This is a genomic window from Pseudomonas laurylsulfatiphila, from assembly GCF_002934665.1.
Lineage (GTDB): Bacteria > Pseudomonadota > Gammaproteobacteria > Pseudomonadales > Pseudomonadaceae > Aquipseudomonas > Aquipseudomonas laurylsulfatiphila.
This window is the reverse complement of sequence record NZ_NIRS01000005.1, coordinates 114444-228669: the sequence shown is the minus strand read 5'-3', so window position 1 is coordinate 228669 and position 114226 is coordinate 114444. Positions and strand designations below refer to the sequence as shown.

Genomic DNA, 114226 nt, shown 5'->3' with positions numbered 1-114226 from the left:
AATTCGTGCTCGCCGGTGCTCAAGGGGGCGTCGATGAAGAAGCGGGACAGTCTCATGCGGGGTCTCTGGAAAAGTGCAAATCATCAGAAGGTCGTGCCGACCTTATCGCCGGCAAGCCAGCTCCTACAAGGAACGGGCCACCGCAAATCTTTTATACAACCCTGACCTGTAGGAGCTGGCTTGCCAGCGATAGCGGCAGACCAGGCACCACAGAAGGTCGGGTGAAAACAATCAACCCGGATCACGGAACCCCGGATGGAAGTCCTTCGGCACCGCCACGCTGACACTGTCACGGGTGGCAATGTCGATGCCTTCGCTGGCCACTTCGGCCAGGAAGTCGATCTGCTCCGGGGTGATCACGTACGGCGGCAGGAAATACACCACGCTGCCCAATGGACGCAGTAAAGCACCGCGCTCCAGGGCGTGCTGGAACACCTTCAGGCCACGGCGTTCCTGCCACGGGTAAGCCTCTTTGCTGGCTTTGTCCTTGACCATCTCGATGGCCAGCACCATGCCGGTCTGACGCACTTCGGAAACATTCGGGTGATCGACCAGGTGCGCGGTGGAGGAAGCCATGCGCTGCGCCAGGGCCTTGTTGTTCTCGATGACGTTGTCTTCTTCGAAGATGTCCAGCGTCGCCAGGGCCGCGGCGCACGCCAGCGGGTTGCCGGTGTAGCTGTGGGAGTGCAGGAAGGCGCGCAGGGTCGGGTAGTCGTCGTAGAAGGCGCTGTAGACTTCGTCTGTGGTCATGCACGCCGCCAGTGGCAGATAGCCGCCGGTCAGGGCCTTGGACAGGCACAGGAAGTCCGGACGGATACCGGCCTGTTCACAGGCGAACATCGTCCCGGTGCGGCCGAAGCCGACGGCGATTTCGTCGTGGATCAGGTGCACGCCGTAGCGGTCGCAGGCTTCGCGCAGCAGCTTGAGGTACACCGGGTGGTACATGCGCATGCCACCGGCCCCCTGGATCAGCGGCTCGACAATGACTGCAGCCACGCTGTCATGGTTCTCGGCCAGGGTCTGTTCCATCGCGGCGAACATATTGCGCGAATGTTCTTCCCAGCTCATGCCCGCGGGACGCTGGTAGCAGTCCGGGCTCGGCACTTTGATGGTGTCCATCAACAGCGCCTTGTAGGTCTCGGTGAACAGCGGCACGTCGCCCACCGACATCGCCGCCATGGTTTCGCCGTGGTAGCTGTTGGTCAGAGTGACGAAGCGCTTCTTGTTCGGCTGACCGCAATTGAGCCAGTAGTGAAAGCTCATTTTCAGCGCGACTTCGATGCAGGACGAGCCGTTATCGGCGTAGAAGCACCGGGTCAGGCCTTCCGGCGTCATTTTCACCAGGCGCTCGGACAATTCGATCACCGGTTGATGACTGAAGCCGGCAAGGATCACATGTTCGAGCTGATCGACCTGATCCTTGATGCGCTGATTGATCCGCGGGTTGGCGTGTCCGAACACATTGACCCACCAGGAGCTGACCGCATCGAGGTAGCGTTTGCCTTCGAAGTCTTCCAGCCACACGCCTTCCCCGCGTTTGATCGGGATCAGCGGCAGTTGTTCGTGATCTTTCATCTGGGTGCAGGGATGCCACAACACGGCGAGATCGCGTTGCATCCACTGATTATTCAGGCCCATTTTCACTCTCCTGGAGGTGGTCCGTTACCTGCGCGGACAAACAATCGGGCAAGCCTATGCAATGCGTGCCACGGGGACAACCCATTGTGTCGAAAGAGCTACTTTGTCCAGGCCGATAGACGTTGCTGGCAGGTGCCTGATGGCTGACGTATCCTTCGCGCTTCTTGAGCCTTCTGGCTCGCAAAAACTGCTGTTTTCCTCGTGTAATTCCGGAGTTCGCTGAATGTCTGTCGGTTGGCTGCGCGCCTGTGCGCTGGTGATGTTGGGGCTGTTCAGCGTGTCTGCGCTGGCCAAGGATAAAACCGCGATCGTGATCGGCGGCGGCCTGTCGGGCCTGACTGCCGCCTACGAGCTGCAGAGCAAGGGCTGGCAGGTCACCCTGCTGGAAGCCAAGTCGAGCCTGGGCGGCCGTTCCGGCATGGCCACCAGCGAGTGGATCGGCAACGACAAGACCCAGCCGGTGCTGAACAAGTACGTATCGAACTTCAAGCTGAGCACCACGCCGGCCCCTGACTTCGTGCGGACCCCAGGCTACCTGATCGATGGCGAGTACTTCTCTGCCGCCGATCTGGCGACCAAACAACCGGCCACCGCCGAGGCGCTCAAGCGCTTCGACAAGACCGTGGACGATCTGGCGCGTTCGATCGACGACCCGCTGAACCCGGCCGCCAACAACACCCTGCACGCGCTGGATCAGATCAACGTGTCGAGCTGGCTCGACAAGCAGAACCTGCCGGCCACCGCCCGCCAGTTGATCAACCAGCAGATCCGTACCCGCTACGACGAACCTTCGCGCTTGTCGCTGCTGTACTTCGCGCAGCAGAGCCGCGTCTACCGTGGTGTCTCCGATCGTGACCTGCGTGCTTCGCGCCTGGTCGGTGGCAGCCCGGTGCTGGCCCAGGCCCTGGTCAAGCAGCTGAAAACCATCAAGACCAATTCCCCGGTCTCGGCGATTATCCAGGACAAGGACGGCGTGACCGTCAAAGTCGACAACGTCGGCTACCAGGCTGACTACGTTGTGTTGGCCGTGCCATTGCGCGCACTGAACAAGATCCAGATGACTCCGGCGCTGGACGCCCAGCACCTGGCAGCGATCAAGGGCACCAACTACGGCTGGCGCGACCAGATCATGCTGAAGTTCAAGACGCCTGTGTGGGAAAGCAAGGCGCGCATGTCCGGCGAGATCTACAGCAACACCGGCCTGGGCATGTTGTGGATCGAGCCTGCCCTGAAGGGCGGTGCCAACGTTGTGATCAACCTGTCCGGCGACAACGCGCGGGTGATGCAGGCATTCGGCGACAAGCAGATGGTCGATCAGGTGTTGATCCGCCTGCACGCGTTCTATCCACAGGCTCGCGGTTCGTTCACCGGTTATGAAATCCGTCGCTACAGCACTGACCCGTCGACTGGCGGTGCCTACCTGGCCTTCGGCCCGGGCCAGATCAGCAAGTTCTGGCGCCTGTGGGAGCGCCCGATTCAGCGCGTAACCTTTGCTGGTGAGCACACCGACACCCTGTACCCGGGCACCCTGGAAGGTGCGCTGCGCACCGGTCAGCGTGCGGCCAGCCAGGTTGAAGACCTGGCGGCGGGCAAGTCATTCGAACCGGCGAAAGTGGTTCCGGCCGCCGCTGCGGCGGGCGCTGGTGCGGTGGCGGCGAAGAAGGGCAACTTCTTCAGCAACCTGTTCGGCGGCTCTGATGACGAGAAGAAGCCGGAGCCGGTCAAGGCGCCTGAGCCTGTTGCACCGCCAGCACCTGCTCCGGCGCCAGCCCCGGCCGCGGCGTCGGCACCGGTGGAAGCACCGAAGCCTGCGGCACCGGTAAAAACCGAGCCAGCCAAGAAAGCTCCGGCGAAACCAGCCGCCAAGACCGAGGCGAAAAAAGCCCCGGCCAAGGCACCCGCCAAGAAAGTCGAGCCGGCCAAGAAGCCAGCGGCCAAACCGGCTGCGACTCCGGCAACGGATGCCAAGGCGCAGTAACGTTCAGGCGTAAAAAAAGCGCGGCTCAAGGGCCGCGCTTTTTTTTGCCTGGAAAAAGCCGGGACCAGAATCGAATAAATTTTTTGATACAGGTGTTCTCTGGTTTGTATTCACTTTTTCTCACAATTTCGACTTTAATCTTTCCTTAACTCGCAGGCTTCAGACTGTTGATCGTATTTTTCGATATTTCAAAGCAAATTTTTCCGCTTTAATTCGATAGATAACTCGATACTCTTGGGCCAGCAATTACAAGGATCCAGGCAATGCAGCTACGTAACTCTACTTCCCGCTACGGCTGGGTCAGTATCTTCATGCACTGGGGTGTGGCACTGGCCGTGTTCGGTTTGTTCGCCCTTGGCCTGTGGATGGTTGGCCTCGGCTATTACGACCCATGGCGCAAGGCAGGGCCGGATCTGCACAAGAGCATTGGATTGATCCTGCTGGGCGTCATGGTGTTGCGGGTGCTGTGGCGATTCGTCAGCCCACCGCCACCGACTTTGAGCAGTTACAGCCGCATGACGCGTCTGGGCGCGAAATTCGGCCATGGCTTTCTGTATCTCTGCCTGTTCGCTGTGATGATTGCCGGTTACCTGATTTCCACCGCAGAAGGTGTCGGGATTCCGGTGTTTGACTGGTTTGAAGTGCCTGCCCTGATCTCCGGACTACCGGACCAGGCAGATAACGCCGGTGCCATTCACCTCTACCTGGCGTGGGTGCTGGTAATTTTTTCCGGCCTCCATGCGTTGGCAGCATTGAAGCATCACTTTATCGATCGTGATGTGACCCTCAAGCGCATGCTGGGTCGCAAAGCCTGAAGTTCAACCTCGACTCCCAAGGAAAACAAAGCATGTTGAAAAAGACTCTCGCCGCTCTGGCAATCGGTTCCGCGCTGCTGTCCGCCAACGTGATGGCGGCTGACTACACCGTCGACAAGCAAGGCCAGCACGCCTTCGTCAACTTCAAGATCAGCCACCTGGGCTACAGCTACATCACCGGTACCTTCAAGGACATCGATGGCACATTCAGCTTCGACGCTGCCAAACCTGAAGACAGCAAGATCGAGTTCAACGTGAACACCGCCAGCGTTTTCACCAACAACGCCGAACGTGACAAGCACATCTCCAGCAAAGACTTCCTGAAAGTGGCTGATTTCCCCAAGGCTACTTTCAAGTCCACCAGCGTTAAGTCCACTGGCAAAAACGCCGCCGGCAAAGATACTGCCGACGTGACTGGCGACCTGACCATTGCGGGCGTAACCAAGCCAGTCGTGGTCAAGGCCACTTTCCTGGGCGAAGGCAAGGATCCATGGGGCGGCTACCGTGCTGGCTTCGAGGGCACTACCAGCATCAAGCGTTCCGATTTCGGCAAGATGATGGACCTGGGTCCACAGTCCGACGCCGTGGATCTGTACGTTACGTTTGAAGGTGTCAAAGCGAAATAAATTTTCGCCCCTGACAAAAAAACGCCCGCTGCTCCCCTGAGCGCGGGCGTTTTTTATTGCCGTACACAATCCCCTGTAGGAGCTGCCGCAGGCTGCGATCTTTTGATTTTCAGGAGCAAAAGATCGCAGCCTGCGGCAGCTCCTACAAAAGCGGATCCCGCATCAACAAAAATGCCCCGAACCTTTCGGCGCGGGGCATTTTTATTGCAGCGATAACTCAGCGATTGCGGGTCAGCAATGCCGGTTTTTCACCACGAGGACGGCTTGGCAGTTGATCCAGCTGCTCAGGTGTCGGGAAGCGGTCGGCTTTCGATTCCTTGTGCATGATCTTCGGTGCCGGGCCACGCGGGTTCTGCACAGCCGGTTCCGAACGAGGCTGGTCGTCACGGGCCGGGCGGCGATTGCGTGAGTCTTCGCGGCGGGCCTGACCATCGCGCGGTGCGCCGCTGCGAGGACCGCTACGCTTGGCCGGCGGAGTGCCGGTGCTGGCGCCATCGCTGTTGCGCGGACCGTTCTGGCGACCTTGTGGCTTGCCGGAACGTGGAGTGCCTGCGGCGGTGCCCTGTGGCGGAGCACCCGGACGGCGACCACGGCCTTGCGCGGGTTTCTGCTGCGGTACGTAGTCGACGCGGTTACCGAAGTTATCGATATCGTCGTCCAGGAACTCGTCCGGGGCACGGTCGGCGGCGGCACGAGGAGGCTGCGACGGACGCTGTTCGCGTGCCGGAGTGCCTTCACGTGGCTTTTGCTGACGGGCAGGGCGCTCGCCGCGTTCGCCAGCCGGTTTTTCCTTGCCCTTGTCCTTGCCTTTGTCCTTGCGACCGCCGCCGCCACCGCTGCCGTTCGGACCGTCGCCGCGCGGGCCACGCGGATTGCGCGGGTTGCGCATGTCCGGACGCTCGCGCACTTCAGGCTTTTCCGCCTCGATGGTGCTTGCATCGAAGCCCATCAGGTCGCCGTCGGCGATTTTCTGCTTGGTCATGCGTTCGATGCTTTTCAGCAGTTTTTCTTCGTCCGGGGCGACCAGCGAAATCGCCTCGCCCGAACGACCGGCACGACCGGTACGGCCGATACGGTGCACGTAGTCTTCATCGACATTCGGCAGTTCGAAGTTGACCACGTGTGGCAGCTGGTCGATGTCCAGGCCGCGGGCGGCGATGTCGGTGGCCACCAGGATGCGCACGGTGCCGGCCTTGAAATCGGCCAGGGCTTTGGTGCGGGCGTTCTGGCTCTTGTTGCCGTGGATCGCGACGGCGCTCAGGCCGTGTTTGTCCAGGTACTCGGCCAGGCGGTTGGCGCCGTGCTTGGTGCGGGTGAACACCAGCACCTGTTCCCAGGCGCCAGCGGTGATCAGGTGCGCCAGCAAGGCACGCTTGTGGCTGGCCGGCAAACGGAATACGCGTTGTTCGATACGCTCGACCGTGGTGTTCGGCGGCGTGACTTCGATGCGTTCCGGGTTGTGCAGCAGCTTGCCGGCGAGGTCGGTGATGTCCTTGGAGAAGGTCGCCGAGAACAGCAGGTTCTGACGTTTGGCCGGCAGGCGGGCCAGGACCTTTTTCACGTCATGGACGAAGCCCATGTCGAGCATGCGGTCGGCCTCGTCCAGCACGAGGATTTCCACGTGGGACAGATCGACGCTGCCTTGGCCGGCCAGGTCGAGCAGGCGGCCAGGGCAGGCCACCAGCACGTCTACGCCACGGGACATGGCCTGAACCTGCGGGTTCATGCCGACACCACCGAAGATGCAGGCGCTGACGAACTTCAGGTCACGGGCATAGACCTTGAAGCTTTCATGCACTTGCGCGGCGAGTTCGCGAGTCGGGGTCAGGACCAGTACGCGCGGTTGGCGCGGGCCATGACGCTGGGATTTGTCCGGGTGACCGTTGGGGAACAACCGCTCCAGGATCGGAAGGGCGAAACCGCCGGTTTTACCAGTACCTGTCTGTGCCGCGACCATCAGGTCGCGACCTTGCAACACGGCGGGAATGGCCCGCTGTTGCACCGGAGTAGGCTCGGTATAGCCCGCTGCCTCGATGGCGCGGACTAAAGCCTCGGAGAGACCGAGGGAAGCAAAGGACATGAGTAATCCTGTTTTAGTTAGGGCTTGGCCCAATGGGAGTCTTGCCTGGCGCGAATGGCGTTTAAGAGGACGCAATCCCGTCCGGTCCTGCTGGGTCTCGAAGGCTCGTCTGCAAGCGCTCGCGCGGGCTGAAAGCTGCGCAGTAGCGGGGTTGAGATGCCTTTAACGATTCCGGGCGTCCGGGCGTGAGCCTGGCGGGAAGGCCGGAGTATAACAGAGCAATCACTGCGCGCCGCTTTCCTGCTGCTCAACGGTTTTTTCCGTGGCGGCCGTGGTCTTTTCAGTTTTCATGTTGACGGCCGGTTCCGCGCCATAGCGGGCACTCAGTTCGGCGTAGGCGGGCTCGCGCTTGAAGCGTTTGAGTTCGGCACCGAAACGTTGCACCAGCAGATCCATGCCCGCATTGCGCCGCACCGCGAGAAACTGGCTTTGCTGGCTGATGATCGTCGGGTTTTCGGTGATCTTGTCGCGGATGCCCAGTTCATCGAGCAAATGCTGGCCGACCCGGCGGTCGGTAATCAACAGGTCAATCCGCCCGCGCAGCAGTTTGCCGAAGTTGGCTTCGTGGGTGGGCGCCGGCTCGCGAGTGAACAACGTGGAGTCGCTGAAGTCCTTGCTGTACAGGTAACCCGGCGAGATGCCGATGGTCAGGCCGCGCAAGTCATCAAGGGTGCGAAACGGATGGGGCCGGTCATTGGCGTAGAACAACACGAACTGCACTTCAGACAGTGGTTCGCTGGGGTAGAGAAGGGTCGCATCGCGTTCATCGCTGTGAAAGATGTCCAGCGCGCCGTCGGCCTGGCCTGATTCAAGCATCGACAGGCAGCGTTTCCATGGCAGGAACTGCCACTCCACTTCGATGCCCAGGCGCTTGAAGACAATGGCGGTGGTTTCGTAGTCCAGGCCCAGTGATTTGCCGTTGTCATCGTACACATAAGGCGCCCACGGCTCCGTGACAATGCGCAACTTCTCGCCCCGGGCGGCGAAGCTCAGGCAAGTGAAGGCAAGTACGGCGATTAACTGCGTGATCAAAGGCATGGGCTTGAGATTACGACGAGAAACCGGAAAGAGCCAGAAACTCACCGCAGATGCTCTAACTCCGTGGATTGCCGCACATTTATAGTGCGTTGAAGCAAAAGATCGCAGCCTACAGCAGCTCCTGTAGGAGCTGTCGTAGGCTGCGATCTTTTGATCTTGCTTTGCTTAACGCGGCAACTTCAGGTTGTTCCACACCGCCAGGCTCGCTTCAGCCTGGTTCAGTGTGTAGAAGTGCAGCCCTGGAGCGCCACCTTGCAGCAGTTGTTCACACATCTCGGTGATGACCTGTTCGCCAAAGCGCTGAATGCTCTGGGTGTCGTCGCCGTAAGCTTCCAGTTGCTTGCGGATCCAGCGCGGGATTTCCGCACCGCAGGCATCGGAGAAACGCGCCAGCTTGCTGTAGTTGGTGATCGGCATGATGCCCGGCACGATCGGGATGTCCACGCCCAACGCCCGCACACGTTCCACGAAGTAGAAGTAGCAGTCGGCGTTGAAGAAGTACTGGGTGATCGCGCTGTCGGCGCCGGCGTTGGCTTTGCGCACGAAGTTGGCGACATCGTCTTCGAAGTTGCGCGCTTGCGGATGCATTTCCGGGTACGCGGCGACTTCGATGTGGAAATGGTCGCCGGTTTCTTCACGAATGAATTCAACCAGGTCATTGGCGTGGCGCATTTCGCCACTGGCCATGCCCATGCCCGAAGGCAGGTCACCGCGCAGGGCGACGATGCGCTTGATGCCGGCGGCCTTGTACTGGGCCAGCAGGCCGCGCAGGTCGTCTTTGCTGTCGCCTACGCAGGACAGATGCGGAGCGGCAGGGATTTTGACTTCGCTTTCCAGCTGCAACACGGTGTTCAGCGTGCGATCACGGGTCGAGCCGCCGGCGCCATAGGTGCAGGAGAAGAAATCGGGGTTGTAGATGGCCAGCTGACGAGCAGTGGCGAGCAGCTTTTCATGCCCAGCATCGGTCTTCGTAGGGAAGAACTCGAAGCTGTAGCGACGATCTTGGGACATGGTCATATCCTTGGAAACACGTAAGCCGGACGCAGGCTTCTGTAGGAGCTGCCGCAGGCTGCGATCTTTTGATCCTGACAATCAAGGTCAAAAGATCGCAGCCTGCGGCAGCTCCTACAGAGAGCGATCAGTCAGCGTCTATCAGTAGCGGTAAGCGTGCGGCTTGAACGGACCTTCGACGGTCACGCCGATGTAGTCGGCCTGGGTCTTGGTCAGTTGAGTCACAACGCCGCCGAAGCCACGGACCATTTCCAGGGCCACTTCTTCGTCGAGTTTCTTCGGCAGTACTTCAACGGTCAGGCGCTCGGCTTTCTGGGCTGGCGACAGGTCGGCGTACTTCTGGCCGAACAGGAAGATCTGCGCCAGAACCTGGTTGGCGAACGAACCGTCCATGATGCGGCTCGGGTGACCAGTGGCGTTGCCCAGGTTAACCAGGCGGCCTTCGGCCAGCAGGATCAGGTAGTCGTCGTTCTGTGGGTCGAAATTGCCAGCACCGGTACGGTGGATCTTGTGAACCTGTGGCTTCACTTCTTCCCATGCCCAGTTCTTGCGCATGAAAGCGGTGTCGATTTCGTTGTCGAAGTGACCGATGTTGCAGACAACAGCGCGCTTCTTCAGGGCCTTGAGCATGTTTGCGTCGCAAACGTTGACGTTCCCGGTGGTGGTCACGATCAGGTCGATCTTGCCCAGCAGCGCCTTGTCGATGCTTGCTTCGGTACCGTTGTTGATACCGTCGATGAACGGCGAAACCAGTTCGAAGCCGTCCATGCAGGCTTGCATGGCGCAGATCGGGTCGACTTCGGAAACCTTGACGATCATGCCTTCCTGACGCAGGGACTGAGCGGAACCCTTGCCCACGTCACCGTAGCCGATGACCAGCGCTTGCTTGCCGGACAGCAGGTGGTCGGTGCCGCGCTTGATGGCATCGTTCAGGCTGTGACGGCAGCCGTACTTGTTGTCGTTCTTGCTCTTGGTCACCGAGTCGTTGACGTTGATGGCCGGGATTTTCAGCTCGCCCTTGGCCAGCATGTCCAGCAGGCGGTGAACGCCGGTGGTGGTTTCTTCGGTCACGCCGTGAACGCGATCCAGAACCTGTGGGTACTTCTTGTGCAGCAGTTCGGTCAGGTCGCCGCCGTCGTCGAGGATCATGTTGGCGTCCCATGGCTGGCCATCCTTGAGGATGGTCTGCTCCAGGCACCACTCGTACTCTTGTTCGGTTTCACCTTTCCAGGCGAAAACCGGGATGCCGGCAGCGGCGATGGAAGCGGCGGCCTGATCCTGAGTCGAGAAAATGTTGCAGGACGACCAGCGCACTTCGGCACCCAGGGCAACCAGGGTTTCGATCAGCACGGCAGTCTGAATGGTCATGTGGATGCAGCCGAGGATCTTCGCGCCCTTGAGCGGTTGCTCTTCGGAGTACTTGCGACGCAGACCCATCAGGGCCGGCATTTCGGATTCGGCGATGATGGTTTCGCGACGGCCCCAGGCAGCCAGGGACATGTCGGCGACTTTGTAATCGGTAAAATCTGCAGGCGTGATAACAGCGCTCATGAAGAGCCTCCATTCGTAATGTATGCGAATGGGCGCCGTTGTGCGTTTAGTGTCTGGCTTAAGGCCAGGCAACGCCCCATCCGAGCCTGACAGGTCGAACCTGCTGCAGCGCCCCTCGGACAGGTGGCGGGAAAACGGTATCAAGTGATGATGACCGTTTTGAAACGGTGGCGATTATAGCGGGCTATGCTGATCTTCCAAAGCGTTTCTGTCGGTCAATGTCCGAACGGTAATCGAGACCATAGTCGATGCTCAATAGAGCTCTGGGTCGGGCTCTGCCATGATGGTCAGCATCATTCGGCAAGACGCTCAGGAGTGAACATGAATTTCCACACCCGCAAATGGGTAAAACCCGAAGACCTCAATCCTAACGGCACTTTGTTCGGCGGCAGCCTGTTGCGCTGGATCGACGAAGAGGCGGCGATCTACGCCATCGTCCAGTTGGGCAACCAGCGTGTAGTGACCAAGTACATTTCCGAAATCAACTTCGTCAGCGCCTCGCGCCAAGGCGACATCATCGAACTGGGCATCACCGCCACCGAGTTCGGCCGTACCTCGATCACCCTGACCTGCGAAGTGCGCAACAAGATCACCCGCAAGAGCATCCTCACGGTCGAGAAAATGGTCTTCGTCAACCTCGGTGAAGACGGCTTGCCGGCGCCCCACGGCCGGACCGAGATCAAGTACGTCAAAGACCAGTTCCAGGACGATGACGCCGGCTCGTAATGCGAGCCCTGTAGGAGCTGGCTTGCCAGCGATAGCATCGCCGCGATTTCCGTGGTGGTGCCAATATCGCCATCGCTGGCAAGCCAGCTCCTACGGAAGCGGTGTCATCGCCGCAACGACTGAACAGCTCCGGATAGCGCGTGTCGTAGCTAAATAGCCCGCCACTGGTTGCGCACATCATGAACTCGGCACAAGACGGCAAGACCCCGAACCTGTCGGCGCAAGAAGAGCACGAAGTCGAAAAGAGCCAGCCGCCCCGTGCCGCGGTGTTGCACGAGATCATTCGCACCCAGGGCGATCAGGAGCTGGAGCGCAGCATTGCCGCTTTGTGGTGGTCAGCGCTGGCGGCGGGGCTGACCATGGGCCTGTCGCTGATGGGCATGGGCCTGCTCAATTCGCGCCTGCCGGACGGCGAGGGATTCAAGGTGATCGCCAGTTTCGGTTATTGCGCCGGTTTCCTCGCGGTAATTCTCGCTCGTCAGCAACTGTTCACCGAAAACACCCTGACCGCTGTGCTGCCGGTGATGACCAAACCGACCCTGGCCAACTTCGGCCGTCTGCTGCGGCTGTGGACGGTGGTGCTGATCGGTAACCTCTGCGGCACCTTGCTGGTGGCATATGTGATGCTGGAGCTGCCGATTTTCGACAGCAAGACCGACGTGGCCTTCCTCGATATCGGCCGCAAGGTCATGGAAAATCACGCCAGTCAGATGTTCGCCAAGGGCATCGTTTCCGGCTGGATGATCGCGACCATGGTCTGGATGATTCCGTCCATGGAGAACGCCAAGATGTGGATCATCATCCTCATCACCTACCTCATGGCGCTGGGAGACTTCACCCACATCGTCGTCGGCTCGCTGGAGGTTTCGTATCTGGTGTTTGCCGGCGAGTTGCCGTGGAAGGACTTCTGGCTGGTGTTCGCCGGGCCGACGCTGGCGGGGAACATCATAGGTGGCAGCTTTATTTTCGCGCTGATCAGTCATGCGCAGATCCGCAGCGAAAGCGGGCCGCCGAAAGAGTCAGCGGATCAGGGCGAAGCACCTGATCCGCAGAAGATCAAAAAACCATCAAGGTGATGCTCAGCCCGCTACATTCAACGCCACCGCGCCGCGACGCTGGCGATAGATGAAGAACAGTGCGGTCAGCACGGTCAAGCCGCTGACCAGTGCGCCGGTCCAGGGCAAGTCCGCCAGGTCGGCGCCACTGGCCACCACCAGGCCGCCAATCCATGCGCCGGCGGCGTTACCGAGGTTGAACGCACTCTGGTTCAACGTTGAGCCGAGGTTCGGTGCTTCATGGGCCTGATCGATGATCAGCAGTTGCAGGATCGGGCACAGCGCGAAGGCGAACGTCCCCCACAGCACCAGTGTGATTGCCGCCGGGATCACCGATTGGCTGGTTTGTGTGAACGCCGCCAGCACCACCAGCACGGCCAATGCCATGCCCACCAGCGATGGCAGCAAGCGGCTGTCCGCCAGACGACCACCGAGCATGCTGCCGGCGGTCAGACCAACGCCGAACAACAGCAACATGATGGTGACGCCGTGGGGGCTGACGCCAGTGATGTCCTGCAGGATCGGCGCGATGTAGGTAAACACACTGAATAGGCTGGTCGAGGCCAGCACGCTCATGCCCAGGGCCAGCAGCACGTTGGCCTTGCCCAGCACCTTGAACTCGCTGGCCAGGTTGGCTTTATCCATCGCGATGTTTTTCGGCAGCCAGATCCATTGCGCAATCGCGGCGAGCACACCGATCACCGACACCGCCCAGAACGTCGAGCGCCAACCCGCGTATTGCCCGAGCGCGGTACCCAATGGCACGCCGAGCACGTTGGCCAGGGTCAGGCCGGTGAACATCATGGCAATCGCCTGGGCCCGTTTATTGGGGGCAACCAGTCCGGCAGCCACCACCGAACCGATGCCGAAAAATGCGCCGTGGCAGAGTGCCGTGATCACCCGCGCGGCCATCAGCGTGGCGTAGTTTGGTGCCAGTGCGCAGAGCATGTTGCCGAGGATGAACATCAGCGTCATGCCCAGCAGGGTGGCTTTGCGCGGCATGTTGGCGGTGCCGACGGCGAGGATCGGTGCACCGAACACCACGCCAAGGGCGTAACCGGTGATCAGCAATCCGGCGTCGGGAATGCTGACGCCGAGATCGCGGGCGACGTCGGGCAACAGGCCCATGATGACGAATTCGGTGGTGCCGATGCCGAAGGCGGCAACAGCGAGGGCAAGCAAAGCGAGTGGCATGCGCAAGGTCTCTGTCGGTAGTCTTGACGCTGTGATCAGGCATACGCAGGCCGACGACCGTTCTCGACGATAGCGGGCGGGGCAGGATTTTTATTGGAATTGGTCTGTGCGCAACTGAGTGCGGCGTGGTCGTTTGCAGTATAAACAGCTGCTGACATATGGCGAATCAATTCTCTACCCGGCTTCCTGTAGGAGCGAGCTTGCTCGCGAAAGACGTCAAGGCGACGCGTTTATCCAGACAGCACGCGTTAACGTCCATCGCGAGCAAGCTCGCTCCTACAGAGATCGTGTAGACAACAAAAGGAGTGGGCCGTGCTTGCGACGGTGTTGGTGTTGGTGGCGGCGCTGTTGCACGCGGCGTGGAATACCCTGATCAAGTTCAGTGCGGAGCGGCTGTTGGTGGTGGCCTGCATGGACAGCGTGGCGCTGCTCTTTGTCGCGCTGATGGTGCCGTTCCTGAGCCTGCCGCCGCTGGAGATCTGGCCGTGGATCCTGGCTTCGGCGGCGTTCGAGTTGCTCTATCGCTACTTGCTGATCCAGGCCTATCGGGTCGGCGACCTCGGCCTGGTTTATCCGCTGATGCGCGGCCTGTCACCCTTGGTGGTGCTGGCGCTGACGCTGATCTTTGCCGGGGAGGTGCTGACCCATCAGCAGATATTCGGAATCCTGCTGATTCCGTTCGGCATGCTGTGCCTGCTCTGGCAGGGCGGTGGCGGTGCGCGTTTACCCTGGTCGATGCTGCCGGTGGTGGCGTTGATCGGCCTGTGCATCGGTTGCTACACCTACATCGACGGTCAGGCCTTGCGGCGCTGGTCCCATCCTCTGGATTACCTGGTCTGGGTCACCTTGCTCAGCGCCTGGCCGTTTCCGTTGTTGGCATTGGTGCGCAAGCGCCCCGCGTTCATGCTGTTCTGGCGCGAGCAGTGGCGCCTGGGCCTGGCGGTCGGGTTTTGCGTGTTGTTCAGCTACGCTCTGGTGCTGTGGGCGATGCAATTGGGCTCGATTGCAGAAGCAGCAGCGTTGCGCGAGATCAGCGTGATTCTGGTGGTGCTGTTTGGCATGCGTTACCTCAAAGAACCTTTTGGCGGGCCACGCCTCTTAGCATGTGGGCTGGTGCTGATCGGCATACTGGTGATGAAGTTTTGATCGCTGTTGATGGATTCGATTTTCTACAACTTGAAGAAGGGACTGCGTAATGACGGTTGCTCTGTGGTGCATTTTGATTGCGATCTTCCTGCCGTATCTGTGCACGGGTGTCGCGAAGATCAGTGGCGGGTTCCGACTGAAAGACAATCATGATCCACGTGGGTTTCTCGATTCCCTGGAGGGTTTGGGCAAGCGGGCAAATGCGGCACAACTGAACAGTTTTGAAGTGACGCCGGCGTTTGCAGCCGCGGTGATCGTGGCGCACCTGGCGGGCAACGCCGAATTGGTGACCATCAATGTGTTGTCGGTGTTGTTCATCACCAGCCGTCTGCTTTTCATCATTTTCTATCTGGCGGACCTGGCGGCGCTGCGGTCGTTGATGTGGTTCGTGGGGATGGCGTTGATCGTGAGTTTCTTTGTGGTGTCAGTCTGAAAGAACTTCGCCGACACCATTGACCTGTAGGAGCCGGCTTGCCGGCGAAAGCGGAGTGTCAGGCGACATGATCGTTGATCAATCCGCCGCCTTCGCCGGCAAGCCGGCTCCTACAGTAATCAGTTGCTCAAGGGTTGGTTTTAATCGCATCCGCCACCTGCGGCACTTGCGGCAACGCCGCACCTTTGGGCCAGAGCATCCAGATCTGCCCCTGCTGTTTCATGTCCCCGGCCAGTTGCCCGGCTGCATCGCCGGTGCCCCAGAACAGATCCGCCCGGACTTCGCCGGCAATCGCGCCGCCGGTGTCCTGCGCTGCTACGGGGCGAACCAGGGCTGTGCCGTCCGGTCTGGTGGTGGACAACCACAGCAGACTGCCCAGTGGAATCACCTTGCGATCCACCGCTGCGCTGTAACCGGCGGTCAACGGTACGTTCAACGAGCCGCGCGGCCCTTCGTTGCTGTCCGGGTTACGGGTGAAGAACACATAGCTGGGGTTGCTGCCGAGCAGTTCGGGAATCCGCGACGGATTGGCCTTGGCCCAGGTGCTGATGGCACCCATGGTCACGTCTTCTTTTTTCAACTCGCCCTGTTCCACCAGCCAGCGGCCGATCGGTCGATACGGATGGCCGTTCTGGTCGGCATAGGCGATGCGCAACTGGCGGCCGTTATCGAGCTGGATGCGACCTGAACCCTGGATTTGCAGGAACTGCAGATTCATCGGATCGGTCAGCCAGGCCACGACCGGTGCCTTGACCCCTTTGCTCTCGATGGTGGCCGCATCGTCGTACGGCTTGAGCACGCGACCTTCAAGTCGGCCGCGCAGGCGTTTGCCCTTGAGTTCCGGGTAAATGCTGTCGAGGGCGACGATGATCATGTCTTCGGGGACACCATAGACCGGGACATTGGCCATGCTGGTCTGGGTCAGGCTGCCCGGATAGACCGGCTCGTAGTAGCCGGTGATCAAGCCGTTGGGGTTGTCGTTGGCGGCGCGCAGGCCGTACACATCGAGGTTCTGTTTGAGAAAACCGCGAATGTCGCTGGCGGTTTGCGGCACGTTGGTCGCCGCCGCGCAGGTGCCACCCCAGACCGGGTCGGCCTTGAGTCGGGTGCAGGCGCTGCGCCAGGAGCCGAAACCGGCGACCAGGTCGGCGTCGGACACCGCCGGCAGCGCTTCCCATGTAGCGCTGGAGTAAGTGGCCAGGGCATGGGTTTTCGGTTGTTGCTTGTCGCCACCGGTGCAGCCTGCGAGCAGGGCCATCATCGGCAAGGTCCAGGCCAGGCTGTGACGCCATGCCTTGAAATGGCTGTTCATGGAGTGATTCCTTTGCCGGTTGCCTGATCGCTCCATGCGCTCAAGCAACCCTTATTGATAATAGGGCTATTGGTCTTTGCCGATGACACGAGGATACTGGCCGCCGTTTCCTGTGACCTGAAGCCACCATGACTCTTAAAAGACTTTCTGTTGTATTGCTGGCCTGCCTGACATTGTCCGCTTGTGGCGGCGTTGACCCCAACTCGCCGCTCGGTCAGCGCAAGGCCATTTTCAAGCAGATGCTCAAGACCGGCGAAGACCTGGGCGGCATGTTGCGCGGGCGTATCCCGTTCGATGGCCCGAAATTCGCCGAGGGTGCGGTGAAGCTCGATGGGTTGTCCCGTGAGCCGTGGAAACATTTTCCGCAGGTGCGTGAAGAAGATCACACCAGTGCCAAGAGCGATGTCTGGGAGCAGCAGGCACGCTTTCAGGGCATGGCCCGCGATCTTGAATCCGCCACCGGTGAATTGGTGATCGCTAGCCAGATTCAACCTTACAAGGCCAGCAACCTGGGGCCGGCGGTGCAGAAAGTCGAAGATGCTTGCAGTGCGTGTCATAAGGCGTTTCGGGATCATTGATTGGCGTTGTTCGGTCTGACGCCTTCGCGAGCAGGCTCGCTCCCACATGTGGTCTCATAATCCTGTGGGAGCGAGCCTGCTCGCGAAGACTGCTTTGGCAACACCGAAATCTTTGTTCCTTAATCTGTACTTACTTATCCAGCTCATCCAAAGCGTCCTGCAATTCCTTACGGGCATCGGCGAGTTTGTCTTTGCGCTTGTTGATCTTCTCGGGGTCGCCTTTGCTCATGGCCTTGTCGAGGTCTGCCTGACGCTTGCTGACTTCGTGCCTGGCGTCGAGCACCTTGTTTTCCCGCTCCTTCTTCAGCGAGGCGTCGGTGCAGTTGGCTTCGACTTCGCTCAGGGCTTTTTCCAGGCCGGCCTGCTGGTCGGCGTTGCCGTGGACCTTGGCCAATTCGATCTGGTTGACGATACCTTGCTTCTTGGCGGCGCAACCGGACAGCCCCGGCGCTTCCTCGTCCGCCATCAACGGGGTGGCCAGCATGCTGCACAGGGCCAGGAGGGCGAGCGGTGAAAGAAATTTCATAAAAGCTCCATGTAAGAAGGCCAGCGGGCCGGTGTGGCAATGGCTTGTTGGAGCCCAGCGATCCCCAGGGGTTCCCGGTGGGCACGGGGCTGGCAGCTAAAAGCCGTCAATCCCCGTTTCACGTAACGTTTCACTCAAGGCCAGGACCTGCGGATCGCGGAAAAAAGCGCTCAGTTGCGCCGCGCGTCCCGGCCCGATACCGGCCTCGGCCCGCCACTGTTCGATGTCTCGCTGCGCCAGCGTCTGCCATGAGTCGCCGAGAGGCACCGGACCTGTCGGTGGCAATCCCAAGGCTTTCAGCCAGTGCGCGAACGGGCGTTGCCGGGCCTGGTTGAAGCTGTCTGCAAGGCGAGTCGCGCTGCGCTCGCCGAAACCGTCAATGGTAGCAAGCTCTTGGGCATCAAGGGTCAACCAATCCAGCAGACCGTTCAGGCGACCTGTTGCAAGAAGTTTTTCCCAGGTGCCCGGACCGACATTGGGCAGCGCCAGACCCTGTTTGCCGCTGAGCCAGGTCAGGCGTGCGAGAAATTGGCCCTCACAACCCGGAGTCGGCTGCCAGCAACTCAATGAATGAAAGTCCGCTACCTTCGGCACAGTCAATTCGACGCGCTCGCTGCTGCGTAACACAACGCCATCGAGCCTGGGAATGGTCAGCCCGGCCAGGCTGATGGCGACCTGATCACCCGGACGTATGTCCATTGCCCGCCAGCGTTGCAACGAGCTGACGCTGACGCGTTTGATCTGCCGGTCATCGAGCGTCACCGGGGTCAGTTCAAGTACCGGAGTGATCCGTCCGGTACGGCCGATTTTGAAGTGAACCTGGCGGACTTCGGCCAGTGCCTGGGCGAAGGGATATTTCCAGGCGATGGCCCAGTAGGGTGGCCGGGCTTGCCAGCGTTCGGCGGCCGGGCGCTGGTTCTGGCGCAGGACGATGCCGTCGCTGGCAAAGGGCAGGGAAGCGCGATACCAGTGTTCGCGCCAGCGTTCGGCATCGATGACGGACGCGATTGGCTGGCTGTATGCCGTAGTACTGGGGAAGCCCAGCGCCGTCAGTGCTGCGGCCTGGGCGGGTGTGCTTGTCGGCCCTTGGGGCCAGTCCCAGACAAAAAGGTCGATGCCGGCGGCCTGTTCAGTGCTCAACACCTTGCGCGCCATCAGGCCCGCCACCGTGGCGCGGGCGTTGAGGCTGCCGGCGCGGGCCTGCACATGATCGGTCAGGCGCCAATACAGTTCACCTTGCACGAGCAAATCCCGAGGCTGGGATAGCTGCTGCGGGATGGCCGGAATCTGTCGTGCCGGAACCGTCCAGTCCTGACCGCTCTCGCCATCGCCGCGGCTGATGGCCTGGGTCAACCGACCATTACGGTAAACCAGGGTCACCGCCACCCCGTCGATTTTAGGCTGGGCCCAGACGTCCACCCGGTTGTGCAGCCATTTTTCGACGGAAGGCCGATCATGCAGTTTGCCCAAGCCGGTGTGGGCGATGGGGTGGGGCAGCGCGCCGCGCGCAGTGCGCAAGGGGTCTGCGGGCGGGTTCAGGTTGAAGCAGTGGCGCCATTGGGTAAGTCGCGCGCGGGACTGGTCGTAGAGTTCATCGGCGACCAGTGAATGTCCCTGGCGGTGATAGCTGTCGTCCCATAAGTCGATTTGTAGTTGCAGTGTGCCGACTTCGTTCAGGGCACGTTCGGGTGGCCAGTCCGGGCATTCGGTGGCACTGGCAATCAGGCAGGCAAGGGACAGTAGGGCGGCGAAAAACAGGCGCAGGTAGGGAAGCATCTTGAGCGTCCTTGCTCGGTGAGGTGTGTGAAGGCTAGGTCAGTATCTGTCGGTGCAGCGAGAGGGTGTTTTGCCGGGTATTTCCGGTGGCCTTGCTCGCGAAGACGGTCGTGCGGTCTGAAGCGCAAGCCAATAAAAAGCCCCGCAAGGCGCGAACCGTGCGGGGCTTCGGGTGTTGCGGGGAAGTCTTACAGGCCGGCAGCAGAACGCAGGGCGTCGGCGCGGTCGGTTTTTTCCCAGGTGAACGTGGTGAAGGTGTCGTCACCAACGGTCTTGGTCGCCGGGGTGCGACCGAAGTGGCCGTACGCAGCGGTTTCCTGATACATCGGGTGCAGCAGGTCGAGCATGGTGGTGATCGCGTATGGACGCAGGTCGAACACTTCGCGAACCAGTTTGACGATCTTGTCGTCGCTGATCTTGCCGGTGCCGAAGGTGTTCAACGAGATCGAAGTCGGTTGAGCAACGCCGATTGCGTAGGAAACCTGGATCTCGCAACGCTCGGCCAGGCCGGCGGCAACGATGTTCTTGGCCACGTAACGACCGGCGTAGGCGGCCGAACGGTCAACCTTCGATGGATCTTTACCGGAGAACGCGCCTCCGCCGTGACGGGCCATGCCGCCGTAGCTGTCGACGATGATCTTGCGACCGGTCAGGCCGCAGTCACCCACCGGGCCGCCAATGATGAACTGGCCGGTCGGGTTGATGTGGAACTGGGTGTCCTTGCTCAGCAGTTCGGCAGGCAGCACGTGCTTGACGATCAGCTCCATCACGCCTTCGCGCAGGTCGTTGTACGACACTTCCGGGTTGTGCTGGGTCGACAGGACGACCGCGTCGATACCGACAACCTTGCCGTTTTCGTAGCGGCAGGTCACTTGCGACTTGGCATCCGGACGCAGCCAAGGCAGCAGGCCGGATTTGCGGGCTTCAGCCTGGCGCTGCACCAGCTGGTGCGAGAAGGTGATCGGCGCTGGCATCAGCACGTCGGTTTCGTTGCTGGCATAGCCGAACATCAGGCCCTGGTCGCCGGCACCCTGATCTTCAGGCTTGGCACGGTCGACACCCTGGTTGATGTCAGGGGATTGCTTGCCGATGATGTTCATCACGCCGCAGGTGGCGCCGTCGAAGCCGACGTCGGAGCTGGTGTAGCCGATGTCGGTGATCACGTCACGAACGATCTGCTCCAGGTCAACCCAGGCCGAAGTGGTGACTTCGCCGGCGATGATGGCCACGCCCGTTTTCACCAGAGTCTCGCACGCCACACGGGCGAACTTGTCTTCAGCAATGATGGCGTCCAGCACCGCATCAGAAATCTGGTCGGCGATTTTGTCCGGATGCCCTTCAGACACGGACTCGGAGGTGAAAAGGGAGTATTCGCTCATCTCGATGTTTTCCTGAAATTACCGATGGTGAGTGTCGCCAGCCGGCCGCTGAAAGTGGCGGACCTGGATCTGGAAACCATTACGTAAGCCTACATAGAGGCTTTCCCCGGGAACGAGTCCCGCAGCGGTGGCCCAACGGGCCAGATCGTCCTGTTCAAACCCCAGCCAGAGATCACCGCAGGCCTCCTTGGCCCAACTCTGGTTGTGGCTACATAACTCTGTCACCAACAGGCTACCGCCTGGTTGCAGCAAGTGGGCCATGTGCTTGAGCGCATCGGCCGGCGCGGCAAAATGATGCAGCACCATGTTCAGTACCACGCAATCGGCCCTGAGACTGACGCCGTTCAATGCATCGGCCAATTGCAGGCTAACGTTAGTCAGCTTGTCGCGTTCGCAGACCTGGCGCGCCAGTTCGAGCATCGCGGTGCTGTTGTCCAGCGCCGTGACTTGCGAGAATCGGCGCGCCAGTTCCGGCAGGAATGCGCCATCGCCGGGGCCGACTTCAATGGCCGTGGCGTCTTTGCCCAGGCTCAACTTGTCGAGCAGGGCCACCACGCTTTCGCGGTACTGCGGCAGGCCGGCGATCAAGTCTTGCTGGGCGCGAAACTTCTCCGCTACCCGTGAGAAAAAGTCCTGGCTGGCGGCTGCTCGTTGCCCGTGGACCTGGGCGATGCGCGACTGCACATCGGCCGGTAGCGTCAGGTTGTCGACTTCTTCGAGCAGGGCTGCATGCAATTTGCCGCCCAGCAGTTCGGTGTGGGGCAGGGCACGACGGTAAAAAATCGCATTGCCTTCGCGGCGCGTTGCCACCAGGCCGGCCTGGGCCAGTACCTTGAGGTGGTGGCTCATGCCTGACTGGCCGATGCCGAAGATCTGCGCCAGTTCCAGCACGCCAAACGAATCGTTGGCCAGTGCGCGCAAAACATTCAAACGCAGGGGATCGCCGCCAGCCTTGCACAAGGCCGCCAGTTCATCGCAATCGTCATGCTGAATGGAGGGCACGCGTAAATTCATAAGGCCGGCAGTCTAGTCACGGGTCGAAGGCATCGCAAGAGCAATATCAAAAAGTTTTGATATTGCTCGATAGATGGCACTTCTTGACGTTAGCTTCAGTCAACAAACGAACAGCGGAAAGGTTTCATCAGGCGAATACGTCGTTATCCATTGGAAAAACGCCTTCAGATGACTATCTGTCATTGCCCCGAGGCGGCCCGGTGAGGGAAAATGCTCGCCTTTTTTCCGTTTCGTTTTATTCAAGTCCCCCAGGAGAACAGCGATGCCTAGCCGTCGTGAGCGTGCCAACGCCATTCGTGCCCTCAGCATGGATGCCGTGCAAAAAGCCAACAGCGGCCATCCCGGTGCCCCAATGGGTATGGCGGATATCGCCGAGGTACTTTGGCGCGACTACCTCAAGCACAACCCGAGCAATCCATCGTTCGCCGACCGTGACCGCTTCGTGCTGTCCAACGGCCACGGCTCGATGCTGATCTACTCGCTGCTGCACCTGACCGGCTACGACCTGTCGATCGATGACCTCAAGCAGTTCCGTCAACTGCACAGCCGCACCCCGGGCCACCCGGAACTCGGCTACACCCCGGGCGTGGAAACCACCACTGGTCCACTGGGCCAGGGCCTGGCCAACGCCGTGGGTTTTGCCCTGGCTGAAAAAGTCATGGCGGCGCAGTTCAACCGTCCTGGCCACAACATCGTCGACCACCACACCTATGTGTTCCTGGGTGATGGCTGCATGATGGAAGGCATTTCCCACGAAGTCGCTTCCCTGGCCGGTACCCTGGGCCTGGGCAAGCTGATCGCCTTCTACGATGACAACGGCATCTCCATCGACGGCGAAGTCGAAGGCTGGTTTACCGACGACACGCCGAAGCGTTTCGAATCCTACAACTGGCAAGTGATCCGCAACGTCGACGGTCACGACCCGGAAGAGATCAAGACCGCGATCGACACTGCACGCAAAAGCGCGCAGCCAACCCTGATCTGCTGCAAGACCACCATCGGCTTCGGTTCGCCGAACAAGCAAGGCAAGGAAGACTGCCACGGCGCCCCACTGGGTGACGCGGAAATCGCCTTGACCCGTGCGGCGCTGAAGTGGAACCACGGCCCGTTCGAAATCCCGGCCGACATCTACGCCGAGTGGGACGCCAAGGAGGCAGGTAAGGCTGTCGAAGCCGAGTGGGACCAGCGTTTCGCTGCCTACTCCGCTGCCTTCCCGACTGAAGCCAACGAACTGATTCGTCGCCTGAGCGGTGACCTGCCAGCTGACTTCAGCGAAAAAGCCGAGGCTTACATCGCTGAAGTGGCCGCCAAGGGCGAAACCATCGCCAGCCGTAAAGCCAGCCAGAATGCGCTGAACGCATTTGGCCCGCTGCTGCCCGAGTTCCTCGGCGGTTCGGCTGACTTGGCCGGTTCCAACCTGACCCTGTGGAAAGGTTGCAAAGGCGTTACCGCTGAAGACGCCAGCGGCAACTACATGTACTACGGCGTGCGCGAGTTCGGCATGACCGCGATCATGAACGGCGTTGCCCTGCACGGCGGCCTGGTGCCTTACGGCGCGACCTTCCTGATGTTCATGGAGTACGCGCGCAACGCTGTGCGCATGTCGGCCCTGATGAAGCAGCGCGTGATCCACGTCTACACCCACGACTCCATCGGTCTGGGCGAAGACGGCCCGACTCACCAGCCAATCGAGCAACTGGCCAGCCTGCGCTGCACCCCGAACCTCGACACCTGGCGTCCGGCGGATGCCGTTGAATCGGCAGTGAGCTGGAAGTACGCACTGGAGCGCAAGGACGGTCCTTCGGCCCTGATTTTCTCCCGTCAGAACCTGCAGCACCAAACCCGTGATGCCGGCCAGATCGCCGACATCAGCCGCGGTGGTTACGTGCTGAAGGACTGCGCAGGCGAGCCTGAGCTGATCCTGATCGCTACCGGTTCGGAAGTCGGCCTGGCTGTTCAAGCCTTCGACAAACTGACCGAGCAGGGCCGCAAGGTTCGCGTGGTTTCCATGCCGTGCACCAGCGTGTTCGATGCCCAGGACGCCGGCTACAAGCAATCGGTCCTGCCGTTGCAGGTCAGCGCCCGTATCGCCATCGAGGCCGCTCACGCGGACTACTGGTACAAGTACGTGGGCCTGGAAGGTCGCGTGATCGGCATGACCACCTACGGCGAGTCGGCGCCTGCGTCGGCCCTGTTCGAAGAGTTCGGCTTCACCCTGGAAAACATCCTGGGTCAGGCTGAAGAACTGCTGGAAGACTAAAACACGACGCGGTGGCCCTGGCCACCGCGATCCCCTGTAGGAGCGAGCTTGCTCGCGATGGTCGTTAACGATAACGCTGGCTGTCTGGATGAACGCGTTGTCCTGAAGTCCATCGCGAGCAAGCTCGCTCCTACAAGGGTGTGTTGTTAACGAGATTTCGTCTGACTGCGTCTATCGAGAACCCCATGCCTCAACCGCGTCCCTACAAAGTTGCACTCAACGGCTACGGCCGGATTGGTCGTTGCGTCTTGCGTGCGTTGTTCGAGCGAGGCGAGAAAGCCGGGTTCGAGATTGTCGCGATCAACGATCTGGCGGACATGGCCAGCATCGAATACCTGACACGCTTCGACTCCACCCATGGCCGGTTCCCCGGCGAAGTGAAGGTCGACGGCGATTGTCTGCATATTAATGGTGACTGCGTGAAGGTCCTGCGCAGTGCCACCCCCGAAGGCATCGATTGGGCATCCCTGGGCATCGATCTGGTGCTGGAGTGCTCCGGCGCTTACCACACTCGCGAAGACGGCCAGCGTTTCCTCGACGCCGGCGCCCCGCGCGTGCTGTTTTCCCAGCCGATGGCCAGCGAGACCGATGTCGACGCCACCATCGTCTACGGCGTGAACCAGGATTGCCTGACCGGCGATGAGCTGCTGGTGTCCAACGCGTCCTGCACCACCAACTGCGGCGTGCCGCTGTTGCGCCTGCTGAATCAGGCCATTGGCCTGGATTACGTGTCGATCACCACCATTCACTCGGCGATGAACGATCAGCCGGTCATCGATGCCTATCACCACGAAGACCTGCGCCGCACCCGTTCGGCGTTCCAGTCGGTGATTCCGGTGTCCACCGGTCTGGCGCGCGGTATCGAACGCCTGTTGCCGGAACTTGCCGGACGAATTCAGGCCAAAGCCGTGCGGGTGCCGACGGTCAACGTGTCCTGCCTCGATATCACGATGCAGACCGCCACCACGACCGACGCCACCGAGGTCAACCGGATCCTGCGCGAAGCCGCCACCAGCGGCCCGCTCAAAGGCCTGCTGGCTTACACCGAGTTACCCCACGCAAGCTGTGATTTCAACCATGACCCACATTCGGCGATCGTCGATGCCAGTCAGACCCGCGTTTCCGGCCCTCGGCTGGTGAACATCCTGGCCTGGTTCGACAACGAATGGGGTTTTGCCAACCGAATGCTGGACGTTGCAGAACACTATCTGCAAACAGCAACTTCAAAAAAACCGTAGGAAGTGCGACCCATGACCGTGTTGAAGATGTCCGACCTCGATCTGCAAGGTAAGCGCGTATTGATCCGCGAAGACCTCAACGTCCCAGTCAAGGACGGTGTTGTCAGCAGCGATGCGCGTATCCTGGCCTCGCTGCCGACCATCAAGCTGGCCCTGGAAAAAGGCGCGGCCGTGATGGTCTGCTCGCACCTTGGCCGTCCGACCGAAGGCGAGTTCTCGGCCGAGAACAGCCTCAAGCCGGTTGCCGACTACCTGAGCCGCGCCTTGGGCCGTGAAGTGCCGCTGGTGGCTGATTACCTGGGCGGTGTTGACGTCAAGGCCGGCGACATCGTGCTGTTCGAAAACGTGCGCTTCAACAAAGGCGAGAAAAAGAACGCCGACGAACTGGCCCAGCAGTACGCCGCCCTGTGCGACGTGTTCGTGATGGACGCCTTCGGCACCGCTCACCGTGCCGAGGGTTCGACCCACGGCGTGGCCAAGTTCGCCAAAGTCGCCGCTGCCGGCCCGTTGCTGGCTGCTGAACTGGACGCACTGGGCAAAGCCCTGGGCGCCCCGGCCCAGCCGATGGCGGCCATCGTCGCCGGCTCCAAGGTGTCGACCAAACTCGACGTACTGAACAGCCTGAGCCAGATCTGCGATCAGTTGATCGTCGGCGGCGGCATTGCCAACACCTTCCTGGCCGCTGCCGGTCACCCGGTCGGCAAGTCGCTGTACGAGCCGGACCTGCTCGACACCGCTCGCGCCATCGCCGCCAAAGTCAGCGTGCCGCTGCCAGTGGACGTGGTGGTTGCCAAGGAATTCGCTGAAAGCGCCGCTGCGACCGTCAAGCTGATCGCTGACGTCGCTGCCGACGACATGATCCTGGACATCGGCCCGCAGACCGCCGCGAACTTCGCCGAACTGCTGAAATCGTCCAAGACCATCCTGTGGAATGGTCCGGTCGGCGTGTTCGAATTCGACCAGTTCGGCAATGGCACCAAAGTGCTGGCCCAGGCCATCGCAGACAGCGCGGCGTTCTCCATTGCCGGCGGTGGCGACACCCTGGCCGCCATCGACAAATATGGCGTGGCCGAGCAGATCTCCTACATTTCTACCGGTGGCGGCGCGTTCCTCGAATTCGTCGAAGGCAAGGTGTTGCCAGCCGTTGAAGTCCTGGAAAGCCGGGCCAAGGCCTGAGGGTCGCCCGTTTGACCAGGCAAGGGAGTGTTGACATGGTCAAGACGTTAGCGCTGTTGATCATCGCAGGTTCGCTGGTGGCGTGCGGGAGTAACCCGAAGGCCACTGCGGAACCGGCGCCGTCCGAGTCGGACAAGGGCTGCTACCAGGCTGACTGGCAGGCCGAAACCAACCCGGTGCTCAACAAGCGTTCCGGGCCGGAAGGCCTGGACAAATACGAGACCCGGACGCCCGCCAAGGAACATGGCTGCCCTTGATGGGTCTGACTCATTACTCAGGGCTGGCAGCGTGCGCCGCCAGTTGAGGGACACGGATGAAAGGTTTTATCGCCGTTACGGCGCTGGCGTTGTTGGCCGGTTGTGCTCAGCTGAATCAGTTGAACCCGTTCCAGTCGTCCGCACCTGTGGATAACTGGACCACCTGGACCTGCGACAGCCAGGCCAAAGTGCTGTGGCGCTACACCGACGACAGCCGCAAGGAAGTTGACGTGCGCCTGGGCGGTGCCGATCAGGTCTACCGCTTGAAGCAGGAACCGGGTGCATCGGGTTCGCTGTACAGCAATGACATGCTGGCGTTTCACATAAAAGGTGAGGAAGGCCTGGTTTACTGGGTCGCCACCAATGATTTGATTGGGCGCGGTTGTAAAACGCAATAAACGGACTACGCCGTACCTGTAGGAGCGAGCCTGCTCGCGATGGTCGTTAACGATAACGTTGGGCACCTGAATGCCCGCGCTGTCTGGGCCACCATCGCGAGCAGGCTCGCTCCCACAGGGTTCCGGGGAAGTTCTTGAGATTTTCGCAACACCGAATTCGCAGCCCGGGCCAACCCCCGATCTGCAATAACTTGAATAGCCGCCGCCGCTACGGCAGGCTGGCACGATTAACGACCCTCAACCGGGAGAGACACACACAATGGCACTTATCAGCATGCGCCAGATGCTGGACCACGCAGCCGAGTTCGGCTACGGCGTTCCAGCCTTCAACGTCAACAACCTTGAGCAGATGCGCGCCATCATGGAAGCCGCTGACAAGACTGACTCCCCGGTGATCGTCCAGGCTTCGGCCGGTGCTCGCAAATACGCCGGTGCACCGTTCCTGCGTCACCTGATCCTGGCCGCCATCGAAGAATTCCCGCACATCCCGGTGTGCATGCACCAGGACCACGGCACCAGCCCTGACGTCTGCCAGCGTTCTATCCAGCTGGGCTTCAGCTCGGTGATGATGGACGGTTCCCTGGGCGAAGACGGCAAGACCCCGACCGACTACGACTACAACGTGCGCGTTACCCAGCAGACTGTGGCCATGGCTCACGCCTGCGGCGTTTCGGTAGAAGGCGAGCTGGGTTGCCTGGGTTCGCTGGAAACCGGCATGGCCGGTGAAGAAGACGGCATCGGCGCCGAAGGCGTTCTGGATCACAGCCAGATGCTGACCGACCCGGAAGAAGCCGCTGACTTCGTAAAACGCACTCAGGTTGATGCCTTGGCCATTGCCATCGGCACCAGCCACGGCGCCTACAAGTTCACCAAGCCGCCTACCGGCGATGTGCTGGCGATCGACCGCATCAAGGAAATCCACAAGCGCATTCCGAACACTCACCTGGTGATGCACGGTTCGTCTTCGGTTCCGCAAGAGTGGCTGGCGATCATCAATCAGTACGGCGGCGACATCAAGGAAACCTACGGCGTACCGGTTGAAGAAATCGTCGAAGGCATCAAGCACGGCGTGCGCAAGGTCAACATCGACACCGACCTGCGCCTGGCATCCACTGGCGCCATGCGTCGCCTGATGGCCACCAACCCGAGCGAATTCGACCCGCGTAAATTCTTCGGCGCCACTGTCACCGCCATGCGCGATGTATGTATCGCTCGCTACGAAGCCTTCGGTACTGCCGGTAATGCATCGAAGATCAAGGCGATCTCGCTGGAAGGCATGTATCAGCGTTACCTTAAAGGTGAGTTGAACGCCAAGGTCAACTAAGACCTTCAGCGTTTCAGTCGCATGAAAAACCCGCAGAAATGCGGGTTTTTTGTGAGCGCAAGATCAAAAGATCGCAGCCACAGTGCCCTGTAGGAACTGCCGAAGGCTGCGATCTTTCCAACGGTAAACACTACTTATCGTGATCGATATCCAGCTTGCTGAAGGTCACTTTCCCGCCTTCGCTGGTGTACCCGGTGTTGTCCTGCACATAGACCCCGGCCTTGAAGTACAGCGGCTTGTCGCGCCAGGTGGCGCTGATTTGCGTATCCCACTGATAACCTGCCGCGCTGATGCCCAAGGCGCCACCGGGGCTGAGGTGGATGAGGTAGTTGAATTCCTGGTCGAGTTTCACCCCTGTCGCAACGATGATCACCCGGCCTGTATCGTCATCGGGATGCATCCGGACCTTGGCGACGATATTGCCGGTGGCCGTACTGGTTTTGTATTGGTACTCAACCTTCACCAGCGGTTTCTGGCTTTGATAGGCATGGATCTGGCCGATGACGATTTTCCCGGAGCTCGGCACCTGGTTCACTGCCAGCGTGGCATGCAACAAATTGTCGGCATCCGGGTAATACCAGTTTTTCAACGTGCCGTTGCTGTAGGTCTCACGCAGCTCGGTACGTGGATAAATCGCGTTTTCGGTACGGGAGCCGGTCACGGGCGACCAGAAAAACAACGTGCCGGTGTCGGAGTGGAAGTATTGATCCTTGAAGCCATCCACCAGCTTGGAGGTTTCGACGGTGTACGGCGGGCTGCCGACGGGGACGCTGAGGTTCCAGGTTGCGAGATCGATCATGTCGGTTCTTCCGCTTGATTCATGCTGAACGGGCGTGCCAGATGCTCTAGACCGCGCTTTTGGGGCGGCCTTTATAAGCGTAGCGAGAGTTTTTGTTAACGCTTGTCTGACGGGTGGCTGGCGTCAACATCCTGTCGAAATGCCATCTTTACCGGTTTTTATGGTGTTGAACCATCGACCGTTAGTCGGCAAAAAGTCACAATGATGAATGATGGCTCACTGATATCTTCTGCTTTTGCAGAACCGGGTCTAGAGTGAAAGCACAGTATTTGTCCGGTTTTCACGAGAAACCGGCCTGACGCCCCGCAATAAGAGAAGCAGCATGGAATGCGCGCAACCCACGCCAGTAGACGGCGGCTCAACCCTTTTAGTCGTAGACGATTACCCTGAAAACCTGATCAGCATGCGCGCGTTGTTACAGCGCCAGGGCTGGCGAGTCATTACTGCCACCTCGGGATTCGAGGCCCTCGGCTTGTTGCTTGAGCACGATATCGACCTGGTGCTGCTGGACGTGCAGATGCCGGGCATGGACGGTTATGAAGTGGCGCGTCTGATGCGCGGTAGCCAGCGGACCCGCCTCACGCCGATCATTTTCCTGACCGCCAATGAACAGTCCCAGGACGCGGTCATCAAGGGCTATGCCAGCGGTGCGGTGGATTACCTGTTCAAGCCGTTCGATCCGCAGATCTTCACGCCCAAGGTCCAGGCGTTGCTCGAACACCAGCGCAACCGCCGTGCCTTGCAGCGCTTGAGTCATGACCTGGAATCCGCCCGGGCCTTCAATGCGTCGGTGCTGGATAACACGGCCGAAGGCATTCTGGTATTGGGGGAGGACGGTCTGATCGGTTTTGCCAATCCGGCGATGTCGCGGCTGCTCAATGCCCCGGTGCAGGAACTGCAAGGCAAGGAATTTCTGGACTATCTGCAAAAGCCCCATGTCCCGGTCTGGGCCGATTCCGAGTTTTTCACGGGCTACAAACGTGGCGAAACCTTGCGCCTGCACGATGCTCTGCTGCGTACGACGCGCGGCCAGCAGGTGCCGGTGGCCTTGTCCTGTGCGCCATTGCCTGCCGAGCAACATGCAATGGTAGTGACCGTGCTGGACATGTCGGTGGTGCGCCATCTGCATCAGCAACTGGAGTTTCAGGCGGTCACCGATCCGCTGACCGGATTGCTCAACCGCCGCGGTTTCTACCAGACCGTAGAGAACCTGCTGTTGCGCGGTGAACGTACCGACAGTTCCTGGGTCTTGATGTATCTGGACCTCGACGGCTTCAAGCGCGTCAATGATTCGCTCGGGCACGATGCGGGCGATCGGGTGCTGCGCTGGGTCTCCGAACAGTTGAAGGCGTGCTTGCGGCCCTTCGATATTCTGGCGCGGATGGGCGGCGATGAATTCACCGCGCTGCTGGATCTGGAGGTCCCCGAGCAAGCGGCGAAGATTGCCGAGAAGCTCATCGAGCGCGTGTCGATCTGTCAGCAGGTCGACGGCCTCGATATCGCCCTGGGTGCCAGCATCGGCATTGCTACGTTCCCCGATTGTGCTGCCAATCTCGACGGGATGCTGCGGGCGGCCGACATCGCCATGTACGAAGCCAAGCGTGCCGGTCGTCAGCAATATCGCTTCTACGATCACGAAATGAACGGCCGGGCGCGCTCGCGGCTGATGCTGGAAGAAAGTGTGCGCACGGCCATCGAGAACCGGGATTTCAACCTGGTGTATCAGCCTCAGGTTGCGATAGCGGACGGTCGGATTCGTGGTTTCGAGGCCTTGCTGCGCTGGCAGCATCCAAGCGTTGGCGATGTGCCGCCGGGGCTGTTTTTGCCATTGCTGGAGGAGGCGCGGCTGATCAGTCGTCTGGGCAGCTGGATCTACCACCGCAGCGCCGGGCAGCGCAAAGCCTGGGAAACCCTGTTTACCGAGGATCTGGTGCTCGGCGTCAGCTTGAGCAGTACGCAGTTCGGCATGCCCAATCTGGCCACCGAACTGCGCCAGGTGCTGGAACGCCATGGCTTGCAGCCGCGTCATCTGGAGGTCGAGATCACGGAAGAGGCCTTGATGCATCACCCCGAGGAAACCCGCAAGCAGTTACGCCTGTTGCACAATCTGGGCGTACGAGTGGCATTGGATGACTTCGGGGCCGGCCCGTGCTCCCTGTCGCACCTGCGCGACCTGGAGCTGGACACCCTCAAGCTCGACCGGCATTTGATAGCCCGGTTGCCGGACTCGGTTCGGGATGCGGCGCTGGTGCGCAGTGTGATCGACCTGTGCAAACAGTTCGGGGTGCTGGTGATTGCCGAAGGGGTGGAAACCGTCGCGCAGTATGAATGGCTGCGGGCCAACGGCTGCGAATATGTGCAAGGCTTCCTGGTGGCCCAGCCGATGATGGCCGAGGACGCAGGGGGCTTTGTCCAGCCGTTTGACTGGAGCGCGCTGCCCCGCTGAATTCGCTACACTGGCGACCTTTCAGTGACCTGTATTGCCGCCCCGATGACCGTGTTGAAATATCTCCAGGCCTATCCCGCCACCTTGCAGGATCAGGTGCGCCAGCTGATCGCCGATGGTCGGCTGGGCGACTACCTGAGCCAGCGCTACCCGGAAAAACACGGGGTGCAGAGCGACAAGGCGCTGTACACCTATGCCCTGGACCTCAAGCAGGAATACCTGCGTAATGCTCCGGCCATCGACAAGGTGCTGTTCGACAACCGCCTGGACCTCACTCACCGTGCCCTTGGCCTGCACACTACAATTTCCCGGGTGCAAGGCGGCAAGCTCAAGGCCAAGAAGGAAATCCGCATCGCTTCGCTGTTCAAGGAAGCGCCTTGCGAGTTCCTGAAAATGATCGTGGTGCATGAGCTGGCGCACTTCAAGGAATCGGACCACAACAAGGCTTTCTACAAACTGTGCGAGCACATGCTGCCGGGGTATCACCAGGTGGAGTTCGATGTGCGGGTGTACCTGACGTGGCGGGATCTGTAGGAGCTGCCGCAGGCTGCGATCTTTTAAGGAGCAATGGATGGACGTGAGCAAGACCAAGAGCAGCTTCTATCGCCGGTTGTATGTGGCGTACCTGATCGACAGCGGACTGGCCAGCAGCGTCCCGGCGCTCACCGAAGTGACCGGCATGCCCCGGCGCACGGCGCAGGACACCATCGCGGCGTTGGCGGACCTGGATATCGTCTGTGAATTCGAGCAGGAAGAAGGCGCGCGCAACCATGCGGGGCGCTATCGGATTCGCGAGTGGGGGGCGATTGATCGGGGGTGGATCGAGCGTAATCTGCGGCAGATCAAGGCGGTGCTGGAGTATCCCTGAGATTTGCGGTACCTGAGCTGACGCCATCGCTGGCAAGCCAGCTCCCACAGGTCTACACCGTCCTTGTAGGAGCTGGCTTGCCAGCGATAGGGTCTTTAAGGGCGACGCATGCCAATGTGTGGAATGCCATCTTCCACATACTCCTCACCCGCCACGACAAACCCATAGCGCCCGTAATACCCCTGCAAATGCGCCTGGGCCGAAAGGTAGACCGGCAGGCCGGGCCAGTACTTCTCGATCTGTTTCAACGCCTGGCCCATCAGTTCATGCCCCAGGCCCACGCCGCGTGCCTGCGGGGCAATGATCACCCGCCCGATCACTACGTCGCCGCCCTGCGATTGCGGGTCAAGTAACCGCAGGTAGGCCACCAGCTGGTTACCGTCCCAGGCCATCACGTGGCAGGTGTCGCCATCCAGGTCCTGGCCATCGATATCCTGGTAAACGCATTTCTGCTCGACGACGAACACTTGCGCGCGCAGCTGCAAAATGGCGTACAGCTGCTCCTTGCCCAGGTCGCTGTGATGTTTGCAAATCCAATCGACTGTCATGTTTTGATTCCCTGAAAACGTCGTTCCGATACTAAGCGCAGTCACGCCAGAAGTCTTTATGGCGGGAGAATCTGTGACAAAGGCCAAAATGCCATCATTCATTTCTCGCGTGGATGTCTTCTTTGTGTAATCTGGATCGAAGCGCTGTGCTGTGGCTTCGATGAGCTAATGTTGAGTACCCGGGTATTGCCGGATCAGGGGCCTTGGGGTTTTGGCTGAAACACGTCGGGCAATCGCCCGCTAAGGATTTTCTAGCATGCCGCGATTGCATCGAGCTTTTGCTTTGATTGGATTGCTGTTGCTGGTTCAGGGGGCGGCGGCAGAAAAACTGCGGTTGGTCGCTGATGCCTGGCCACCCTTTACCGATGCCACGCTCGTCAACGGTGGCCTGGCCACGGACATTGTCAGTACCGCGCTCGCCAGGGCCGGCTATGCCAGTGAGTTTGAACAAGCGCCTTGGGCGCGGGCCTTGATGGGGTTGGGTGAGGGCCGATACGACGTGCTGGTCAATGCCTGGTACACCGAGGAGCGTACAAGGCTCGGCCAGTTTTCCGGCGAATACTTGCTCAATCGCGTACGTTTTCTCAAGCGTAAGGACGCGCCCATCGAATTCAATAACCTGCAGCAATTGCACACCTATCCGATTGCCGTCGTGCGCGGTTACGCCTATTCGCCCGGGTTTGACAACGATGACTCGTTGCAGAAAATCCCCGTGCACAGCTTCGCCATGGCCGTGCGTATGGTCGCTGCCGACCGGGTCAAACTGACGCTGGAAGATGAGTACGTCGCCCGCTATTACCTGGCCCGCGAGTCACCCAAGGTACGAAACGCCGTGGAATTCCTGCCCAAGGCTTTGAGCGAGAACAGCCTGCATATTCTGGTCAGCCTGAAGAACCCTCAGCATGAGCAGATCGTTGCCGGATTCGACCGGGAGATTGCGGCGATGAAGGCGGACGGGAGTTATGAAAAGTTGATGAAGCAGCATGGGATGTAGGCTTTGTGGTGGGGCTGATGGCCTTATCGCTGGCAAGCCAGCTCCTACAGGTAATCTGCGTTGCACCACGGATCAACTGTAGGAGCTGGCTTGCCAGCGATTACGCCATTCCAGACACCGCACCTCTCAATCCTCAATGGTGTCCTTGATGAGATGTGCCGCCAGTGTCCGCAATGGCCCGAGCTGTCGGCAGATCAATGCCAACTGCGTCTGCACCAGCCGCTGGCCTTCATCGATTTCATCCGGCATTTGTTCCAGCTCATTGGCCAGTGCTTCTTCTTCATCGCTCTGGATCGCAATCGAAGCCTTGCTCGCCAGCCCCTGGGCGATCTCGTCGATGCTGGCAGCCAGTTTCACCCCGGCCCCCTCGATCAACTGTTCACGCACGTCTGCCGGCAGTTGGGTTTCCCGGTGCGCACCCAGGCCCGACAGGTAACTGAGCAGCGTGTGCGACAGCACCAGGAAGCGGAAGCCCACGTCCGCTTCCTTTCGGAAATGCCCCGGCTCCATCAGCATATTGGCCAGCGTGGTCGACAGCGCCGCGTCGGCGTTGTGCGCGTTGCGGCGGGCCAGGCGGTAGGCCAGGTCGTCGCTTTTGCCTGCCGCGTATTGCTGCATGATCTGGCGCAGGTAAATGCTGTTGCAGGCCAGGGTGTTGGCCAGCACTTTGTTCAGGCGCCGGCCCTGCCAGTCCGGCAAGAACAGGAACACCGCCAGGCCGGCGATCAGGCTGCCGAGCAAGGTATCGAACAGCCGTGGCACGAATAATCCGTAACCGTCACCCACCTGGTTGAAGCAGAACAGCACCATCAAGGTAATTGCCGCCGTCGCCAGGGTGTAGCGGGTGGTGCGGTTGGTAAAGAACACGACCCCGGCGGCAATGGCGAAGCACGACTGGATCAGCGGATTCGGGAACAGGTCGAACAGCGCCCAGGCCAACGTCAGGCCGATGGCGGTGCCAATGATCCGTTGACCGAGTTTGCGGCGGGTGGCGCCGTAGTTCGGTTGGCAGACGAACAGCGTGGTGAGGATGATCCAGTAGCCCTGGGACGGGTGAATCAAATGCACCATGGCGTAGCCGATGCTCAACGCCAGGGGCAATCGCAGGGCATGACGGAACAGCAACGAGGTCGGCGTCAGCTGCGTGCGCAGTCGCACCCACACATCCTTGAGGTTGCGTGGCGAACGGTCGAGCAAGCTGCTGTCGGTGGCGTCGGCCAGGGCGTCGGGGTTGCTGGCATCGCTGAGCAAGCGGTCGAGGGTGCCGAGGTTGGCCGCCAGTGCCCGCAGCGAACGCAGCAGGCCGCGCCAGGCCGGGTTGCTCTGGATGCGCAGGTGTTCGAGAGAGGCATCCAGATCGCTGAGAGCCTCGGTGAAACTGGCGTCATAGGTGAACGGTTGACGCATCTGGATCGATTCGGCCAGGGCACGGCAGGCTTTGCCTTGCTGGCGCAACAGGCGTTGGCAGCGGAACATGACGTCACTGTGGAAAAACGCTTCTGCGAGTGCGTTGTACGGATAGTGTGAAGAGCTGGCGCGTTCGTGGATGTCCTGGGCGAGGAAGTACAGTTTCAGGTAGCGGCTGACCTTCGACCCCGGGCGGCCGTTGCCGACCCGGTGCAGGATGATTTCCTTGGAGGCATTCAATGCCGCCACCACCCGGCCGTTCTGCTGGGCCAGTTCCAGGCGCCGCGCCTCCACGTCCATCTGCCGGACCGGCTCGAACAGCGAGGATTTCAGCTTCAGGTAATAGCCCAACTCGCGGAACAACCGCGCCAGGCTCTGCTGCACCGGCTGATTGGAAAACAGTGCCTGCCACAACACCGACAGCAGGCCATACCAGGCGGCACCGGCCACCAGTAGCACCGGCTCGTGCCAGACGTCGGTAACCGCGCCGCCACGCTGGTCCACGCCGATCATGGTGTAGACCGACAGGATCAGGGTTGCCGAAGCAATCGCGCCATAGCGCTCGCCGAGGGCACCGAGCATGGTCAGGCAGAACGCGGCCAGGGCGAAAGCGATAATAAACAGCGAGGGGTAGGGGAAGAGCAGTTCGACGGACAGGGCGGCGACAGCGAAACACACCAGCGTCACCGCCAGCGCGTTGAGACGACCCTGCCAGCTGTCGTCGGTCTCGGCCAAGGCGCTGGCGATAATACCCAGGAACAACGGGATCAGCAGGCCCATTTCGTCCTGATACCAACACAGCGCCATAGTGCCGGTCAGGGCAATGAATACCCGCACGCTGTAGCTGAATTTATCCAGCGCCCAAAGGCGCCGCAGAGACTGGCGGAACGAAGTCGATGACATGAAGTGCGAAGGCCTTCCGAGGCAATGACGCTAAATTGAGCCACTAATGACGCCGACGCAATGGCGCCGATCACATCAGACAGCAAAATCTGTTCCTTTGAGATCCTGTGCCGACCGCAATCTTTGAGATTGGCAAAGAACCCTGTGGGAGCTGGCTTGCCAGCGATAGCGGTCTGACAGTCAACAAAGATGTTGGATGTACCGACCTCATCGCTGGCAAGCCAGCTCCCACAGTGATTGCATTTCGCATTAGAGAAATGTGGGGTCAGACGTACTGCGCCGCCGCGTAGCCAGAAGCCCAGGCCCACTGGAAGTTGAATCCGCCCAGATGCCCGGTGACATCCAGCACTTCACCGATGAAGTACAGGCCCGGGCTTTTCAGCGATTCCATGGTCTTGGACGACACTTCATTGGTGTTGACGCCGCCCAGGGTCACCTCGGCGGTGCGATAACCTTCGGTGCCCGCCGGCACGACTTTCCAGCTCGCCAGTTTCTCGGCGATGTCAGCCAGTTCCGCGTGGGTGTACTGCTTCATCGGTTTGGAGACGAACCAGTTGTCCGCCAGCAGGTTGGCCATCTTCTTGGTGAAGATTTCACCGAGCAGGGTTTTCAGCTCGCTGTTGGGGCGTTCGGCCTGTTGCTGTTGCAGCCAGCCCGGCACGTCGTGATCCGGCATCAGGTTGATCTCGACGGTATCGCCGGACTCCCAGAACGACGAGATCTGCAAAATCGCCGGGCCACTGAGGCCGCGGTGGGTAAACAGGATGTTCTCGCGGAAGCTCTGGTCGTTGCAGCTCACCAGGCAATCCACCGAGGTACCGGACAACTCGGTGCACAACACCTTGAGCTGATCGGTGATGGTGAATGGCACCAGACCGGCGCGGGTCGGCAGCAGCTCGTGGCCGAACTGCCTGGCCACCTGGTAACCGAAACCGGTGGCGCCCAGCGTCGGGATCGACAGGCCGCCAGTGGCGATCACCAGGGATTCGCAGGTGATCTGGTCGAGGGTCGTGTCCAGCAAATAGCCCTTCTCAAGTTTCTCGATGGTCTGGATAGAGGTGTCCAGGTGCAGGCTGACGCCGACCTGATCGCACTCGTTCAGCAGCATTTCGAGGATGTCGCTGGATTTGTTATCGCAGAACAACTGGCCGAGTTTTTTCTCGTGGTACGGCACGCCGTGCTTGGCCACCATGGCGATGAAATCCCATTGGGTGTAACGGGCCAGGGCCGATTTGCAGAAATGCGCGTTCTGCGAAAGAAAATTGCCCGGTTCAGTGTACATGTTGGTGAAATTGCAGCGGCCACCGCCCGACATCAGGATTTTCTTGCCGGCCTTATTGGCATGGTCGAGCAGCAGCACCTTGCGCCCGCGCCCGGCGGCGGTCAGCGCACACATCAACCCTGCGGCGCCAGCGCCAATGATCACGACTTCGGTAGAGCGCAAAACGGTGTCCTCTTGATGACTCACCACAAAACAAACCTGTAGGAGCGAGCCTGCTCGCGATGGACGTCAACGATAACGCGGGGTGTCTGATACCCAGCGGTGTTCTGTCGTCCATCGCGAGCAGGCTCGCTCCTACAGGGGGCGATGCGTTTTTACAGGATACGCACGCGCAACGAACGGCCCTTGATCTTGCCGTCGTTCAAACGCTGCAAGGCCTGTTTGGCGACGCCGCGCTCCACGGCCACATAGGCCTGGAAGTCGAAAATCGCGATCTTGCCGACCTGGGCGCCGGGGATGCCGGCGTCACCGGTCAGTGCGCCAAGAATGTCGCCCGGACGGACCTTGTCCTTGCGGCCGCCAGCGATGCACAGAGTGCTCATCTGCGGCAACAGCGGACCACCGCCCTTGGAGGTGAGGTTGTCCACCTGATCCCAGGTCAGCGGTGTTTTCTGCAATTGCTCGATGGCTTGTGCACGCTGCGCTTCGGACGGCGCCACCAGGCTGATCGCCAGGCCTTTCTCACCGGCGCGACCGGTACGGCCGACGCGGTGGATGTGAATTTCCGAATCACGGGCCAGCTCTACGTTGATCACCATGTCCAGGGAATCGATGTCCAGACCCCGGGCAGCGACGTCGGTGGCGACCAGTACTGAAGTACTGCGGTTGGCGAACATCGCCAGCACCTGGTCGCGATCACGCTGTTCCAGATCACCGTGCAGGCCAACGGCGGAGATGCCTTTGGCGGTCAGGTGATCGACGGTTTCCTGAACCTGCTGCTTGGTGAAGCAGAAGGCTACGCAGGACGCCGGGCGGAAGTGGCCAAGTACCTTGGTCACCGCACTCATGCGGTCATCCGGGGAGATCTCGTAGAAGCGCTGCTCGATCTGCGTGTCGTCGTGGAACGCTTCGGCCTTCACTTGCTGCGGGTTGCGCATGAACTTCGAGGCCAACTGCTTGATGCCCACCGGGTAGGTCGCGGAGAACAGTAGGGTCTGGCGGCGCTCCGGGGCCTGCATGATGATTTCTTCGATGGAGTCGTAGAAACCCATGTCGAGCATGCGGTCGGCTTCGTCGAGGATCAGGGTGTTGAGGCCGTGAAGGACCAGCGAGCCCTTGCGCAGGTGCTGCTGGATGCGCCCCGGAGTGCCGACGATGATGTGCGCGCCGTGCTCCAGCGAAGCGATCTGCGGGCCGAGGGACACGCCGCCGCACAGGGTCAGGACCTTGATGTTGTCTTCGGCACGGGCCAGGCGACGGATTTCCTTGGCGACCTGGTCGGCCAGCTCGCGGGTCGGGCACAGGATCAGTGCCTGGCAACCGAAGTAACGCGGATTGATCGGGTTCAGCAGGCCGATGCCGAAGGCCGCGGTCTTGCCGCTGCCGGTCTTGGCCTGGGCGATCAGGTCCATCCCTTTGAGGATCACCGGCAAGCTTTGCGCCTGGATCGGCGTCATCTGGGCATAACCGAGGGATTCGAGGTTAGCCAGCATGGCGGCAGACAGCGGCAAAGTATTAAATTCGGTGGCGATGGTGGTCACGGGACTGGCCTGCAAAACAAAATGTCGCGCAGTGTACCAGTCCGGTGGCCATTCGCCCTAAGGCTCTATGTGTTCTTCCGGACGTTTAACTCGCCGTCCGTCATTTTTTGACAGTTGAGAGAAGATCGTAGCGGCCAGCATCGCCATGATTCCCACGGTCACGAAGGTCAATTGGAATGCCCCCAGGACCGTGTCCACGCCATCATTACCAATCTCCGCCGTAAAGCCGCCAAGCAACGCCCCGGCGCAGGCAACGCCCAGGCTCAGGGACAATTGCGCGACCACCGACAGCAGGCTGTTGCCGCTGCTGGCGCTGGCGTCGTCGAGATCGATCAGGGTCACGGTGTTCATCGCGGTGAACTGCAGGGAGTTGATCGCGCCAAGGATCGCCAGCAGGCACAACAGCAGCCAATACGGCGTCTGCTCGCTGACCAGGCCCATGCTCGCCAGCATGATGCCCAGTGCCAGGGTGTTGCCGGTCAGCACGATGCGGTAACCCAGACGCTCGATCAGCGGCCGTGCCACCCACTTGGCGATCATCGCCGCAGCGGCCAGCGGCAACATGCTCATCCCGGCCTGGGACGGCGAATAGCCCAGCGCCACTTGCAACAGCAACGGCACCAGAAAGGGCAGGGCGCCGCTGCCGAGACGGGCGAACAGGTTGCCGAGAATGCCCACGGCAAAGGTCCGGGTCTTGAACAGCGACGGCGCGAACAACGGGTTCTCGATGTGCCCGGCGCGCAGCCAGTATGCCGCCAGGCACGCCATGCCGCCGAACAGCAGCAACATCACCCGCAGGTGCGGCAGGTGCAATTCGCCCAGGCCTTCCATGGCGATGGTGATCAGAATCATCGCTGCGCCGAACAGCACGAAGCCCAGGCTGTCGAAACGGGTGCGTTCCGAGCCGCGCAGGTCCGGGATGAATCTCCACACGGCGTAGCATCCCACCAGCCCCACCGGCAGGTTGATCAGGAAGATCCAGTGCCAGGTCAGGTACTGCACCATCCAGCCGCCCATGGTCGGGCCGATCAGCGGGCCGAGCAGCCCGGGAATGGTGATGAAGCCCATGATCCGCACCAGTTCCGAACGCGGGTAGGCGCGCAGCACCACCAGCCGCCCGACCGGCAGCATCAACGCCCCGCCCAGGCCCTGGATCACCCGGGCGCCGATCAGCAGGCTCAGGCTGCTCGACAATGCGCAGAGCAACGAGCCGAGACTGAACAGCAGGATTGCGCTGAAGAAAATCTTCCTGGTGCCAAAACGGTCGGCGATCCAGCCCGAAGCCGGGATCAGCAAGGCGACCGTGAGCATGTAGGCGATGATCACCCCCTGCATGCGCAATGGGTCCTCGGCCAGGTCGCGGGCCATGGCCGGCAGGGCGGTGTTGAGAATCGTCCCGTCGAGGGACTGCATGAAGAAGGCAATGGCGACGACCCAGGGTATCCAGCGGGCGGTCACGGCGTCGAGAGGTGGGCGGTTGGGCATGGGACCTCTTGTCAGTGTGAGCTTTGCTCCGTTCCTGTAGGAGCTGGCTTGCCGGCGATGGCGGACTGTCAGCCAACATCTGTGTTGGATGTGACGGACTCATCGCTGGCAAGCCAGCTCCTACAGTTGTTGCGTTGCTATAGGGTTAACGTCAAACGACTGACCAACGCCCCCGGCAACAACGCCGACGCCGTCGCCCGCTGGCTGTACGTACTCGCCGACAGCAACAACTCCCGCTCCGCGGTCAACGCTTCCAGCCGCGAACCGAGCAGGCTGAAGGCGCTGTCATCAAAGCGCATGGTGTTGACCGGTGCTTGAATCTCGCCGTTCTCGACCCAGAACGTGGCAAAGCGGGTCATGCCGGTCAGGCGTGCGGCCGGTTGATCCGAAAAGTTCAGGTACCACAGGTTGCTGATGTACAGCCCCGTACCCAACTGCTTGAGGATGTCCGCGTCAGGCAATGCCCCGGCTTTCATGTTCAGCGCGCTCGGGGATTCACCACCGCTGGCGCCGTTGGCAGTCAAACCGTACTCCGCGGCGCTGCGCGAACTGACCAGTTGTGCCCCGGCCTTGCCGTTGACGATCAACCCCAGGTCACTGCGTGGATAACCTTCATCGGAAAACGCCGGGCTCAGTGAGCCGCTGACTTTTTCGTCCAGCGAGACCAGCGGGCTGAACGCGCTGTCGCCACCGTAGAGCCTTTGCAGCGGGCTGCTTTTGCTGGCAATCGACTGTGCCGAGAAACCACCCCAGCACAGCATGCCCATGATTTCTTCCAGCGCCGCCGGTGCCAGGTAAGCACGGTACTGGCCGGGCGCCAACGTGCGTAGCGGCCGTCCCAGAAACTCAAGCTGCTCGCGGGCTTGCTCGAAGCGTTTGGCAAAGCCTTCGCTGTTCCAGTCCTGCCCGGCATAGCTGGCCTTTACCGCCTGGCCGTTCTCGTGGAACAGGCTGAAGTCGAAATTGAAACTGTTGGCCTGATGCCAGCCGAAGGCGCCCGAAGAACTGGCAAAGCCACGACTGATCGGTCCGGCAGCGTAGAAACCGACAAGATCCAGGCCTTCGGCGGCCTGGGAGATTTGCGCGACCACCTGTTCGGTGTCCGGCAGCGGTTGGGCCTGCACGTTGTTGCTCTGCCAGCCATTGTGGTTGAGCAGCAGATACGGGTCCGGAGGTAGCAGCGGCAAGGTGTCGCGCAGCTGTTGCAGGCCTTCGTTCAAACGTTGCAGATCAACCTGGGGGTCGCCGGCCAAAGTGATTTGCAGGTCGGCATGGCGGCCTTCGTTGATCAGTTTCAGGCCGATGCTCGCCTGCTGCACCTGACCGGCCTGACGCACCTTGGCGTGGTTGAAACGTATGAAGGCCGAGGATTCGGCGGCGTAGCTGAGGGTGAACTGTTCGGGCTCGTGAAGCGCTGCACGCAGGCTGTTGACCAGCGCCTTGAACGATGCGGACTGGCTGATTGACGGATGCATCAGGCGTCTCCTCCGAATACATCAACGTTACTGAACACGCAGGCCGGTGACGCGTGGCCGACGCGGATCACCTGGTTCGGCTCGCCCTTGCCGCAATTCGGTGTGCCGAGGACCTTGAAAGTGCTGGCATCGCCGACGGCGCTGAGGCTTTTCCAGAACTGCGCGGAGATGCCCCTGTAATTGGGATTCTTTACCACCCCCTTGAGTTCGCCGTTTTCGATCAGTTGGCCCCATTCGCAGCCGAACTGGAATTTATTGCGGGCATCGTCGATCGACCAGGAACGGTTGGTCGACATCAGCACGCCGTGTTCGATACCGCCGATCAGTTGCTCGATGGACTGATCGCCCGGCTCGATGTTGAGGTTGGCCATGCGATCGATCGGCGGTCGGTTCCAGCCGCAGGCGCGGCTGTTGGCGACGCCGTCCATGCCTGCCCGGAATTGCGACAACGCACCGCCCAGCGGGCGCAGCAACAGGCCTTCGCGGATCAGGAACTGTTTGCTGGCGGGCGTGCCGTCGTCGTCATGGCCATAGCTGGCGAGTTCTTCGGGGATGTCCGGGTCGAAGGTCACGTTGAGCAGGCCGGAGCCGTATTGCAGTCGGCCGAAATCTTCGGCTTTGACAAAGCTGGTGCCGGCGTAATTGCGCTCGTCACCCAGAATGCGGTCCAGCTCCAGCGGATGGCCGATGGATTCGTGGATTTGCAGCATCATCTGGTCGGGCATCAGCAGCAGGTCGCGCTTGCCTTGCGGTGTGTTCGGCGCCAGCAGCAGTTGCAGCGCCTGATCAGCCACCTGGGCACCGGCACCGATCAGGCCGCAGCGGCTGATGACGTCCGCCGCGCCTTGCTGGCCGAAGTTCTCGCGACCCAGGCTGCGGGTCTGGCTGTCGTTGCCGTCGTAGGCCGTGACGTCCAGGCCGGGGTAAACAAAGCGTTGCGCCTGGCGCAGTTCGGCGCCGGCGCTGTTGAGGTAAATCTGCTCGACGTGAGTGATGCCGAGGCTGACCTGCCAGTTCACCAGACGCTCGTCCCTGGGCACGGCGGCCGACTCGGCGCCGAGCAGTTGGTAGCAGTCGCTAAGGGACGGGAAGGGCTGGTCGAGGTTCGGCGAAAAGTAATCGGCGCGGTCGCTGGAAACAGCCTGTTCACGCAGGTCCAGCAAGGCGTGGGGCTTGAGTCGACGGGCCTGGAGTTCGGCGCGCTCAAGGGCGGCCTGCAGGCCTTGTTGCGACAGATCGTTGGTCGCCGAATAAGCCTCGACGCCATTGACCCGCACGGTCAGCATCGCCCCTTCGTCACGGCTCAGGCTCGGCGGTTCGGCGACATTCTTGCGCACCGACAGGTGCTGCCCGGATTCGCGCACATAACGCAGGGAAAAGAATTCAGCACCCGTGCGCAAGGCAGCGAAGCGCTGCTTGAGCTGGGGGTAGAAGTCGAACATTCGTGAACCTCCTGGTTATGGAGTGGCGATGGCGCGGTGCTGCGAGGGGAAGGGGTGAAACGATTGCGTGGCGCTAGATTAGGCCTGCGAGGGGGGGAGGATCAAGTTTGTATCGGGCTTGCTAGTGATTGCCGGGAGAGAGGTGTTGCCTGGCCGGGCCTCTTCGCGAGCAAGCCCGCTCCCACAGTAGTCCTGGTTGGATCACAAATCTGCAATCCAACCCGAAACCTGTGGGAGCGGGCTTGCTCGCGAATAGCCGTGACGCGGTGTAACGCCTTACGCCGTCTGGCTCACTTCCCGCACCGGCTTGCCCTTCACCGGCGCTTCACCGGCCACATAGTATGTGGCTGTGCTGCGCGGCAATGGCTTGCGGCCACGGATCTTGTCGGCGATTTTCTCGGCCATCATGATCGTGGGTGCGTTGAGGTTGCCGGTGGTGATGATCGGCATGATCGAGGCATCGACCACGCGCAGGCCTTGCATGCCATGCACGCGACCTTCGCCATCGACCACGGCCATGTCGTCGGTGCCCATCTTGCACGAGCAGGACGGGTGGAACGCGGTTTCAGCGTGTTCGCGGATGAACTTGTCCAGTTGCTCGTCGGTTTGCACCTCGATGCCCGGACTGATCTCGCGACCGCGGAAGGCGTCCAGTGCCGGCTGTTGCATGATTTCACGAGTCAGGCGGATGCCGTCGCGGAATTCCTGCCAGTCCTGCTCGGTGGCCATGTAGTTGAACAGGATGCTCGGGTGCTGGCGTGGGTCCTTGGACTTGGCCTGGATGCGCCCACGGCTTGGCGAACGCATGGAGCCCATGTGCGCCTGGAAGCCGTGCTCTTTCACACCGTTGCTGCCGTTGTAGTTAATCGCCACCGGCAGGAAGTGGTACTGGATGTTCGGCCATTCGAATTCCGGGCGGGTGCGGATGAAACCGCCGGCTTCGAACTGGTTGCTGGCGCCGATGCCGGTGCCGTTGAACAGCCACTCGGCACCGATGGCCGGCTGGTTGTGCAAGAGCAGCGACGGGTATAGCGAGACCGGTTGGGTGCAAGCGTATTGCAGGTACAGCTCAAGGTGGTCCTGCAGGTTTTCACCGACGCCCGGCAGGTCGTGGACCACCGGAATGTCGAGCTTGTTCAGCAGCTCGGCCGGGCCGACGCCGGAGCGTTGCAGGATCTGCGGCGAAGCGATGGCGCCGGAGCACAGCAGCACTTCCTTGCGTGCCTTGACCTCGACACGCTCTTCAGCCGCGCCCACCAGGTAACGCACGCCGACCGCACGCTTGCCTTCGAACAGGATCTTGTCGGTCAGGGCGTGGGTGACGATGGTCAGGGTCGAACGCTTCTTGGCGACGTCCAGGTAACCACGGGCGGTGGAGGCACGACGACCTTTCGGTGTCACGGTGCGATCCATCGGGCCGAAGCCTTCCTGCTGGTAGCCGTTCAAGTCTTCGGTGCGCGGGTAACCGGCCTGCACGCCGGCTTCAACCATGGCGTGGAACAGCGGGTTATTGCCGGCTTTCGGCGTGGTCACGCTGACTGGGCCTTCGCCACCGTGGTAGTCGTTCGGGCCGATGTCACGGGTTTCCGCCTTGCGGAAATATGGCAGGCAGTCGAGGTACGACCAGTCTTCCAGGCCTGGCAGTTTCGCCCAGCCGTCGTAGTCCATGGCGTTGCCGCGGATGTAGCACATGCCGTTGATCAGAGAAGAGCCGCCCAGGCCCTTGCCGCGACCGCACTCCATGCGACGCCCGTCCATGTGTGGCTCTGGATCGGTTTCGTAGGCCCAGTTGTAGCGACGGCCCTGCAGCGGGAACGCCAGGGCGGCCGGCATTTGTGTGCGGAAGTCAAAACGGTAGTCCGGGCCGCCGGCTTCGAGCAGCAGGACGGTGACGCCGGCGTCTTCGGTCAGACGGGTCGCCAGGGTGTTACCGGCCGAGCCGGCACCGATGATGATGTAGTCGAATTCTTGGGACATTGAATGCACCCTCTTTGATGGTGGTCAGGTCGGGCCTCGGCGAGTGCTGCGCACTCGATCGCCGGCAAGCCGGCTCCTACAAGGGCGGGGTAACCGCAGGTTTGGCGAACGACGCCGAACCTGTAGGAGCTGGCTTGCCAGCGATGACGGCCTGGCAGGCAATACAAGACTCGGGTCTTAGAACACCGAGACGTAATCGCCCAGCTCGACCTGTACCGATTTGATGCGGGTGAAGTTGTTCAGCGAGCTGATGCCGTTCTCACGGCCGACACCCGACTGCTTGTAGCCGCCAACCGGCATCTTCGCGTCGGACTCGCCCCAGGCGTTGATCCAGCAGATACCGGCTTCCAGTTGATGGATCACGCGGTGCGCGCGGTTCAGGTCGCGGGTGACGATACCGGCGGCCAGGCCGAATTCGGTGTCGTTGGCGCGACGGATCACTTCTTCTTCGGTTTCGTAGGTGAGGATCGCCATCACCGGGCCAAAGATTTCTTCACGGACGATGGTCATGTCGTCGGTGCAGTCGGTGAACACGGTCGGGGCCACGAAGGCGCCTTTGGCGAATTCGCCGTCGGTCAGACGCTCGCCGCCGCACAGTACGCGGGCACCTTCTTCCTTGCCCTTGGCGATGTAGCCCAGCACGTTTTCCATGTGGGCGAAGCTGACCAATGGGCCGAAGTTGGTGTTTTCGTCTTCAGGGTTGCCGACGCGGATGCGCGCAACGCGCTCAACGATCTTGGCTTCGAAAGCGGCTTTCAGGTGGGCCGGTACGAACACGCGGGTGCCGTTGGTGCACACCTGACCGGAGCTGTAGAAGTTGGCCATCATCGCGGTGTCGGCAGCGCGATCGAGATCGGCGTCGTCACAGATGATCAGCGGCGACTTGCCGCCCAGTTCCATGGTCACTTCCTTGAGCGAAGAGCTCGAAGCGCTGGCCATGACTTTCTTGCCGGTGTCGGTGCCGCCGGTGAACGAGACTTTCTCGATGCGCGGGTGCTCGGTCAGCCAGGTGCCGACTTCACGGCCGCTGCCGGTCAGGACGTTGAACACGCCGTTTGGCACGCCGGCTTCGGTGTAGATCTCGGCCAGTTTCAGGGTGGTCAGCGAGGTGACTTCGCTTGGCTTGAAGATCATCGCGTTACCGGCCGCCAGGGCTGGCGCGGATTTCCACAGGGCGATCTGGATCGGGTAGTTCCACGCGCCGATACCGGCCACGACGCCCAGCGGCTCGCGACGGGTGTAGACGAACGAGGTGGTGCGCAGCGGAATCTGCTCGCCTTCGATGGCCGGAACCAGGCCTGCGTAGTACTCCAGCACATCAGCGCCGGTGACGATGTCGACGTAGCGGGTTTCGGAGTACGACTTGCCGGTGTCCAGGGTTTCCAGGGCGGCCAGTTCGTCGTTGCGCTCACGCAGGATTTCCACGGCGCGACGCAGGATGCGCGAACGCTCCATGGCGGTCATGGCGGCCCAGATTTTCTGGCCCTTTTCGGCGCTGACGACGGCGCGCTCGACGTCATCGAAGGTGGCACGTTGTACTTTTGCGAGGACTTCACCGTTAGCCGGGTTGATGGCTTCGAAAGTGGCGTCGCTGCTGGCGTCAGAGTAAGCGCCATCGATGTAGAGTTTTTGCAATTCGAAACGGGCCATAAAGTCCTCGCAAGTGCATCAGTGATTGGCGCGGTCCGGTGGTTGAGCGTTCTGTGTGCTCTAACTCACCTGCTTGGCCAGTTGGAAATCCATGTATTCGTAAGCGATCTGGTGCGCCTGCCCGGTGTCGAAAGCATCTCCCGACAGCGCGCCGCGCAACCACAAACCGTCAATGAGGGCTGCCAGGCCACGGGCTGCACTGCGCGCATCGTCGAGCGGCAGTACGCGGCGGAACTGGCAGCACAGGTTGGAATACAGACGGTGATCGTTGATCCGCTGCAACCTGTGCAAAGACGGGTGGTGCATGCTGGTGGCCCAGAAGGCCAGCCAGGTTTTCATTGCCGGGCCATTGACCTGGCTGGCGTCGAAGTTGCCTTCGATGATCACCTGCAGATGCGCCCGCGGGCTTGCATCTGTCAGCGCCTGACGGCGCGCGGTGACGTTCTCGCTGAGGACACTCATCAGGTACTGCGCCGTGGCAGCGATCAGGCCGTTCTTGTCCTGAAAGTAATGACTGATGATGCCATTCGAGACACCGGCCAAACGGGCGATCAGCGCAATGCTGGCGTCCCCCATTCCGACCTGGTCGACCGCCAGCAATGTGGCTTCGATCAACTGTTGGCGACGGATGGGTTGCATACCGACCTTGGGCATCTTGCACATCTCCTTAGGCCTTCCGGCAGACGTCAAACGACTACCGGCTTGAGGGCCAGTCTATTTTGTTTTGATTGAACGTTCAATCAACAAAGAATAAGATCTGCGACAAATCGTCGCTGCCTACAGATTTTCCCTACATGTAGCGGCGGAAAAAATGACTTCCGAATCTGCTCGAAACCTACGCGCTGTGGCGCTCCAGGGGTTTCGGGCTTTTTTCGGGGTGTCTTTATATCACCCGCCGGTCGGCTGCCCACTAACCGATTGGTCGGGTAACTCGTTTGCCTTGCGTTCTTCTCTCGCACTGCCCGGAGCATCTGTGCCATGAGTTCTGCCTCGCTAATAAAGACCCCACCGCAGAAGGTGTCGGTCAACGGTTGGGTGTTCTACACCTCTACCGCGTTGATTCTGTTGTTGACCGCCATTCTGATCATCGCCCCGCAAGAGGCCGGCAGAATGCTGGGTACGGCGCAAGCCTGGTTGTCCCGCAGCTTCGGCTGGTACTACATGGTGGTGATTGCCGCCTATCTGATTTTCGTCGTCGGCCTGGCGTTTTCGTCCTATGGCAAACTGAAGTTGGGCAGCAAGGATGACACCCCGGATTTCAGCTACGGCGCCTGGGCGGGGATGCTGTTTTCCTCGGGCATCGGCATCTCGTTGTTGTATTTCGGCGCGTCCGAACCGCTGGACCACTACTTCAACCCGCCGGAAGGCGTCGCCGGCAGCAACCTCGCGGCACGTCAGGCAGTACAACTGACTTTCCTGCATTGGGGCCTGCACGGCTGGGCGATTTACGCGCTGGTCGGCTTGGCGGTGGCGTACTTTGCCTACCGTCATAACCAGCCGCTGGCGTTGCGTTCGGCGCTGTATCCGCTGGTGGGTGAGCGTTGGGTCAAGGGCGCGGCCGGTCATGCGGTGGACGGCTTCGGCATGTTCGTGACCCTGCTGGGTCTGGTGACCAACCTGGGGATTGGTTCGCTGCAGGTGTCATCGGGCCTTGAAAACCTGTTCGGCATGGAGCACAGCAACACCAACCTGCTGATCGTGATCATCGTGATGAGCACTGTGGCGACCATCGCCGCTGTGTCGGGCGTGGAAAACGGCATCCGTCGTCTGTCCAACCTGAACATCGTATTGTTCAGCGGCTTGCTGATTTTCGTCCTGCTGTTCGGCCCGACCCTGCACCTGCTCAACGGCTTCGTGCAGAACGTCGGCGACTACTTGAACGGTGTGGTGCTGAAGACCTTCGACCTCTATGTGTATGAAGGCGACGCCGAGAAGTCCGACCGCTGGTTGGGCCTGTGGACCCTGTTCTACTGGGCCTGGTGGATTTCCTGGGCACCATTCGTGGGCATGTTTATCGCACGTATTTCCCGTGGCCGCACGGTGCGTGAACTGGTGGCCGGCGTACTGCTGATTCCGCTGGGCTTCACCCTGGCGTGGCTGTCGATCTTCGGTAACTCGGCCCTGGACCTGGTGATGAACCATGGGGCGGTGGAGCTTGGAAAAACGGCGCTGGAACAGCCGTCCATGGCGATCTACCAGTTGCTTGAGCATTACCCGGCGTCGAAGGTGGTGATCGGCGTATCGATCTTTGTCGGTTTCGTGCTGTTCCTGACCCCGGCGGATTCCGGCGCGGTGATGATGGCCAACCTGTCGTGCAAGGGCGGTACCGTCGATGAAGACGCTCCGCACTGGCTGCGGATCTTCTGGTCGGCGGTGATCACCCTGGTGACCATTGGCCTGCTGTTCGCCGGCAACTTTGAAGCCATGCAGACCATGGTGGTACTGGCCGGTCTGCCGTTCTCGGTGGTGCTGGTGTTCTTCATGTTCGGCTTGCACAAGGCCATGCGCCAGGACGTGCAGATCGAACAGGAGCAAGCGGAACTGGCGGCACGCGGTCGTCGTGGTTTCAGCGAGCGTTTGACCCAGCTGGACCTGCAACCGAGCCAGTCGGTGGTGCAGCGCTTCATGGACAAGCAAGTGAGCCCGGCGCTGGAAGATGCGACGGCGCAAATGCGTGCTCAAGGCCTGCAGGTGCAGACGCTGCTGGGCAAATCCAAGCGTTGCATGGGCGTGCGCGTCGAGATGGAGGAGGGCAACCCGTTTGTCTACGAAGTCAGCCTGGATGGTTACCTGGCTACGCCGACTGAATCGGCACAGTCCGATGAGGCGCGTCAGCGTTTCTATCGCGCCGAGGTTTACCTGCATAACGGTAGCCAGGACTACGACTTGATGGGTTTCACTCAAGATCAGATCACTCGTGACGTGCTCGATCAGTTTGAAAGCCATCGGCAGCTCCTTGGCCGGGTTTACAGCTGAGTTGTGAGGGGCGAGGTGTTTCAGCCTGAAACACCGCGCTGCTTTTGTAGGAGCTGGCTTGCCAGCGAATGCCTCACTGCGGTTTGCCTGTCACACCGCCTTCGCCGGCAAGCCGGCTCCTACAGGGATAGCGTCGTTACAAATAATCTGTTCAAACAAAAACGCCGCGATTCTCTCGCGGCGTTTTTGTGTCTGTTGCCTTACCCCAGGTTCTTGCCGAGCAGTGCGTGATACAGCTCGCTGTCGCCCAGAATCCCCACCACCTTGTTGTTGTCATGCAGCACCAGCTTGTTGCCGGTCTGATAACGAATCTGCAGCGCATCGCGCATGCCGATGTTCGAGTCCACCAGGGTTGGTCGACGACCCAGGCCTTCAACGGCCTGACCCGGTATCCAGTTCTGCAAGTCCAGCGCAGACCCGTTCTGGCGAGCACCCTTGATGGTATTGCCTTCGGCCAGATCCAGCCACGAATCACCGCCTGGATCCAGGCACACCGAACCGTTGATGCGCTTGCAGTTGTCCAGGGTGCGCATCAGGCTGCGGCCGCACAGTACGTTCAGCGGGTTGGTGTGGGCCACGAAGGTCCGCACGTAGTCGTCCGCAGGGTTGAGGACGATTTCTTCCGGCTTGCTGTACTGGATGATCCGGCCGTCTTTCATGATCGCGATGCGGCTGCCCAGTTTCAGGGCTTCGTCGAGGTCGTGGCTTACGAACACGATGGTCTTGCTCAGCTTGCGTTGCAGTTCCAACAGTTCGTCCTGCAGACCCTGGCGGATCAGCGGGTCGAGTGCCGAGAACGGTTCGTCCATCAGCAGGATGTCGGCGTCCATCGCCAGGGCACGGGCCAGGCCCACACGTTGTTGCATACCACCGGACAGCTCGTTGGGTTTCTTGTTGCGCCACTGGGTCAGGCCCACCAGCTCAAGCTTGTCGTCCACCAGTTTGCGTCGTTCCTTCTCGGGCCGACCCTGCATTTCCAGGCCAAAGCTGATGTTCTCGCGAACGGTCAGCCAAGGCATCAGGGCGAACTTCTGGAACACCATCGCGATGCGTTTGGTGCGCATCATTTTCAGTTCGGCCGGGGTGCAGGAGGCGATGTCGATCTGCTTGCCTTCGTGCTCGACGAACAACTTGCCACGGCTGACGGTGTTCAGGCCGTTGATGCAGCGCAGCAGGCTGGACTTGCCGGAGCCGGACAGGCCCATCAGTACGCAGATTTCACCTTTTTCGATATCCAGGCTGGCTTTTTCAACACCGACGATCTGCCCGGTCTTTTTCAGGATCTCGTTGCGGGTCATGCCCTGATCCAGCAGCTTGAGCGCCTCGCGTGGATCTTTGGAGAAGATAACGTCAACGTTATCGAAGCGAATAATGCTCATGCGTCACCCCCTACCTTGGCGTCGGGTTGTTTGCAGATACGGTCGAGCATGATCGCCAGCAGTACGATCGCCAGGCCTGCTTCGAAGCCCAGGGCGATATCAGCAGTGTTCAGTGCGTTGACCACCGGTTTGCCCAAACCATCGGCGCCCACCAGTGCCGCGATCACCACCATCGAAAGAGACAGCATGATGCACTGGGTGATGCCTGCCGCGATGCTTGGCATGGCGTGGGGCAGTTCGATTCGCGAGAGCAGCTGACGCCGGGAGCAGCCAAAGGCCTTGCCGGCGTCCATCAGTTCTTCCGGAACATCGCGGATACCCAGGTAGGTCAGGCGGATGGGCGCGGCAATCGCGAACACCACCGTCGAAATCAGGCCCGGGACCACACCCAGACCAAAGAGGGTCAGGGTAGGAATGAGGTACACGAAGGTCGGTACGGTCTGCATCAGATCGAGTACCGGACGCATTAAAGTATAGAACATCGGTTTGTGCGCGGCGACGATGCCCAAGGGTACGCCGATGACCACGCAGACCAGGGTGGCGAACATCACCTGGGCGAGGGTTTCCATGGTTTCCTGCCAGTACCCCAGATTGAGGATCAGCAGAAAGGAGGCAACGACAAACGCGGTCAGGCCCCATTTGCGTTGAATGAAGTGTGCCAGTAGCGCGATCAGGCCGATCAGTACCAGCGGGTTGAACCAGGTCAGCGCAAACGTCACGCCGTGGATCATCGTTTCCAGTGTCACGGCGATTGCGTCGAAGGTGCTGGCGCCGTGTTGCGTCAACCATTCAACGAAGCCCGCGATGTACTGGCCTAAGGGGATTTTCTGATCAATCAGCATGGTAGTGAACGTCCGCATGCAAGGAAATAAACAGCCCGGACGGCCTGCGCCGTCCGGCATAAGCGATTACTGTGCGAGCTTGGCTTTCACGGCTTCCAGGCCAGGTTTACCGTCAGTGGTGGTCACGCCAGCGAGCCAGGTATCGAGCACCTGTGGATTCTTTTTAAGCCAGGCCTTGGCGGCCGCGTCAGGCTTCATCTTGTCGTCCAGGATGTTGCCCATCAGTTCGCTTTCCATGTCGACCGTGAACTCCAGGTTTTTCAGCAACTGACCGACGTTGCTGCATTCCTCGGCGTAGCCCTTGCGGGTGTTGGTCGCCACAGTGGCGGCGCCAAAGTCGGGGCCGAAGAAATCGTCGCCGCCGGTCAGGTATTGAATCTTGAAACGCTTGTTCATCGGGTGCGGCGCCCAGCCCAGGAACACCACGGCGGTGTCGCGTTTCTGCGCGCGGTCGACCTGCGACAGCATGCCGGCTTCGCTGGACTCGACGACCTTGAAGCCCGCGTCCTTGAGGCCGAAGGCGTTCTTGTCGATCATCGACTGGATCAGGCGGTTGCCGTCGTTGCCAGGCTCGATGCCGTAGATCTTGCCGTCGAGTTCTTTCTTGAATTTGGCGATGTCGGCGAAGTCATGCAGCCCCTTGTCGTACAGGGCTTGAGGGACGGCGAGGGTGTACTTGGCGCCCTTGAGGTTGGTACGCACGGTATCCACGGTGCCGGCATCGCGGTAGGCCTTGATGTCGTTTTCCATGGTCGGCATCCAGTTCCCCAGGAACACGTCCATGTTCTTGCCGTCGGCCAGCGACTTGTAGGTCACTGGCACGGAAATCATGGTGGTCTTGGTCTTGTAGCCGAGGGCGTTGAGCACGACGCTGGTGGTCGCGGTTGTCGCGGTGATGTCGGTCCAGCCGACATCGGAGAAGTTTACGGTATTGCACTGCGCCGGTTCTGCGGCTTGCGCCAGAACCGGCAGACTAAGCATGGCGGCCAACAACAACGACGGGGAACCTTTCATGGATGGACTCCTTGGTGTTTTTTTTGGCAGTGTTCCGACTGGACCACCGCACTTATAGGTTGCGGTTGGATGGCGTTCTGGAGACAGCTCTACCACGGCGCCTTGCAATCGAGTCGATATGATCATGTACCAGTGAAAATCTGACGCCTACAGGGCGCGTCGTATCCAGTACAGGGATGGTCGCATCCAGTGTCGGTGACGTCGTTTACAGATTTTTTCAGCCCTTTTTTCCCCTCTGAACCGCAAAAAAACGGCGAAAACACGGCGTAAAAGACACGCGGCGTTGGTGGGCATGAGTGCGTCGGTTAGAGACGTCGAACAACACGATAAAAGCTTGATGATGCGGTCATCTCGGCGGATTGCAGCTTCAGCGTAGCAGCTCCGTCACCGTGCGCTTTGGCGTGCGCAGTGGGCCCATTCAGGAGTTCGGCAGTCATGGCTATCAGTGTTTTCGACCTGTTCAAAATCGGCATCGGCCCTTCCAGTTCGCACACCGTGGGGCCCATGCGGGCGGCGGCGTTGTTTGTGCAGGGCTTGCGCGAGCGGGGGCTGCTGGAACAGGTGCGGCGTGTCGAGGTCCAGCTGTTTGGCTCGTTGTCGGCCACCGGCATCGGCCACGGCAGCGACAACGCGGTGATCATGGGCTTGATGGGCGAGTGGCCGGATGCGATCGATCCGTCGCAAATCGGCATCCGTATCCAGGCCCTGCGCGAAACCCACACGCTGTTGCTCGACGGTCGCCTGTCGGTGCCGTTCGTCTGGGCCCGGGACATGCGCCTGATCGACGAAAACCTGCCGTTCCACCCCAACGCCATGACCCTGGTTGTCGAAGGTGATGACGGCGAATTGCATCGCGACACCTACTATTCGGTTGGCGGCGGTTTTGTCGTCGATGAGGCGCAAGCCTCCAGCGGTGTCGTGGATCTGGATCGCACCGTACTTCCTTATGACTTTTCCAGCGCCGCCGAGCTGTTGCAGCTATGCAAGAAGCACAACCTGCGCGTGGCGGAATTAATGATGGCCAACGAGAAAGTCTGGCGCAGCGAAGAGGAAATCCGCAGCGGCCTGATGACGCTCTGGCGCGCCATGCAGGATTGCGTCGAACAGGGCCTGAAACACGAAGGCATCCTACCCGGCGGGCTGAACGTGCGCCGCCGCGCGGCCAAGCTGCATCGCAGCCTTCAGGAACTGAACAAACCCAATGTGATCGGCTCGACCTTGAGCGCCATGGAATGGGTCAACCTGTTCGCCCTGGCGGTCAACGAAGAAAACGCCGCCGGCGGGCGCATGGTCACGGCACCGACCAACGGCGCGGCGGGGATCATTCCGGCCGTGCTGCACTACTTCATGAAGTTCAGCGAGGCCGTGACCGACGCCAATGTCGTCGACTACTTCCTCGGTGCGGCGGCGGTGGGCATCCTGTGCAAGAAGAACGCCTCGATCTCCGGTGCCGAAGTCGGTTGCCAGGGCGAAGTCGGTTCGGCCTGCGCCATGGCGGCCGCCGGGCTGGCGGAAATCCTTGGCGCCACGCCAGAGCAACTGTGCAACGCGGCGGAAATCGGTCTGGAACACAACCTCGGCCTGACCTGCGACCCGGTGGGTGGACTGGTCCAGGTGCCGTGCATCGAGCGCAACGCGATTGCAGCGGTGAAGGCGATCAATGCCGCGCAGATGGCGTTGCGGGGCGATGGTCAGCACTTCATTTCGCTGGACCGGGTGATCCGCACCATGCGCGATACCGGTGCCGACATGCATGACAAATACAAGGAGACATCGCGGGGTGGGTTGGCGGTGAGTGCTGTGGAGTGTTGAGACCGCGTCGACCCCATCGCGAGCAAGCTCGCTCCCACGGGTTTTGCGTCGGTCACAAAAATTGTGTTCACCTTGATCCCTGTGGGAGCGAGCTTGCTCGCGATAGCGCCAGACCAGTCAAAATTGCGCGTTAAGTGAACACCCGCTCGAAAACGCGCCACCTTTTGGCGCGTCGCTCACAGATAAATCGCCTCGCCAGTGATCGGGCGCCAACCCGCCTTTGACCGCCCGTCACCCGTGCCTGCGGTGACACTCCTTTCCAGTGCGGCGCAACGCCGTTCCCACAAGTGCTACCGAATTGCTCACCGCTCGTGAGCCGGGGCGCTTGCCAGTCCTGATGGCCATTTAAATCCCCACGCCTTGCGAGACATATATAGACACATTCCGACGTCGTTTTTAGGAGTTATTGAACGCGCATTCAAATTTAGGCATGGCAATTGCTCTGTCATTACAAAGCCCGTCTCCCACGCGAGAACGATGGCAATAAAAAGAGCCTCCGCCTGAGGCCATCACCCGCTTTGTGTGAGGAGATACCGCGATGACGACGTTCAACTCCGGGGCCCAACCCCAGAACCGTGCGCCTCAATCCATCGGCTTTCTGCTGCTGGACAATTTCACGCTGATTTCTCTGGCCTCCGCAGTGGAACCCCTGCGCATGGCCAACCAGTTGTCCGGTCGCGAGCTGTATCGGTGGACCACCCTCACCGTCGATGGCGGCCAGGTCTGGGCCAGTGACGGCCTGCAGATCACCCCCGACGCCTCCATGCACAAAGCTCCGCCAATGGACACGGTCATCGTGTGCGGCGGTATCGGCATCCAGCGCACTGTGACCCGTGAACACGTGTCATGGCTGCAAAGCCAGGCCCGCCAGTCCCGCCGCCTCGGCGCGGTGTGCACCGGCAGCTGGGCCCTGGCCTGCGCCGGCCTGCTCGACGGCTTCGATTGCAGCGTGCACTGGGAATGCCTGGCAGCGATGCAGGAAGCTTTCCCGCGTGTAGCCATGAGCACCCGCCTGTTCACCCTCGACCGTAACCGTTTCACCAGCTCCGGCGGCACCGCGCCGCTGGACATGATGCTGCACCTGATCAGCCGCGATCACGGCCGTGAACTGTCGGCAGCCATTTCGGAAATGTTCGTCTACGAGCGCATTCGCAACGAGCAGGATCACCAGCGTGTACCGCTCAAGCACATGCTCGGTACGAATCAGCCAAAACTGCAGGAAATCGTTGCGCTGATGGAAGCCAACCTCGAAGAGCCGATCGATCTCGACGAACTGGCCGTCTATGTCGCGGTATCCCGTCGTCAGCTCGAACGCCTGTTCCAGAAATACCTGCACTGCTCGCCGTCGCGTTACTACCTCAAACTGCGGCTGATCCGCGCTCGGCAACTGCTCAAGCAAACGCCGATGTCGATCATCGAAGTGGCGTCGGTGTGCGGTTTTGTGTCCACGCCGCACTTCTCCAAGTGCTACCGCGAATACTTCGGCATTCCGCCGCGTGACGAGCGTGTAGGCTCCAACACTACCCAGCAAGTGGCGATGATGCCGTTGCCGCAAGCCTTGGTGCTGTCGCCGTTGTCCGGGCCGTTGTCGGCGCTGAGCCAGGCGCGTAATGAGTCGACGTTTGCCAGCGTACGGCTTTAAAGCGAGGCGCCTGCAATCGCGGGCAAGCCCGCTCCCACAGGGCTTTGTGTCGAGCACAAAATTAATGCTCTGACACAAAGCCTGTGGGAGCGGGCTTGCCCGCGAAGCTTTTTATCGGCCTGTGTGGCTCTGCTGATACTCCGCCAACGCTGGCAACAACTGCTTGTCGATCGCCTGACGCACCGCTGGCAGGATCGTCGCGCTGCTGGTGTACATCTGCTTGACCATGGTCCGCAGGGTCATCGCCCGTACATCGTTCAAACCCCGTACCGCACACTCGCAGGCCTGCTCGGCGGTGGCGCCGGTGGGCACCTCGAATCCCAATGACTTGAGCTGGCCCAACAGGTCTTCCTGGTCTATCAAATCGGCGTGCATCATGACGCAATCCTTCTTCAGGGAACGGTGTCGTGGCTCGATTCTGGTAGGGCCACGCAGTAGCAGCAAGGGCGAATTGTCGCAATGGCCGCAATGGCTATGAACAGGTCGTTTTCGACTAACTTGCCGTTCAGAGGAGTGGGCACACTGGGCTCAGCTCGCTTCACGAAGGTTTGGTCACCCTCGCACGGCAGCTCCTCAACAGTACCCTCTGCCTCGATCCTGTCACGGCTTGATCGGGGCTTTTTTTTTGTCTGTGAATCAGGGGGCTTGTATTGCCTTTTCGGACGCCATCGCGAGCAGGCTCGCTCCCACATTCAGCCGCATTCGTCTGAGAGATCGCGGTCAACTGTGGGAGCGAGCCTGCTCGCGAATAAACGATAACTCGGTCTAACGTTGCAGCACGAGGATGCGCGACAACAACTCATCCCGGTCGACGTAGCAACCCTGGAAATGCCGCGCTCCGGTGGCGGGGTCGAAGGCGTTGCGGGCGTGCAGGGTGCGGCGGTTGTCGAAGCACCACAACTCACCGGGATTGAGCCGCTGCATCAGGCGGAACCGGGGTTCGCGCGTCATCGCGATAAAGCGGCGGTAGGCGTGATAGAGCTTGGGCATCTGTTCCACCGAGGTGTCGAACGGTCCGCGCAGAAAGTTCGCCATGCGGATTTCCGATACCTGCCCCAACGTATCCAGGGCGATGATCGGCGCGAGGCAGCGGTAGTCGCTGTGGCGGTCCTTGTTGCGAAACTCCACGGGGATTTCGCAAAGGCTTTTGAATGACTCCGGGTCTTCGCGACGCAGCGCATCGGCGATGGCAAAACCGTCGACAAAAATGCTTTCGCCGCCCTCGGCGTCATTGACCAGGCAATGCAAGAATTGCAGCCCCGGTTGCAACTCCCGGGTCGGCAAATCGCTGTGCAGCGGAAGGTTGAAAGCGGTATAGGCGTTGCTGTCGGCATCGGCCTTCGACTGCACGTTGAATAGCACGCCGAAATTGCTCTCGCGGATGAAGGAAATCCGTTGCGCGATCAGCTTCAGAGAGCCGGGCTCGGTGGGCACGCCACGAACCTGGGTCAGGCCGACATCGCGAACCGCCAGCAGCCATTGCAGCAACGCCTGTGGGTCGTTCATCAGGGCTTGATATTCGAACACCGGCAACTGCAAATCACTGTGCCAGAGCCTGGCTTTCGGCTTGCGTGCCAGGCGTTCGGCGCGGGATTCATCGTCATAGGCGTGGGCGCGCAGCCAGCCGGGATCGAAGCGGCTGGCGTGGCCATCCTGCCAATCCACCGACAGGCAACCATCGGTGTCGAGGTGTACGGCGTCAGGCATCAGGTCTTGAGCCACATCGACGATTTCCAGCACTTGCTCGCGGGTCACGGTGTAGACGCACTGCGGGCACGGGCAGTTATCCCGCAGCCATTGATGGTGGAAAGGGCTGACGCGATCGTCGGCCCACTTCACCAGAATCCGGTCCGCCAGTGTCTGCACGCCAGTCAGTGCGCTGATCAACGGATAGGTACGAAAGTCGGCAAATGCAGCGGCAGTGTTCATGGCGATCTCCTTATTATTTTTTTGGGGGTAATGCGATCACTCGGCCAATGTACCCGGGCGTTGGCAGGTCCGCCTGTTCGGCGACGATGGCTTGCAGCCGATTCAAGGACTGTTCGCTGAACGGGGCCGAGCGCGGTCCGGCGAGATCCACGTGCAGCAGCATCTGTTCGTTGCCTGCAAGCTCCTGGGCATCACCGACCCGATGCAGGCTGTGATAGAGGTGCAGGCGTTTGCTGTCGTGGGCAATGATTTGGGTGTGCACTTCGACTTGGGCGTCGAGCTTCACTTCGTGCAGGTAGTTGAGGTGCAGTTCGAGGGTGAACAACGAGTTGCCGCTGGCTTCGCGGCTGTTGCTGTCCAGGCCCAGGCGATCCATCAGGGCGTCGGTGGCGTAGCTGAAAATCAGCAGGTAGAAGGCGTCGCGCAGGTGGCCGTTGTAGTCGACCCAGTCGGGGATGATGGTGGTTTGGTAGGTGGTGAGGGTGGGCATGTCATCACATCCGAAAATGATTGCGTCCTGTAGGAGCCGGCTTGCCGGCGATAGCATTGTTTGCAGCGCTGCAGAGGTGACGGATGTTCCGGCCTCATCGCTGGCAAGCCAGCTCCTACACAATGGGTGGTCTACTCGCTGAAGGCCATCCCATGTTTCTCTTTGGTGGTCTTCACCGCCTCCAGCACTGCCAGCAAGCAGTCATCACGATAGCGCTCCAGCGCTGAAATGCTGTGTTTACCTAGTTGATCGCTGGTGCCATCGACCACGTCGTCGATCAGTTTGTCGGTCAGTTCCGGCGCCGGCAGGTAGGTCCACGGCAACTGCAACGCCGGGCCGAACTGCGCCATGAAGTGACGCATACCGGCATCACCACCGGCCAGGGTGTAGGTCAGGAAGGTGCCCATGAACGACCAGCGCAGGCCCGCGCCGAAGCGGATTGCATCGTCGATTTCACCGGTAGTCGCCACACCGTCGTTGACCAGGTGCAGGGCCTCACGCCACAGCGCTTCGAGCAGGCGGTCGGCGATGAACCCCGGCACTTCCTTGCGCACGTGCAACGGGCGCATCCCCAGGGATTCATAGACTTTCATCGCCGCTTGCACGGCTTCGGGCGCGGTGTTTTTACCGCCGACCACTTCGACCAGCGGCAGCAGATAAACCGGGTTGAACGGGTGACCGACCACGCAACGCTCCGGGTGCGTGGCACTCTCGTAGAACTCGCTCGGCAACAGGCCGGAGGTGCTGGAGCCGATCAACGCATTGGGCTTGGCTGCCGCGCTGATTTTGCTGTGCAGGTCCAGTTTCAGCTCCAGCCGTTCCGGGGCACTTTCCTGGATGAAATCGGCATCGCGAACGCATTCTTCGATGGTCGCGACAAAACGCAGGCGATCCTGCGATGCACCCGGCGCCAGGCCTTGTTTCTCCAGTGCACCCCAAGCGTTTGCGACGCGTTTGCGCAGGGCTGCTTCAGCGCCTGGTGCCGGGTCCCAGGCCACTACGTTCAGGCCATGGGCGAGGGCGCGGGACACCCAGCCGCTGCCGATGACGCCGCTGCCCAGGGCGGCGAAGGTTTTGATTTCGGTGATGAAGGTCATGGTGACTTCCTGAATTTGGCTCGAAAAAAACTGTGGGAGCGAGCCTGCTCGCGAAGAGGCCGGTACATCCGACAGATCTCTTGCGTCAGTCTTGCCGCCTTCGCGGGCAGGCTCGCTCCCACAGGGGGAAAGTTGTTTTGAATTAACCGCGCTTGGTCAGGCCCATTTTTGCCCGGCCTTCAGCCGGGGTCAGCACGCGGGCGCCGAGGCGGCTGAGGATTTCCGTGGCGCGTTCGACCAGTTGGCCGTTGGTCGCCAGCACGCCCTTGTCCAGCCACAGGTTGTCTTCCAGCCCGACCCGCACGTTGCCACCGAGCAACACCGCTTGCGCCGCCATCGGCATCTGCATGCGACCGATACCGAAGCCGGCCCAGACCGCGTCGGCGGGCAGGTTGTCGACCATGGCCTTCATGGTGGTGGTGTCCGCCGGCGCGCCCCACGGGATGCCCAGGCACAGCTGGAACAATGGGTTGTCGAGCAGGCCTTCCTTGATCATCTGCTTGGCGAACCACAGGTGGCCGGTGTCGAAGATTTCCAGCTCGGCCTTCACGCCCAGCTCTTGAATGCGTTTGGCACCAGCGCGCAGCTGGGCCGGGGTGGAGACGTAAATGGTGTCGCCGTCACCGAAGTTCAGGGTGCCGCAATCGAGGGTGCAGATTTCCGGCAGCAGTTCCTCGACGTGGGCCAGACGGGTCAGCGGGCCGACCAGATCGGTGTTCGGGCCGAACTCCATCGGATTTTCGCCGGCACCGATTTCCAGGTCGCCGCCCATGCCGGCAGTGAGGTTGACGATGATGTCCACGTCCGCTTCGCGGATACGCTCCATCACCTCGCGGTACAGCGCCACATCACGGCTGAACTTGCCGGTTTGCGGGTCGCGCACATGGCAGTGAACCACGGTGGCACCGGCCTTGGCGGCTTCCACGGCGGCAGCCGCGATCTGTTTTGGGGTGACCGGCACGTGTGGGCTCTTGCTGGTCGTGTCGCCAGCACCGGTGAGTGCGCAGGTGATGATGACGTCGTGGTTCATTGGGCGGTTCCTTACAGGCGAGTTTTTGGTTTTGGCCAGGCGTGGTGGTCCCGTTCGCAGCCCCTTGGGGCTGCGAGACGGTGGTGGGTTAGGGTTTACTTACTGGTCAGTTGCAGGTTTTCAGCGGCTGGTTTGCCATCGAAGGTGGTGACGCCTTCAAGCCAGCGTTTTTTGTCCTGCGGGTGATCCTTGAGCCATTGTTTGGCCGACTCGAAAGCGTCCTTGTGATCCAGAAGTGGCTGCATCATCCGGCTCTCGTCTTCGGCGGTGAACGTCAGGTTGCTCAGCAGGCGACCGATGTTCGGGCACTGCTCGGCGTAAGTCGGTGCGGTGACGGTCCACACGGTGGCCTTGCCTTCGTTCGGGCCGAGGGCGTCGTCGCTTCCGGTGAGGTAGGTCATTTTCACGTTGACGTTCATCGGGTGCGGCGCCCAGCCGAAGAACACCACGGCTTCGTTGCGACGCACGGCGCGATCCACCGCGGCGAGCATGCCGGCTTCGCTGGACTCGACCAGCTGGAACTTGCCGAGGCCGAACTGGTTCTTGGAGATCATCGCCTTGATCTGGGTGTTGGCGCCCGAGCCGGGCTCGATGCCGTAGATCTTGCCGCCCAGTTCTTTTTCGAATTTGGCGATGTCAGCGAAGGTTTTCAGGCCCTTGTCGGCGAGGTAGGTGGGCACGGCGAGGGTCGCGCGGGCGTCTTGCAGGCTTGGTGCTTCAAGCACCTTGACCTGCTTGGCATCGACGAAGGGGGTGATGGTCTGGGTCATCAGCGGGTTCCAGTAGCCGAGGAACAGGTCCAGACGTTGGTCGCGGATCCCGGCGAAGATGATTTGCTGGGAGGCGCTGGTTTGTTTGGTGCTGTAGCCGAGGCCATCGAGCAATACCTGGGTCATGGCACTGGTGGCGATCACGTCGGTCCAGTTCACTACACCCATGCGCACGTTCTGGCATGCGGCGGGTTCGGCGGCCATGACACTGGCGCTCAGTAACGCGGTACCACTGAGTGCAAGAACACAGCTGCTGATCAGTCGTTTCATTCTCAGGTTCCTCGGCAGTTCGTTTATTGTGAGTTCCGGTGTCTGATGCGCCGGTGATGCCAAGTTACGCAGCAAAGCACCGATGAAAGCGCACTGCGGCGACCAGCTCTTGCACTGCAGCGACCTGTGCTCTTGAAAGCCGCCAGCAACTGGCGTATCAACATCCCTACGCTGCCCGCCCTCTCGTTACCTGGCCTCCTGTTACCTGCTAAGCGAGTGCGCTCCATGTCCCAGGATTTCTACTTCTTGTTGATGCCGGGTTTCTCGGCCATCGGATTTATCTCGGCCATCGAGCCGTTGCGGGTCGCCAATCGCTTTCGCGGCGAACTCTATCGCTGGCATGTGCTGAGCGCCGATGGCGGGGCAGTGCTGGCCAGTAACGGTATGTCGGTCAACGCCGATGCGGCGCTGGAGCCGCTGAAGAAAGGCGCGACCTTGTTGGTGGTCGCCGGCTTCGAACCTCTGAAATTCGCGACCCCGGCACTTGAGCATTGGTTGCGCCGACTGGACAACGAAGGCGTGACCCTCGGTGCCATAGACACTGGCAGTTTCATCCTCGCCGAGGCGGGTTTGCTCGAAGGCCATCGCCTGACCCTGCACTGGGAGGCCATCGACGCCTTCAAGGAGTCTTATCCACAGCTCAGCGTCACCCAGGAGCTGTTCGAGATCGACCGCCGGCGCATCACCTCCGCCGGTGGCACCGCTTCCATTGATCTGATGCTGGATCTGATCGCCCAGGCCCACGGTCCCGATCTGGCGATCCAGGTCAGCGAGCAATTCGTGCTCGGCCGCATCCGCCCGCGCAAAGATCACCAACGCATGGAAGTCGCCACGCGCTACGGCATCAGCAACAAGAAGCTGGTGCATGTGATTGGCGAGATGGAGCAACACAGCGAACCACCCCTGAGCACACTGGAACTGGCAGAATCGATCAAGGTGACGCGTCGGCAGCTGGAACGGTTGTTTCGGTTGCACCTGAACGACACGCCGAGCAATTTCTATCTGCGGTTACGGCTGGAAAAAGCGCGGCAGTTATTGCGGCAGACAGACATGAGCGTGCTGGAGGTGAGCATTGCCTGCGGGTTTGAATCGCCGTCGTATTTCACCCGCAGTTATCGGGCGAAATATGAACGGTGCCCGCGGGAAGACCGGCGTACCGCGCAGGCATAAACACCCGAGAAACCTGTGGGAGCGGGCTTGCCCGCGATGAGGCCGGCACTTTCAATATTGATATTGACAGGTACACCGCTTTCGCGGGCAAGCCCGCTTGTGTCTAGATCTAGGGATAAACTCTGGGGTGAGAGAGGTGAATGGCAAGCTGTGAGTCCGCGGTGCTAAAAGCACGTGTGGGAGCCAAGCTGCCATCCACCTTTCCACTCTGGCCCATAAGCCCGAACAGTTGGACGAGCGCCACTCGAATCACAAGCGTGGGCAAAGCCAGAGCACTCTCACTCCTGAGTGTAAGAGGGTTTTGCCATGATTTCCTGGGTCGGCATCGATATCTCCAAATCAAACCTGGTTGTATGGGTTCAACCTCAAGGTGAAGGTTTTGACCTTCCCAATACGTCAGAAGGCTTTGTTGAGCTGATTGAGCGCCTGAGCCAGTACGAGGTTGACCGGGTTCTGCTGGAGGCCACCGGTGGGTACGAATGCAAGGTCATGGCGGCGCTGCAAGGCGCCAACTTCAAAGTGCTTAGAATCAATCCCCGCCGGGCCAGAGCCTTCGCCGTGGCCATGGGCAAGAATGCCAAGACCGACCCCATCGACGCGGCCGTGCTGGCGGACTTCGCTGAAGTGCTGCATGCATCCCGCGACAAGATCATTTCGCCGGAACGTGAAGCGCTGCGCGAGCTGATCCAGTTGCGCGAGCAGTTTGTTCAGCAACGAGACGACAACAAGCGCCGGCTTCAGCAAGTTCAACTACCCGCTGTTACCGTGGCGATCAAAGGTCTTGTTCACTACCTGCAAGTGCAGATCAAGCAGCTCGATAAAACCATCCATCAGAGCATGCATGAGCTGGATGCCGAAAAAGCCGAGCGACTCATTTCCGTTAAAGGCATCGGTACGGTGGCCACAGCCAGCTTGCTGGTTTATCTGCCCGAATTGGGAGCGCTTGATCGTCGTGAAGTGGCGGCCTTGGCGGGAATTGCGCCGTACAACGACGACAGTGGCAATCACAGCGGAAAACGTCAAATCTACGGAGGCAGAGCCCGCGTCAGACGTGCGCTTTACCTGTCTTGCTGGGTCGTGATCCGTCATCAGCCAGACTTCAAGGCACGTTATGACGCTCTTCGGGAGCGAGGCAAGAGCGCGAAAGTCGCGCTCATCGCCTGCATGCGGATCCTACTGATCAGGCTGAATGCCATGTTGCGGGACGGCACCGAGTGGCGGTGACGAGTGGCAGGGGGAAGACAGTTGCTCCCACAGTGTTCGGTTTTGACAGGTAGAAAGCCTCACTTCTTCAACAATGCCGAACAAGCCGCCTTGTAAGCCTCATGCTGATACTTGTTCAGGGTCCCCGGCAGGTCGAAATCATGCTTTTTGGCCTGGGCATTGATGGTCTGCGGGGACAGCAGGGTCACTTCGCAATTCTCCAGCAACTGGAAAACCCCTTCGATCTTGAACGTGGTCGGCCCACCGGCGAATTCGCCTTTTTTGCTGCGCTTCTTGATTGCGATACGGTCGATGGAGTTTTCCCGCACAAAGGAGGCGACCTGAGCGGCGAACACTTTGACGTTGGCGGCTTCGTCGTCATCGTCCAGGGCAATTTTCTTGGTGGGGAGCGCGACATGGCTCAGCGCCTGACCGTCCATCGTGGCCACGGCGATGATCGCTTCGCTGCCTTTGATTTCGATGCCGCAGACTTTCATGTTGAATCCCTTTACTGGCTGAAGCGTGCAGCTTACAGCTCAAGTTGAGTGGCGGTGATACCAAACGCCGCGGCGATCTTTTCGCGGGTGGCCTTGCGAGGCTTGGCGACGGTTTCCTGTTGGGCAAATGCCGGCTGGGATATGCTCATTCGTTTGGCCACTTCGTCCTGGGTAAGGTTCAAGTGTTCGCGCCAGGCGCGGATTGGGGTAGCGCCATCGACAATGCGGCTCACCACCTCGTGAGGGATCAAATCGGGCTCAATTTTCTGTGCCACGTATTGCGCATAGGGAATGACAACAAAGGCTGGATTGCCTTCGGCGTCGTTGATGATTTGGATGTCAGTAGGTGCGTTCATCGCGTTTTTTAACCTCTTGAATACTGACCACTTTGATCGCGCCATCCCAGTCGAACATAACCCGGTAATTACCGACACGCAGCCGATAAGCGTAGTCATGACCGACCAGTGCTTTGACGTTGCCTACATCGGGCATGTCTGCCAGCGCCGTGATGGCATCACGAACCTGAATCTGGTGAGCGGAATGCAATCTCAAGAGTTGCTTAACGGCCTTTCGAGTCCAGTGGATGCTGTTCATTGAAGAATATAAGTCTTTTATAAGATTTGCGAATATTTACTTATATTTTTCATGTGCACAATCAACAACGATTGTCAGCATGTTGCGTGAAAAGCCCACAGATTGGGGCTTCCAGGCAATGCGTGTAGGCAAGGTCAGAACGTGTTGTAGGAAGAAGGGTAAGTGCTGTTGAAAGCTGGACGCAGTTCCAGCTTTCACCGGAATATTCAGGACTATTCCTGCCCAATCGACTCCAAAAACTCCGACCGTTCATCACTCATCCGCGCAATGCAGTCGTTCTGGGCAATGGTGAACGCCTTGCTGCCACCGGTGGCCGGGAAGGCTTCGACGGCGCAGTCGGCATCCCGGGTCTTCAGCCATTGCTGTTGGGCAGCCTTGAGCTTGGCGGTGATGTCGGCCAGTTGCGACGGGTTTTTGCCGTATTGCGACTGCATGCGGTCGCTCAGGCCCTGGAGGTTTTCCTTGAGCAGGTCTTCGGCGGTGGTTTTGCTGAAGGCCGAGCACTCGAGGGTCTGGACGTCGTTTTCGACTTTATCGCACGGGTTGTCGTCGGACTCCTCCGCTGCGTGTACGCCGGTCGCAATCAGTGCCAAAGCCAGAAGGATGGATTTCATTCAGGTCGCCGCTCTATTCCAGTGATGCAGCGAATTCTGGCCCAAGCCGAGGGCCTTGAACAGGTCGCTGATTGTGCCTGGCGACGACCCTTTGTCGCGGATTGACGCTTTCGGCAAACCCTCTGTCGTTTTTGCACCCGGTCGCCGAGGCACCGAGGCATATGCTGGCCCCAAAGCGCCGGCAGACGATTCGGCGCATGAATCGCTAATAAGGGGACAGCCTGATGAGCCCAGCCGAATTGCACGCCGACAGCATCGTTATCGACGGGCTGATTATTGCCAAGTGGAACCGTGAACTGTTCGAAGACATGCGCAAGGGCGGTTTGACCGCAGCCAACTGCACCGTGTCGGTGTGGGAGGGCTTTCAGGCCACCGTCAACAACATTGCCGCGAGCCAGAAGCTGATCCGCGAGAACAGCGACCTGGTGATGCCGGTGCGTACCACTGCCGACATCCGCAAGGCCAAGGAGCAGGGCAAGACCGGCATCCTCTTCGGCTTCCAGAATGCCCATGCCTATGAAGACCAGATCGGCTATGTCGAGGTGTTCAAGCAGCTCGGCGTGGGCATCGTGCAGATGTGCTACAACACCCAGAACCTGGTGGGCACCGGTTGCTACGAGCGTGATGGCGGCCTGTCGGGCTTTGGTCGCGAAATCGTCGCCGAGATGAACCGCGTTGGCGTGATGTGCGACTTGTCCCACGTCGGCTCCAAGACTTCCGAAGAGGTCATCCTCGAGTCGAAAAAGCCGGTCTGCTACTCCCACTGCCTGCCGTCGGGGCTCAAGGAGCACCCGCGCAACAAGTCCGATGAAGAACTCAAGTTCATTGCCGACCACGGCGGCTTTGTCGGCGTCACCATGTTCGCGCCATTCCTCGCCAAGGGTATCGACTCGACCATCGACGACTACGCCGAAGCCATCGAGTACGTGATGAACATCGTCGGCGAAGACGCCATCGGCATCGGCACCGACTTCACCCAGGGCCATGGCCAGGACTTCTTCGAATACCTGACCCACGACAAGGGCTACGCCCGCCGCCTGACCAGCTTCGGCAAGATCATCAACCCGCTGGGCATCCGCACCGTGGGCGAGTTCCCGAACCTGACCGAAACCCTGCTCAAGCGCGGCCACTCCGAGCGAGTGGTGCGCAAGATCATGGGCGAAAACTGGGTAAGCGTCCTCAAGGACGTCTGGGGCGAGTAAGCCACTGCACCTCTGAATCCTTTCCCCCGGCCGCCCGCGCCGGGGGCAACACCAAAATTTTTCTGGAGTTAAGTTTCCATGGCCAAGATCGCCCCGCAATTGCCAATCGAAGTCGACAGCGAGACCGGTGTCTGGACGTCCGACGCCCTGCCGATGCTGTACGTGCCACGGCATTTCTTCGTCAACAACCACATGGGCATCGAGGAAGTGCTGGGCGCTGAAGCCTATGCCGAAATCCTCTACAAGGCCGGTTACAAGTCCGCCTGGCACTGGTGTGAAAAAGAAGCCGAATGCCATGGCCTGGAAGGTGTCGCGGTGTTCGAGCACTACATGAAGCGCCTGTCGCAGCGCGGCTGGGGCCTGTTCAAGATCCAGGACATCGACCTCGATAAAGGTACCGCCAGCGTCAAGCTCGAACACTCGGCGTTCGTCTACGTGTACGGCAAGGTCGGGCGCAAGGTCGACTACATGTTCACTGGCTGGTTTGCCGGCGCGATGGACCAGATCCTCGCCGCTCGCGGCAGCAAGATCCGCACCGTGGCCGAGCAAGTCTACGGTGGCTCCGAAGAGGGCCACGAAGACGGCTTGTTCATCGTCAAGCCGTTGTAAGTCGAGGAACCCGCCATGGCTTTCGAAGCAATGTTCCAGCCGATCCAGATCGGCAAACTGACCATCCGTAACCGCGTGCTCAGCACCGCGCACGCCGAGGTTTATGCCACCGACGGCGGCATGACCACCGATCGGTACGTCAAGTACTACGAAGAGAAAGCCAAGGGCGGGATCGGCCTGGCGATTTGTGGCGGTTCGTCCGTCGTGGCCATCGACAGCCCGCAGGAATGGTGGAGTTCGGTGAACCTGTCCACCGACCGCATCATTCCGCACTTCCAGAATCTGGCCGATGCCATGCATAAGCACGGCGCCAAGATCATGATCCAGATTACCCACATGGGCCGTCGCTCGCGTTGGGACGGCTTCAACTGGCCGACGCTGATGTCGCCGTCGGGTGTGCGCGAGCCGGTGCACCGTGCCACTTGCAAAACCATCGAGCCGGAAGAGATCTGGCGGGTGATCGGTAACTACGCTCAAGCGGCGCGCCGCGCCAAGGCCGGTGGCCTGGACGGTGTCGAACTGTCGGCGGTGCACCAGCACATGATCGACCAGTTCTGGAGCCCGCGGGTCAACAAGCGTACCGACGAATGGGGCGGCACCTTCGAAGGCCGGATGAAGTTCGGTCTGGAAGTCTTGAAAGCCGTACGCGCCGAGGTCGGTGACGATTTCTGCGTGGGCATGCGCATCTGTGGTGACGAGTTCCACCCCGATGGCCTGTCCCACGAAGACATGAAGCAGATCGCCAAGTATTACGACGACACCGGCATGCTCGACTTCATCGGCGTCGTGGGTTCGGGTTGCGACACCCACAACACTCTGGCCAACGTGATTCCGAACATGAGTTATCCGCCGGAACCGTTCCTGCATCTGGCTGCCGGCATCAAGGAAGTGGTCAAGGTTCCGGTGCTGCACGCGCAGAACATCAAGGACCCGAACCAGGCCACGCGTATCCTGGAAGGCGGTTACGTCGACATGGTCGGCATGACCCGCGCGCACATCGCTGACCCGCACCTGATCGCCAAGATCAAGATGGGCCAGATCGACCAGATCAAACAATGCGTCGGTGCCAACTACTGCATCGACCGTCAGTACCAGGGCCTGGATGTGCTGTGCATTCAGAACGCCGCGACTTCTCGTGAATACATGGGCCTGCCGCACATCATCGAAAAAACCACTGGCGTGAAACGCAAGGTGGTGGTGGTCGGCGCCGGTCCTGCCGGGATGGAGGCCGCCCGCGTGGCCGCCGAGCGTGGCCACGACGTGACCCTGTTCGAGAAAAAGGAATACATCGGCGGGCAGATCACCACTGCATCGAAAGCCCCGCAACGGGACCAGATCGCCGGTATCACCCGCTGGTATCAGTTGGAACTGGCGCGGTTGAAAGTCGACCTGCGCCTGGGTACCGCGGCTGACGCGCCAACCATCATGGACCTGCGTCCTGACGTGGTGGTGTTGGCCGTCGGCGGTCATCCGTTCATCGAGCAGAACGAACACTGGGGCGCCGCTGAAGGCCTGGTGGTCAGCAGCTGGGACATCCTCGACGGCAAGGTTGCACCGGGCAAGAACGTGCTGGTCTACGACACCATTTGCGAATTCACCGGCATGTCGACCGCCGACTTCATCGCCGACAAGGGCAGCCAGGTCGAGATCGTTACCGACGACATCAAGCCGGGCGTGGCCATCGGGGGTACATCGTTCCCGACTTACTACCGCAGCATGTACCCGAAAGAAGTGATCATGACCGGCGACATGATGCTGGAGAAGGTCTACCGCGAAGGCGACAAGCTGGTGGCGGTACTGGAAAACGAATACACCGGCGCCAAAGAGGAGCGGGTGGTTGACCAGGTGGTCGTGGAAAACGGCGTGCGTCCGGACGAAGAAATCTACTACGCGCTGAAGGAAGGCTCACGCAACAAAGGCCAGATCGACGTCGAAGCCTTGTTCGCGATCAAGCCGCAACCTTGCCTGGAACAGAGCGGCGACGGCTACCTGCTGTTCCGCATCGGCGACTGCGTGGCCCAGCGTAACGTGCACGCGGCGATCTATGACGCGCTGCGGTTGTGCAAGGATTTCTAAGAGCTTGTTGATAACCCTTGTAGGAGCGAGCTTGCTCGCGATGGACGTGAACGATGACGCGGGGAGTCTGACTTAGCGCGACGTTCTCAGGTTTTTCGCGAGCAAGCTCGCTCCTACAAGGAATCGGGCAAGGCATCCAGGTAGTTTGGCCTGCAAGACCCTGCGGTCTTTGGGAGCTTCACAATGTTGAACACCCTTCTTCCAATCCTGTTGTTCGCAGCCCTGGGCCTTGGTGTCCTGGGCGCGTTGCGGCGGGTGGCCATGTGGCGCCGGGGCCGGGCTTCGAAAGTCGACCTGATCGGTGGACTGTTCGCCATGCCCAAGCGCTACATGGTCGACTTGCACCATGTGGTGGCGCGGGACAAATACATCGCCAACACCCACGTCGCCACGGCCGGCGGTGCGGTGGCGTCCATCGTACTGGCGATTCTGGTGCACGGTTTCGGCCTGCATAACCGTTTCCTCGGCTATGCGCTGCTGCTGATGACGGCGGTCATGTTCGTCGGCGCGATCTTCGTTTACCTGCGTCGGCGCAATCCGCCGGCGCGCCTGTCGAAAGGCCCGTGGATGCGCCTGCCGAAAAGCCTGCTGGCATTCTCGGCCTCGTTCTTCCTGGTGACCCTGCCAGTGGCGGGCATTCTGCCGGAGAATTTCGGCGGCTGGCTGTTGGCAGCGATTCTCGGGGTTGGCGTGTTGTGGGGTGTGTCGGAGCTGTTCTTCGGCATGACCTGGGGCGGGCCGATGAAGCACGCCTTTGCCGGCGCCCTGCACCTGGCCTGGCACCGCCGTGCCGAACGTTTTGGCGGCGGCCGTTCCACCGGTTTGAAGCCGCTGGATCTTAGCGACCTGAGTGCGCCATTGGGCGTGGAAAAACCCAAGGATTTCACCTGGAACCAATTGCTCGGCTTCGACGCCTGCGTGCAGTGCGGTAAATGCGAAGCAGCGTGCCCGGCCTTCGCCGCCGGCCAGCCGCTGAACCCGAAAAAACTGATTCAGGACATGGTCGTCGGCCTGGCCGGTGGCACCGATGCAAAATTCGCTGGCAGCCCATATCCCGGCAAAGCGATTGGCGAGCACGCCGGCAATCCGCATCAACCGATCGTCAACGGTCTGGTGGACGCCGAGACCCTGTGGTCGTGCACAACTTGCCGCGCCTGCGTCGAGGAGTGCCCGATGATGATCGAGCACGTCGATGCCATCGTCGACATGCGCCGTCACCTGACACTGGAAAAAGGCGCGACTCCGAACAAGGGCGCCGAAGTCCTGGAAAACCTGATCGCCACCGACAACCCGGGCGGCTTTGCGCCGGGCGGGCGGATGAACTGGGCGGCAGACTTGAACCTCAACCTGCTCAGCGAAAAGAAATCCACCGACGTGCTGTTCTGGGTCGGCGACGGCGCCTTCGACATGCGCAACCAGCGCACCCTGCGGGCTTTCGTCAAAGTGCTGAAGGCGGCGAAAATCGATTTCGCGGTACTCGGCCTTGAAGAACGCGACAGTGGTGACGTGGCCCGACGCCTGGGCGATGAAGCAACGTTCCAATTGCTGGCCAAGCGCAACATCCAGACCCTGGCCAAGTACAGCTTCAACCGCATCGTCACCTGCGATCCGCACAGTTTCCATGTGCTGAAGAACGAATATGGCGCCTTCGACGGCAACTACCTGGTGCAGCACCACAGCACCTACATGGCGGAAATCATCGATGCTGGCGCGCTCAATCTTGGCCAGCACAAAGGCGACAGCGTGACCTACCACGACCCGTGCTATCTCGGCCGCTACAACGGCGAATACGAGGCGCCGCGCCAGGTGTTGCGTGCCCTCGGGATCGAAGTGAAAGAGATGCAACGCTCCGGTTTCCGCTCCCGCTGCTGCGGCGGTGGCGGCGGTGCGCCGATCACCGACATTCCGGGCAAGCAACGCATTCCTGACATGCGCATGGAAGACATCCGCGAAACCGGCGCCGAACTGGTGGCCGTAGGTTGTCCACAGTGCACCGCGATGCTCGAAGGCGTGGTCGAACCCCGGCCGCTGATCAAGGACATCGCCGAACTGGTGGCCGACGCGTTGCTCGACGACGCCGCGCCCGCCAAGACACCTGTCAAGCGCGAACCTGCGGAGGCCCACTGATGAGCGACATTATCCGCCGCGACCCGCGGGCCGAATGGATCGCCCGCAACCGTCTGCATCCATTGCACGCGGCGATGCAACCGGCGCAACACAGCTGGATGGGACCTAACGGTGTCATCCGCAAGAATCCCCATGGCATTGGCTTTATCGGTCCCAATGGCATCAAGCGCATCGACCGCAGCGGTGCCCAGCAGGGCGGGACGACTAAACGTTCAGCCGCAGTTGAAGTGCAATTGCCATTGCATCAGGTGGCCGCACCGGCGTTTTACATCAGCGTGGTGCCGGACATGGTCGGTGGCCGCTTGAGCAGTCATGACCGCGATCTGCTCGGCCTGGCCCATCAACTGGCCGGCAAGGACGGCGCGGTGCTGGCCGTGGTGTTCGGCGAGCACAAGGAAAGCGCTTTTGCCACGGCGGGCGTCGACCGCCTGCTGGTGCTGGAAGGCGAAGCATTTAACGGTTATGCACCGGAGCAACGGGTCCAGGGCTTGCGGGCTGTGGATAACCAGTTCAGCCCGCGTCACTGGTTGTTGCCGGACAGCCGCACCGGTGGCGGGGAACTGGGTCGGCGCTTTGCCGCCGCCCTGGGCGAACGCCCGGCCACACGGGTCTGGCAGGTCAAGGATCAGGAGTGCATCGGCCGCGCCGGTGCCGGTCTGCAAGACCTTGCCCGTCCGTTGGCGCGCTTGATTCTGGCGGCTGCCGAGTGCGCCGAACCGGTCAGTGAAACCCGTCATGAAGCATTGCCAGTGGAGTTATCCACAACCGTGGCGCGCAGCCTGTCGCGGATCGAAGATCTGGGCGCGGTGGCGGTGGACCCGGCAGCGATTCCGATGGCCGAGGCCGAGTTCATTTTCTCCGGCGGCAACGGGGTCAAGGACTGGGGACTTTTCCACAGGACCGCCGAAGCCCTCGGCGCGACCGAAGGCGCATCGCGGGTGGCGGTGGACGATGGCTTCATGGCCCGCGATCGTCAGGTTGGGGCGTCCGGTACCTGGGTGACTGCACGGGTCTATGTGGCCGTGGGGATTTCCGGGGCGATCCAGCACCTGCAGGGCATCGGTGCCTGTGACAAGGTGGTGGCGATCAACCTCGACCCTGGCTGCGACATGATCAAGCGTGCCGACCTCTCGGTGATCGGCGAGAGTGCGGAGATTCTTCAAGCCTTGATCGAAGCGGTAGAGGCTTACCGCAACGACGCCAAGCGCGATGCGGCTTAAGGGAAGGAAAGGGTTATGAGCACGAAAATCATCAGCCTGGTGTCCATCGGCGCCCACCCGACGTCCGGTCGGCCGCGTCGCGCGGAACAGGATGCGCGGGCGGTGGAACTGGGCCTGCAACTGGCTGGGGATAACTTGCAGGTGCTGCATGCTGGCGACATCGCCGAGCCTGCGCTGCGCGCTTACCTGGGCATGGGCCTGGAACAGTTGCATGTGCTTGAGCAACCCGAGGGTGCCGATGCGCTGCCGGCATTGACCGAGTATCTGCGCGATGCCGGTGCTCAGGTAGTGTTGACCGGCAGCCAGGCGGAAACCGGTGAAGGCTCTGGGATGTTGCCCTTCCTGTTGGCTGAAAGTCTGGGCTGGCCGTTGGTGGTGGGGCTGGCACAGGTCGAGTCCATCGATGGCGGTTCGGCGCTGGTGCTGCAAGCCTTGCCGCGCGGTCAACGTCGTCGGCTGAAGGTGCGCCTGCCGTTTCTGGCAACGGTGGACAACGCCGCGCCCAAGCCTCGCCAGAGCGCGTATGGCCCGGCCCGACGCGGCCTGCTGCAAGCGCAGGACGTTGAAGTCATCGATGATGAACTGCTCGCGGTCGCCAGCCTGCAACCGGCCAAGCCACGGCCCAAACGGTTGAAAGTGATCAAGGCCAAGAGCGGCGCCGACCGCATGAAAGCCGCGACGGCCAAGGCCAGTGGTGGAGGCGGGCAGGTGCTCAAAGGCGTGACGGCCCAGGCCGGCGCCGAGGCGATTTTGAAGTTGCTGATTGAGGAAGGTGTGGTTCGCTGACGGATCACCCGTGCAAATCTAATGTGGGGGCGAGCAAACCCGCTCCCGCATTCGATTCAGGGTGTATTCGGACCAGGAGCCGCGGGAGCGGCTGCCGACGGCACCGTCGGCGGTGCCGCTTGCTGTTCTACCGGTGGGGGCAACGGCTGCCAGGTGGCATCCGGTTGCTGCATCGGTGGTGGCAGCGGTGCACTCAGGGAGCTGGAGCCGCCACTGGATTTGAGTGTGAGGCTACTGCTCGTATCACGCAGGATCATCCCTTCAGTGGAACTGCGCGCCTCGGTGCCACTGTGGAAGGTGCTGACCTGGGCGATCGGCAGATCCAGATTACGTTCGATTCGGGGTGTGAGCAGCAGGATGATTTCCGTCTTCTGCTGGGTGCCCAGGTTGGTACCGAACAAGGTTTTGCCCAGCCAGGGGATATTGCTCAGCCATGGCAAGCCAGACCCCTCATCAATGTCTGCCGTGCGGATCAGCCCTGAGACCACCTGGGTTTCATTGTTGCGTGCCGTCAGCATGGTCTTGGTGGAACGAGATCCCAGCTCAAAGGTGGCCGGAACATTTTCCGAGCCAGGGATACGTTTGGTGATGTGGCTCATTTCTACAAACAGATCGAGACTGATTTCGTCGGCCAGGCTGATATTGGGCTGCACTTCGATTTTCAGACCCACGTCCTGATAGCTCACTGACGAGGTACTGATCTGGTTGGCGGTAGTGGTAGTGATGACGGGGATCTTGTCACCGATATTGACCTGAGCCTTCTCGCGGTTTTTCACCCGAACCCTTGGGTTGGCCAGCGTCACGGTGTTACCGCTGCGTTGTAGCAGGTTGATTCGTGCTGAAGTACTCCCGGTGTCCAGCAAAATGTTATCGCCATTGATCCCCCGCAATGCGCTGATGGGCGTGCCGGCGAGACCTTCAGGCAAGTTGGCAAAGTTGCCTACCGACAGGCCGATGCTTTCCGGGTAGGCGATCCCCAGGTTCTGTTCGTCCGCCAGGCTGACTTCGAGCACCTGAATATCAATGGTCACTTCCGACTGGGCGATGTCGATGGCTTCCACCAGCTTTTCGACAGCGCTCAACGTGTCGAGACCATCGCGCACAATCACTGCATTGAGGCGTTCATCCACCAGTACTTCCTTGGGCTTGAGCAACTGCTTGATTTCGGCGGCGATCAGCTTCGGGTCGCTGTGGCTCAGGTAGAAGGTGCGCACCGCCAGCTCACGGTATTCGCGATCCTTTTCCGGCCGTGAGGGGTACACCAGGATGGTGTTGGCGTTGAGGATTTTCTTCTGCAGTTGCTGGGTTGCCAGCAGCAGGTTGAGTGCATCTTCAGGGGTGGTTTTGGTGGCGGTCATGCTGGCGGCGGCATTGGGGTTCACGTCCTTGTCGATGACGAAGTTGACCCCGGACACGCGGGCGATGGTCTCGAAGATCGCCGCCAGGCTCTGGGAACTGAATTCCAGGCTCACGGGTTTGCGCATGGCTTCACTGAGGTCGGGGCTCAGGTTGTCGGCACTCACCAGCTCGCGGGTCAGGGCATTGCGCAGCTCCAGGGCCGCACGATAGTTGGGTTTTTGCGCGATGATCTGGCGCACCAGGTGGAGGGCTTCAGTCGGGTTACTGTCTTTGATCGCAAAAGCCCGAGCCAATTGCGGGCGAAGTTGCTTCATCATCTGGATGCTCTGGATTTCCTGTCGGGCGCCGAGGTTGCCGGGGTCGTACTTGAGGATTGTTTGCATCGCTGCGATGGCCGCGGCGTCATCACCGCGCATCAACGCGGCACTGGCCTCGCGGCTGTATTGGGCGACCAGTATTTCCAGTTTGCTGAAGTTGGCGGTGCGCAAGCGCACGTCGTCGGGATTGTCCTTGGCTTCGGCTTGCAGCAGTTCTACCGAATCCACGATCTGTCCTTTCTGGCGCAGTTCGTCGCTTTGCTCGATGGCGCGTTGCGTCTCGCAACCGGTCAGCAGGATCAATCCAATGCAGCAATGAACTAATGTGCGCGTTGACATGAGCGTTCTCTTTGTCCCGTCACGGGTAGGTACCCAGGTGTAAAGTGCTGACGTGCTTCATGGGCAAGTACGTCAGCACCACGCGGGTGTCAGTCAATTTGTCCAGTCGGTAGTCTTTGTCGAGCATGCCGCCAGGCCGAATCCGGCCTGGTACCGTGCATTGGTTGCACAAGGTGTAATGGTTGCCGTTGCCTCTGAGCACGACGATCTTGGCCTGGTTTTGATAGCGCCATTGCGCACTGACAACGAACGGCAGTGGTGGCGGTGTCGGTATCGGGTTGCTGACGACCGAGGGCGCAGGAGGCGGCCGCCAGGTTTGTATCGGGAACACGTCCACCACGGTGCCGGGTTCAGCAACTCGTGTGGTCTTTGGCTCAGACGTAGGAGGGGTGGTCACTCCGGGCGCGGCTGCTGCAGGGGATGTTGGCGTGTCGGGACTGCCGGTCTGATCCTCCCAGAACAACCAGCCGCAACCGAACAGGGTGAGCAGCAGCAAGATCCGCAAATAGAGTGGCACTTTCATTCAATCACCCCCAATACGCTTAATTTGAGGTTGATGGTCAGTTGTGCAGCGTCGATCTCCTTGCGCTCCAGCCTGAGGTTTTCGATACGCACCGCCGGCTCTTGCACCACGGCGGCCAAGGCCTGACGTAATGCTGGATAAGTGCCGGCCAGAGGGATTTCGATGTCCAGGCGTTGAAGTTCGCTATCGCCCGGCGTGGAGTAGGAAAGGGTGGTCTGATCGATACTGAAACCCTGTTGCTGAATGAGCGTCAGGATCTTTTCCAGGCGAGTCGCGAAGGCCTGGGCACTGGGTAGCTTTTCTACCGCTGCCGGCTCAGTGACCTGCACATCTTGAGGGCGTTCGGCGATAGCTGTCTGCAGCTCCTGACGACGCAGGGCATCCTGCTCAAGGGGCGGGACAATCAGTGTCAGTTTGATCACCAGTGTGCCGGCCATGGCCCCAAGGGCGAGCACACCCCAAAAACCGAGAGTCTGCTGCCAGTGCACCAGCTGCCAGCGCAGGCGTGGTAGCCATTGAGCGAGGCCGGGAAGCTGACGAGTCAGACGCTTCATCACGGCCTACCCGCCGCCAAGGGTAAGCTTGACCAGCACCGGCCGTGCCGGATCGTTGGTCTTGCGGTTGCTTTGTTGCAGGCTCACGTGAACACCATCCAGGTCCTTGAGCCGCTCGACAAAGCGAAACGCGTCGCTCAGTACCCGAGCTTCCAGTTCCAGGTTCAACAGTTGGGTTTGGGTATTCACCTCCAGATGAGTCAGGGCTATGTCGCTGGACCATGCCTGGCCCAAGGCATCGAGCAGCGGGAAAGGCGTGACTGCTTGCTGGCTGAAGACCACCAGCTGTTCTTTTTGCTCGGGCGAGAGGTGGATGGCCGCTTGAATCAGTTGTTCCTGTTGTCGGGCCAACTGGATGAATTGCTGCTCCAGTTCGTCGGTCTGTCGCTGCTGATGCTGCATCTGTTGCCAGTGTTCCCACGTCGTGAACATCACCATCAGGGTGATCAGCCAGAGCAATGCCACGAGAGGACGGCGGGTGGTGCCGGGGTGTAGGAAATCGATCATCGGCGAGCGCGCAGCCCGCAGGCGTTGCCAGCGCTTCTGCAGATTCATGGTGCCGGCTCCATTAACCAGGGGTGGGGTGGTCCCAGCCAGTGTTCTGGAGGCTCAATGGGGCGAGGGGTTGCGACAAAGGATGCGGGTGCGTGTTGTTCAACCAGCAGGTTTGCGGTGAACAGGTTATCGCTCAAAAGGCTGTCGGGAGCGGTGTGTATCAAACAGACCTGGCTGATTGCCCCATGTTGCATGTAGACGCAACCGAGGGCGCTGGTTTCAGGTACCGCCAATACACAATCGCCAGGCAATTGTATGCGGTAATGCTGCAGGGCTGCCGTCAACAAAGGTGCACAGGTTCCCAGGGGCAGGGCTTTGAGTTTGAACAGGGTGCGCAAGTCTTCCAAAAGGTCCAGAGGGATGGCCACCGCAAGGCAGCTGTGACCGAAGCCAGCGTGGGCAACCTGCACCTGCCAAGGGAGCGGGTCAATGCCGGTCTGCTGGTTGAAGCTCGCCCGGGCGTAACTTTGCCAATCGGCCTGGCTGTACAGGCCGGCCTGCCAAGGCAGCATCCAGTAATGCACGTGTGGAAAACCGAGCAGCACCGTGACCCGGTCCAGATAACGCAATCGTCCTCGTGGTGCCTGCTCCAGCAGGGTGGCGCAAGCACCCAGGGGCTCGCCGTCCTGGTGACTGCGCCAGGCTGGTCCCATTTTCCAGCGGGGGCGAGCTGCCCAGGTGGCGCCGGTGCTGTGCAGCAACACCACATGCTCAATACAGAGAGATGACACGGTGAATTTCCTTGAGTGTGGTGTGACCGGCGGCAGCGCTCGCCAGTGCGATATCGCGGATAAACAGGTGGCCGGATTGCTGCGCCAACTCCCGCAGGGCAGACGCCGAACTGCGTTGCAGCAATCCCTCCTTGATGCTGTCGGTGACAGCCAACACTTCGGCCATGGCCAATCGCCCGCGATAGCCGGTATGTCGGCAGGCTTCACAACCTTTGCCGATCCGGTAGCGGCCTTTCTTCAAGTGCAGGTGCGAGAGTTTCGCAAGTCGCGTCAGTTCGGCATCGGGCTCGACTTCCACAGCGCATTCTTCGCATATGCGTCGTACCAGTCGTTGTGCGACCACGCCGTTCAGCGCCTCGACAAAGCTGGCCGGCTCTACGTCCATGTAGATAAATCGCTCCAGCACGCTGAAGGCGCTGTTGGCATGCACCGATGACATCACCAAGTGCCCGGTCAGAGCAGCCTGCACGGCAATGCCGGCGGTCTCGCCGTCGCGGATTTCCCCCACCAGAATCGTGTCCGGGTCATGGCGCAGAATCGAGCGCAGACCGCGGGCGAAGGTCAGACCCTTTTTGTCATTGACTGGGATTTGCAGCACTCCCGGTAACTCGTACTCCACCGGGTCCTCGATGGTGATGATTTTTTTCTCGCCGGTGTTGGTCTCCGACAAGGCGGCATACAGAGTGGTGGACTTACCGCTGCCGGTCGGTCCCGTCACCAGCAACATGCCGTAGGGTTCGCTGGCGAGGGTGCGAATACGCTCGATGGTATCGGCGGCCAGCCCCAGGCTATCGAGGCTCAGCGATTCCCCTCGCTGCGACTTGTCGAGGATGCGCAGCACGGCATCTTCCCCGTGGATACTGGGCATGATCGATACCCGGAAATCCACCTCGCGAGCCTGAATTCTGGCCTTGAAACGACCGTCCTGAGGCACCCGTCGTTCGCCGATATCCAGCTCTGACAAAACCTTGATCCGCGACAGTGACTGCTCAGCCATGTCCAGTCCGGCGGCCTGTCCCATCTTTTGCAGCACGCCGTCGATGCGGTACTTGATCTCCAGACCCTGAGGAGTGGTTTCGACGTGAATATCGCTGGCGCGACTTTGCAGGGCATCGAACAACATCGAGTTGACCAGACGCACCACCGGATTGTCGTCAAGGGCGATGCTGCTCAGGGATATTTCCTGGGCGGTCTCCATCACTCGGGCATTTTCGTCGTCTTCGCCGAAGGGTTGCATGACCCGTTGGCTGGTTTCGGCGAGGGTCAACTGCTCTTTCACCGCACCCGGCAAGCTCATGGCCAGTGGCAGTGACTGCAACGTTTTCGAAGACTGAATCCAGCGACGGCTGGCCAGTGAAAACGGATCCCCCAAAACCAGACAAGGTTCACCTTGCCAGTCCACCACCAGCACCTGATGGACCAGCGCCTGGGGCAGTGGCAGGAGGTCGAAACGCCAGTGGTTGGCGAGATCCGGCGGCTCGATGGCCTTTAAGCCCAGCCGGGTGGCAAGCGCCTGCAATTGCTCGGGTGCCTTGTCCAGGATCTCCAGCAAGTAATTGGCTAGCGATAGCCCTTGCTGTTCGGCCAGTGCCTGCCATTGCCGGATTTGATCACTCATGGCTTTTTATCCCTGGATTGAGCCCGCGAGCTCGAAAATCGGCATGTACAACATGAACACAATCAGCCCGATCAAGCCGCCGACCACCAGCATCAGCAGCGGTTCGAAGACCTTGCTGAACAATTCGATGGCCCGCTCAAGCGCTTCGTCGTGAAATTGCGCGATGCGCTCGCACATCGCCGCCAATTCACCGCTTTGCTCGCCCACCCGTAGCAGGCGTTCAGCGACAGCGGTGGTCAGTTGATGGCGTGCCAGAGACGTCGATAGCGGTTGACCGGCCTGGATGTCGGTCATGGCCTGGCGCAGTGCGCCCTGGCGCTCACTGGGCAGCAGCGCACCGGACAGCTCGATCGCCGTGACCACTGGCATCCCGCCCATCAACAGCATGCCGGCGGTACGATAAAACCGGGCGAGGATAAACAGCGTGCGTTGGGCACCCAGGCTCGGAATTTTCCAGAATAGTGTGGCGGCCCGGTGCTTGAAGGCAGCGCTGCGCAACAGCAGCACCAGGCCGGCGACAGCAGCCAGGGCGCCAAGCATCAGCTCCATCCCACGCGCTTGCACCAGTGCGCCCCACCAAACCATGAACCGGGCCGTGGCCGGCAGATCGGCTACCGCATCGAACACCGAGGCAAATCTCGGGATCACAAAAAACAACAAGAACAGCAGGACCAACGCGCCGACACTCAGTACCACCAAGGGGTACATCAGTGCACCGCTGACGCGCTTCTTCACCGTTTCCAGATGCGCCTCAAAGTGGTGATAGCGTCGCAAGGCAACGGACAACTGGCCGCTGTGCTCCGAGGAAGCCACGGTCGCGATCAACAGCGAAGGGAACGTCTGTGGCTTGAGCTGCATCGCCCGGGACAGTGCGTTGCCTTGGTACATCGATTCCAGCAGTTCACTCATGACCTGCCGATTGACGCCGGGCTCTGCCTTGTCGCGCAAGGTTTCCACCGCTTCTACCAGCACCAGGCCGGCGTCCAGCAGTACCACCAGTTCCTGGATGAACAGGCCCAGGGCAAATTTTGTGCGACGGCCGGGCAGTTTCAGCTCACGACGCGCTTGCACAGAGATGATCTGCGTACCGTCGTCCTGCAGTTGCCGGCGTGCCTGCGCAAGGTCCGGAGCCTGGATGCGCAGGGTCTGCAAATGGCCATCGCGGATGATGCGCGCTTCGAAGTCGATCATGGTGTCTGCCCGGCCAGTTGTTGGCGGCGTCGCTGCAGTTCGCCGTAGTAACGCCAGACGGTGGCGGCGTAGCGCGAGCGACGGGCATCGCGCCCGGGGCGCGTACCGGCGTTATAGGCGCCGACGGCTTGCCAGTCGTAACCTTTCTCGCGGATGAACCCGGCGAGCACCCACGCTCCGACGATCACGCTGGTGCAGGGTTGAGTCAGCAGGTGTTGTTCGGTAATGCCAAACTGCGCCAATGCCGGCAAATGGCGGCTGTTGATTTGCATCAGGCCGATGTCATGGCTGCCGTCGTTGTTGAGATTGCGGGCGGACGGGTTCAAGCCCGACTCAACCTTGGAGATGGCGTAAAGCAATAATGGGTCTATGTGGTAACGGCTGCCCGCCAGTTGCCAACAATTGGCGTGTGCGCCGTTGATCAAAAACAAAGCGCCCAGTGTGAGGACGAAAGGGTGCATGTTCATTGACCAAACACGATGTCAGCGTTAGTCCCTTCGCCGCCTGCCTGGCTATCGCGCCCAAGGGAGATAATTTCGATCTCGTGGGCTGCGCCGGGATTTTTGAACAGATAGGGATTATTCCACGGGTCTGGTGGTGCGCCTTTGGGCAGATAAGGGCCATGCCAATTGGGTTCGGAGGCCGGGCGTTCGGTCAGCGCTTTCAAGCCCAGGGCTTCGCTGGGGTAATGACCGTTGTCCAGGCGGTACTGATTCAGGGTATCGACCAAGGACTTCATCTGGCCTTTGGCGGATTGCACCTTGGCCAATTCAAGTCGATCGAACATCTTGGGGCCGACATAACCGGCCAACAAGGCGATGATCAGCAGCACGACCAGCAGTTCCAGCAATGTGAAACCGTGCTGCGGGTGCCACGTGCGATATTGTGAGGATAGCGAAATCATGGCGATACCTTTTGGAGAGTGCCCGGGTAAGGCGGTTTTACTTTTTACTCTCCCGGCCCAACTACGCAGGGGCACTTCCGGCAGGACTTCGTTGTTTTAAGTGTGTGAGTTTCAAATCATTAAACGTATTGTTTGTGTTTTCTTTTTGTCGGGAAAGTTAACCAACAATAAGAAATCTCCGAACATAAGCGCCACACAAATATGTGGCGCCTATACCGAGTCAACTCGTCCAGGCTTTACATCTTGTCCCAGGCATCTGTCCAAGCCCGCCCTACACCAGGTTCATATGCACTTGCTGGTCCTTTGCACCAACCCGTGTACGGCCATGGCTTGCACTTATAATTACTGCCTTTATTGGACACGATACTGCCCGCTGCGTACTCCGTACCCTCTACCCATTGGTCAGGACTACCGCCATCCGCTGGATTGATGGTTACCGGAAATTCGGCTCGGCTGGTTTTTTTGTTCTGCTGATCGAATATGTTCAACCGTACAATGTGTTGTGCCGGTTGTGTGGAGGTGAAGGCTTTGAATGTGAGTGTGTCGCCATCGAGTTTTTCGGTGTCTCCAGCGGGTGTCCAAGAAAAGCCCAACTTGCCGTTGTACCCGATTGAGGACTGGCCAGAAAAGGTATAAGTCTGTCCTGACACCAATGAGGTTGGGCCGGTAATCCTTGCTACCGGGGGCCTTTGATCGATAGGCGTCTCACCTCCACCGGGGATGATGGACATGGCTTTGGTGTAAGTCTCTTTGGTTGCATAAACAGAGTTGGCGGCAGCGTTGGTGGTGTTGAAGACCACATTACTGCCGTTTTTTTCACCTATTTTTGCGATGTTCGAGCCCACTTGCTCAGCCACCTGACGACCCCAGACATTCTGGTTCACGTTGCTTTGGTCGATCTTGTGGGTGATATCAACGATTTCCTTGGCGGCAGGCGTATCGTCCATGATGCGGAAGTGCACGGAGTCCCCTGGCTTGATGCGATCCATCTCTGAACCAATAAATTGACCCAGATCATGTAGTGGATCAGGTGTCCCACCACCGGCAATGGTGATGTCGCTACAGTTGTAGAAACCTTCGCCATCCGGATCTATGCGCTGCCACCGTGTATAAAGCACGGCGTCACCCGAACGCCCCGCCGGAATGGTTACGTTGAACTTGAAGTAACCACTCGCCCCCGCAATTTTCGGAGGCTGACTGCCCCAGTCGGTGCGGGCGACGGTCATCTGTTCTTCATGGATTAAGTCCAGGTCGCTCCACTTCAGTTCCGTCGTCGCAGCGTTATAGCCGGGTTTACTGAGGTAAATTTTCACGAAGCTGGGTACATGAGGCGCTGTGCCAATAATTCGCACCTCCATTTTGCCATTTTGGGGCGTTATGGTTGTTTTGTGCCACGTGGCCAACGGTAAATTCAGACCATTCTTAAGTGGGTCAGCTGCCGAGCAGAGTTGGCCATCCGGTATCAATGTTTCGACAGTGCTCTGATCGTTGTAACTTACGATATGCTTGGCCACTTCGTTCCATTGTTTTCCGGGATATGTGTCGCTCTTTTCGTGCACAGCTTTACAGGCCGGATCACTGGGGCCTGTCCAGAAGTCTGGGAGCGTATAGCAATACACCTGTCGTGAAACGGGAATATCCACTGCGCCATGGGCCCAGATCAGCGTGGGTACCAAGAACGCCGCCGCCATCGCCCACCCAAGCAGGTGTCGAATTTTTTGCTGTAAATTCTTCATTTTTGTGTCCACCTTCAATTCAGATAAACGTGTTCCGAACTGCATGGAACAATCAGGGTAAGTTGTTGCGGTAGGCTTTATCCGGTTGGTTGAGCTCCATTGGGCGTGACGCTTTTTGGAGGGTTACTCTGTCCAGGGCCATACAGAAACATCCACCCTTGATAACTGCCTTGTCCTGAGAAGCTTTGGTTTTCCCTTGAAAAGTTACTTTGCTTGAAAGGGGTTCCCTTTGCGGTGCTGAAGACGCCCATGATGGTGTCGCCCGGGCCCTGGATCAGGCCCCACTCGTTAGTACCGAGCAGAGGGTCCTCATAGACCCGGCGCAAGTAGCGTTGAGTTGTGGGCTGGCGGCGGTCGAGTACCAGGTCGTCGAGGGTTTTGGGAAAGGTTTTGCCGTGCTGGTAATACAGGCCGATGGCCCGGCGAATTTCTCCGCCTCGGGCCAGGAGTTCCAACTCACGCTCGCGTTGCAGCACGCTGGACCAAAGCGTGCCCGCCTCCATTAGCATCACCGCGACAATCGCCACTGAAATCTGCATGCCTATGAACACCGAGCCTTGTTGGCGCTGCCTACTCGTCTGCATAGGGAGTTCCGACATTACGTTGGTCTGAAGCACCATTGCACCGTTTGTTGGTAATCGTGCTGGTGTTGTCATTGCTAGAGATCTTTTCGTGTGCTCGCGTGTTTAATAGAAATTCTCGAGCATTAAACAGCTCAATGTTTTTTTGAACAGTCGAAGTTTCTTTTTCCATTGGCATACTTATTTCGCTCTACTTGGAGTGAGCTCGAAAACTGCAGAAGTTAAATCCGGTAACAACTAGATACGCCAAGCGAGCATCTGCCACCAGCTGTTAGAAATAACAGTTACGACGAACGGTCGTGTGCAGATAAAAAAGGAAGATAGGGCATCGCGACGGGGAAGTTGTTGAACGCTTGGTGCCTATTACAGGCGCTGGAGTTAGTGCTTTTTACCAATCTGAATAAGGCGTTCCGTCATTAGCTTGACCTGTGGCACCGCTGCGCACATCACCCAGGCCGTGCTCATCGGATGCTTGTAGTTGCCAGGTGTCACGCTTGCCGGTAAGGGGGTCGAGGGGGATTTCCCGCAAGTAACGACGGCTTACGAGTTCCTGGAGAGAGTCGGGGCTCTTGCCGTGATCTTCACGATATTGGTCCAGCGACTGGCGCAGTGAAACCAGATTATGCCTAAGAACGGTTTCCTGGGCCTTGGTGTGTTGGCGAAAGTATTGGGGAGTGACGAGCGTCATGAGGGTGGCAATGATCGCCATGACCACCAGCAGTTCGATCAGGGTGAAACCACGTAAGTTGTTGCTACCATTGACTGTAAGGCGTTCCATTTAAACTCTTCCGTTGGCTGCGGGATGAAACGTCAAATACATCTTCTCCCTCGGATGGATTGTCGGGGCTGCTTCGGTAACTGCGCGATTGCCAGGTATCAATCGGTGAAAGTTCGGGGCACTCGCACACCGGGTCGCGGGGGATACGACGCAAAAAAAATATCTTTTGGCCTTTGATATCACTCTTGTCCGTGACGCCCTGGACTAATGCTTGCAAATTGGGAGGGTAACCACTGGCACTGATGCTTTGTTCAATGCGCTTGTCATCAGCGGCTACTTTATAAGAATCAATCGCCCGCCGTATTTCCCGCAATGAACGTTGCAGTTCGAGTTCCCGGTCGCGTTGTCCCATCATCGCCGTCAGCGGATAAGCTACTGTCGAAAGAGTGGCTAGCAGAGCCAGCGTCAGTAGTAATTCAATCAGCGTAAAACCTTTGGCGCAGTGATGGCGAGGCGCTATCAATGATAGCTTGCCATGCCACATCACCGTTTAACCTCCATGCCTGCCAAGGACTTCTTCAATAACCCAGGCCATTGAAATTAACTGCTTGCCTGAGTGTAGAACAGGTTTTGATAGGGCAAGTGCTACTTGAGATGAAAGGAGCAGACCTCACATTCCAAGCCTCGCGCTGCAACTGCCAACGCGGTGAGCTACAGTTTTCATGCGCTGTTGAAGGGTGCAGCACGGTTTCGGGATCATTCAGACATTCAGCGCATACTTATAAAACCCGGTTTTTATGAATGGGCTGGATATGAAGGCGTTCTGTCGGTGCCTGATGTTCTTTGCAGGTTTCATGTGTTTATCGCCGGAGTTGATGGCTGCCCCCAAGTCAAAAACCTCTGACAACCCTGCTGCGCTCGATCCGGATTTTTATCAGTGGATAACCTCCGAGCAGGGACAAAAGGCGTCTCTGACTCAGCTGCGACAGCAATGTGACAAGGTGCTGGACGCTGCGAAGAACCTCAGCTGTTCCGTCTCCGTCTTCGCCAGAATGCTGGAGGCCAAAGCCGCCAACCAGATCCCCGAATACTATCTGGCGATCAAGGAAAAACATGCACGAGCGATCGAGGCCAGCGCCGATCTGAAACCACTGTTTTCCACGTTTGGCCACCAATCGCTGGCGATCCTGGCGGCGGCCGGCAACTTTTCCATAAACGGTTCGACACAGCATGAAGTGCTGCGCATCCATCCGCATGCCAACGACGCTTATGTCGCTGACGAGGTGCTGCCCTTTATTGATGTCGATGGGCCAAATGGTGCTTCGGCGCGTTTTGTTGTGGATACTGGCGCACCGCAAACCCGCGTCAACATCGACACTGCGAAACAGATGGGCATCCAACTGTTGCCCGATGCTTACTATCGCTACAGCACCTTTTATGGCGAAAAGGGCCTGGCCGCGAGGCTGGGCATTCTCGGGTCACTCAAAGTCGGCACCCGCGAGTTCAGGAATGTCCTGGTGTTTGTCAGCGACCGGGATAATTTGTTGGGGCTGGACCTGATCAGCAAACTGGGGCGCTTGAAGATCACCAGAAGTGCCCTGGAACTCAATCCTGCGCCTGTCAGGCGCTGCGATGCGTTCATTGCCTTTAGCCGCGTGGATCTCAACCAGCGGCTGGTGGTTGCCGCTCAACTGGATCGCCGGACAACGCAGGCCATCATCGATACAGGAAATGTCGACTACCTGACGTCCGCGTTACCTGGCAGGCAGGTCAATGCCGTGCAGGCACTGGCACCAGGAAGCTCGAACAGTTACACCGGCGACAACAGGCACTTTCAACGCTTCGACGGCGTATTGGTCATGCAAGGCAACATCATGGCGGTCACCTACAAATACTACCCGGGCTTCACCATCCCGCCGTCGCTGCTGGGCGGGCAATACGTGCCGTCGATATTGCTCGGTTGGCGCGCCTTCAAGGACTTTGAATTGAACCTGGACCTGGACTCAGGTCGCTCATGCTTCAATAAAGTCTGAATCGTTGGAGTTTACCCACAATCCCTGTTGGTGGTTCTGTGGATAACATGTTCGCCCCTCGCTGCACCCCATACAAATCAAGACCTGCAGGGCGTCGTTCAAAAAACAACCAGCCTGGTTCGTGGTTTTTCCAAGCTTTTTCAAGGGGATAAGTGCTGCTGTTAACGCAGACTTGCCCCCAATCTCTGTTGGCGCTTCTGTGGATAAGATGTTTGCTATCGGCTGTAGGCCTTGTAAACAGCGGTGTTCAGGCGTCTGATCACAAAGTGATCAAAAGGTGGTTTTGCATTGTCGGCTTTCACGCAAACGCTGGATTTTTCAAGGTTTCAGCGGTTTTCCACAGAGCCTTCCAAGTTAACCCCAAAGTCTGTTGGCGCTTCTGTGGATAAGGTGTTTGCCATCCTCTGAACGCCTTGCAGGCCGTGGCTTTCAGGCTTTCGATCAAAAAACGACCAGTCCATCCGTAGAAGCAGGCTTCTGGATAAGTCACGGTTTTTCTTTGGTTTTTGTGAAGAAAATTTCCAGCATTTCCACAGTTGTCCCCAATAGCTGTGGGTGGAGATGTGGATAACTTGTTTGCGGAAGGCTGGGAGGTGCAGCGGGCATAGGTCTGAACGAGATAGGTCATATTTCGTACAGTTCTAAAGCGATGAAGGCGGGATGTCAGATATTCATGCGTTGGAAGAGAGGTCGCATTCGCGAGCAGGCTCGCTCCCACATTTGATCTGTGTCGTTCACAAATCCACTGTGGGAGCGAGCCTGCTCGCGAAGCTTTTGATCTTGATCAGCCGCTAACTGGAACGCCTTTGAGGTACGGCGCAGGCTCGGCCCCCAGGTTGCTCAGGAGACGCTCGCTGTACCAGTCCACGAAGTTCACCACGCCGAACTCATAAGTCTTGGAGTACGGGCCAGGCTGGTACGCGGTGGAGTTGATGCCGCGCTGGTTCTCTTCGGCCAGGCGACGGTCCTGGTCGTTGGTGGCGTCCCAGACCTGGCGCATGCGCTCCACGTCGTAGTCCACGCCTTCGACCGCGTCCTTGTGCACGATCCACTTGGTGGTGACCATGGTTTCCTGGGCGCTGATCGGCCACACGGTGAACACGATGATGTGATCGCCCATGCAGTGGTTCCAGGAGTGCGGCAGGTGCAGGATGCGCATCGAGCCCAGGTCCGGGTTCTTGATGCGGCCCATCAGCTTGGCGCAGCCCTGTTTACCGTCCATGGTCATCGACACGGTGCCCTTTAGCAGGGGCATGCGCACGATGCGGTTGCGCAGGCCGAAGCTGGCGTGGGCGTAGGGGATCTTCTCGGCTTCCCAGGCGGCGGCGGAGGCGGCCACGTGGTCCTTGAATGCCTGGTCGGCGCGCGGGTCGGTGACGTCGTCCCATTCCAGCAGGGTTTTCAGCAGTTCCGGGTGCGAAGCGTTGCAGTGGTAGCACTCGCGGTTGTTTTCCAGCACAAGCTTCCAGTTGGCCTTTTCCATCAAGGTGGTTTGCACCGCCACCTTGGTGTTTTCCATGTCGTACGGTTCCATGTAGTGGTTGAGCGTCGACAGGAAGTCATCGATGGCCGGCGGGTTCTCCGCCAGGCTGATGAAGATGTAGCCGCCGGCAGTCTTCACGTTCACCGGTTTGAGGCCGTACTGATTCATGTCGAAGTCGGCGCCCATCTCGGTGCCGGCGAACAGCAGGCGGCCGTCGAGTTCGTAGGTCCATTGGTGGTAGTGGCAAACCAGCTTGGCGACCTTGCCCTTGTCGCTGGTGCACAGGCGCGAGCCACGGTGGCGGCAGACGTTATGGAACGCGTGTACCACGCCTTCGGCGCCACGGATCACGATGATCGGGTTCTTGCCGACCTGCAGGGTCAGGTAGTTGCCCTTGGTAGGGATCTCGCAGGTCATGCCGGCGATCAGCCACTCTTTCTGAAAGATTTCCTGCATGTCGATATCAAACAGGCGCTCGTCGGAGTAAAACGGCTGCGGCAGCGAGAACGTGCGCTCGCGCTCCTGCAGCATCTGCGCGGTGGCCTTGCGTGCGGGTTCCAGCGGATCGCCCAGGCTCAGGGTAGTAGTGACGTCCATCGTTTAATCCTCAAGGCCATTCTGTGTGGCCGGCGAAAGTGGCTAATCAGGGTTGCTACGCAAGGTGTAATGGTTGTGTCTTGGTATGGGGCGAGTGTGGGGCCGGCGCTGGCCAGAACCTTATCCATGGGCGACATGGTGCAATCTGTTCCCGACGCGCAAGCCCCGGCAGTTGCGGGCTGGTCGCGATAAGCATGTCAATGTCGCAGATAGGTAAATGGGTGGTTCGCGCTATACGCAGAATCGCCAACATGAAGGCCGACAGTCGGCCGTGGAGATCAGCATGTCCAACAGCTTCCTGAATCCGGTAACCACCCAGACCTGGGCCAATGGTCGGCACATCGTCCGTTGCGTCAAAGTCATCCAGGAAACCTGGGATGTGCGCACCTTTTGCTTCATGGCCGACCAGCCGATCCTGTTCTTCTTCAAGCCGGGGCAATTCGTCACCCTGGAGCTGGAAATCGAAGGCCAGCCGATCATGCGTTCGTACACCATTTCCAGCTCGCCGTCGGTACCCTACAGCTTTTCGGTGACCATCAAGCGCGTGCCGGGCGGCAAGGTCTCGAACTGGCTGCACGACACCCTGCACGAAGGCCAGGAGCTGGCGGTGCACGGCCCGGTCGGGCTGTTCAATGCCATGGACTTCACCGCGCCGAAGGTGCTCTACCTCAGCGGCGGTGTTGGTATCACGCCGGTCATGTCCATGGCGCGCTGGTTCTACGACACCAACGGCAATGTCGACATGGTGTTTATCCACAGCGCCCGTTCGCCTAAAGACATCATTTACCACCGCGAACTGGAGCACATGGCGTCGCGGATCGAAAACTTCAACCTGCACCTGATCTGCGAGAAGCACGGCATGGGTGAGCCCTGGGCCGGTTATCGCGGTTACCTGAACCACAGAATGCTTGAATTGATGGCGCCTGACTTCCTTGAGCGCGAAGTGTTCTGCTGCGGCCCGACACCCTATATGAATGCGGTCAAGCGCTTGCTGGAAGGCGCAGGTTTCGACATGTCGCGTTACCACGAAGAATCCTTCGGTGCGACCCCGCCAGAGGCGCGCGCCGATGCGGTAGAACATGCAGAGCAAGCGGCCGAGGCACCGGAAGTCGATGCGGCGGACCTGCATCAGGTGGAGTTCACCGCCTCCGGCAAGAGCATCCGCGTGGCCCCGGGCGAGACCGTGCATGCGGCGGCGGCCAAGGTCGGCCTGATGATTCCGAAAGCGTGCGGCATGGGCATCTGCGGCACCTGCAAGGTGTTGAAGCTGGGTGGCGAAGTGGAGATGGAGCACAACGGCGGGATCACCGAGGAAGACGAAGCCGAAGGGTTCATCCTGTCGTGCTGCAGCGTGCCGAAGGGCGACGTGCGGATCGAATTCTGACAGCCGCGAATCCCCTGTAGGAGCGAGCCTGCTCGCGATGGACGTCAACGATGACGCTGGCAACCTGGCAACCCGCGGCGTTCTCAGGTTCATCGCGAGCAGGCTCGCTCCTACAGGGGAGGGTTTTAGTCAATAAACAGATCTGTCATCAGCTTGTCGCTGCTGTCGGGCGCGAACCGGTAGTGTTCGAACTCGGTAATGCCGCTCTCCCGCAGAATTTCCTCATCAATCAACAACCGCCCGGTCAGGCTGCGGTTTGTGCAGCTCAAAATCACATGCGCCGCATCCGCCATGATCGCAGGCGTTCGCGCATGCTTGAACGATTCCTTCGACCCCAACTGAAACTCGATGGCCGCGGTGGCAATCATCGTCTGTGGCCACAGCGAGTTGACGCTGATGCCGTAATTCCTGAATTCCTCACTCATGCCCAGGGTCAGCATGCTCATGCCGTACTTGGTGACGGTATAGGGGCTGTATTGGGCGAACCACTTGGTGGCCAGGTTCAGCGGCGGAGACAGGTTGAGGATGTGGCCACCGGACTTCTTCAGGTACGGCAACGCAGCCTGGCTGCACAGCAATACGGCACGGGTGTTGATCTGGTGCATCAGGTCGAAGCGCTTGAGTTCGATGTGCTGAACCCCAGTCAGCTTGATCGCCCCGGCGTTGTTGATCAGTGCGTCGATACCGCCGAAATGTTCGTTGGCCCGGGCCAGCGCCTCACGTACGGCATCCTCTTCACGTACATCCACCTGCAAGGCCAGCGCCTGGCCGCCTGCGGCTTCCACTTCCCGGGCCACGCTGAAAATCGTGCCCGGCAGCTTGGCATGGGGTTCGGCGCTTTTGGCGGCGATCACAATGTTGGCCCCATCGCGTGCGGCCCGCAGCGCGATCTCGCGGCCGATGCCGCGGCTGGCGCCGGTGATGAACAGGGTTTTGCCTTGCAATGACATGTTGACGCTCCTGATTGTTGTTATGTGAGCGGATCGGCTCGACAGACAATGTAGACGAAGTCTTGCAGGCGTCGGTTTGAGGGATGGTTTCTGGAGGTTTCAATCCACAGCGACTGTGGCAAGTGGAGGTCTTTGTGGCGAGGCGGCAAGCACTTCGCCACAATGGATAAGGTTATGATTCAAACCGCCATCAATCGATGATGCGGGTTGTCGGAGTCATCAGTTACTTTTCAGCGCCGAACAGCTTAATTTCGAATAACCCTTCCATATCCTCCACGTACTCTTTGCGAGCGATCACGAACTGTCTCCCGTGCTGTTTAACGGTTTCGTTGATCTGCGCAATTTTCAGAAGTTCCTCCCAAGTGACTTTAGTGATGGTGTTTTTTGCGTCGTTTTTCAGGAGTTGAACCAAGGTTTGATCGTTCATTTGGATTGCTCTCTTTTGGAACTCGGTTTTCCCATCGAATATTCGACAGGCCATGGTTCCCGAAAGACTGCGTAGTTTCCTTTTCAGGTCGGCAGACCCTACGCCAGCGATATCCAGATCTGGAACTGTAAGAAATACCAGAGTCGATAGGCGGCAGGCGAAACGCTATAGCGCCTGCCGCCGCGGGCGTCGGCTTCAGGCACTCATCACTTCACGAATGTCCTTCGCCAGCTCGCGCACGCGCGCTTCTTCGGTATCCCACGAGCACATGAAGCGTGCGCCGCCGTTGCCGATGAAGGTGTAGAAGCGCCAGCCCCTGGCGGTCAGGGCAGCGATGGCCGGTTCCGAGAGTTGCAGGAATACGCCGTTGGCCTGTACCGGGAACATCAGCTCCACGCCAGGAATGTCGCTGACCAGTTCGGCCAGCAATTGGGCGCAGCGGTTGGCGTGGTGGGCGTATTTGAGCCAGGCGTCGTTTTCCAGGATGCCGACCCAGGGTGCTGACAGGAAGCGCATCTTTGAAGCAAGCTGCCCGGCCTGTTTGCAGCGGTAATCGAAGTCTTCGGCGAGTTTGTGGTTGAAGAACAGAATCGCCTCGCCCACCGCCATGCCGTTTTTCGTGCCGCCGAAGCACAGCACGTCGACGCCGGCCTTCCAGGTCAAGTCGGCCGGGGAGCAGCCGAGGAACGCGCAGGCGTTGGAGAAGCGTGCGCCGTCCATGTGCAGGTTCAGGCCCAGTTCCTTGCAGGTGGCGCTGATGGCGCGGATTTCGTCCGGGGTGTAGACGCTGCCGACTTCGGTGGCCTGGGTCAGGGTTACCACGCGAGGTTTCGGGTAGTGGATGTCCTGGCGCTTGAGCGCGACCTCGCGGATCGATTCCGGGGTCAACTTGCCGTTTTCAGTGCGGGCGATCAGCAGCTTGGAACCGTTGGAGAAAAATTCCGGGGCGCCGCATTCGTCGGTTTCGACGTGAGCGGTTTCCGAGCAGATCACGCTGTGGTAACTCTGGCACAGCGAGGACAGCGCCAGCGAGTTGGCGGCGGTGCCGTTGAAGGCGAAAAACACTTCGCAGTCGGTTTCGAACAGTTTGCGGAAATCGTCGGACGCGCGGGCGGTCCATTCGTCGTCACCGTAGGCGCGCTGGTGGCCGTGGTTGGCCTGTTCCATGGCAGCCCAGGCTTCAGGGCAGATGCCGGAATAGTTGTCGCTGGCGAATTGTTGGCTCTTGTCGGTCATGGCCTGCTTCCGTGGTCGAGATGCCTATGGTGAAGCGTCCCGTGGTCAATGAGGGTGCGCACTGTACCCAAGATCGTCAGGTGGAGCGCACAGGATGTCGCTGTTTGGAAAATACAGTGTCGAAGGGCAATTATGCACGTGACAACGCAGGAGATCATGCACAAGACCATGCACAAGGCCATGCACTTAAAGCAGCGCGACGGGGCACTGGATCTGCTCAAGTGGCTGGCGCTATTGAGCATGGTGCTCGATCACCTGCGATATGTCGGTTATTCCGCCGATTGGTTATATGTGCCGGGGCGCCTGGCGTTTCCGTGGTTCTGCCTGGCGATGGCGGCCAATCTGGCGCGCGAGCGGACTACGACGACCGGTGGCCAGTGGCGCTATCTGGGTTGGTTGTTGCTGTTTAGCGCGGTGAGTGAAGTTCCCTACCGGATGTTCATTCCCCATCCCGACACCTTGAACGTGCTGCCCACCCTTGCCCTGGGCTTGCTGGTGGTTCGTGGCTGGCAGCAACCGGCGCTTGCATCGCGACTGCTGGCAGCTGGCGCATTGGTGCTGGCGGGCATTTTCTCAGAGCGACTGATGTTCGGTTTCTTTGGCGTGTTGTTGCCGTGGGTGATGCTGCTGGTGTTCCGACGACCCTGGTATTTCGGGCTGTTGGCGGGGCTGGTCTGTCTGGCGGCCAATCAATGGCAGGTGCTGTATCACGCGGCACGGCTGGGTAACCACGCGGCCATTCCGGCCATCGCCGCTTGTCTGATTGCGCCATGGCTCGGGCTGTTCTTGTTGCGACATGCCAAGGGCGTAAATCCACCACCGATGCGGCGCTGGGCGTATGCGCTGTATCCCGTGCATTTCCTCATTCTTTTGGCCTTGCGCCAGGCTATCGCCTGACTCTGTAGGAGCTGGCTTGCCAGCGATTGCGGTGGGTCAGTCGATATAAATGCCGAATGTGACGCCCCATCGCTGGCAAGCCAGCTCCTACAGGAGATCTGCGCTGGATCGACGGTCGTGTTCGGCATGCCATTTCCCGCCATGTCGTAAACGCACCTTTGCGTGGCGCCCGTAGGCATTTGACGACTCCAAGCCAGTCATACCATCGCTACCAAAGGGCACTGCCGAAAAGCCAGTGCCTCACCGAGACGAATGGCGCACCGCCGCCGCTGGGAGAGACGCGATGTTCAGCAAGCAAGACCAGATCCAGGGTTACGACGATGCACTGCTGGCGGCGATGAATGCCGAGGAGCAACGTCAGGAAGATCACATCGAGCTGATCGCGTCGGAGAACTACACCAGCAAGCGTGTGATGCAGGCCCAGGGCAGCGGCCTGACCAACAAATACGCCGAAGGGTACCCGGGCAAGCGCTACTACGGTGGCTGCGAGCACGTCGACAAGGTCGAGGCCCTGGCCATCGAGCGCGCCAAGCAACTGTTCGGCGCCGATTACGCCAACGTCCAGCCACACTCCGGATCGTCGGCCAACAGCGCCGTGTACCTGGCCCTGCTGCAAGCTGGCGACACCATCCTCGGCATGAGCCTGGCCCACGGCGGTCACCTGACCCACGGCGCCAAAGTGTCGTCCTCGGGCAAGTTGTACAACGCCGTGCAGTACGGCATCGACACCAAGACTGGTCTGATCGACTACGACGAAGTCGAGCGCCTGGCCGTCGAGTGCAAGCCGAAGATGATCGTTGCCGGTTTCTCGGCCTACTCCAAGACCCTCGACTTCCCGCGCTTCCGCCAAATCGCCGACAAGGTCGGTGCGCTGCTGTTCGTCGACATGGCCCACGTTGCCGGTCTGGTCGCTGCCGGTCTGTACCCGAACCCGCTACCGTACGCCGACGTAGTCACCACCACCACCCACAAGACCCTGCGCGGTCCGCGTGGCGGCCTGATCCTGTGCAAGGCCAACGAAGAAATCGAGAAGAAGCTCAACGCGGCGGTTTTCCCGGGTGCCCAGGGCGGCCCGCTGATGCACGTGATCGCCGGTAAGGCGGTGTGCTTCAAGGAAGCGCTCGAGCCTGGCTTCAAGGCTTACCAGCAACAAGTGATCGACAACGCCCAGGCCATGGCCGGCGTGTTTATCAAACGCGGCTACGATGTAGTGTCCGGCGGTACCGACAACCACCTGTTCCTGGTCAGCCTGATCCGTCAGGGCCTGACTGGCAAGGACGCGGATGCCGCCCTCGGTCGCGCCCATATCACTGTGAACAAGAATGCTGTGCCGAACGATCCGCAGTCGCCGTTCGTGACCTCCGGCCTGCGCATCGGCACCCCGGCGGTGACCACGCGCGGCTTCAAGGTGGCCCAGTGCGTCACGTTGGCCGGCTGGATCTGCGACATCCTCGACAACCTCGGCGATGCCGATGTCGAGGCCAATGTCGCCGAGCAAGTGGCAGCCCTGTGCGCGGACTTCCCGGTTTATCGCTGAGTGCGGTTTTGGAGTAAATGACTATGCAACGCTACTCGGGCTTCGGCCTCTTCAAACACTCCCTCAGCCACCATGAAAACTGGCAGCGCATGTGGCGCACGCCGACCCCGAAAAAGGTCTACGACGTGGTCATCGTCGGCGGTGGCGGGCATGGTCTGGCCACGGCTTACTACCTGGCCAAGGAACACGGCATCACCAACGTGGCCGTGGTCGAGAAAGGCTGGTTGGGCGGCGGTAACACCGCGCGCAACACCACCATCGTGCGCTCCAACTACCTGTGGGACGAATCGGCCCACCTGTACGAACACGCGATGAAGCTGTGGGAAGGCCTGTCCCAGGACCTGAACTACAACGTGATGTTCTCCCAGCGCGGCGTCTACAACCTGTGCCACACCCTGCAGGACATCCGTGATTCCGAGCGTCGAGTCAGCGCCAACCGCCTCAATGGCGTGGACGGCGAACTGCTCGATGCCAAGCAAGTGGCCGACGAGATCCCGTACCTCGACTGCTCGAAAAACACTCGCTACCCGGTGATGGGCGCAACCGTCCAGCGTCGTGGTGGCGTGGCACGTCACGATGCCGTGGCCTGGGGCTTTGCCCGGGCCGCCGACGCCCTTGGCGTGGACCTGATCCAGCAGACCGAAGTGATCGGTTTCCGCAAGGAAAACGGCGTGTGCATCGGCGTGGAAACCAATAAGGGCTTCATCGGCGCCAAGCGCGTCGGCGTGGTGACTGCCGGTAACTCCGGGCACATGGCCAAGCTCGCCGGTTTCCGCCTGCCGATCGAATCCCACCCGCTGCAAGCGCTGGTGTCCGAGCCGATCAAGCCGATTATCGACAGCGTGATCATGTCCAACGCCGTACACGGCTACATCAGCCAGTCCGACAAGGGCGACCTGGTGATCGGCGCCGGTATCGACGGCTACAACGGCTACGGCCAGCGTGGTTCGTACCCGGTGATCGAGCACACCATCCAGGCGATCGTCGAGATGTTCCCGGTGCTGTCCCGCGTGCGCATGAACCGTCAGTGGGGCGGCATCGTCGACACCACCCCGGATGCCTGCCCGATCATTTCGAAAACTCCGGTACCGAACATGTTCTTCAACTGCGGTTGGGGCACCGGCGGCTTCAAGGCCACGCCTGGCTCGGGCAACGTGTTTGCCGCGAGCCTGGCCAAGGGTGAAATGCACCCGTTGGCCGCACCTTTCTCCATCGACCGTTTCCACAACGGTGCGCTGATTGACGAACACGGCGCTGCTGCCGTCGCCCACTAACAGGAGAAATTTCCTATGTTGCATATCTTCTGTCCTCACTGCGGCGAACTGCGCTCCGAAGAGGAATTCCATGCATCCGGCCAGGCGCACATCCCGCGCCCACTGGACCCGAACACCTGCACCGACGAGGAGTGGGGCGACTACATGTTCTTCCGCGACAACCCGCGCGGTCTGCACCACGAGCTGTGGGATCACGTCGCCGGTTGCCGTCAGTACTTCAACGTCACCCGCGACACCGTGACCTACGAGATTCTCGAAACCTACAAGATCGGCACCAAGCCACAATTCACCGACAAGACCGATAGCCCGAAAGCGGCCAGCACGGCTCTGGGAGAGAAGGTATGAGCCAGATCAATCGCCTGTCCAACGGCGGACGGATCGACCGCAACAAAGTCTTGAGCTTCACCTTCAACGGCCAGAACTACAAAGGCTTCGAAGGCGATTCCCTGGCCGCTGCACTGCTGGCCAACGGCGTCGATATCATCGGTCGCAGCTTCAAGTATTCCCGTCCGCGCGGCATCTTCGCCGCCGGTGCCGAAGAGCCGAACGCAGTGCTGCAGATCGGCGCCACCGAAGCCACGCAGATCCCGAACGTGCGCGCCACGCAACAGGCGCTGTATCAAGGCCTGGTCGCCACCAGCACCAACGGCTGGCCGAGCGTGAACAACGACATGATGGGGATTCTCGGCAAGGTCGGCGGCAAGCTGATGCCGCCGGGTTTCTACTACAAAACCTTCATGTACCCGCAATCGTTCTGGATGACTTACGAGAAGTACATCCGCAAGGCCGCCGGTCTTGGCCGCTCGCCGACCGAGAACGATCCGGACACCTACGACTACATGAACCAGCACTGCGACGTGCTGATCGTGGGCGCTGGCCCTGCCGGCCTGGCGGCTGCACTGGCGGCTGCGCGCAGCGGTGCCCGTGTGATTCTGGCTGACGAACAGGAAGAGTTCGGCGGCAGCCTGCTCGACTCCCGCGAAAGCCTCGACGGCAAGCCCGCGACCGAGTGGGTCGCCAGCGTCATCGACGAACTGAAGAACACCCCGGACGTGCTGCTGTTGCCGCGCGCCACCGTCAATGGCTATCACGACCACAACTTCCTGACCATTCACGAGCGCCTGACCGATCACCTCGGCGACCGCGCACCGATTGGCCAGGTGCGTCAACGCATCCACCGGGTTCGTGCCAAGCGTGTGGTGCTGGCGACCGGCGCTCACGAGCGTCCACTGGTCTACGGTAACAACGACGTGCCGGGCAACATGCTCGCTGGCGCCATCTCGACCTACGTGCGTCGTTACGGTGTGGCACCGGGCAAGAAACTGGTGCTGTCGACCAACAACGACCACGCCTACCGCGTTGCCCTGGATTGGCTCGATGCCAGCCTGCAAGTGGTGGCCATCGCCGACGCCCGCAGCAACCCGCGTGGTGCGCTGGTGGAAGAGGCGCGTGCCAAAGGCATCCGCATCCTCACCGGTAGCGCCGTGATCGAGGCCCGTGGCAGCAAGCGCGTGACCGCTGCCCGTGTGGCCGCCATCGACGTCAAAGCCCACGCCGTGACCAGTCCTGGCGAATGGCTTGAATGCGACGTGGTGGCCAGTTCCGGTGGTTACAGCCCGGTGGTTCACCTGGCTTCGCACCTGGGTGGCAAGCCGATCTGGCGCGAAGACATCCTCGGTTTCGTACCGGGTGAGGCACCGCAGAAGCGTGTATGCGTCGGTGGCATCAACGGTGTCTTCGGCCTTGGTGATTCTCTGGCTGACGGTTTTGAAGGTGGCGCCCGCGCCGCTGCCGAAGCCGGGTTCCAGACGATTGAAGGCGTGTTGCCAAAAGCCCTGAGCCGTCTCGAAGAGCCGACCCTGGCGCTGTTCCAGGTTCCCCATGAAAAGAACACCGCACGGGCGCCGAAGCAATTCGTCGACCTGCAAAACGACGTCACTGCCGCCGCCATCGAACTGGCGACCCGCGAAGGCTTCGAGTCGGTCGAGCACGTCAAGCGCTACACCGCGCTGGGCTTCGGCACCGATCAGGGCAAGCTCGGTAACGTCAACGGTCTGGCCATCGCCGCCCGCTCGCTGAACGTGACCATCCCGCAGATGGGCACCACCATGTTCCGTCCGAACTACACGCCGGTGACTTTCGGCGCCGTGGCCGGTCGTCACTGTGGGCACATCTTCGAGCCGGTACGCTACACCGCGCTGCATCAATGGCACCTGAAAAACGGCGCCGAGTTCGAAGACGTTGGCCAGTGGAAACGTCCGTGGTACTTCCCGAAATCCGGTGAAGACCTGCATGCCGCGGTCAAGCGCGAATGCAAAGCCGTGCGCGACAGCGTCGGTCTGCTCGATGCTTCGACCCTGGGCAAGATCGATATCCAGGGCCCGGATGCGCGCGAGTTCCTCAACCGCGTCTACACCAACGCCTGGACCAAGCTCGACGTGGGCAAGGCGCGTTACGGCCTGATGTGCAAAGAAGACGGCATGGTGTTCGACGACGGCGTGACGGCTTGCCTGGCCGACAACCATTTCGTCATGACCACCACCACCGGCGGCGCAGCTCGTGTGCTGCAGTGGCTGGAGCTGTACCACCAGACCGAATGGCCGGACATGAAGGTGTACTTCACCTCCGTGACCGACCACTGGGCAACCATGACCCTGTCCGGGCCGAACAGCCGCAAGCTGCTCAGCGAAGTCACCGACATCGACTTGAGCAGCGAAGCCTTCCCGTTCATGACCTGGAAAGAAGGCCTGGTCGGCGGTGTGCCGGCGCGGGTGTTCCGGATTTCGTTTACCGGTGAACTGTCGTACGAAGTCAACGTGCAAGCCGACTACGCCATGGGCGTGCTGGAAAAAATCGTCGACGCCGGCAAGAAGTACAACCTGACGCCTTACGGCACCGAAACCATGCACGTGCTGCGGGCCGAGAAGGGTTTCATCATCGTTGGTCAGGACACTGACAGCTCGATGACCCCGGACGACCTGAACATGGGCTGGTGTGTCGGTCGCACCAAACCGTTCTCGTGGATCGGCTGGCGTGGCATGAACCGTGAAGACTGCGTGCGTGATCAGCGTAAACAGCTGGTTGGCCTGAAGCCGATAGACCCGACCAAATGGCTGCCGGAAGGTGCGCAACTGGTGTTCAACACCAAGCAAGCCATCCCGATGACCATGGTGGGTCACGTGACTTCCAGTTACCTGCACAACTCCCTGGGCTATTCGTTCGCCATGGGCGTGGTCAAGGGCGGGTTGCAGCGGATGGGCGAGCGAGTGTTCGCACCGCTGGCCGATGGCAGCGTGATCGAGGCGGAAATCGTTTCTTCGGTGTTCTTCGATCCGAAAGGCGAACGCCAGAACGTTTAAGGCTCGGGTCCTGTGGGGGGCCGGCTGCCGCTTTCGCGAGCAGGCTCGCTCCCACAGGAAATCGCGTACCCCTTGTGGGAGCGAGCCTGCTCGCGAAAGCGGCAGAACAGTCTCCACTGGGCTAACAGAATTCAGGAAAGGTGCTTTATGACCGCAGCCAATGTTTACCAACAACGCCCAACCTCCGGGGCCAAGGCCGAGTCGTCGTTGCATCATGCCGACCTCGCCAGCCTGGTGGGCAAGGGTCGCAAGAACGCCGGCGTGACCGTGCGTGAGAAAAAACTCCTCGGCCACCTGACCATTCGTGGCGACGGCCACGATGCCGCGTTCGCCGCCGGCGTGCACAAGGCCCTTGGCATCGAGTTGCCGGGCGCACTGACCGTCATTGTCAAAGGCGAGACCAGCCTGCAGTGGATGGGGCCGGATGAATGGCTGCTGATCGTGCCGACCGGTGAAGAGTTCGCCGCCGAGCAGAAACTGCGTGAAGCACTGGGCGATCTGCACATTGCAATCGTCAACGTCAGCGGCGGCCAGCAACTCCTCGAACTGAGTGGCCCGAACGTGCGCCAGGTGCTGATGAAGTCCACCAGCTACGACGTGCACCCGAACAACTTCCCGGTGGGTAAAGCGGTCGGCACGGTGTTCGCCAAGTCGCAACTGATGATCCGTCACACCGCCGAAGACACCTGGGAGCTGTTGATTCGTCGCAGCTTCTCGGATTACTGGTGGTTGTGGTTGCAGGATGCTTCTGCCGAGTATGGCCTCAGCGTTCAGGCCTGATCACCACCGTCACTGTAGGAGCGAGCCTGCTCGCGATGGACTTCAAGGCAACGCGTTGAATCAGAAAGTACGCGTCATCGTTGACCTCCATCGCGAGCAGGCTCGCTCCCACAGATGGGTGCTTTGTTTACAGATCTCACAGGAGTCACCGCACCATGAGCCGCGCCCCAGACACATGGATTCTGACCGCCGACTGCCCCAGCGTCCTCGGCACCGTGGACGCGGTGACCCGCTTTCTGTTCGAGCAGGGCTGCTACGTCACCGAGCACCACTCCTTCGATGATCGGCTCTCGGGCCGTTTCTTCATCCGCGTGGAATTCCGTCAACCCGACGGCTTCGATGAGCAATCATTCCGCGCGGGGCTCGCCGAGCGCGGTGAAGCCTTTGGCATGATCTTCGAACTGACTGAACCGAACTACCGGCCGAAAGTGGTGATCATGGTCTCCAAGGCCGATCACTGCCTCAACGATTTGCTCTATCGCCAGCGCATCGGCCAATTGTCGATGGACGTGGCCGCGGTGGTCTCCAACCACCCGGACCTCAAACCACTGGCTGACTGGCACCAGATTCCTTACTACCACTTCCCGCTGGACCCGAACGACAAGCCGTCGCAAGAGCGTCAGGTGTGGCAGGTGATCGAAGAGTCCGGTGCCGAGCTGGTGATCCTTGCGCGCTACATGCAAGTGCTGTCGCCAGAGTTGTGCCGCAAGCTCGATGGCAAGGCGATCAACATCCACCACTCCCTGCTGCCGGGTTTCAAGGGCGCCAAGCCCTATCACCAGGCCTACAACAAGGGGGTGAAACTGGTGGGCGCCACGGCGCATTACATCAACAACGACCTTGATGAAGGTCCGATCATTGCCCAGGGCGTCGAGGCAGTGGACCACAGCCATTACCCGGAAGACTTGATCGCCAAGGGGCGGGATATCGAAGGGCTGACGCTGGCGCGGGCGGTGGGTTATCACATCGAAAGAAGAGTGTTTTTGAACGCCAATCGCACGGTCGTTCTTTAGATAACTATCGCTGGCAAGCCAGCTCCCACAGGGTTTTGTGTTGTTCACAGATCTTGTGTCCCCCGTTCCACTGTGGGAGCGGGCTTGCCCGCGATGAGGCCCTCACAAGCAACACAAGAAACAGCATCTATACCCGAGCATTTAACGCGCTGCCTGCCTGGGCGACGCGGTTCCATAAAAACAACAGCGAGGTGAAAGCATGTCTGGCAATCGTGGTGTGGTGTATCTCGGCGCTGGCAAGGTCGAAGTACAGAAGATTGACTATCCGAAAATGCAGGACCCGCGCGGTCGCAAGATCGAGCACGGGGTCATTCTCAAAGTGGTTTCCACCAACATCTGTGGTTCCGACCAGCACATGGTGCGCGGGCGTACCACGGCGCAAACCGGCCTTGTGTTGGGCCACGAAATCACCGGCGAAGTGATCGAGAAGGGCAGCGACGTCGAGAACCTGAAAATCGGCGACCTGGTGTCCGTACCGTTCAACGTGGCTTGCGGGCGCTGCCGTTCCTGCAAGGAAATGCACACCGGCGTGTGCCTGAGCGTCAACCCGGCCCGCCCAGGCGGTGCTTACGGTTATGTTGACATGGGTGACTGGACCGGTGGCCAGGCGGAATACGCCATGGTGCCGTACGCCGACTTCAACCTGCTGAAGCTGCCGGATCGCGACCGTGCGATGGAAAAAATCCGCGACCTGACCTGCCTCTCCGACATCCTGCCGACCGGCTATCATGGTGCCGTGACTGCTGGCGTTGGCCCGGGCAGCACCGTATACATCGCTGGTGCCGGTCCGGTCGGTCTGGCGGCCGCCGCATCCGCTCGCCTGCTGGGCGCTGCGGTGGTGATCATCGGTGACGTCAACACCGTTCGCCTGGCGCACGCCAAAGCCCAGGGCTTCGAGATCGCCGACCTGTCCCTGGACACGCCGCTGCACGAACAGATCGCCGCACTGCTGGGCGAACCGGAAGTGGATTGCGCCATCGACGCCGTCGGCTTCGAAGCCCGTGGCCATGGCCATGACGGCGTGAAACACGAAGCCCCGGCCACCGTGCTCAACTCGCTGATGGGCGTGGTGCGTGTGGCCGGCAAGATCGGCATCCCCGGCCTCTATGTGACCGAAGACCCGGGTGCTGTCGACGCTGCCGCGAAAATGGGCAGCCTGAGCATCCGTTTCGGCCTGGGCTGGGCCAAGTCCCACAGCTTCCACACCGGCCAGACCCCGGTAATGAAGTACAACCGCGCGCTCATGCAAGCGATCATGTGGGACCGTATCAACATCGCCGAAGTGGTGGGCGTTCAGGTGATCAGCCTGGATCAGGCTCCGCAGGGTTATGGCGAGTTTGATGCGGGCGTGCCGAAGAAGTTTGTGATCGATCCGCACAAGATGTTCAGCGCGGCGTAAGCGTCGTGTAGAAAAAAGGGCGACTGAGGTCGCCCTTTTTTTGTTCAGTGGCCTGCCGGTGGCATGGCCAGGACTCGGTAGTTAAACGCACATTCTTTTTCGAGCTTTGAATTGCAGAGCTCAACGGAGTTTGCCTTATTGAAGGTTCCGGTTTTTTCTGCAGTTGGCTGGGCCTCCCATTTTGTACCTTTGACGGGTGCCCACTCTCTGAAGGAGTACAGCGTCATTCTGGCACCCGCGTACAAGTCGTCTCCAACGTAATCACACGAAACCACATCCGTATTCCCTTCGGAACTGACGGTCCGGTAGAACGCTCCGTCGAACACGAAGGTTTTCAGATCTCCCTCATCGGCATAGGGGTTTTCGCCTACCCAGACGCGGCCATTCGGCCCGGGGGCGGAATAGCTGTAGCCTGGCTCCTCTTTCTTTTGTTCGATACTGGCGGTTGGCGGACACATAGCAGTTGCCGCCATGGCGTTAGCTGTGAATACCGACAGTAATACGGCGCTTGCCGCGAGTGTCTTGCTTATCATGATGTGCTCCTTTACTTGGTTTGGAGTCGTCATGTTGGAGCAGGAGTAATGGGGTTTGTACTGTCGGTATTGATAGGTTTTCGGCGTTTTGAGATGGCAGCCGACGTGAAGTCCAGCGAAAGGAAAGGCACAAGGCGCGCTCATGAGACGCGCTGTGTTCGCGTCAAAGCGAAGCCAATGGACCTTGATAAAGGACGGGGCCAGTCGGTTGCCCGGTCGGTGAGCCGCCCTTCGGTTCAAGGCTGACTGCCAGCGCAATCGGCTTGCCGATCAGCGCTTTCTGAGTCTCGCTCAATTCGACCTTGCCTTTGCCTTTCGGCGGAATCACGCCGAGGGAAATCGGCTTGCCATCCGCCGGTATTGCCCACAGTTCCAGGCTGTGATCCGGCCCGATTGCGGCCAACGCCAGTGGCTCGACTTGCAGGTAATCCTCGTGGGCCAGCACGCGCAACGCCGGTTGTGCGTCGGCGCTCACCAGAGTGGCGCTGTAGCGGGCGTCGTCGGGGAGGTTGAGTACGCCGAGCGTCACTGCGATCAGCAGCGAGCCAACCGCCGCCGTCACTCGTAGCCAATTCCAGAACGGACGCTTCTCTGGCACGTGCAGCATTTGTGGTTCGATCCGCGCGGTAATGCCTTGCCAGACGCGATCCGGCACTGGCTGCTCCGGCAGGGCATCGGTCAGGCTGACCAGGCTTTCCTGCCACTGTGCCAGTTCTGCGCGCAAGGTCGCATCTTCCAGCAACAGCTGTTCGAAACGCCGGCGCGCGGTGGCAGGCATCAGGCCGATGGCATAGTCGGCGGCGAGGGCGCGGCGCAGGGTCGGGGTTCGATAGTTCATGATTCAAGGCACCTGCGCAGGCGTTCCATGCCGCGACGGATCCAGGACTTCACCGAGCCCAGCGGCGCGGCCAGGTGTTCGGCCAGTTCGGAGCACGACAGTCCCTGGAAATAGGCGACGGTAATCGACTGGCGCTGCATGCCTTCGAGGCTGTCCAGGCAACGGTTCAAGGCGCTGGCGTCACGAGCACTGTCCAGTTGCTCGTGGGCCGATGGGCTTTCATCCACGAGCCTCTGTTCTTCGAGATCGCTCAATGGCCGATCGCGGTGTTTGCGCAACTGGTCGATGGCCTGATGACGGGTGATGTTGATCATCCAGGTCAACGGCGCCGACAGATGCGCTTCGTAGCGTGATGCATTGTTCCAGATGCGCACGAAACTCTCTTGCAGCACCTCTTCGGCCAGATCCGGACGGCCCATGAAGCGTAGCGCTACCCCGTGCAGGCGCGGGCCGACACTGCGGTACAGCGTCTCGAAGGCGCGGCGGTCGCCCAGTGAACACTGGGCCAGCAATTGCCTGAGCTGATCGGCGTCGGCGATGGGAATGGCGGTTCTCCCGGAAAGCGGGGCAGGTGGCCGGTTGCAGGCAGAGGTTAGTTCACGGCGTGCAGTTGTTCCATTCACGGCGAACACCTCGGGCGGACCGCCGCCCCCGATGTGCGGGGGCGACGGCACGGCTCAGCTTTTCGGCATCAGCACTTTGTCGATGACCTGAATGACCCCATTGGACTGGTACACGTCGTAGGTGGTGATGTCAGCGACGTCGCCCTTTTCATCCTTGATGGTGATGTTGTGCGGACCGTTCATCATGGCCCACAGTTTGCCGCCGGCCACCGTGGTCAGTTCGGCCTTGCCGCCACCTGCCCTGATCTTCTCGGCCAGGGTCATCATGTCGAGTTTCCCGGCGACCACGTGGTAAGTGAGGAGGTGGGTCAGCGTGGCCTTGTTGGCCGGTTTGAGCAGGGTGTCGACGGTGCCCGCGGGCAGAGCGGTGAAGGCCGAATTGACCGGGGCGAACACGGTGAACGGGCCTTTGCCCTTGAGGGTGTCAACCAGGCCGGCGGCTTTTACTGCGGCGACCAGGGTGGTGTGATCGGCGGAGTTCACTGCGTTATCCACGATGTCCTTGCTTGGCAGCATGGTCTGGCCGCCGACCGTGACGGTGTCGTGGCCCATGTCCGCCGCTTGCACGGTGTTCAGGACGAGTCCGCCACCAAGGGCCAGGGTCAGCAGGCTGGCAATCAATGGCGTTTTGATCGAAGTGCGTTTCATGGTGATGATCCTTGTGATGAGAATCGGCCAGGGGTGTCTGTCCGTGCTTGATATACGCAGGCAGGGTGGAATTGGATGCAGTGGATCGCTATTTGCCACGACACCGACCCTGTAGGAGCTGCCGGAGGCTGCGATCTTTTGATCTTGATCTTCACGCCAGGATCAAAAGATCGCAGCCTTCGGCAGCTCCTACAGGGCCGGGAACAATCCTTGAGGGCGTCAGTCCAATGCACAGTTTTTCGCCGCCCATTGCCGGGCGGTGTTCATCGAGGATGTCTGAATGAAGATTTCACGCGGTTTTGCACTGGCATTACTCCTGACCCTGGCGGCCAGCCCGGCCTTTGCACAGTTCAACCTGAGTGATGCAGCCAATGTCATTGCCGGCATGAAAGGCGGTGACGCGACCGCGACCGCCGCACCGACGCCGCAGACCGCCGATTTGCTGAGCACCCTCAGTGAATTGGACATCACCCCGGAGCAAGCCATCGGCGGCGCCGGGGCGATGCTGGGCCTGGCGAAGAACCAGTTGAGTTCGACCGACTACGCGCAATTGGCCAAAAGCGTGCCGGGCATCGACATGCTCTCGGGCGGCGGTGAGTTGGGCGCGCTGGCTGGTCTGCTCGGCTCCAGCGGCAAAGCGGCAGGGCTGGATAACGCCCTGGGCAACGTCAAGGACACCAACGACCTGAACAACGCCTTCAGTGCCCTGGGCATGGACAGCGGCATGATCGGCCAGTTTGCTCCGGTGCTCCTGCAGTACTTCGGTCAGCAGGGCGTCGGCGGTACGTTGCTGAGCAGCCTGGGCAACATCTGGGGCGCCGGCGCCGGCAGCTGATTCAGCGGCGCTCGGCGCGCAAGGCGTCGATGCGTCGGTCCTTCTCGATCCAGAGCTGGTTGACCCAGTTCTGGATCTTCTCGCGAAACACCGGATCGCTTTCGTAATCGCCCTGCCATAGCGCCGGGTCGAGTTCGCGGGTCTTGATGTCGATGATGACCCTTGGCAGATGGCCGCTGATCAGATCCCAGAACCCCGGAATTTTCTGCTGCGGGTAAACCACCGTCACATCGAGAACGGCGTCCAGCTGTTCACCCATTGCCGCCAGCACGAATGCCACGCCGCCAGCCTTGGGCTTGAGCAGGTGAGTGAACGGCGAATGCTGTTGAGTGCTTTTCGCTGCGGTGAAGCGCGTACCTTCCAGATAGTTGACCACCGTCACCGGCTGGCGCTTGAACAGCTCGCAGGCCTTTTTGGTGATCTCCAGATCCTTGCCCGCCAGCTCCGGGTGTTTGGCCAGGAACGCCTTGCTGTAGCGCTTCATGAACGGGTAATCCAGCGCCCACCACGCCAGGCCCAGGAAGGGCACCCAGATCAGTTCTTTCTTGAGGAAGAATTTGAAGAACGGCGTACGCCGGTTCAGCGTCTGGATCAGCGCCGGGATGTCGACCCAGGATTGATGGTTGCTGATTACCAGGTACGAGGTATCGCGGCGCAGATCTTCACCGCCACGGATGTCCCATTGGGTGGGGATGCAGACGCGGAAAATCAGCTTGTCGATTTCCGACCAGGTTTCGGCGATCCACATCACGGCCCAGGAAGCAAAATCGCGCAAGCGGCCGGGCAGGATCAGCTTGAGCAGGGCAAACACCAGCAATGGCCCGATCAGGACCAGGGTGTTGAGCAGAAGCAGCAGGGTCACGAAACAGCCGGTGAGCAGGCGGCGCATAAGTCACTCGTGGAAGCGGTTGGGCGCGCCATGATAAGCAGCTTCGGGCGACAGGCCAAATCGCTATGACGAAAGCTTCACCTGGGCGGCGGTAGGCTGGATACCCTCGTCCCTGTAGGAGCTGCCGAAGGCTGCGATCTTTTGACTTTGTTTTGAAGATCCAAAGATCGCAGCCTTCGGCAGCTCCTACAGGGCTTTGATCTTCAAATATCTGCGAACGAATTCAACCGCCACGGTCTAAAATCCCGCTGCCCATCCTTCAAGGAAGCCCTACGTGAAATCGCTCCTCGCACTGCTTTCCCTCCTGGCCCTGCCGGTCATGGCCGCCGAGCCGACCTTGTACGGGCGTTACGAATACATCGCCCTGCCGGAAATCGGCGGGCAGGTCCTCAAGGCGAAAATGGACACCGGCGCCCTGACCGCGTCGCTGTCGGCCAAGGACATCGAAACCTTCAAGCGTGACGGCGAAGACTGGGTGCGTTTCCGCCTGGGCACCAAGGATGCGGGCAACCAGGTCTACGAACACAAGGTCGCGCGCATCAGCAAGATCAAGACCCGCTCCGAAGAGGACGAGGAGGACAGCGAAGTCGTCGCGCCGACCAAGCGTCCGGTGGTCGATCTGGAGCTGTGCCTGGGTCACGTCAAGCGCACGGTCGAGGTCAACCTGACAGACCGCAGCAGCTTCAACTACCCGTTGCTGATCGGCGCCAAGGCGTTGCGCGAGTTCGGTGCGGCGGTGAACCCGGCACGGCGGTTTACGGCGGACAAGCCGGACTGCTGATTTTTCGAAGGTTTAAAGCCTGGGCATCGTCGCAATCATCGAAGGCCGCTGGCTCACCTCGAAGTACCACGCCGCCAGCTGCGGATTCGCCGTGCGCCAATCCAGATCCGGATGGCGCAGGTCCAGGTAACCCAGTGCACAGGCCACGCTGATCGCGGCCACGTCGAAGTGGCAGGTCAGCTCGGCAATCGAGTCCTTTTCCAGCAGGGCCAGGGCTCGGCGGATCTTGTCGCGCTGGCCGTCGAGCCATTCGTCCCAGTGTTTCTCCGGGGCACGCAGGGCGACCTCGTAGCGCACCAGCACGGCCGCGTCCATGATCCCGTCGGCAAGGGACGCGAGGGTCAGGCGCCGCCAGCGGGCCGAGCCTTCGCGGGGGATCAGCGGGTTGCCGACGTGCTGCTGATCGAGGTAGTCGAGGATGACCCGGCTGTCATGGATGACATTGCCATCGGCCAGGCGCAGGGCCGGGATTTTGCTCAGGGGGTTGTCGTCGATCAGGGCCGGGTCCGGGGTAACCGGGGTGAGGACGCTGGTCTGCAGCGCCACTCGGTCCTGTTGACCGGTTTCGTGCAGCAGCACCATGACTTTGCGAACGAAGGGAGAGAGCGGGTTGTGGTACAGGGTCATGCTCGGGGCGGACATGGCAGCGTCTCGATCGGTGGCAGAGTCGGGCAGCATAGCGTGTTGGGGCGATAGCTCAATATCCCAAAAAACGCAGACCTCATGTAGGAGCGAGCTTGCTCGCGATGGACTTGAGAACGCCGCTGGGTGTCAGGTTCCCCGCGTTATCGTTAACGACCATCGCGAGCAAGCTCGCTCCTACAGGGGGTCAGCGGCGTTGCAGGAGGCCGCGTAGGGCCAGCACGGCCGGGATGCCCAGCCCCACCCAGCTCAGTGAATCCCACACACCATCCCCGAGCAACGCGGCGAACAGCCCTGCCGCGCTGAGCACCGCGATGACGGTGGGAATGGCAAAGACCTTCCAGAAATTCGACTGCCGGGGCTTCATGCCACGCTCTCCGCTTTTTCCAGTACAGGCCTGGCAGCCTTGCGCCGCACTACCCACAGGTAGACTCCGCTGCCGAGCACAATGATGGTCAGCACATCCAGGGTCGCCCAGAGGATTTGCATCGGCATGCCGCCGTAGTCGCCGAAGTGCAACGGTTGCGACATGCCCATGGCATCCATGTACCAGGGTCGCTCGGCCACGGCGGTGACTTGCAGGGTACTGGCGTCGATCAGTACCGGCGTCAGCAGGTGCGAGGTCAGGTGCGTGCTGCCTTTCATGAACACCGCGTAATGGTGCTCGCTGGAAAACCGCGTACCGGGGAAGGCGATGAAGTCCGGCTGCATGCCCGGCGCGACGCCCTTGGCAATGTCGAGCAAACGGGTGGCCGGCGCCAGTTGCGTCAGCGGTGGCGCATCGCGGTACGGCGCGACCATCGCGCTCAGGCTGTCGTTGCGCCAGGCGGCAATGATCAGGTCGGCGCAGGCACTGATCACACCGGTCACGCCGACCACCAGGGCCCAGGTCAAGGTCACGACGCCGATCAGGTTATGCAGGTCGAGCCAGCGCAGGCGGGTGGATTTGTCCTGGCGCACGGTGGCGAACTTCAGGCGGCGCATGAATGGCAGGTACAAGACGGTGCCGGAGACGATCGCCACCACGAACAGAATCCCCATGAACGCCAACAGCAGTTTGCCCGGCAAGCCGGCAAACATGTCCACGTGCAGGCGCAGCATGACCATCATGAAACCACCGTTGGCCGACGGCATCTCCAGGGCCTCGCCGGTACGGGCGTCGAGCATGAAGGTATGGGACGAATTGGGTTCGGTACCGGCGGTGGGGGCCATGATCGCAATCGCGGCATTGGGCTCGTCGTCCTCGAAGCCGAAATACTGCATGACTTCGCCAGGGCGATGCTTTTCAGCCGCCGCTACCAGCTGCTGCAAATCAAGCCGCGGGGTGTCTGCCGGCATCTGCTTCAGCTCGGCCGCATCGCCGAGGAGATGGTCGATCTCGTGATGGAAGATCAGCGGCAGGCCGGTCAGTGCCAGCAGCAACAGGAACACCGTGCAAATCAGGCTGGTCCAGGTATGAACAGCGGACCAGCGGCGAATTGTTTTACTTTTCATTTCATAGCCTTCAGAAAAACCAAAGCCGTCCACGAAGGACGGCCTGGTCATTGGGCGTATCAGCTCAACGCGTTACCACTTGTAGGTTGCACTGGCGACGACACTGCGCTGGTCGCCGTAGTAGCAGTAGAAGCTGTCACAAGTCGAGATATAGTCCTTGTCGAACAGGTTGGTTGCGTTAACGGCCAGCGAAGCGCCCTTGAGGCTGTTGTCCAGGCGGCCGAGGTCGTAGTGTACCGCGGCGTCGAACACCGTGTAGGCGCCGGCCTTGCCCAGCCAGGTATTGGCCTCGTCGCCGTAAGTGTTGCCGGTGTAGCGCGCGCCGGCGCCGATGCCGAAGCCGTCGAGCACGCCGTTGTGCCAGGTGTAGTCGCCCCATACCGATGCTTGCTGGTTAGGCATCAGTTGCAGGCGATTGCCCTTGAACGCGCCGTCTTGCACTTCGGACTTGGCCAAGGTGTAGGCGGCGGTGACCTTGAGGTTTTCGGTGACGTCGGAAACGGCTTCCAGCTCCAGGCCTTTGACCCTTACTTCGCCGGTCTGGCTGGTGACCGTCACGTTGCCCACATTGTTGGTGACGGAAACGTTTTTCTGGGTCAGGTCATACACAGCGGCCGTCAGCAGTGTGTTGCTGCCCGGTGGCTGGTACTTGATACCCAGTTCCCACTGTTTGCCTTCGGTCGGCTTGAACGAATCGGTCGGCGAGGCGACGGCATTGCTGGCCGGCTGGAACGATTCGGCGTAGGACAAGTAAGGCACGAAGCCAGAGTCGAACACATAGCTGATCGCCGCGTTGCCGCTGAAGTTCTTGTCGCGCTGGGTGTTGGTGGCATCACCCTTGTTGAAGAATTTGGTGCCGGTATGCACCCAGTCTTCACGACCGCCGAGTGTCAGGCGCCATTGGTCGAGGGCCATTTGATCCTGGGCGTACAGACCGGTCTGGTAGGTCTTCTGGTCATAGTCATAAAACGCCGAGGAGCGTGGTGGACGGGTGATCGGCAAGCCATAGACCGGATTGTTGACGTTGATGGCCGGTGCACCACCAAAGATCGAGGTGTAGTTGGTGTTGCTGCGCTGGTGGTCCAGGCCGATCAACAGCGTGTGATTGATGTCGCCGGTGGCGAAGTCGGCCTGGAAGTTGTTGTCCACGGCGAACTGGCTGATGTCTTCGTCGACATTGGTCGTGCCGCGCCCGGTGTTGCCTTCATCGTCTACGACAAATCCGATGGAGGGAAAGTAGCTGTTGACGGTCACCGTCTGGAACGACAGGTCCGACTTGGTGTAGCGCAGGTTCTGGCGGAACTGCCATACATCGTTCAAGCGATGCTCGAAGGCATAACCCAGTGCGTAATAGGTGCGGTCGTAGAAATCGTAGTCCGGATCACCGAGGTTCTTGTGGTGCGAGATCTTGCCGAACGGCATGTCGATCTTGGTGCCCTGAATCGGATAGAACTGGCTGGTAACGCCGGTATCGTCACGGGTGAACTGCGTCAGCAGGGTGAAGCGGGTGTCTTCGTCGATGTTCCAGGTCAGGCTTGGCGCAATGTTGTAGCGCTTGTCATCGATATGGTCGATCTGGGTGCCACCGTCACGCACCACGCCGCTCACGCCATAGAGAAACCGGCCTTCGTCGTCGATCTTGCCGGTGCTGGCGAAGTTGATCTGACGATGGTTGTCGCTGCCGTACTGCAGCTGGATTTCGCTGCTGGCTTCGGCGCTCGGGCGACGGCTGACCATGTCCAGCAGGCCGCCTGGCGGGGTCTGGCCGTACACGGACGAGGCCGGGCCGCGCAGCAAGGCCAGACGGTCGAGGTTCCAGGTTTCCTGTTTCGGGTTGGCGTAGACGCCTTTTGGCAGGGGCAGGCCGTCGAGGAATTGAGTCGGCTCGAAACCACGCACGCGCAGCCAGTCAGCGCGGGTGTCGCTGCCGTAGCTGCTGGCGGTGATGCCCGGCAGGTAGCGCACGGCGGCGTCAAGGGTATGCGCGTTGCGGTCGTCCATCTGCTCGCGAGTGACGACCGAAATCGAGCGCGGTGCCTCGACCAGCGCGGTATCGGTCTTGGTGCCGGCGGCGGTCCGCTTGGCCAAGTAGCCTTGCACCGGCCCCCAGGCGCTTTCAGCGTCTTCCACGCCAATCACGCTGGTTGCCGGCAGGGCCATCACGCCCTCGGGCACGGCCACCAGGCTGTAGGTGCCGGCACTGCTTTGCTCCAGTTGCAGCCCGGTGCCACGCAGGGCCTCGCGCAGGGCGCCGGCGGCGTCGAACTGGCCGTTGACGGGTGCCGAGGTTTTGCCTGCCGCCAGGGATGGGTTCAACGACAAGGCCAGGCCGGCCTGGCTGGCGATCTGGTTCAGGGTGGTGGCCAGTGGTGCGGCTGGCAGGTTGTAGGCGCGAACGCTTGACGCCTGTTCAGCAGCGACCAGTTGGCTGCTCGCCAAGGGGGTGCAAAGGGCAACGGCGACCGCCAGCAAACTGGGGCGCAACAGGGTGTTCAGCGAACGGGACATACGGCGGCTCCTGAATGGAAACATTTCTCAATTGCCTGTGTGCCGAACGAGAATCAGAAAGTGATAGGGCTGGATGGAAATAATTT

The 114226-nt window shown here is 60.3% G+C and carries 104 protein-coding genes and 1 riboswitch (1 of these 105 running past the window's edge); of the genes, 41 read left to right on the top strand and 63 right to left on the bottom strand.

Annotation, left to right across the window (positions count from 1 at the left end; all coding sequences use genetic code 11):
• On the bottom strand, positions 1-56 hold the 5' portion of the coding sequence (locus CD175_RS19485; protein ID WP_095964181.1) for a 16S rRNA (uracil(1498)-N(3))-methyltransferase. The gene continues 664 nt to the left of window position 1, outside the view; only the first 56 of its 720 coding nucleotides appear in the window; its start codon is at positions 54-56; its stop codon lies beyond the left edge, outside the window.
• A 175-nt stretch (positions 57-231) separates the two neighbouring features.
• The gene (locus tag CD175_RS19480) at positions 232-1638 is read right to left on the bottom strand and encodes an adenosylmethionine--8-amino-7-oxononanoate transaminase (RefSeq protein WP_104450116.1); all 1407 of its coding nucleotides are present in this window, start codon (positions 1636-1638) and stop codon (positions 232-234) included.
• Between the two features lie 223 nt (positions 1639-1861).
• On the opposite strand from CD175_RS19480, the gene CD175_RS19475 reads away from it, so the two are divergent.
• The 3 genes from CD175_RS19475 (at position 1862) to CD175_RS19465 (ending at position 5057) form a co-directional block, all read left to right on the top strand.
• Positions 1862-3616, top strand: coding sequence for a flavin monoamine oxidase family protein (locus tag CD175_RS19475; protein ID WP_104450115.1), 1755 nt, complete (start codon positions 1862-1864; stop codon positions 3614-3616).
• Between the two features lie 263 nt (positions 3617-3879).
• Positions 3880-4431, top strand: coding sequence for a cytochrome b (locus tag CD175_RS19470; RefSeq protein ID WP_104450114.1), 552 nt, complete (start codon positions 3880-3882; stop codon positions 4429-4431).
• A 32-nt stretch (positions 4432-4463) separates the two neighbouring features.
• The gene (locus CD175_RS19465; RefSeq protein ID WP_104450113.1) at positions 4464-5057 is read left to right on the top strand and encodes a YceI family protein; all 594 of its coding nucleotides are present in this window, start codon (positions 4464-4466) and stop codon (positions 5055-5057) included.
• Positions 5058-5274: 217 nt separating this feature from the next.
• Here CD175_RS19465 and CD175_RS19460 read toward each other — a convergent pair whose 3' ends face one another.
• The 4 genes from CD175_RS19460 to ahcY form a co-directional block, all read right to left on the bottom strand.
• Positions 5275-7137, bottom strand: coding sequence for an RNA helicase RhlE2 (locus tag CD175_RS19460; RefSeq protein ID WP_104450112.1), 1863 nt, complete (start codon positions 7135-7137; stop codon positions 5275-5277).
• A gap of 222 nt (positions 7138-7359) precedes the next feature.
• Positions 7360-8175: a substrate-binding periplasmic protein gene (locus CD175_RS19455; RefSeq protein WP_104450111.1), complete on the bottom strand. Its 816-nt coding sequence runs from the start codon at positions 8173-8175 to the stop codon at positions 7360-7362.
• 165 nt (positions 8176-8340) lie between these two features.
• Entirely contained in the window at positions 8341-9186 is an 846-nt protein-coding gene (gene metF / locus CD175_RS19450) for a methylenetetrahydrofolate reductase [NAD(P)H] (protein WP_104450110.1), read from the bottom strand.
• Positions 9187-9327: 141 nt separating this feature from the next.
• Positions 9328-10737 (bottom strand): adenosylhomocysteinase, encoded by a 1410-nt coding sequence (gene ahcY / locus CD175_RS19445; RefSeq protein ID WP_104450109.1) that lies wholly within the window; start codon positions 10735-10737, stop codon positions 9328-9330.
• A gap of 23 nt (positions 10738-10760) precedes the next feature.
• Positions 10761-10860, bottom strand: a riboswitch (S-adenosyl-L-homocysteine riboswitch).
• Between the two features lie 198 nt (positions 10861-11058).
• Between ahcY and CD175_RS19440 the strand changes: the two genes are divergently transcribed.
• Together CD175_RS19440 and CD175_RS19435 are read left to right on the top strand one after the other, a co-directional pair.
• Positions 11059-11463 carry an acyl-CoA thioesterase gene (locus tag CD175_RS19440; protein ID WP_102699934.1) on the top strand — a complete coding sequence of 135 codons (405 nt, stop codon included), beginning with the start codon at positions 11059-11061 and terminating at the stop codon, positions 11461-11463.
• Between the two features lie 179 nt (positions 11464-11642).
• Positions 11643-12539 (top strand): formate/nitrite transporter family protein, encoded by an 897-nt coding sequence (locus tag CD175_RS19435; protein WP_104450108.1) that lies wholly within the window; start codon positions 11643-11645, stop codon positions 12537-12539.
• Between the two features lie 3 nt (positions 12540-12542).
• Here the strand turns inward: CD175_RS19435 and CD175_RS19430 are convergent, their stop codons facing one another.
• A complete protein-coding gene (locus CD175_RS19430; protein ID WP_104450107.1) occupies positions 12543-13712 on the bottom strand; it encodes an MFS transporter in 1170 nt (389 codons plus the stop codon).
• Between the two features lie 312 nt (positions 13713-14024).
• On the opposite strand from CD175_RS19430, the gene CD175_RS19425 reads away from it, so the two are divergent.
• Together CD175_RS19425 and CD175_RS19420 are read left to right on the top strand one after the other, a co-directional pair.
• Complete coding sequence (locus CD175_RS19425) at positions 14025-14858, top strand: EamA family transporter (RefSeq protein WP_104450106.1); 834 nt, start codon at positions 14025-14027, stop codon at positions 14856-14858.
• 49 nt (positions 14859-14907) lie between these two features.
• Positions 14908-15291 (top strand): MAPEG family protein, encoded by a 384-nt coding sequence (locus CD175_RS19420; protein ID WP_007975455.1) that lies wholly within the window; start codon positions 14908-14910, stop codon positions 15289-15291.
• Between the two features lie 127 nt (positions 15292-15418).
• On the opposite strand, the gene mltA is transcribed toward CD175_RS19420, so the two are convergent.
• Complete coding sequence (gene mltA, locus CD175_RS19415) at positions 15419-16603, bottom strand: murein transglycosylase A (protein WP_104450105.1); 1185 nt, start codon at positions 16601-16603, stop codon at positions 15419-15421.
• A gap of 128 nt (positions 16604-16731) precedes the next feature.
• Between mltA and CD175_RS19410 the strand changes: the two genes are divergently transcribed.
• Positions 16732-17181: a c-type cytochrome gene (locus tag CD175_RS19410; protein WP_104450104.1), complete on the top strand. Its 450-nt coding sequence runs from the start codon at positions 16732-16734 to the stop codon at positions 17179-17181.
• Positions 17182-17311: 130 nt separating this feature from the next.
• Here the strand turns inward: CD175_RS19410 and CD175_RS19405 are convergent, their stop codons facing one another.
• The 4 genes from CD175_RS19405 to CD175_RS19390 all read right to left on the bottom strand — a co-directional run bounded on the left by CD175_RS19405 (position 17312) and on the right by CD175_RS19390 (position 21876).
• Positions 17312-17707 carry a DUF1090 domain-containing protein gene (locus CD175_RS19405; RefSeq protein ID WP_104450103.1) on the bottom strand — a complete coding sequence of 132 codons (396 nt, stop codon included), beginning with the start codon at positions 17705-17707 and terminating at the stop codon, positions 17312-17314.
• 96 nt (positions 17708-17803) lie between these two features.
• Positions 17804-19483: an NAD-dependent DNA ligase LigB gene (gene ligB / locus CD175_RS19400; RefSeq protein ID WP_104450102.1), complete on the bottom strand. Its 1680-nt coding sequence runs from the start codon at positions 19481-19483 to the stop codon at positions 17804-17806.
• 188 nt (positions 19484-19671) lie between these two features.
• Positions 19672-20862: a methionine adenosyltransferase gene (gene metK / locus CD175_RS19395; RefSeq protein ID WP_007975460.1), complete on the bottom strand. Its 1191-nt coding sequence runs from the start codon at positions 20860-20862 to the stop codon at positions 19672-19674.
• A gap of 18 nt (positions 20863-20880) precedes the next feature.
• Positions 20881-21876: an ArsR/SmtB family transcription factor gene (locus CD175_RS19390; RefSeq protein ID WP_104450101.1), complete on the bottom strand. Its 996-nt coding sequence runs from the start codon at positions 21874-21876 to the stop codon at positions 20881-20883.
• 262 nt (positions 21877-22138) lie between these two features.
• Here CD175_RS19390 and tkt point away from each other — a divergent pair, with 262 nt between their 5' ends.
• The 6 genes from tkt (at position 22139) to fba (ending at position 28529) form a co-directional block, all read left to right on the top strand.
• Complete coding sequence (gene tkt / locus CD175_RS19385; RefSeq protein ID WP_104450100.1) at positions 22139-24136, top strand: transketolase; 1998 nt, start codon at positions 22139-22141, stop codon at positions 24134-24136.
• A gap of 185 nt (positions 24137-24321) precedes the next feature.
• Positions 24322-25374 carry an erythrose-4-phosphate dehydrogenase gene (gene epd / locus CD175_RS19380; protein WP_104450099.1) on the top strand — a complete coding sequence of 351 codons (1053 nt, stop codon included), beginning with the start codon at positions 24322-24324 and terminating at the stop codon, positions 25372-25374.
• A 12-nt stretch (positions 25375-25386) separates the two neighbouring features.
• On the top strand, positions 25387-26550 hold the full coding sequence (locus tag CD175_RS19375) for a phosphoglycerate kinase (protein WP_104450098.1): 1164 nt from the start codon (positions 25387-25389) through the stop codon (positions 26548-26550).
• Between the two features lie 35 nt (positions 26551-26585).
• Positions 26586-26807: a hypothetical protein gene (locus CD175_RS19370; RefSeq protein ID WP_104450097.1), complete on the top strand. Its 222-nt coding sequence runs from the start codon at positions 26586-26588 to the stop codon at positions 26805-26807.
• Positions 26808-26863: 56 nt separating this feature from the next.
• A complete protein-coding gene (locus CD175_RS19365; RefSeq protein WP_104450096.1) occupies positions 26864-27205 on the top strand; it encodes an MliC family protein in 342 nt (113 codons plus the stop codon).
• 259 nt (positions 27206-27464) lie between these two features.
• Positions 27465-28529, top strand: coding sequence for a class II fructose-bisphosphate aldolase (gene fba / locus CD175_RS19360; RefSeq protein ID WP_007981624.1), 1065 nt, complete (start codon positions 27465-27467; stop codon positions 28527-28529).
• A 130-nt stretch (positions 28530-28659) separates the two neighbouring features.
• Here the strand turns inward: fba and CD175_RS19355 are convergent, their stop codons facing one another.
• Positions 28660-29328 (bottom strand): polysaccharide lyase family 7 protein, encoded by a 669-nt coding sequence (locus CD175_RS19355; RefSeq protein WP_104450095.1) that lies wholly within the window; start codon positions 29326-29328, stop codon positions 28660-28662.
• Between the two features lie 322 nt (positions 29329-29650).
• Between CD175_RS19355 and CD175_RS19350 the strand changes: the two genes are divergently transcribed.
• The 3 genes from CD175_RS19350 to CD175_RS19340 are packed head-to-tail and all read left to right on the top strand — an operon-like array spanning position 29651 to position 32642.
• Entirely contained in the window at positions 29651-31774 is a 2124-nt protein-coding gene (locus CD175_RS19350; protein ID WP_104450094.1) for a putative bifunctional diguanylate cyclase/phosphodiesterase, read from the top strand.
• A gap of 45 nt (positions 31775-31819) precedes the next feature.
• Positions 31820-32308: a YgjP-like metallopeptidase domain-containing protein gene (locus CD175_RS19345; protein WP_007981619.1), complete on the top strand. Its 489-nt coding sequence runs from the start codon at positions 31820-31822 to the stop codon at positions 32306-32308.
• Between the two features lie 37 nt (positions 32309-32345).
• Entirely contained in the window at positions 32346-32642 is a 297-nt protein-coding gene (locus tag CD175_RS19340; RefSeq protein ID WP_007894945.1) for a winged helix-turn-helix domain-containing protein, read from the top strand.
• A gap of 95 nt (positions 32643-32737) precedes the next feature.
• Here CD175_RS19340 and CD175_RS19335 read toward each other — a convergent pair whose 3' ends face one another.
• On the bottom strand, positions 32738-33190 hold the full coding sequence (locus tag CD175_RS19335; RefSeq protein ID WP_104450093.1) for a GNAT family N-acetyltransferase: 453 nt from the start codon (positions 33188-33190) through the stop codon (positions 32738-32740).
• 256 nt (positions 33191-33446) lie between these two features.
• Between CD175_RS19335 and CD175_RS19330 the strand changes: the two genes are divergently transcribed.
• Complete coding sequence (locus tag CD175_RS19330; RefSeq protein ID WP_104450092.1) at positions 33447-34184, top strand: substrate-binding periplasmic protein; 738 nt, start codon at positions 33447-33449, stop codon at positions 34182-34184.
• Positions 34185-34310: 126 nt separating this feature from the next.
• Here the strand turns inward: CD175_RS19330 and yccS are convergent, their stop codons facing one another.
• The 9 genes from yccS to betI all read right to left on the bottom strand — a co-directional run bounded on the left by yccS (position 34311) and on the right by betI (position 48159).
• Positions 34311-36494, bottom strand: a complete 2184-nt coding sequence (gene yccS / locus CD175_RS19325) for a YccS family putative transporter (RefSeq protein ID WP_104450091.1) — start codon at positions 36492-36494, stop codon at positions 34311-34313.
• A 265-nt stretch (positions 36495-36759) separates the two neighbouring features.
• Positions 36760-37938, bottom strand: coding sequence for a BaiN/RdsA family NAD(P)/FAD-dependent oxidoreductase (locus tag CD175_RS19315; RefSeq protein ID WP_104450089.1), 1179 nt, complete (start codon positions 37936-37938; stop codon positions 36760-36762).
• A 152-nt stretch (positions 37939-38090) separates the two neighbouring features.
• Positions 38091-39428 carry an ATP-dependent RNA helicase DbpA gene (gene dbpA, locus CD175_RS19310; protein ID WP_238540823.1) on the bottom strand — a complete coding sequence of 446 codons (1338 nt, stop codon included), beginning with the start codon at positions 39426-39428 and terminating at the stop codon, positions 38091-38093.
• A 105-nt stretch (positions 39429-39533) separates the two neighbouring features.
• Positions 39534-40961, bottom strand: a complete 1428-nt coding sequence (mdtD, locus tag CD175_RS19305; RefSeq protein WP_104450088.1) for a multidrug transporter subunit MdtD — start codon at positions 40959-40961, stop codon at positions 39534-39536.
• 137 nt (positions 40962-41098) lie between these two features.
• A complete protein-coding gene (locus CD175_RS19300) occupies positions 41099-42436 on the bottom strand; it encodes a TldD/PmbA family protein (RefSeq protein WP_104450087.1) in 1338 nt (445 codons plus the stop codon).
• On the bottom strand, positions 42436-43878 hold the full coding sequence (locus CD175_RS19295; protein WP_104450086.1) for a TldD/PmbA family protein: 1443 nt from the start codon (positions 43876-43878) through the stop codon (positions 42436-42438). Before CD175_RS19295 ends, CD175_RS19300 begins: the two co-directional genes overlap by 1 nt.
• Positions 43879-44154: 276 nt before the next feature.
• Entirely contained in the window at positions 44155-45855 is a 1701-nt protein-coding gene (gene betA / locus CD175_RS19290) for a choline dehydrogenase (RefSeq protein ID WP_104450085.1), read from the bottom strand.
• 177 nt (positions 45856-46032) lie between these two features.
• Positions 46033-47505, bottom strand: a complete 1473-nt coding sequence (betB, locus tag CD175_RS19285; RefSeq protein ID WP_007975485.1) for a betaine-aldehyde dehydrogenase — start codon at positions 47503-47505, stop codon at positions 46033-46035.
• A 60-nt stretch (positions 47506-47565) separates the two neighbouring features.
• Positions 47566-48159 (bottom strand): transcriptional regulator BetI, encoded by a 594-nt coding sequence (gene betI, locus CD175_RS19280; protein WP_007975486.1) that lies wholly within the window; start codon positions 48157-48159, stop codon positions 47566-47568.
• A gap of 381 nt (positions 48160-48540) precedes the next feature.
• Here betI and CD175_RS19275 point away from each other — a divergent pair, with 381 nt between their 5' ends.
• Entirely contained in the window at positions 48541-50481 is a 1941-nt protein-coding gene (locus CD175_RS19275; protein WP_240629017.1) for a BCCT family transporter, read from the top strand.
• A gap of 200 nt (positions 50482-50681) precedes the next feature.
• Here the strand turns inward: CD175_RS19275 and choV are convergent, their stop codons facing one another.
• The 3 genes from choV to CD175_RS19260 form a co-directional block, all read right to left on the bottom strand.
• Positions 50682-51860, bottom strand: coding sequence for a choline ABC transporter ATP-binding protein (gene choV, locus CD175_RS19270; RefSeq protein ID WP_007975488.1), 1179 nt, complete (start codon positions 51858-51860; stop codon positions 50682-50684).
• A complete protein-coding gene (gene choW, locus CD175_RS19265) occupies positions 51857-52702 on the bottom strand; it encodes a choline ABC transporter permease subunit (protein WP_104450084.1) in 846 nt (281 codons plus the stop codon). The genes choV and choW overlap by 4 nt, the downstream gene beginning before the upstream one ends.
• Before the next feature lie 66 nt (positions 52703-52768).
• Positions 52769-53716 carry a choline ABC transporter substrate-binding protein gene (locus tag CD175_RS19260; protein ID WP_104450083.1) on the bottom strand — a complete coding sequence of 316 codons (948 nt, stop codon included), beginning with the start codon at positions 53714-53716 and terminating at the stop codon, positions 52769-52771.
• Positions 53717-54151: 435 nt separating this feature from the next.
• Between CD175_RS19260 and CD175_RS19255 the strand changes: the two genes are divergently transcribed.
• Together CD175_RS19255 and gbdR are read left to right on the top strand one after the other, a co-directional pair.
• The gene (locus CD175_RS19255; protein WP_104450082.1) at positions 54152-55528 is read left to right on the top strand and encodes an L-serine ammonia-lyase; all 1377 of its coding nucleotides are present in this window, start codon (positions 54152-54154) and stop codon (positions 55526-55528) included.
• 538 nt (positions 55529-56066) lie between these two features.
• Complete coding sequence (gene gbdR, locus CD175_RS19250; RefSeq protein ID WP_007975492.1) at positions 56067-57170, top strand: choline metabolism transcriptional regulator GbdR; 1104 nt, start codon at positions 56067-56069, stop codon at positions 57168-57170.
• A gap of 111 nt (positions 57171-57281) precedes the next feature.
• Here the strand turns inward: gbdR and CD175_RS19245 are convergent, their stop codons facing one another.
• The 6 genes from CD175_RS19245 to CD175_RS19215 form a co-directional block, all read right to left on the bottom strand.
• Positions 57282-57548, bottom strand: a complete 267-nt coding sequence (locus tag CD175_RS19245) for a hypothetical protein (RefSeq protein WP_007995656.1) — start codon at positions 57546-57548, stop codon at positions 57282-57284.
• 387 nt (positions 57549-57935) lie between these two features.
• On the bottom strand, positions 57936-59099 hold the full coding sequence (locus CD175_RS19235) for a gamma-butyrobetaine dioxygenase (RefSeq protein ID WP_104450080.1): 1164 nt from the start codon (positions 59097-59099) through the stop codon (positions 57936-57938).
• A gap of 13 nt (positions 59100-59112) precedes the next feature.
• On the bottom strand, positions 59113-59589 hold the full coding sequence (locus tag CD175_RS19230; protein ID WP_104450079.1) for a thioesterase family protein: 477 nt from the start codon (positions 59587-59589) through the stop codon (positions 59113-59115).
• Between the two features lie 131 nt (positions 59590-59720).
• Positions 59721-60686 carry an L-carnitine dehydrogenase gene (locus tag CD175_RS19225; RefSeq protein ID WP_104450078.1) on the bottom strand — a complete coding sequence of 322 codons (966 nt, stop codon included), beginning with the start codon at positions 60684-60686 and terminating at the stop codon, positions 59721-59723.
• A gap of 142 nt (positions 60687-60828) precedes the next feature.
• Positions 60829-61716, bottom strand: coding sequence for a 3-dehydrocarnitine:acetyl-CoA trimethylamine transferase CdhC (cdhC, locus tag CD175_RS19220; RefSeq protein WP_007985953.1), 888 nt, complete (start codon positions 61714-61716; stop codon positions 60829-60831).
• Positions 61717-61811: 95 nt separating this feature from the next.
• A complete protein-coding gene (locus CD175_RS19215; RefSeq protein ID WP_104450077.1) occupies positions 61812-62756 on the bottom strand; it encodes a choline ABC transporter substrate-binding protein in 945 nt (314 codons plus the stop codon).
• A gap of 225 nt (positions 62757-62981) precedes the next feature.
• On the opposite strand from CD175_RS19215, the gene CD175_RS19210 reads away from it, so the two are divergent.
• Together CD175_RS19210 and CD175_RS19205 are read left to right on the top strand one after the other, a co-directional pair.
• Positions 62982-63926, top strand: coding sequence for a GlxA family transcriptional regulator (locus CD175_RS19210; RefSeq protein ID WP_104450076.1), 945 nt, complete (start codon positions 62982-62984; stop codon positions 63924-63926).
• Positions 63927-64232: 306 nt separating this feature from the next.
• On the top strand, positions 64233-65150 hold the full coding sequence (locus CD175_RS19205; protein WP_104447282.1) for an IS110 family transposase: 918 nt from the start codon (positions 64233-64235) through the stop codon (positions 65148-65150).
• A gap of 59 nt (positions 65151-65209) precedes the next feature.
• Here CD175_RS19205 and CD175_RS19200 read toward each other — a convergent pair whose 3' ends face one another.
• From CD175_RS19200 to CD175_RS19185, 4 genes are all read right to left on the bottom strand, one after another.
• Positions 65210-65626 (bottom strand): DUF3010 family protein, encoded by a 417-nt coding sequence (locus tag CD175_RS19200; RefSeq protein ID WP_104450075.1) that lies wholly within the window; start codon positions 65624-65626, stop codon positions 65210-65212.
• Between the two features lie 32 nt (positions 65627-65658).
• A complete protein-coding gene (locus CD175_RS19195; protein WP_104450074.1) occupies positions 65659-65982 on the bottom strand; it encodes a helix-turn-helix domain-containing protein in 324 nt (107 codons plus the stop codon).
• Positions 65966-66220, bottom strand: a complete 255-nt coding sequence (locus CD175_RS19190) for a type II toxin-antitoxin system RelE family toxin (protein WP_104450073.1) — start codon at positions 66218-66220, stop codon at positions 65966-65968. The genes CD175_RS19195 and CD175_RS19190 overlap by 17 nt, the downstream gene beginning before the upstream one ends.
• A 212-nt stretch (positions 66221-66432) precedes the next feature.
• Positions 66433-66834 (bottom strand): lysozyme inhibitor LprI family protein, encoded by a 402-nt coding sequence (locus tag CD175_RS19185; protein ID WP_104450072.1) that lies wholly within the window; start codon positions 66832-66834, stop codon positions 66433-66435.
• 224 nt (positions 66835-67058) lie between these two features.
• On the opposite strand from CD175_RS19185, the gene CD175_RS19175 reads away from it, so the two are divergent.
• The 6 genes from CD175_RS19175 (at position 67059) to etfB (ending at position 74854) form a co-directional block, all read left to right on the top strand.
• The gene (locus CD175_RS19175) at positions 67059-68036 is read left to right on the top strand and encodes a dipeptidase (RefSeq protein WP_007975504.1); all 978 of its coding nucleotides are present in this window, start codon (positions 67059-67061) and stop codon (positions 68034-68036) included.
• Between the two features lie 78 nt (positions 68037-68114).
• Positions 68115-68645 (top strand): DUF5943 domain-containing protein, encoded by a 531-nt coding sequence (locus tag CD175_RS19170; RefSeq protein ID WP_007975505.1) that lies wholly within the window; start codon positions 68115-68117, stop codon positions 68643-68645.
• Between the two features lie 15 nt (positions 68646-68660).
• Positions 68661-70721 carry a dimethylglycine demethylation protein DgcA gene (dgcA, locus tag CD175_RS19165; RefSeq protein WP_104450071.1) on the top strand — a complete coding sequence of 687 codons (2061 nt, stop codon included), beginning with the start codon at positions 68661-68663 and terminating at the stop codon, positions 70719-70721.
• 183 nt (positions 70722-70904) lie between these two features.
• Positions 70905-72848, top strand: a complete 1944-nt coding sequence (gene dgcB / locus CD175_RS19160; protein WP_104450070.1) for a dimethylglycine demethylation protein DgcB — start codon at positions 70905-70907, stop codon at positions 72846-72848.
• The gene (gene etfA, locus CD175_RS19155) at positions 72848-74068 is read left to right on the top strand and encodes an electron transfer flavoprotein subunit alpha (RefSeq protein WP_102700694.1); all 1221 of its coding nucleotides are present in this window, start codon (positions 72848-72850) and stop codon (positions 74066-74068) included. Before dgcB ends, etfA begins: the two co-directional genes overlap by 1 nt.
• Positions 74069-74083: 15 nt before the next feature.
• Positions 74084-74854, top strand: a complete 771-nt coding sequence (etfB, locus tag CD175_RS19150) for an electron transfer flavoprotein subunit beta (RefSeq protein WP_104450069.1) — start codon at positions 74084-74086, stop codon at positions 74852-74854.
• Positions 74855-74910: 56 nt separating this feature from the next.
• On the opposite strand, the gene CD175_RS19145 is transcribed toward etfB, so the two are convergent.
• The 13 genes from CD175_RS19145 to CD175_RS19085 form a co-directional block, all read right to left on the bottom strand.
• A complete protein-coding gene (locus CD175_RS19145) occupies positions 74911-76869 on the bottom strand; it encodes a secretin GspD/PilQ domain-containing protein (RefSeq protein WP_104450068.1) in 1959 nt (652 codons plus the stop codon).
• A gap of 19 nt (positions 76870-76888) precedes the next feature.
• The gene (locus tag CD175_RS19140) at positions 76889-77392 is read right to left on the bottom strand and encodes a hypothetical protein (protein ID WP_104450067.1); all 504 of its coding nucleotides are present in this window, start codon (positions 77390-77392) and stop codon (positions 76889-76891) included.
• Positions 77389-77946 carry a GspMb/PilO family protein gene (locus CD175_RS19135; RefSeq protein ID WP_104450066.1) on the bottom strand — a complete coding sequence of 186 codons (558 nt, stop codon included), beginning with the start codon at positions 77944-77946 and terminating at the stop codon, positions 77389-77391. Before CD175_RS19135 ends, CD175_RS19140 begins: the two co-directional genes overlap by 4 nt.
• 6 nt (positions 77947-77952) lie before the next feature.
• Entirely contained in the window at positions 77953-78501 is a 549-nt protein-coding gene (locus CD175_RS19130; RefSeq protein WP_104450065.1) for a hypothetical protein, read from the bottom strand.
• The gene (locus CD175_RS19125) at positions 78498-79232 is read right to left on the bottom strand and encodes a hypothetical protein (protein WP_240629014.1); all 735 of its coding nucleotides are present in this window, start codon (positions 79230-79232) and stop codon (positions 78498-78500) included. The genes CD175_RS19130 and CD175_RS19125 overlap by 4 nt, the downstream gene beginning before the upstream one ends.
• Positions 79213-80850, bottom strand: coding sequence for a GspE/PulE family protein (locus CD175_RS19120; RefSeq protein ID WP_104450063.1), 1638 nt, complete (start codon positions 80848-80850; stop codon positions 79213-79215). The genes CD175_RS19125 and CD175_RS19120 overlap by 20 nt, the downstream gene beginning before the upstream one ends.
• A 6-nt stretch (positions 80851-80856) precedes the next feature.
• On the bottom strand, positions 80857-82041 hold the full coding sequence (locus tag CD175_RS19115; protein ID WP_104450062.1) for a type II secretion system F family protein: 1185 nt from the start codon (positions 82039-82041) through the stop codon (positions 80857-80859).
• A complete protein-coding gene (locus CD175_RS19110; RefSeq protein ID WP_104450447.1) occupies positions 82038-82502 on the bottom strand; it encodes a transglycosylase SLT domain-containing protein in 465 nt (154 codons plus the stop codon). The genes CD175_RS19115 and CD175_RS19110 overlap by 4 nt, the downstream gene beginning before the upstream one ends.
• Before the next feature lie 2 nt (positions 82503-82504).
• Entirely contained in the window at positions 82505-82945 is a 441-nt protein-coding gene (gene gspG / locus CD175_RS19105) for a type II secretion system major pseudopilin GspG (RefSeq protein WP_104450061.1), read from the bottom strand.
• A 236-nt stretch (positions 82946-83181) separates the two neighbouring features.
• The gene (locus CD175_RS19100) at positions 83182-84726 is read right to left on the bottom strand and encodes a lytic polysaccharide monooxygenase (protein WP_240629013.1); all 1545 of its coding nucleotides are present in this window, start codon (positions 84724-84726) and stop codon (positions 83182-83184) included.
• Between the two features lie 32 nt (positions 84727-84758).
• Positions 84759-85337, bottom strand: a complete 579-nt coding sequence (locus CD175_RS19095; RefSeq protein ID WP_240629012.1) for a type II secretion system protein — start codon at positions 85335-85337, stop codon at positions 84759-84761.
• Positions 85338-85650: 313 nt separating this feature from the next.
• Positions 85651-86040, bottom strand: coding sequence for a type II secretion system protein (locus CD175_RS19090; protein WP_104450059.1), 390 nt, complete (start codon positions 86038-86040; stop codon positions 85651-85653).
• Positions 86015-86524 carry a type II secretion system protein gene (locus tag CD175_RS19085; protein ID WP_104450058.1) on the bottom strand — a complete coding sequence of 170 codons (510 nt, stop codon included), beginning with the start codon at positions 86522-86524 and terminating at the stop codon, positions 86015-86017. Before CD175_RS19085 ends, CD175_RS19090 begins: the two co-directional genes overlap by 26 nt.
• Positions 86525-86855: 331 nt before the next feature.
• Here CD175_RS19085 and CD175_RS19080 point away from each other — a divergent pair, with 331 nt between their 5' ends.
• A complete protein-coding gene (locus tag CD175_RS19080) occupies positions 86856-88013 on the top strand; it encodes a retropepsin-like aspartic protease (RefSeq protein WP_420849132.1) in 1158 nt (385 codons plus the stop codon).
• Positions 88014-88311: 298 nt separating this feature from the next.
• Here the strand turns inward: CD175_RS19080 and CD175_RS31120 are convergent, their stop codons facing one another.
• Positions 88312-88641 carry a hypothetical protein gene (locus CD175_RS31120; protein WP_146094593.1) on the bottom strand — a complete coding sequence of 110 codons (330 nt, stop codon included), beginning with the start codon at positions 88639-88641 and terminating at the stop codon, positions 88312-88314.
• 156 nt (positions 88642-88797) lie between these two features.
• Positions 88798-90093, bottom strand: coding sequence for a glycine betaine monooxygenase oxygenase subunit (gbcA, locus tag CD175_RS19075; RefSeq protein ID WP_104450056.1), 1296 nt, complete (start codon positions 90091-90093; stop codon positions 88798-88800).
• Positions 90094-90376: 283 nt separating this feature from the next.
• Between gbcA and gbcB the strand changes: the two genes are divergently transcribed.
• Complete coding sequence (gene gbcB / locus CD175_RS19065) at positions 90377-91477, top strand: glycine betaine monooxygenase reductase subunit (RefSeq protein WP_007975515.1); 1101 nt, start codon at positions 90377-90379, stop codon at positions 91475-91477.
• A gap of 125 nt (positions 91478-91602) precedes the next feature.
• On the opposite strand, the gene CD175_RS19060 is transcribed toward gbcB, so the two are convergent.
• From CD175_RS19060 to CD175_RS19050, 3 genes are all read right to left on the bottom strand, one after another.
• Positions 91603-92427 (bottom strand): SDR family oxidoreductase, encoded by an 825-nt coding sequence (locus CD175_RS19060; protein ID WP_104450054.1) that lies wholly within the window; start codon positions 92425-92427, stop codon positions 91603-91605.
• A 223-nt stretch (positions 92428-92650) separates the two neighbouring features.
• On the bottom strand, positions 92651-92854 hold the full coding sequence (locus CD175_RS19055) for a hypothetical protein (RefSeq protein ID WP_146094592.1): 204 nt from the start codon (positions 92852-92854) through the stop codon (positions 92651-92653).
• Positions 92855-93049: 195 nt separating this feature from the next.
• Positions 93050-94090: a threonine aldolase family protein gene (locus CD175_RS19050; RefSeq protein ID WP_104450052.1), complete on the bottom strand. Its 1041-nt coding sequence runs from the start codon at positions 94088-94090 to the stop codon at positions 93050-93052.
• A 132-nt stretch (positions 94091-94222) separates the two neighbouring features.
• On the opposite strand from CD175_RS19050, the gene CD175_RS19045 reads away from it, so the two are divergent.
• The 8 genes from CD175_RS19045 (at position 94223) to fdhA (ending at position 104349) form a co-directional block, all read left to right on the top strand.
• The gene (locus CD175_RS19045) at positions 94223-94987 is read left to right on the top strand and encodes a TraX family protein (RefSeq protein ID WP_104450051.1); all 765 of its coding nucleotides are present in this window, start codon (positions 94223-94225) and stop codon (positions 94985-94987) included.
• 283 nt (positions 94988-95270) lie between these two features.
• Entirely contained in the window at positions 95271-96524 is a 1254-nt protein-coding gene (glyA, locus tag CD175_RS19040) for a serine hydroxymethyltransferase (protein ID WP_007980421.1), read from the top strand.
• A 23-nt stretch (positions 96525-96547) separates the two neighbouring features.
• The gene (locus tag CD175_RS19035; RefSeq protein WP_007980419.1) at positions 96548-97798 is read left to right on the top strand and encodes a sarcosine oxidase subunit beta; all 1251 of its coding nucleotides are present in this window, start codon (positions 96548-96550) and stop codon (positions 97796-97798) included.
• A 15-nt stretch (positions 97799-97813) separates the two neighbouring features.
• Entirely contained in the window at positions 97814-98143 is a 330-nt protein-coding gene (locus tag CD175_RS19030) for a sarcosine oxidase subunit delta (RefSeq protein WP_046039383.1), read from the top strand.
• Positions 98140-101157: a sarcosine oxidase subunit alpha gene (locus CD175_RS19025; RefSeq protein WP_102700714.1), complete on the top strand. Its 3018-nt coding sequence runs from the start codon at positions 98140-98142 to the stop codon at positions 101155-101157. Before CD175_RS19030 ends, CD175_RS19025 begins: the two co-directional genes overlap by 4 nt.
• 147 nt (positions 101158-101304) lie before the next feature.
• A complete protein-coding gene (locus tag CD175_RS19020; protein WP_104450050.1) occupies positions 101305-101937 on the top strand; it encodes a sarcosine oxidase subunit gamma in 633 nt (210 codons plus the stop codon).
• 155 nt (positions 101938-102092) lie between these two features.
• Positions 102093-102950 (top strand): formyltetrahydrofolate deformylase, encoded by an 858-nt coding sequence (gene purU, locus CD175_RS19015; protein ID WP_015097122.1) that lies wholly within the window; start codon positions 102093-102095, stop codon positions 102948-102950.
• 199 nt (positions 102951-103149) lie between these two features.
• A complete protein-coding gene (gene fdhA / locus CD175_RS19010) occupies positions 103150-104349 on the top strand; it encodes a formaldehyde dehydrogenase, glutathione-independent (RefSeq protein ID WP_007980407.1) in 1200 nt (399 codons plus the stop codon).
• Between the two features lie 44 nt (positions 104350-104393).
• Here fdhA and CD175_RS19005 read toward each other — a convergent pair whose 3' ends face one another.
• The 4 genes from CD175_RS19005 to CD175_RS18990 all read right to left on the bottom strand — a co-directional run bounded on the left by CD175_RS19005 (position 104394) and on the right by CD175_RS18990 (position 106991).
• Complete coding sequence (locus tag CD175_RS19005) at positions 104394-104882, bottom strand: DUF3757 domain-containing protein (protein ID WP_158255664.1); 489 nt, start codon at positions 104880-104882, stop codon at positions 104394-104396.
• Positions 104883-105045: 163 nt separating this feature from the next.
• A complete protein-coding gene (locus CD175_RS19000; protein ID WP_104450048.1) occupies positions 105046-105720 on the bottom strand; it encodes an anti-sigma factor in 675 nt (224 codons plus the stop codon).
• Positions 105717-106343, bottom strand: coding sequence for an RNA polymerase sigma factor (locus CD175_RS18995; RefSeq protein ID WP_104450445.1), 627 nt, complete (start codon positions 106341-106343; stop codon positions 105717-105719). Before CD175_RS18995 ends, CD175_RS19000 begins: the two co-directional genes overlap by 4 nt.
• A gap of 54 nt (positions 106344-106397) precedes the next feature.
• A complete protein-coding gene (locus CD175_RS18990; protein WP_104450047.1) occupies positions 106398-106991 on the bottom strand; it encodes a fasciclin domain-containing protein in 594 nt (197 codons plus the stop codon).
• A gap of 280 nt (positions 106992-107271) precedes the next feature.
• Here CD175_RS18990 and CD175_RS18985 point away from each other — a divergent pair, with 280 nt between their 5' ends.
• On the top strand, positions 107272-107826 hold the full coding sequence (locus CD175_RS18985) for a DUF2780 domain-containing protein (RefSeq protein WP_104450046.1): 555 nt from the start codon (positions 107272-107274) through the stop codon (positions 107824-107826).
• Between the two features lies 1 nt (position 107827).
• Here CD175_RS18985 and CD175_RS18980 read toward each other — a convergent pair whose 3' ends face one another.
• Positions 107828-108715, bottom strand: coding sequence for a 1-acylglycerol-3-phosphate O-acyltransferase, YihG family (locus CD175_RS18980; protein ID WP_104450045.1), 888 nt, complete (start codon positions 108713-108715; stop codon positions 107828-107830).
• 274 nt (positions 108716-108989) lie between these two features.
• Between CD175_RS18980 and rloA2 the strand changes: the two genes are divergently transcribed.
• Positions 108990-109496, top strand: coding sequence for a retropepsin-like aspartic peptidase RloA2 (gene rloA2 / locus CD175_RS18975; protein ID WP_104450044.1), 507 nt, complete (start codon positions 108990-108992; stop codon positions 109494-109496).
• A gap of 12 nt (positions 109497-109508) precedes the next feature.
• On the opposite strand, the gene CD175_RS18970 is transcribed toward rloA2, so the two are convergent.
• The 4 genes from CD175_RS18970 to CD175_RS18955 all read right to left on the bottom strand — a co-directional run bounded on the left by CD175_RS18970 (position 109509) and on the right by CD175_RS18955 (position 114140).
• Entirely contained in the window at positions 109509-110138 is a 630-nt protein-coding gene (locus CD175_RS18970) for a glutathione S-transferase (RefSeq protein ID WP_104450043.1), read from the bottom strand.
• 187 nt (positions 110139-110325) lie between these two features.
• Complete coding sequence (locus CD175_RS18965) at positions 110326-110505, bottom strand: hypothetical protein (RefSeq protein ID WP_056726593.1); 180 nt, start codon at positions 110503-110505, stop codon at positions 110326-110328.
• Entirely contained in the window at positions 110502-111632 is a 1131-nt protein-coding gene (locus CD175_RS18960; RefSeq protein WP_104450444.1) for a PepSY-associated TM helix domain-containing protein, read from the bottom strand. The genes CD175_RS18965 and CD175_RS18960 overlap by 4 nt, the downstream gene beginning before the upstream one ends.
• A 72-nt stretch (positions 111633-111704) precedes the next feature.
• Positions 111705-114140 (bottom strand): TonB-dependent siderophore receptor, encoded by a 2436-nt coding sequence (locus CD175_RS18955; RefSeq protein WP_104450042.1) that lies wholly within the window; start codon positions 114138-114140, stop codon positions 111705-111707.
• Between the last annotated feature and the right edge of the window lie 86 nt (positions 114141-114226).

Excerpts from the sequence above, each read along its gene's own strand:
- CD175_RS19480 (WP_104450116.1), bottom strand. The coding sequence starts at position 1,638 with ATGGGCCTGAATAATCAGTGGATGCAACGCGATCTCGCCGTGTTGTGG.
- CD175_RS19475 (WP_104450115.1), top strand. The coding sequence starts at position 1,862 with ATGTCTGTCGGTTGGCTGCGCGCCTGTGCGCTGGTGATGTTGGGGCTG.
- CD175_RS19470 (WP_104450114.1), top strand. The coding sequence starts at position 3,880 with ATGCAGCTACGTAACTCTACTTCCCGCTACGGCTGGGTCAGTATCTTC.
- CD175_RS19465 (WP_104450113.1), top strand. The coding sequence starts at position 4,464 with ATGTTGAAAAAGACTCTCGCCGCTCTGGCAATCGGTTCCGCGCTGCTG.
- CD175_RS19460 (WP_104450112.1), bottom strand. The coding sequence starts at position 7,137 with ATGTCCTTTGCTTCCCTCGGTCTCTCCGAGGCTTTAGTCCGCGCCATC.
- CD175_RS19455 (WP_104450111.1), bottom strand. The coding sequence starts at position 8,175 with ATGCCTTTGATCACGCAGTTAATCGCCGTACTTGCCTTCACTTGCCTG.
- metF (WP_104450110.1), bottom strand. The coding sequence starts at position 9,186 with ATGTCCCAAGATCGTCGCTACAGCTTCGAGTTCTTCCCTACGAAGACC.
- ahcY (WP_104450109.1), bottom strand. The coding sequence starts at position 10,737 with ATGAGCGCTGTTATCACGCCTGCAGATTTTACCGATTACAAAGTCGCC.
- CD175_RS19440 (WP_102699934.1), top strand. The coding sequence starts at position 11,059 with ATGAATTTCCACACCCGCAAATGGGTAAAACCCGAAGACCTCAATCCT.
- CD175_RS19435 (WP_104450108.1), top strand. The coding sequence starts at position 11,643 with ATGAACTCGGCACAAGACGGCAAGACCCCGAACCTGTCGGCGCAAGAA.
- CD175_RS19430 (WP_104450107.1), bottom strand. The coding sequence starts at position 13,712 with ATGCCACTCGCTTTGCTTGCCCTCGCTGTTGCCGCCTTCGGCATCGGC.
- CD175_RS19420 (WP_007975455.1), top strand. The coding sequence starts at position 14,908 with ATGACGGTTGCTCTGTGGTGCATTTTGATTGCGATCTTCCTGCCGTAT.
- mltA (WP_104450105.1), bottom strand. The coding sequence starts at position 16,603 with ATGAACAGCCATTTCAAGGCATGGCGTCACAGCCTGGCCTGGACCTTG.
- CD175_RS19410 (WP_104450104.1), top strand. The coding sequence starts at position 16,732 with ATGACTCTTAAAAGACTTTCTGTTGTATTGCTGGCCTGCCTGACATTG.
- CD175_RS19405 (WP_104450103.1), bottom strand. The coding sequence starts at position 17,707 with ATGAAATTTCTTTCACCGCTCGCCCTCCTGGCCCTGTGCAGCATGCTG.
- ligB (WP_104450102.1), bottom strand. The coding sequence starts at position 19,483 with ATGCTTCCCTACCTGCGCCTGTTTTTCGCCGCCCTACTGTCCCTTGCC.
- metK (WP_007975460.1), bottom strand. The coding sequence starts at position 20,862 with ATGAGCGAATACTCCCTTTTCACCTCCGAGTCCGTGTCTGAAGGGCAT.
- CD175_RS19390 (WP_104450101.1), bottom strand. The coding sequence starts at position 21,876 with ATGAATTTACGCGTGCCCTCCATTCAGCATGACGATTGCGATGAACTG.
- tkt (WP_104450100.1), top strand. The coding sequence starts at position 22,139 with ATGCCTAGCCGTCGTGAGCGTGCCAACGCCATTCGTGCCCTCAGCATG.
- epd (WP_104450099.1), top strand. The coding sequence starts at position 24,322 with ATGCCTCAACCGCGTCCCTACAAAGTTGCACTCAACGGCTACGGCCGG.
- CD175_RS19375 (WP_104450098.1), top strand. The coding sequence starts at position 25,387 with ATGACCGTGTTGAAGATGTCCGACCTCGATCTGCAAGGTAAGCGCGTA.
- CD175_RS19370 (WP_104450097.1), top strand. The coding sequence starts at position 26,586 with ATGGTCAAGACGTTAGCGCTGTTGATCATCGCAGGTTCGCTGGTGGCG.
- CD175_RS19365 (WP_104450096.1), top strand. The coding sequence starts at position 26,864 with ATGAAAGGTTTTATCGCCGTTACGGCGCTGGCGTTGTTGGCCGGTTGT.
- fba (WP_007981624.1), top strand. The coding sequence starts at position 27,465 with ATGGCACTTATCAGCATGCGCCAGATGCTGGACCACGCAGCCGAGTTC.
- CD175_RS19355 (WP_104450095.1), bottom strand. The coding sequence starts at position 29,328 with ATGATCGATCTCGCAACCTGGAACCTCAGCGTCCCCGTCGGCAGCCCG.
- CD175_RS19350 (WP_104450094.1), top strand. The coding sequence starts at position 29,651 with ATGGAATGCGCGCAACCCACGCCAGTAGACGGCGGCTCAACCCTTTTA.
- CD175_RS19345 (WP_007981619.1), top strand. The coding sequence starts at position 31,820 with ATGACCGTGTTGAAATATCTCCAGGCCTATCCCGCCACCTTGCAGGAT.
- CD175_RS19340 (WP_007894945.1), top strand. The coding sequence starts at position 32,346 with ATGGACGTGAGCAAGACCAAGAGCAGCTTCTATCGCCGGTTGTATGTG.
- CD175_RS19335 (WP_104450093.1), bottom strand. The coding sequence starts at position 33,190 with ATGACAGTCGATTGGATTTGCAAACATCACAGCGACCTGGGCAAGGAG.
- CD175_RS19330 (WP_104450092.1), top strand. The coding sequence starts at position 33,447 with ATGCCGCGATTGCATCGAGCTTTTGCTTTGATTGGATTGCTGTTGCTG.
- yccS (WP_104450091.1), bottom strand. The coding sequence starts at position 36,494 with ATGTCATCGACTTCGTTCCGCCAGTCTCTGCGGCGCCTTTGGGCGCTG.
- dbpA (WP_238540823.1), bottom strand. The coding sequence starts at position 39,428 with ATGCTGGCTAACCTCGAATCCCTCGGTTATGCCCAGATGACGCCGATC.
- mdtD (WP_104450088.1), bottom strand. The coding sequence starts at position 40,961 with ATGCCCAACCGCCCACCTCTCGACGCCGTGACCGCCCGCTGGATACCC.
- CD175_RS19300 (WP_104450087.1), bottom strand. The coding sequence starts at position 42,436 with ATGCATCCGTCAATCAGCCAGTCCGCATCGTTCAAGGCGCTGGTCAAC.
- CD175_RS19295 (WP_104450086.1), bottom strand. The coding sequence starts at position 43,878 with ATGTTCGACTTCTACCCCCAGCTCAAGCAGCGCTTCGCTGCCTTGCGC.
- betA (WP_104450085.1), bottom strand. The coding sequence starts at position 45,855 with ATGTCCCAAGAATTCGACTACATCATCATCGGTGCCGGCTCGGCCGGT.
- betB (WP_007975485.1), bottom strand. The coding sequence starts at position 47,505 with ATGGCCCGTTTCGAATTGCAAAAACTCTACATCGATGGCGCTTACTCT.
- betI (WP_007975486.1), bottom strand. The coding sequence starts at position 48,159 with ATGCCCAAGGTCGGTATGCAACCCATCCGTCGCCAACAGTTGATCGAA.
- choV (WP_007975488.1), bottom strand. The coding sequence starts at position 51,860 with ATGAGCATTATTCGCTTCGATAACGTTGACGTTATCTTCTCCAAAGAT.
- choW (WP_104450084.1), bottom strand. The coding sequence starts at position 52,702 with ATGCTGATTGATCAGAAAATCCCCTTAGGCCAGTACATCGCGGGCTTC.
- CD175_RS19260 (WP_104450083.1), bottom strand. The coding sequence starts at position 53,716 with ATGAAAGGTTCCCCGTCGTTGTTGTTGGCCGCCATGCTTAGTCTGCCG.
- CD175_RS19255 (WP_104450082.1), top strand. The coding sequence starts at position 54,152 with ATGGCTATCAGTGTTTTCGACCTGTTCAAAATCGGCATCGGCCCTTCC.
- gbdR (WP_007975492.1), top strand. The coding sequence starts at position 56,067 with ATGACGACGTTCAACTCCGGGGCCCAACCCCAGAACCGTGCGCCTCAA.
- CD175_RS19245 (WP_007995656.1), bottom strand. The coding sequence starts at position 57,548 with ATGATGCACGCCGATTTGATAGACCAGGAAGACCTGTTGGGCCAGCTC.
- CD175_RS19235 (WP_104450080.1), bottom strand. The coding sequence starts at position 59,099 with ATGAACACTGCCGCTGCATTTGCCGACTTTCGTACCTATCCGTTGATC.
- CD175_RS19230 (WP_104450079.1), bottom strand. The coding sequence starts at position 59,589 with ATGCCCACCCTCACCACCTACCAAACCACCATCATCCCCGACTGGGTC.
- CD175_RS19225 (WP_104450078.1), bottom strand. The coding sequence starts at position 60,686 with ATGACCTTCATCACCGAAATCAAAACCTTCGCCGCCCTGGGCAGCGGC.
- cdhC (WP_007985953.1), bottom strand. The coding sequence starts at position 61,716 with ATGAACCACGACGTCATCATCACCTGCGCACTCACCGGTGCTGGCGAC.
- CD175_RS19215 (WP_104450077.1), bottom strand. The coding sequence starts at position 62,756 with ATGAAACGACTGATCAGCAGCTGTGTTCTTGCACTCAGTGGTACCGCG.
- CD175_RS19210 (WP_104450076.1), top strand. The coding sequence starts at position 62,982 with ATGTCCCAGGATTTCTACTTCTTGTTGATGCCGGGTTTCTCGGCCATC.
- CD175_RS19205 (WP_104447282.1), top strand. The coding sequence starts at position 64,233 with ATGATTTCCTGGGTCGGCATCGATATCTCCAAATCAAACCTGGTTGTA.
- CD175_RS19200 (WP_104450075.1), bottom strand. The coding sequence starts at position 65,626 with ATGAAAGTCTGCGGCATCGAAATCAAAGGCAGCGAAGCGATCATCGCC.
- CD175_RS19195 (WP_104450074.1), bottom strand. The coding sequence starts at position 65,982 with ATGAACGCACCTACTGACATCCAAATCATCAACGACGCCGAAGGCAAT.
- CD175_RS19190 (WP_104450073.1), bottom strand. The coding sequence starts at position 66,220 with ATGAACAGCATCCACTGGACTCGAAAGGCCGTTAAGCAACTCTTGAGA.
- CD175_RS19185 (WP_104450072.1), bottom strand. The coding sequence starts at position 66,834 with ATGAAATCCATCCTTCTGGCTTTGGCACTGATTGCGACCGGCGTACAC.
- CD175_RS19175 (WP_007975504.1), top strand. The coding sequence starts at position 67,059 with ATGAGCCCAGCCGAATTGCACGCCGACAGCATCGTTATCGACGGGCTG.
- CD175_RS19170 (WP_007975505.1), top strand. The coding sequence starts at position 68,115 with ATGGCCAAGATCGCCCCGCAATTGCCAATCGAAGTCGACAGCGAGACC.
- dgcA (WP_104450071.1), top strand. The coding sequence starts at position 68,661 with ATGGCTTTCGAAGCAATGTTCCAGCCGATCCAGATCGGCAAACTGACC.
- dgcB (WP_104450070.1), top strand. The coding sequence starts at position 70,905 with ATGTTGAACACCCTTCTTCCAATCCTGTTGTTCGCAGCCCTGGGCCTT.
- etfA (WP_102700694.1), top strand. The coding sequence starts at position 72,848 with ATGAGCGACATTATCCGCCGCGACCCGCGGGCCGAATGGATCGCCCGC.
- etfB (WP_104450069.1), top strand. The coding sequence starts at position 74,084 with ATGAGCACGAAAATCATCAGCCTGGTGTCCATCGGCGCCCACCCGACG.
- CD175_RS19145 (WP_104450068.1), bottom strand. The coding sequence starts at position 76,869 with ATGTCAACGCGCACATTAGTTCATTGCTGCATTGGATTGATCCTGCTG.
- CD175_RS19140 (WP_104450067.1), bottom strand. The coding sequence starts at position 77,392 with ATGAAAGTGCCACTCTATTTGCGGATCTTGCTGCTGCTCACCCTGTTC.
- CD175_RS19135 (WP_104450066.1), bottom strand. The coding sequence starts at position 77,946 with ATGAAGCGTCTGACTCGTCAGCTTCCCGGCCTCGCTCAATGGCTACCA.
- CD175_RS19130 (WP_104450065.1), bottom strand. The coding sequence starts at position 78,501 with ATGAATCTGCAGAAGCGCTGGCAACGCCTGCGGGCTGCGCGCTCGCCG.
- CD175_RS19120 (WP_104450063.1), bottom strand. The coding sequence starts at position 80,850 with ATGAGTGATCAAATCCGGCAATGGCAGGCACTGGCCGAACAGCAAGGG.
- CD175_RS19115 (WP_104450062.1), bottom strand. The coding sequence starts at position 82,041 with ATGATCGACTTCGAAGCGCGCATCATCCGCGATGGCCATTTGCAGACC.
- CD175_RS19110 (WP_104450447.1), bottom strand. The coding sequence starts at position 82,502 with ATGCACCCTTTCGTCCTCACACTGGGCGCTTTGTTTTTGATCAACGGC.
- gspG (WP_104450061.1), bottom strand. The coding sequence starts at position 82,945 with ATGATTTCGCTATCCTCACAATATCGCACGTGGCACCCGCAGCACGGT.
- CD175_RS19100 (WP_240629013.1), bottom strand. The coding sequence starts at position 84,726 with ATGCAGTTCGGAACACGTTTATCTGAATTGAAGGTGGACACAAAAATG.
- CD175_RS19095 (WP_240629012.1), bottom strand. The coding sequence starts at position 85,337 with ATGACAACACCAGCACGATTACCAACAAACGGTGCAATGGTGCTTCAG.
- CD175_RS19090 (WP_104450059.1), bottom strand. The coding sequence starts at position 86,040 with ATGGAACGCCTTACAGTCAATGGTAGCAACAACTTACGTGGTTTCACC.
- CD175_RS19085 (WP_104450058.1), bottom strand. The coding sequence starts at position 86,524 with ATGTGGCATGGCAAGCTATCATTGATAGCGCCTCGCCATCACTGCGCC.
- CD175_RS19080 (WP_420849132.1), top strand. The coding sequence starts at position 86,856 with ATGGCTGCCCCCAAGTCAAAAACCTCTGACAACCCTGCTGCGCTCGAT.
- CD175_RS31120 (WP_146094593.1), bottom strand. The coding sequence starts at position 88,641 with ATGACCTATCTCGTTCAGACCTATGCCCGCTGCACCTCCCAGCCTTCC.
- gbcA (WP_104450056.1), bottom strand. The coding sequence starts at position 90,093 with ATGGACGTCACTACTACCCTGAGCCTGGGCGATCCGCTGGAACCCGCA.
- gbcB (WP_007975515.1), top strand. The coding sequence starts at position 90,377 with ATGTCCAACAGCTTCCTGAATCCGGTAACCACCCAGACCTGGGCCAAT.
- CD175_RS19060 (WP_104450054.1), bottom strand. The coding sequence starts at position 92,427 with ATGTCATTGCAAGGCAAAACCCTGTTCATCACCGGCGCCAGCCGCGGC.
- CD175_RS19055 (WP_146094592.1), bottom strand. The coding sequence starts at position 92,854 with ATGAACGATCAAACCTTGGTTCAACTCCTGAAAAACGACGCAAAAAAC.
- CD175_RS19050 (WP_104450052.1), bottom strand. The coding sequence starts at position 94,090 with ATGACCGACAAGAGCCAACAATTCGCCAGCGACAACTATTCCGGCATC.
- CD175_RS19045 (WP_104450051.1), top strand. The coding sequence starts at position 94,223 with ATGCACGTGACAACGCAGGAGATCATGCACAAGACCATGCACAAGGCC.
- glyA (WP_007980421.1), top strand. The coding sequence starts at position 95,271 with ATGTTCAGCAAGCAAGACCAGATCCAGGGTTACGACGATGCACTGCTG.
- CD175_RS19035 (WP_007980419.1), top strand. The coding sequence starts at position 96,548 with ATGCAACGCTACTCGGGCTTCGGCCTCTTCAAACACTCCCTCAGCCAC.
- CD175_RS19030 (WP_046039383.1), top strand. The coding sequence starts at position 97,814 with ATGTTGCATATCTTCTGTCCTCACTGCGGCGAACTGCGCTCCGAAGAG.
- CD175_RS19025 (WP_102700714.1), top strand. The coding sequence starts at position 98,140 with ATGAGCCAGATCAATCGCCTGTCCAACGGCGGACGGATCGACCGCAAC.
- CD175_RS19020 (WP_104450050.1), top strand. The coding sequence starts at position 101,305 with ATGACCGCAGCCAATGTTTACCAACAACGCCCAACCTCCGGGGCCAAG.
- purU (WP_015097122.1), top strand. The coding sequence starts at position 102,093 with ATGAGCCGCGCCCCAGACACATGGATTCTGACCGCCGACTGCCCCAGC.
- fdhA (WP_007980407.1), top strand. The coding sequence starts at position 103,150 with ATGTCTGGCAATCGTGGTGTGGTGTATCTCGGCGCTGGCAAGGTCGAA.
- CD175_RS19005 (WP_158255664.1), bottom strand. The coding sequence starts at position 104,882 with ATGATAAGCAAGACACTCGCGGCAAGCGCCGTATTACTGTCGGTATTC.
- CD175_RS19000 (WP_104450048.1), bottom strand. The coding sequence starts at position 105,720 with ATGAACTATCGAACCCCGACCCTGCGCCGCGCCCTCGCCGCCGACTAT.
- CD175_RS18990 (WP_104450047.1), bottom strand. The coding sequence starts at position 106,991 with ATGAAACGCACTTCGATCAAAACGCCATTGATTGCCAGCCTGCTGACC.
- CD175_RS18985 (WP_104450046.1), top strand. The coding sequence starts at position 107,272 with ATGAAGATTTCACGCGGTTTTGCACTGGCATTACTCCTGACCCTGGCG.
- CD175_RS18980 (WP_104450045.1), bottom strand. The coding sequence starts at position 108,715 with ATGCGCCGCCTGCTCACCGGCTGTTTCGTGACCCTGCTGCTTCTGCTC.
- CD175_RS18970 (WP_104450043.1), bottom strand. The coding sequence starts at position 110,138 with ATGTCCGCCCCGAGCATGACCCTGTACCACAACCCGCTCTCTCCCTTC.
- CD175_RS18965 (WP_056726593.1), bottom strand. The coding sequence starts at position 110,505 with ATGAAGCCCCGGCAGTCGAATTTCTGGAAGGTCTTTGCCATTCCCACC.
- CD175_RS18960 (WP_104450444.1), bottom strand. The coding sequence starts at position 111,632 with ATGAAAAGTAAAACAATTCGCCGCTGGTCCGCTGTTCATACCTGGACC.
- CD175_RS18955 (WP_104450042.1), bottom strand. The coding sequence starts at position 114,140 with ATGTCCCGTTCGCTGAACACCCTGTTGCGCCCCAGTTTGCTGGCGGTC.